At 65.3% G+C, this 110758-nt stretch carries 118 protein-coding genes and 1 riboswitch (2 of these 119 cut by a window edge); of the genes, 61 read left to right on the top strand and 57 right to left on the bottom strand.

Translation table 11 applies throughout. From position 1 onward, the window contains the following. A protein-coding gene (locus XH87_RS24515; RefSeq protein ID WP_271589242.1) for a PAS domain-containing sensor histidine kinase crosses the window boundary here: on the top strand, positions 1-2692 show its 3' portion. It extends 680 nt beyond the left edge of the window; 2692 of the gene's 3372 nt are visible here — the last part of the coding sequence; the start codon falls outside the window, past its left edge; its stop codon occupies positions 2690-2692. A 94-nt stretch (positions 2693-2786) separates the two neighbouring features. Here XH87_RS24515 and XH87_RS36850 read toward each other — a convergent pair whose 3' ends face one another. From XH87_RS36850 to XH87_RS24575, 12 genes are all read right to left on the bottom strand, one after another. Next, positions 2787-3014, bottom strand: coding sequence for a hypothetical protein (locus tag XH87_RS36850; RefSeq protein ID WP_442868312.1), 228 nt, complete (start codon positions 3012-3014; stop codon positions 2787-2789). Between the two features lie 438 nt (positions 3015-3452). Beyond that, entirely contained in the window at positions 3453-4625 is a 1173-nt protein-coding gene (locus XH87_RS24525; RefSeq protein WP_158671443.1) for a thiolase family protein, read from the bottom strand. 245 nt (positions 4626-4870) lie between these two features. Next, on the bottom strand, positions 4871-6460 hold the full coding sequence (serA, locus tag XH87_RS24530; RefSeq protein ID WP_271589243.1) for a phosphoglycerate dehydrogenase: 1590 nt from the start codon (positions 6458-6460) through the stop codon (positions 4871-4873). Positions 6461-6630: 170 nt separating this feature from the next. Further along, complete coding sequence (locus XH87_RS24535) at positions 6631-7803, bottom strand: phosphoserine transaminase (RefSeq protein ID WP_035710367.1); 1173 nt, start codon at positions 7801-7803, stop codon at positions 6631-6633. Between the two features lie 79 nt (positions 7804-7882). Further along, positions 7883-8089 carry a hypothetical protein gene (locus XH87_RS24540; protein ID WP_271589244.1) on the bottom strand — a complete coding sequence of 69 codons (207 nt, stop codon included), beginning with the start codon at positions 8087-8089 and terminating at the stop codon, positions 7883-7885. A 256-nt stretch (positions 8090-8345) separates the two neighbouring features. Then, a complete protein-coding gene (locus tag XH87_RS24545) occupies positions 8346-8810 on the bottom strand; it encodes a GNAT family N-acetyltransferase (RefSeq protein WP_271589245.1) in 465 nt (154 codons plus the stop codon). A 17-nt stretch (positions 8811-8827) separates the two neighbouring features. Beyond that, positions 8828-9418 (bottom strand): glutathione S-transferase family protein, encoded by a 591-nt coding sequence (locus XH87_RS24550; RefSeq protein WP_271589246.1) that lies wholly within the window; start codon positions 9416-9418, stop codon positions 8828-8830. A gap of 69 nt (positions 9419-9487) precedes the next feature. Continuing rightward, on the bottom strand, positions 9488-10399 hold the full coding sequence (locus tag XH87_RS24555; RefSeq protein WP_271589247.1) for an outer membrane protein: 912 nt from the start codon (positions 10397-10399) through the stop codon (positions 9488-9490). A 130-nt stretch (positions 10400-10529) separates the two neighbouring features. Beyond that, positions 10530-11360 carry an outer membrane protein gene (locus XH87_RS24560; RefSeq protein ID WP_035710379.1) on the bottom strand — a complete coding sequence of 277 codons (831 nt, stop codon included), beginning with the start codon at positions 11358-11360 and terminating at the stop codon, positions 10530-10532. Positions 11361-11596: 236 nt separating this feature from the next. Further along, positions 11597-12847 (bottom strand): MFS transporter, encoded by a 1251-nt coding sequence (locus tag XH87_RS24565; protein ID WP_271589248.1) that lies wholly within the window; start codon positions 12845-12847, stop codon positions 11597-11599. 279 nt (positions 12848-13126) lie between these two features. Beyond that, a complete protein-coding gene (glmM, locus tag XH87_RS24570) occupies positions 13127-14470 on the bottom strand; it encodes a phosphoglucosamine mutase (RefSeq protein ID WP_035710383.1) in 1344 nt (447 codons plus the stop codon). 221 nt (positions 14471-14691) lie between these two features. Further along, complete coding sequence (locus tag XH87_RS24575) at positions 14692-14859, bottom strand: hypothetical protein (protein ID WP_193374146.1); 168 nt, start codon at positions 14857-14859, stop codon at positions 14692-14694. 117 nt (positions 14860-14976) lie between these two features. On the opposite strand from XH87_RS24575, the gene XH87_RS24580 reads away from it, so the two are divergent. Beyond that, positions 14977-16113 carry an alpha-hydroxy acid oxidase gene (locus XH87_RS24580; RefSeq protein WP_271589249.1) on the top strand — a complete coding sequence of 379 codons (1137 nt, stop codon included), beginning with the start codon at positions 14977-14979 and terminating at the stop codon, positions 16111-16113. A gap of 91 nt (positions 16114-16204) precedes the next feature. On the opposite strand, the gene XH87_RS24585 is transcribed toward XH87_RS24580, so the two are convergent. The 7 genes from XH87_RS24585 to XH87_RS24615 form a co-directional block, all read right to left on the bottom strand. Beyond that, a complete protein-coding gene (locus tag XH87_RS24585; protein ID WP_271589250.1) occupies positions 16205-16831 on the bottom strand; it encodes a hypothetical protein in 627 nt (208 codons plus the stop codon). A 58-nt stretch (positions 16832-16889) separates the two neighbouring features. Further along, the gene (locus XH87_RS24590; RefSeq protein ID WP_271589251.1) at positions 16890-17729 is read right to left on the bottom strand and encodes a shikimate dehydrogenase; all 840 of its coding nucleotides are present in this window, start codon (positions 17727-17729) and stop codon (positions 16890-16892) included. A gap of 86 nt (positions 17730-17815) precedes the next feature. Further along, entirely contained in the window at positions 17816-19558 is a 1743-nt protein-coding gene (locus tag XH87_RS24595; RefSeq protein WP_271589252.1) for a SulP family inorganic anion transporter, read from the bottom strand. A 90-nt stretch (positions 19559-19648) separates the two neighbouring features. After that, a complete protein-coding gene (locus tag XH87_RS24600; RefSeq protein WP_035710392.1) occupies positions 19649-19921 on the bottom strand; it encodes a helix-turn-helix domain-containing protein in 273 nt (90 codons plus the stop codon). A 371-nt stretch (positions 19922-20292) separates the two neighbouring features. Beyond that, on the bottom strand, positions 20293-22341 hold the full coding sequence (locus XH87_RS24605; RefSeq protein ID WP_271589253.1) for an elongation factor G: 2049 nt from the start codon (positions 22339-22341) through the stop codon (positions 20293-20295). Between the two features lie 154 nt (positions 22342-22495). Continuing rightward, complete coding sequence (locus tag XH87_RS24610) at positions 22496-22975, bottom strand: DUF992 domain-containing protein (RefSeq protein ID WP_271589254.1); 480 nt, start codon at positions 22973-22975, stop codon at positions 22496-22498. 175 nt (positions 22976-23150) lie between these two features. Beyond that, the gene (locus XH87_RS24615) at positions 23151-24353 is read right to left on the bottom strand and encodes a pyridoxal phosphate-dependent aminotransferase (protein WP_158668640.1); all 1203 of its coding nucleotides are present in this window, start codon (positions 24351-24353) and stop codon (positions 23151-23153) included. A 653-nt stretch (positions 24354-25006) separates the two neighbouring features. Here XH87_RS24615 and XH87_RS24620 point away from each other — a divergent pair. From XH87_RS24620 to XH87_RS24645, 6 genes are all read left to right on the top strand, one after another. Then, on the top strand, positions 25007-25657 hold the full coding sequence (locus XH87_RS24620) for a glutathione S-transferase family protein (RefSeq protein ID WP_271589255.1): 651 nt from the start codon (positions 25007-25009) through the stop codon (positions 25655-25657). Between the two features lie 157 nt (positions 25658-25814). After that, positions 25815-25991 carry a hypothetical protein gene (locus tag XH87_RS24625; protein WP_271589256.1) on the top strand — a complete coding sequence of 59 codons (177 nt, stop codon included), beginning with the start codon at positions 25815-25817 and terminating at the stop codon, positions 25989-25991. Positions 25992-26061: 70 nt separating this feature from the next. Beyond that, positions 26062-26220: a hypothetical protein gene (locus XH87_RS24630; protein WP_035710399.1), complete on the top strand. Its 159-nt coding sequence runs from the start codon at positions 26062-26064 to the stop codon at positions 26218-26220. 128 nt (positions 26221-26348) lie between these two features. Continuing rightward, positions 26349-27161 carry a PAS-domain containing protein gene (locus tag XH87_RS24635; protein WP_271589257.1) on the top strand — a complete coding sequence of 271 codons (813 nt, stop codon included), beginning with the start codon at positions 26349-26351 and terminating at the stop codon, positions 27159-27161. Between the two features lie 215 nt (positions 27162-27376). Further along, positions 27377-27832, top strand: coding sequence for a GNAT family N-acetyltransferase (locus XH87_RS24640; RefSeq protein ID WP_158668637.1), 456 nt, complete (start codon positions 27377-27379; stop codon positions 27830-27832). Positions 27833-28087: 255 nt separating this feature from the next. Beyond that, entirely contained in the window at positions 28088-29029 is a 942-nt protein-coding gene (locus tag XH87_RS24645) for an aldo/keto reductase (RefSeq protein WP_158668636.1), read from the top strand. A gap of 18 nt (positions 29030-29047) precedes the next feature. Here the strand turns inward: XH87_RS24645 and XH87_RS24650 are convergent, their stop codons facing one another. The 3 genes from XH87_RS24650 to XH87_RS24660 all read right to left on the bottom strand — a co-directional run bounded on the left by XH87_RS24650 (position 29048) and on the right by XH87_RS24660 (position 32170). Further along, positions 29048-29371: an antibiotic biosynthesis monooxygenase family protein gene (locus XH87_RS24650; RefSeq protein ID WP_035710403.1), complete on the bottom strand. Its 324-nt coding sequence runs from the start codon at positions 29369-29371 to the stop codon at positions 29048-29050. 112 nt (positions 29372-29483) lie between these two features. After that, positions 29484-30704: a DUF1501 domain-containing protein gene (locus XH87_RS24655; RefSeq protein ID WP_442868313.1), complete on the bottom strand. Its 1221-nt coding sequence runs from the start codon at positions 30702-30704 to the stop codon at positions 29484-29486. Further along, a complete protein-coding gene (locus tag XH87_RS24660) occupies positions 30704-32170 on the bottom strand; it encodes a DUF1800 domain-containing protein (RefSeq protein WP_271589259.1) in 1467 nt (488 codons plus the stop codon). Before XH87_RS24660 ends, XH87_RS24655 begins: the two co-directional genes overlap by 1 nt. 113 nt (positions 32171-32283) lie before the next feature. On the opposite strand from XH87_RS24660, the gene XH87_RS24665 reads away from it, so the two are divergent. Further along, on the top strand, positions 32284-32490 hold the full coding sequence (locus tag XH87_RS24665) for a cysteine-rich CWC family protein (protein WP_271589260.1): 207 nt from the start codon (positions 32284-32286) through the stop codon (positions 32488-32490). Positions 32491-32793: 303 nt separating this feature from the next. Here the strand turns inward: XH87_RS24665 and XH87_RS24670 are convergent, their stop codons facing one another. From XH87_RS24670 to XH87_RS24680, 3 genes are all read right to left on the bottom strand, one after another. Then, positions 32794-33492: a glutathione S-transferase family protein gene (locus XH87_RS24670; RefSeq protein ID WP_271589261.1), complete on the bottom strand. Its 699-nt coding sequence runs from the start codon at positions 33490-33492 to the stop codon at positions 32794-32796. Between the two features lie 123 nt (positions 33493-33615). Then, positions 33616-33846: a hypothetical protein gene (locus XH87_RS24675; RefSeq protein ID WP_158668631.1), complete on the bottom strand. Its 231-nt coding sequence runs from the start codon at positions 33844-33846 to the stop codon at positions 33616-33618. Next, a complete protein-coding gene (locus tag XH87_RS24680; protein ID WP_035710409.1) occupies positions 33843-34622 on the bottom strand; it encodes a sulfite exporter TauE/SafE family protein in 780 nt (259 codons plus the stop codon). Before XH87_RS24680 ends, XH87_RS24675 begins: the two co-directional genes overlap by 4 nt. A gap of 187 nt (positions 34623-34809) precedes the next feature. On the opposite strand from XH87_RS24680, the gene XH87_RS24685 reads away from it, so the two are divergent. From XH87_RS24685 to uvrB, 4 genes are all read left to right on the top strand, one after another. After that, the gene (locus tag XH87_RS24685; RefSeq protein WP_271589262.1) at positions 34810-35724 is read left to right on the top strand and encodes a LysR substrate-binding domain-containing protein; all 915 of its coding nucleotides are present in this window, start codon (positions 34810-34812) and stop codon (positions 35722-35724) included. Positions 35725-35828: 104 nt separating this feature from the next. Then, complete coding sequence (locus XH87_RS24690; protein WP_035710417.1) at positions 35829-36053, top strand: hypothetical protein; 225 nt, start codon at positions 35829-35831, stop codon at positions 36051-36053. A gap of 55 nt (positions 36054-36108) precedes the next feature. Then, positions 36109-36336, top strand: coding sequence for a hypothetical protein (locus XH87_RS24695; protein ID WP_271589263.1), 228 nt, complete (start codon positions 36109-36111; stop codon positions 36334-36336). Between the two features lie 93 nt (positions 36337-36429). Then, positions 36430-39417, top strand: coding sequence for an excinuclease ABC subunit UvrB (uvrB, locus tag XH87_RS24700; protein ID WP_271589264.1), 2988 nt, complete (start codon positions 36430-36432; stop codon positions 39415-39417). Positions 39418-39504: 87 nt separating this feature from the next. Here uvrB and XH87_RS24705 read toward each other — a convergent pair whose 3' ends face one another. Both XH87_RS24705 and XH87_RS24710 read right to left on the bottom strand, forming a co-directional pair. Continuing rightward, a complete protein-coding gene (locus XH87_RS24705) occupies positions 39505-39690 on the bottom strand; it encodes a hypothetical protein (RefSeq protein ID WP_271589265.1) in 186 nt (61 codons plus the stop codon). Further along, entirely contained in the window at positions 39687-39890 is a 204-nt protein-coding gene (locus XH87_RS24710; protein ID WP_271589266.1) for a hypothetical protein, read from the bottom strand. Before XH87_RS24710 ends, XH87_RS24705 begins: the two co-directional genes overlap by 4 nt. Positions 39891-40280: 390 nt before the next feature. Here XH87_RS24710 and XH87_RS24715 point away from each other — a divergent pair, with 390 nt between their 5' ends. The 5 genes from XH87_RS24715 (at position 40281) to XH87_RS24735 (ending at position 43676) form a co-directional block, all read left to right on the top strand. Then, positions 40281-40727, top strand: coding sequence for a nuclear transport factor 2 family protein (locus XH87_RS24715; protein ID WP_271589267.1), 447 nt, complete (start codon positions 40281-40283; stop codon positions 40725-40727). A gap of 222 nt (positions 40728-40949) precedes the next feature. Continuing rightward, on the top strand, positions 40950-41390 hold the full coding sequence (locus XH87_RS24720) for a nuclear transport factor 2 family protein (RefSeq protein ID WP_271589268.1): 441 nt from the start codon (positions 40950-40952) through the stop codon (positions 41388-41390). Between the two features lie 376 nt (positions 41391-41766). Continuing rightward, positions 41767-42678: a hypothetical protein gene (locus tag XH87_RS24725; protein ID WP_271589269.1), complete on the top strand. Its 912-nt coding sequence runs from the start codon at positions 41767-41769 to the stop codon at positions 42676-42678. A 247-nt stretch (positions 42679-42925) separates the two neighbouring features. Next, positions 42926-43348, top strand: coding sequence for a hypothetical protein (locus XH87_RS24730; RefSeq protein ID WP_028176660.1), 423 nt, complete (start codon positions 42926-42928; stop codon positions 43346-43348). 190 nt (positions 43349-43538) lie between these two features. Further along, positions 43539-43676: a hypothetical protein gene (locus tag XH87_RS24735; protein WP_193374148.1), complete on the top strand. Its 138-nt coding sequence runs from the start codon at positions 43539-43541 to the stop codon at positions 43674-43676. Positions 43677-43715: 39 nt separating this feature from the next. Here the strand turns inward: XH87_RS24735 and XH87_RS24740 are convergent, their stop codons facing one another. From XH87_RS24740 to XH87_RS24750, 3 genes are all read right to left on the bottom strand, one after another. Further along, on the bottom strand, positions 43716-43862 hold the full coding sequence (locus tag XH87_RS24740) for a hypothetical protein (protein WP_035710437.1): 147 nt from the start codon (positions 43860-43862) through the stop codon (positions 43716-43718). A gap of 318 nt (positions 43863-44180) precedes the next feature. Further along, a complete protein-coding gene (locus XH87_RS24745; RefSeq protein WP_271589270.1) occupies positions 44181-44666 on the bottom strand; it encodes a MaoC family dehydratase in 486 nt (161 codons plus the stop codon). Then, entirely contained in the window at positions 44666-45118 is a 453-nt protein-coding gene (locus XH87_RS24750) for a MaoC family dehydratase (RefSeq protein WP_271589271.1), read from the bottom strand. Before XH87_RS24750 ends, XH87_RS24745 begins: the two co-directional genes overlap by 1 nt. Positions 45119-45285: 167 nt before the next feature. On the opposite strand from XH87_RS24750, the gene XH87_RS24755 reads away from it, so the two are divergent. After that, a complete protein-coding gene (locus XH87_RS24755; protein ID WP_035710442.1) occupies positions 45286-45582 on the top strand; it encodes a DUF4282 domain-containing protein in 297 nt (98 codons plus the stop codon). 86 nt (positions 45583-45668) lie between these two features. Here the strand turns inward: XH87_RS24755 and ychF are convergent, their stop codons facing one another. The 4 genes from ychF to XH87_RS24775 form a co-directional block, all read right to left on the bottom strand. Then, entirely contained in the window at positions 45669-46766 is a 1098-nt protein-coding gene (gene ychF, locus XH87_RS24760; RefSeq protein ID WP_035710444.1) for a redox-regulated ATPase YchF, read from the bottom strand. A 5-nt stretch (positions 46767-46771) separates the two neighbouring features. After that, positions 46772-47377: an aminoacyl-tRNA hydrolase gene (pth, locus tag XH87_RS24765; RefSeq protein WP_271589272.1), complete on the bottom strand. Its 606-nt coding sequence runs from the start codon at positions 47375-47377 to the stop codon at positions 46772-46774. Positions 47378-47435: 58 nt separating this feature from the next. After that, positions 47436-48143, bottom strand: coding sequence for a 50S ribosomal protein L25/general stress protein Ctc (locus tag XH87_RS24770; protein ID WP_271589273.1), 708 nt, complete (start codon positions 48141-48143; stop codon positions 47436-47438). Between the two features lie 332 nt (positions 48144-48475). After that, on the bottom strand, positions 48476-48727 hold the full coding sequence (locus tag XH87_RS24775; RefSeq protein WP_018648337.1) for an accessory factor UbiK family protein: 252 nt from the start codon (positions 48725-48727) through the stop codon (positions 48476-48478). Between the two features lie 198 nt (positions 48728-48925). Between XH87_RS24775 and lgt the strand changes: the two genes are divergently transcribed. The 5 genes from lgt (at position 48926) to XH87_RS24800 (ending at position 53655) form a co-directional block, all read left to right on the top strand. Beyond that, complete coding sequence (gene lgt, locus XH87_RS24780; protein WP_035710452.1) at positions 48926-49771, top strand: prolipoprotein diacylglyceryl transferase; 846 nt, start codon at positions 48926-48928, stop codon at positions 49769-49771. A gap of 20 nt (positions 49772-49791) precedes the next feature. Next, entirely contained in the window at positions 49792-50910 is a 1119-nt protein-coding gene (locus XH87_RS24785; RefSeq protein WP_271589274.1) for a class I SAM-dependent methyltransferase, read from the top strand. Further along, a complete protein-coding gene (gene pgeF, locus XH87_RS24790; RefSeq protein WP_035710458.1) occupies positions 50907-51674 on the top strand; it encodes a peptidoglycan editing factor PgeF in 768 nt (255 codons plus the stop codon). Before XH87_RS24785 ends, pgeF begins: the two co-directional genes overlap by 4 nt. A 206-nt stretch (positions 51675-51880) precedes the next feature. Further along, positions 51881-52507 (top strand): hypothetical protein, encoded by a 627-nt coding sequence (locus XH87_RS24795; RefSeq protein WP_158671424.1) that lies wholly within the window; start codon positions 51881-51883, stop codon positions 52505-52507. Between the two features lie 194 nt (positions 52508-52701). Continuing rightward, complete coding sequence (locus XH87_RS24800; protein ID WP_035710467.1) at positions 52702-53655, top strand: ribose-phosphate pyrophosphokinase; 954 nt, start codon at positions 52702-52704, stop codon at positions 53653-53655. A gap of 99 nt (positions 53656-53754) precedes the next feature. Here XH87_RS24800 and XH87_RS24805 read toward each other — a convergent pair whose 3' ends face one another. Next, the gene (locus XH87_RS24805; protein WP_158671426.1) at positions 53755-54330 is read right to left on the bottom strand and encodes a 6,7-dimethyl-8-ribityllumazine synthase; all 576 of its coding nucleotides are present in this window, start codon (positions 54328-54330) and stop codon (positions 53755-53757) included. 78 nt (positions 54331-54408) lie between these two features. Then, a riboswitch (FMN riboswitch) is annotated at positions 54409-54567 on the bottom strand. Positions 54568-55005: 438 nt separating this feature from the next. On the opposite strand from XH87_RS24805, the gene XH87_RS24810 reads away from it, so the two are divergent. Beyond that, positions 55006-55506, top strand: coding sequence for a YbjN domain-containing protein (locus XH87_RS24810; protein ID WP_271523143.1), 501 nt, complete (start codon positions 55006-55008; stop codon positions 55504-55506). A gap of 148 nt (positions 55507-55654) precedes the next feature. Further along, a complete protein-coding gene (gene proC / locus XH87_RS24815) occupies positions 55655-56530 on the top strand; it encodes a pyrroline-5-carboxylate reductase (RefSeq protein WP_271589742.1) in 876 nt (291 codons plus the stop codon). 14 nt (positions 56531-56544) lie between these two features. Here the strand turns inward: proC and XH87_RS24820 are convergent, their stop codons facing one another. From XH87_RS24820 to XH87_RS24835, 4 genes are all read right to left on the bottom strand, one after another. Next, positions 56545-56937 carry a thioesterase family protein gene (locus tag XH87_RS24820; RefSeq protein WP_035710474.1) on the bottom strand — a complete coding sequence of 131 codons (393 nt, stop codon included), beginning with the start codon at positions 56935-56937 and terminating at the stop codon, positions 56545-56547. Between the two features lie 112 nt (positions 56938-57049). Then, a complete protein-coding gene (locus tag XH87_RS24825) occupies positions 57050-57304 on the bottom strand; it encodes a tautomerase family protein (RefSeq protein ID WP_081492500.1) in 255 nt (84 codons plus the stop codon). Between the two features lie 55 nt (positions 57305-57359). After that, complete coding sequence (hisS, locus tag XH87_RS24830) at positions 57360-58880, bottom strand: histidine--tRNA ligase (protein WP_271589275.1); 1521 nt, start codon at positions 58878-58880, stop codon at positions 57360-57362. Positions 58881-59070: 190 nt separating this feature from the next. Next, positions 59071-60153 carry a branched-chain amino acid aminotransferase gene (locus tag XH87_RS24835; protein WP_271589276.1) on the bottom strand — a complete coding sequence of 361 codons (1083 nt, stop codon included), beginning with the start codon at positions 60151-60153 and terminating at the stop codon, positions 59071-59073. A gap of 316 nt (positions 60154-60469) precedes the next feature. Here XH87_RS24835 and XH87_RS24840 point away from each other — a divergent pair, with 316 nt between their 5' ends. The 3 genes from XH87_RS24840 to XH87_RS24850 are packed head-to-tail and all read left to right on the top strand — an operon-like array spanning position 60470 to position 63147. Beyond that, the gene (locus XH87_RS24840) at positions 60470-61012 is read left to right on the top strand and encodes a MarR family winged helix-turn-helix transcriptional regulator (RefSeq protein WP_442868301.1); all 543 of its coding nucleotides are present in this window, start codon (positions 60470-60472) and stop codon (positions 61010-61012) included. Further along, on the top strand, positions 61009-61740 hold the full coding sequence (locus tag XH87_RS24845; RefSeq protein ID WP_035710486.1) for a response regulator: 732 nt from the start codon (positions 61009-61011) through the stop codon (positions 61738-61740). Before XH87_RS24840 ends, XH87_RS24845 begins: the two co-directional genes overlap by 4 nt. A gap of 18 nt (positions 61741-61758) precedes the next feature. After that, positions 61759-63147 (top strand): ATP-binding protein, encoded by a 1389-nt coding sequence (locus XH87_RS24850; RefSeq protein ID WP_035710488.1) that lies wholly within the window; start codon positions 61759-61761, stop codon positions 63145-63147. A 28-nt stretch (positions 63148-63175) separates the two neighbouring features. On the opposite strand, the gene XH87_RS24855 is transcribed toward XH87_RS24850, so the two are convergent. Continuing rightward, entirely contained in the window at positions 63176-63706 is a 531-nt protein-coding gene (locus XH87_RS24855) for a DUF3617 domain-containing protein (RefSeq protein ID WP_035710489.1), read from the bottom strand. 44 nt (positions 63707-63750) lie between these two features. Continuing rightward, positions 63751-64044 (bottom strand): hypothetical protein, encoded by a 294-nt coding sequence (locus tag XH87_RS24860; protein WP_271589278.1) that lies wholly within the window; start codon positions 64042-64044, stop codon positions 63751-63753. 183 nt (positions 64045-64227) lie between these two features. Between XH87_RS24860 and XH87_RS24865 the strand changes: the two genes are divergently transcribed. The 4 genes from XH87_RS24865 (at position 64228) to XH87_RS24880 (ending at position 67014) form a co-directional block, all read left to right on the top strand. Next, entirely contained in the window at positions 64228-64689 is a 462-nt protein-coding gene (locus XH87_RS24865; protein ID WP_442868302.1) for a hypothetical protein, read from the top strand. Between the two features lie 133 nt (positions 64690-64822). Next, positions 64823-65515, top strand: coding sequence for a ribonuclease T2 family protein (locus XH87_RS24870; protein WP_035710494.1), 693 nt, complete (start codon positions 64823-64825; stop codon positions 65513-65515). A 157-nt stretch (positions 65516-65672) separates the two neighbouring features. Beyond that, positions 65673-66533 carry a 23S rRNA (adenine(2030)-N(6))-methyltransferase RlmJ gene (locus XH87_RS24875; protein WP_271589279.1) on the top strand — a complete coding sequence of 287 codons (861 nt, stop codon included), beginning with the start codon at positions 65673-65675 and terminating at the stop codon, positions 66531-66533. 265 nt (positions 66534-66798) lie between these two features. Continuing rightward, positions 66799-67014, top strand: a complete 216-nt coding sequence (locus XH87_RS24880) for a cold-shock protein (RefSeq protein WP_008544396.1) — start codon at positions 66799-66801, stop codon at positions 67012-67014. A gap of 98 nt (positions 67015-67112) precedes the next feature. Here XH87_RS24880 and XH87_RS24885 read toward each other — a convergent pair whose 3' ends face one another. Then, positions 67113-67736, bottom strand: coding sequence for an outer membrane protein (locus tag XH87_RS24885; protein ID WP_271589280.1), 624 nt, complete (start codon positions 67734-67736; stop codon positions 67113-67115). A 251-nt stretch (positions 67737-67987) separates the two neighbouring features. Here XH87_RS24885 and uvrC point away from each other — a divergent pair, with 251 nt between their 5' ends. The 7 genes from uvrC (at position 67988) to XH87_RS24920 (ending at position 74313) form a co-directional block, all read left to right on the top strand. Then, on the top strand, positions 67988-70057 hold the full coding sequence (uvrC, locus tag XH87_RS24890; RefSeq protein WP_271589281.1) for an excinuclease ABC subunit UvrC: 2070 nt from the start codon (positions 67988-67990) through the stop codon (positions 70055-70057). 142 nt (positions 70058-70199) lie between these two features. Next, positions 70200-70817 (top strand): CDP-diacylglycerol--glycerol-3-phosphate 3-phosphatidyltransferase, encoded by a 618-nt coding sequence (gene pgsA, locus XH87_RS24895; protein WP_271589282.1) that lies wholly within the window; start codon positions 70200-70202, stop codon positions 70815-70817. Next, positions 70814-71065 (top strand): molybdopterin converting factor subunit 1, encoded by a 252-nt coding sequence (moaD, locus tag XH87_RS24900; protein ID WP_271589283.1) that lies wholly within the window; start codon positions 70814-70816, stop codon positions 71063-71065. The genes pgsA and moaD overlap by 4 nt, the downstream gene beginning before the upstream one ends. 3 nt (positions 71066-71068) lie before the next feature. Then, on the top strand, positions 71069-71551 hold the full coding sequence (locus XH87_RS24905) for a molybdenum cofactor biosynthesis protein MoaE (protein WP_035710509.1): 483 nt from the start codon (positions 71069-71071) through the stop codon (positions 71549-71551). Beyond that, complete coding sequence (gene prmB, locus XH87_RS24910) at positions 71551-72510, top strand: 50S ribosomal protein L3 N(5)-glutamine methyltransferase (RefSeq protein WP_271589284.1); 960 nt, start codon at positions 71551-71553, stop codon at positions 72508-72510. Before XH87_RS24905 ends, prmB begins: the two co-directional genes overlap by 1 nt. Before the next feature lie 90 nt (positions 72511-72600). Next, positions 72601-73182 (top strand): phage holin family protein, encoded by a 582-nt coding sequence (locus XH87_RS24915; RefSeq protein WP_035710513.1) that lies wholly within the window; start codon positions 72601-72603, stop codon positions 73180-73182. Further along, positions 73183-74313, top strand: coding sequence for a YihY/virulence factor BrkB family protein (locus XH87_RS24920; protein WP_271589285.1), 1131 nt, complete (start codon positions 73183-73185; stop codon positions 74311-74313). A 48-nt stretch (positions 74314-74361) separates the two neighbouring features. Here the strand turns inward: XH87_RS24920 and XH87_RS24925 are convergent, their stop codons facing one another. Beyond that, the gene (locus tag XH87_RS24925; protein ID WP_271589286.1) at positions 74362-75201 is read right to left on the bottom strand and encodes a class I SAM-dependent methyltransferase; all 840 of its coding nucleotides are present in this window, start codon (positions 75199-75201) and stop codon (positions 74362-74364) included. A 269-nt stretch (positions 75202-75470) separates the two neighbouring features. On the opposite strand from XH87_RS24925, the gene XH87_RS24930 reads away from it, so the two are divergent. Both XH87_RS24930 and XH87_RS24935 read left to right on the top strand, forming a co-directional pair. Continuing rightward, on the top strand, positions 75471-76958 hold the full coding sequence (locus tag XH87_RS24930; RefSeq protein ID WP_271589287.1) for an EAL domain-containing protein: 1488 nt from the start codon (positions 75471-75473) through the stop codon (positions 76956-76958). 15 nt (positions 76959-76973) lie between these two features. Next, the gene (locus tag XH87_RS24935; RefSeq protein ID WP_271589288.1) at positions 76974-77828 is read left to right on the top strand and encodes a TIGR01459 family HAD-type hydrolase; all 855 of its coding nucleotides are present in this window, start codon (positions 76974-76976) and stop codon (positions 77826-77828) included. Between the two features lie 139 nt (positions 77829-77967). On the opposite strand, the gene XH87_RS24940 is transcribed toward XH87_RS24935, so the two are convergent. Continuing rightward, on the bottom strand, positions 77968-78363 hold the full coding sequence (locus XH87_RS24940) for a response regulator (RefSeq protein ID WP_008567674.1): 396 nt from the start codon (positions 78361-78363) through the stop codon (positions 77968-77970). 230 nt (positions 78364-78593) lie between these two features. Between XH87_RS24940 and XH87_RS24945 the strand changes: the two genes are divergently transcribed. From XH87_RS24945 to arfB, 7 genes are all read left to right on the top strand, one after another. Beyond that, positions 78594-79571, top strand: coding sequence for a bifunctional riboflavin kinase/FAD synthetase (locus XH87_RS24945; protein WP_271589289.1), 978 nt, complete (start codon positions 78594-78596; stop codon positions 79569-79571). Positions 79572-79766: 195 nt separating this feature from the next. After that, entirely contained in the window at positions 79767-82775 is a 3009-nt protein-coding gene (ileS, locus tag XH87_RS24950) for an isoleucine--tRNA ligase (RefSeq protein ID WP_271589290.1), read from the top strand. A gap of 10 nt (positions 82776-82785) precedes the next feature. Continuing rightward, complete coding sequence (lspA, locus tag XH87_RS24955; protein WP_271589291.1) at positions 82786-83280, top strand: signal peptidase II; 495 nt, start codon at positions 82786-82788, stop codon at positions 83278-83280. 97 nt (positions 83281-83377) lie between these two features. Next, complete coding sequence (locus XH87_RS24960) at positions 83378-84100, top strand: hypothetical protein (RefSeq protein WP_271589744.1); 723 nt, start codon at positions 83378-83380, stop codon at positions 84098-84100. Positions 84101-84317: 217 nt separating this feature from the next. Further along, positions 84318-85709 (top strand): M16 family metallopeptidase, encoded by a 1392-nt coding sequence (locus XH87_RS24965; RefSeq protein ID WP_271589292.1) that lies wholly within the window; start codon positions 84318-84320, stop codon positions 85707-85709. Then, entirely contained in the window at positions 85628-87115 is a 1488-nt protein-coding gene (locus XH87_RS24970; RefSeq protein ID WP_271589293.1) for a M16 family metallopeptidase, read from the top strand. Before XH87_RS24965 ends, XH87_RS24970 begins: the two co-directional genes overlap by 82 nt. A 118-nt stretch (positions 87116-87233) precedes the next feature. Continuing rightward, a complete protein-coding gene (gene arfB, locus XH87_RS24975) occupies positions 87234-87650 on the top strand; it encodes an alternative ribosome rescue aminoacyl-tRNA hydrolase ArfB (protein ID WP_035710529.1) in 417 nt (138 codons plus the stop codon). Positions 87651-87712: 62 nt separating this feature from the next. Here arfB and XH87_RS24980 read toward each other — a convergent pair whose 3' ends face one another. Next, a complete protein-coding gene (locus tag XH87_RS24980; protein ID WP_158671410.1) occupies positions 87713-88018 on the bottom strand; it encodes a hypothetical protein in 306 nt (101 codons plus the stop codon). A gap of 307 nt (positions 88019-88325) precedes the next feature. Here XH87_RS24980 and XH87_RS24985 point away from each other — a divergent pair, with 307 nt between their 5' ends. From XH87_RS24985 to XH87_RS25000, 4 genes are read left to right on the top strand one after another with little or no spacing between them, the layout of a single operon-like run. Next, positions 88326-88712 carry a c-type cytochrome gene (locus tag XH87_RS24985; RefSeq protein ID WP_271589745.1) on the top strand — a complete coding sequence of 129 codons (387 nt, stop codon included), beginning with the start codon at positions 88326-88328 and terminating at the stop codon, positions 88710-88712. Continuing rightward, positions 88713-89108, top strand: coding sequence for a VOC family protein (locus XH87_RS24990; RefSeq protein ID WP_035710535.1), 396 nt, complete (start codon positions 88713-88715; stop codon positions 89106-89108). Positions 89109-89152: 44 nt separating this feature from the next. Continuing rightward, positions 89153-89701: a gluconate 2-dehydrogenase subunit 3 family protein gene (locus XH87_RS24995; RefSeq protein ID WP_158671412.1), complete on the top strand. Its 549-nt coding sequence runs from the start codon at positions 89153-89155 to the stop codon at positions 89699-89701. Between the two features lie 31 nt (positions 89702-89732). Beyond that, the gene (locus XH87_RS25000; RefSeq protein WP_271589294.1) at positions 89733-91301 is read left to right on the top strand and encodes a GMC family oxidoreductase; all 1569 of its coding nucleotides are present in this window, start codon (positions 89733-89735) and stop codon (positions 91299-91301) included. A 190-nt stretch (positions 91302-91491) separates the two neighbouring features. Here the strand turns inward: XH87_RS25000 and XH87_RS25005 are convergent, their stop codons facing one another. Further along, a complete protein-coding gene (locus tag XH87_RS25005) occupies positions 91492-91809 on the bottom strand; it encodes a ribbon-helix-helix domain-containing protein (protein ID WP_035710545.1) in 318 nt (105 codons plus the stop codon). A 237-nt stretch (positions 91810-92046) separates the two neighbouring features. On the opposite strand from XH87_RS25005, the gene mutL reads away from it, so the two are divergent. Then, complete coding sequence (gene mutL / locus XH87_RS25010) at positions 92047-93861, top strand: DNA mismatch repair endonuclease MutL (RefSeq protein WP_271589295.1); 1815 nt, start codon at positions 92047-92049, stop codon at positions 93859-93861. A 1-nt stretch (position 93862) separates the two neighbouring features. Here the strand turns inward: mutL and rsmD are convergent, their stop codons facing one another. Next, entirely contained in the window at positions 93863-94420 is a 558-nt protein-coding gene (rsmD, locus tag XH87_RS25015; protein ID WP_271589296.1) for a 16S rRNA (guanine(966)-N(2))-methyltransferase RsmD, read from the bottom strand. 174 nt (positions 94421-94594) lie between these two features. Beyond that, positions 94595-96532 (bottom strand): pseudouridine synthase, encoded by a 1938-nt coding sequence (locus XH87_RS25020; protein WP_271589297.1) that lies wholly within the window; start codon positions 96530-96532, stop codon positions 94595-94597. A 120-nt stretch (positions 96533-96652) separates the two neighbouring features. On the opposite strand from XH87_RS25020, the gene XH87_RS25025 reads away from it, so the two are divergent. Next, positions 96653-97111, top strand: coding sequence for a nucleoside deaminase (locus XH87_RS25025; RefSeq protein ID WP_271589298.1), 459 nt, complete (start codon positions 96653-96655; stop codon positions 97109-97111). Here XH87_RS25025 and XH87_RS25030 read toward each other — a convergent pair. Next, positions 97108-98013, bottom strand: a complete 906-nt coding sequence (locus tag XH87_RS25030; protein ID WP_271589299.1) for an alpha/beta fold hydrolase — start codon at positions 98011-98013, stop codon at positions 97108-97110. The genes XH87_RS25025 and XH87_RS25030 overlap by 4 nt on opposite strands. 229 nt (positions 98014-98242) lie before the next feature. Then, on the bottom strand, positions 98243-99526 hold the full coding sequence (purD, locus tag XH87_RS25035) for a phosphoribosylamine--glycine ligase (RefSeq protein ID WP_271589300.1): 1284 nt from the start codon (positions 99524-99526) through the stop codon (positions 98243-98245). A gap of 568 nt (positions 99527-100094) precedes the next feature. On the opposite strand from purD, the gene XH87_RS25040 reads away from it, so the two are divergent. The 4 genes from XH87_RS25040 (at position 100095) to xseA (ending at position 104273) form a co-directional block, all read left to right on the top strand. Next, a complete protein-coding gene (locus tag XH87_RS25040) occupies positions 100095-100733 on the top strand; it encodes a hypothetical protein (RefSeq protein WP_271589301.1) in 639 nt (212 codons plus the stop codon). Between the two features lie 161 nt (positions 100734-100894). Further along, positions 100895-101602 (top strand): HNH endonuclease, encoded by a 708-nt coding sequence (locus XH87_RS25045; RefSeq protein ID WP_271589302.1) that lies wholly within the window; start codon positions 100895-100897, stop codon positions 101600-101602. Positions 101603-101987: 385 nt separating this feature from the next. Beyond that, the gene (locus tag XH87_RS25050) at positions 101988-102524 is read left to right on the top strand and encodes an REP-associated tyrosine transposase (protein ID WP_271589303.1); all 537 of its coding nucleotides are present in this window, start codon (positions 101988-101990) and stop codon (positions 102522-102524) included. A 126-nt stretch (positions 102525-102650) separates the two neighbouring features. Beyond that, positions 102651-104273 (top strand): exodeoxyribonuclease VII large subunit, encoded by a 1623-nt coding sequence (gene xseA / locus XH87_RS25055; RefSeq protein WP_271589746.1) that lies wholly within the window; start codon positions 102651-102653, stop codon positions 104271-104273. A 106-nt stretch (positions 104274-104379) separates the two neighbouring features. Here xseA and XH87_RS25060 read toward each other — a convergent pair whose 3' ends face one another. Together XH87_RS25060 and XH87_RS25065 are read right to left on the bottom strand one after the other, a co-directional pair. Continuing rightward, positions 104380-104529: a hypothetical protein gene (locus XH87_RS25060; protein WP_158667832.1), complete on the bottom strand. Its 150-nt coding sequence runs from the start codon at positions 104527-104529 to the stop codon at positions 104380-104382. Positions 104530-104741: 212 nt separating this feature from the next. Beyond that, positions 104742-105566: a dienelactone hydrolase family protein gene (locus XH87_RS25065; RefSeq protein WP_271589304.1), complete on the bottom strand. Its 825-nt coding sequence runs from the start codon at positions 105564-105566 to the stop codon at positions 104742-104744. 194 nt (positions 105567-105760) lie between these two features. Here XH87_RS25065 and XH87_RS25070 point away from each other — a divergent pair, with 194 nt between their 5' ends. Next, entirely contained in the window at positions 105761-105988 is a 228-nt protein-coding gene (locus tag XH87_RS25070) for a DUF2093 domain-containing protein (RefSeq protein WP_014491939.1), read from the top strand. A gap of 16 nt (positions 105989-106004) precedes the next feature. On the opposite strand, the gene XH87_RS25075 is transcribed toward XH87_RS25070, so the two are convergent. Then, positions 106005-106316, bottom strand: a complete 312-nt coding sequence (locus XH87_RS25075) for a hypothetical protein (RefSeq protein WP_271589305.1) — start codon at positions 106314-106316, stop codon at positions 106005-106007. A gap of 569 nt (positions 106317-106885) precedes the next feature. Between XH87_RS25075 and XH87_RS25080 the strand changes: the two genes are divergently transcribed. Beyond that, on the top strand, positions 106886-107071 hold the full coding sequence (locus tag XH87_RS25080; protein WP_271589306.1) for a hypothetical protein: 186 nt from the start codon (positions 106886-106888) through the stop codon (positions 107069-107071). A gap of 258 nt (positions 107072-107329) precedes the next feature. Here the strand turns inward: XH87_RS25080 and XH87_RS25085 are convergent, their stop codons facing one another. The 4 genes from XH87_RS25085 to XH87_RS25100 all read right to left on the bottom strand — a co-directional run. Then, positions 107330-107665, bottom strand: a complete 336-nt coding sequence (locus XH87_RS25085) for a GYD domain-containing protein (protein WP_158667834.1) — start codon at positions 107663-107665, stop codon at positions 107330-107332. Between the two features lie 259 nt (positions 107666-107924). Beyond that, a complete protein-coding gene (gene lpxK, locus XH87_RS25090; protein ID WP_271589307.1) occupies positions 107925-108941 on the bottom strand; it encodes a tetraacyldisaccharide 4'-kinase in 1017 nt (338 codons plus the stop codon). Then, on the bottom strand, positions 108934-110268 hold the full coding sequence (locus XH87_RS25095; RefSeq protein WP_271589747.1) for a 3-deoxy-D-manno-octulosonic acid transferase: 1335 nt from the start codon (positions 110266-110268) through the stop codon (positions 108934-108936). Before XH87_RS25095 ends, lpxK begins: the two co-directional genes overlap by 8 nt. Next, a protein-coding gene (locus XH87_RS25100) for a lysophospholipid acyltransferase family protein (protein ID WP_158667828.1) crosses the window boundary here: on the bottom strand, positions 110231-110758 show its 3' portion. The gene runs 186 nt beyond the window's last position; only the last 528 of its 714 coding nucleotides appear in the window; its start codon lies off the right edge, out of view — the gene reads right to left on this strand; its stop codon occupies positions 110231-110233. Before XH87_RS25100 ends, XH87_RS25095 begins: the two co-directional genes overlap by 38 nt.

Below are 110758 nucleotides of genomic sequence, written 5' to 3' on the forward strand. Positions count from 1 at the left end.
CGAGGTCGCTGCCGCCGAGCCTCCGGCCGCAGTGCCGGAGGACGCACGGCCTGCGCTGCCGAACGCGGCTCCGCCCGCGATTACGCTGTTCGACGCCTTCACCGACCCGGCCGAAACGGCTGGACCAGCCGGGCCCAAGACTCCGGTTGAAAAGACTCCGGTTGAAAACATCCCGGTTGAAAACACGCCGGTTGAAAACACTCCGGTTGAAAACCCCTCCCAAGCCATTGTGTCGCCGCAGGCCGAAGCGATCAAACTAGGCATGGTCGAGCCGCCGTCGGACCAGGAGTCCTCGGGCCAGCAAGAGCCGCCCGCACCGCGTCAGCATCCGCTGCGCTTTCTCTGGCAGATGGATGCAGAGGGCCGCTTTGTGCTTCTCTCCGACGAGTTCATCCGCCTGATCGGCGCGCACACGGCCGGCGGCTTCGGCCGCCCCTGGCGCGAGATCGCCGAAAAATTCCCGCTCGATCCGGAGGGGCGCGTCGCGCAGGCGCTGGCCAGCCACGACACCTGGGCCGGCATCACCGTGGACTGGCCGGCCGACGGCGGCACGCATCTTGCGGTCGAGCTTGCGGGCGTGCCGGTCTACGACCGGATGCGCAACTTTGCCGGCTTCAAGGGTTTCGGCGTCTGCCGCGATCTCGACGGCCTCAACCGGCTCGAGGCGCTGCGCCGCTTCGAGCTGCTCGTCGCGCCGCCGGCGCAGCAGGGCCTGTCCGCCGACGCCGTCGAGCCCGATCCGGAGGAGGCCAAAGCCGAGACCGAGCCCGAAGAGAAGCCCGAAGCAGCGGCAGCGCCTCCGCCGATCGAGCCGCCGCCCGAGCCCGAGCCAACATCCGAGCCTGAACTGCCAGAGCCCACAAGCGACGCGAATTCACACCCAACCGATCTGGAAACGCCCGTGGAAACGCCTCCCAATGTCGTGCCGTTCCGCCCGCCCGGCGATACGCGCTCCCCGACGCTGACGCCTGTCGAGAACAGCGCGTTCAACGAGCTCGCGCGGCAATTGTCCGAACGGCTCGAACGCGAGCGCGAGACGATCGCGGCCGATGCGGTCGAGCCGCCCGCCACGGAGGTCGCGCCCGAGCCACCATTGCCGGAACCGGAGGCGCCGCAAGCCGCAGTCGAATGGCTGACCGAGCCCACCCCGCCGCCGCGCGCCGAACCCAGGCGCGACCGCGCGCTGCTCGATCTCTTGCCGACCGGCATCCTGATCTATCGGCTCGACCGCCTGCTCTACGCCAATCCCGCCTTCCTCGCGCGCATGGGCCATGCCAACCTCAGTGCGCTGGAGGATGCCGGAGGGCTGGACGCGCTCTATGTCGAGCCGGGCGTGTCGTCGGCCAGCAGCACATCGCAAGGCGGCACGCCCGTCACGATCAGCGCGACGGTCGCGAACGGCGAAGAGCCGCTTGCGACGACGGACGCGCATCTGCACACGATCGACTGGGACGGCGAGAGCGCGCATGCGCTGATCTGCGCGCCGCCGCAGGCTGTGCCTGTCATCGCAGAGACCGTTGTCGCCGAGACCATCGTCGCCGAGTCCTTCTCCTACGCGCCCGAGCCCGAGCCCTCCGCCGGCGAAGCCGAGGCGGAGGATCTCGCGGCCATCCTCGACACCACGGCCGAGGGCATCGTCATGTTCGATGCCGAAGGCAACATCCACGCCTGCAACCGCAGCGCGGAAGCGCTGTTCGGCTATGACGGGCAAGCGCTGCTCGCGCAGAACCTGATGACGCTGTTCGCGCCCGAGAGCCAACAGATCGTCGCCGATTATCTCGAAAGCCTGAAGAGCCAGGACATTGCGAGCCTGCTCGACCACGGCCGCGAGGTGCTGGGACGCGAGAAGAAGGGCGGCGTCATTCCGCTCGCGATGATCATGGGCCGCACGCGGCCGGACGGCCCGAACTTCTTCGCCGTGTTCCGCGACCTCTCGCAGAGCAAGAAGGGCGAGAGCGAGCTGACGCAGGCGCGCCGCCTCGTCGAAGGCGCGGCCAACGCCAAGGCCGACATGCTGGCGCGGATCAGCCACGAGATCCGCACGCCGCTCAACGCCATCATCGGCTTCGCCGAGGTGATGATCTCCGAACGCTTCGGCGCGCTCGGCAACGAGCGCTATGGCGAATACATGAAGGACATCCGCGCCTCCGGCGAGCGGGTCATCGCCATCATCGACGACCTCCTCGAACTGTCGCGGATCGAGACCGGCAAGCTCGACCTCACCTTCGCCAACCTCAATCTCAACGACCTGGTCGAGGCCTGCGTCGCGGTGATGCAGCCGCAGGCCAATCGCGAGCGCATCATCATCCGCACCTCGCTCGCGCATGCGCTGCCGCAGGTGAGCGTGGATGCGCGCGCGATGCGGCAGATCACCATGAATTTGATCTCGAACTCGATCCGGCTCGCCAGCGCCGGCGGCCAGGTCATCGTCTCGACCGCGCTGACCGACCGCGGCGAGATTGCCTTGCGCATCCGCGACACCGGCCACGGCCTCACCGAGCGGGAAGTCGCCGCCGCAATGGAGCCGTTCCGCACCCCGCCGCCCGGCGATGCCGCGGACAGCTCGGCGCTGAGCCTGTCGCTGACCAAGGCGTTGGTCGAAGCCAACCGCGCCCAGTTCAACATCAGGAGCGCTGCCAATTCCGGCACGCTGATCGAAGTCGTGTTCGCGCCGGCGCTGGCGAAGGCGTAGAGCGCGTCCTCCGGTCCGACCTCTGCCTTCGCGAGAGGTGAAGCAAAGCTGCTGCGCAGGAGCTAGTTCCAGAGCCGGCCTCTGCTGCGATCACCTATTGCTTCGCCGGCGGACCGCTCTTGTTGCCCGGCAGACCCTTGATGTGCGCGGGGTCCTGCTCCTGGACCGAAAGATTATGGGAAGCTGAGCCGACTGTTCCCTTCTTGGCGGGCGGACCGCTCTTGCTGCCGGGTTCTCCCGGGATGCCTGCGCCTGAATTCTGCGCGCTGGGGGAGCTGGCAACACTACCGGTGGCATCGGCACCGGTTCGATCGCCCGGCATGGTTGCCGCCGCGCCCGGCTTATCCTGCTCTCTGACATACCCCGAGGCGCCGGAGTTCTCCGTTTTGATGCCCTTGTCCGCCTCACTCTGCAGGTTCTGGTTCGGTGTTGTCTGCTGTGCGATCGCCGGCACCGCCAGGAGCGGGATCGTCGTAAGGATTGCTGCCATTGTTGAGCGCATGAGCTTTCTCCTCCATTACTCCGTCGCGCTTTAACGCCCGGCGAGGCAAAGATTTCCGGCGCATCGCGAATAAGCTTCGGCGAGGTTGTCGTGGGCCGGCGCGGGGCCGCGATTGGCCCGTCCATGCGTAGCCGTCACGCCGCACGAACAGTTTCCAAGAACTACCCTATGCACGGTGAGATACACGCGTACGGTCAAAAAAACACGGCGCCGGTGGCGCCGTGCTTGCCTGGATTGAAGTGACGGCGGCAGTCCGGATCAGCTGTAGATCTCGAACAGGCCCGCGCCGCCCTGGCCGCCGCCGATGCACATGGTCACGACGCCCCACTTGGCCTTGCGACGCGCGCCTTCCTGCAGCAGATGGCCGGTGAGACGGGCGCCGGTCATGCCGAAGGGATGGCCGATCGCGATCGAGCCGCCGTTGACGTTGTACTTGGCGGGATCGATGCCGAGTTGGTCGCGGCAATACAGGCACTGGCTGGCGAAGGCCTCGTTGAGCTCCCACAGATCGATGTCGTCGATCTTGAGCCCGGTGCGCTTCAGGAGCTTCGGGATCGCGAACACCGGGCCGATGCCCATCTCGTCGGGCTCGCAGCCCGCGGTCGCCCAGGCGACGAAGCGGCCGAGCGGCTTCAGGCCGCGCTTCTCGGCGTCCTTGGCTTCCATCAGCACCACGGCGGCGGCGCCGTCCGAGAGCTGGCTGGCATTGCCGGCGGTGACGAACTTGCCGGGGCCCTTCACCGGCTCGAGCTTGGCGAGACCTTCCAGCGTGGTCTCCGGCCGGTTGCACTCGTCGCGATCGACGACGTAGTCGACGATGCTCTCGGCCTTGGTCTGCTTGTCGACGACCTTCATCCTCGTCTTCATCGGGACGATCTCGTCCTTGAACTTGCCGGCCTGCTGCGCCGAGGCCATGCGGCGCTGCGATTCCAGCGAGAACTCGTCCTGATATTCGCGGCTGAGCTTGTAGCGCTCGGCGACGATGTCGGCGGTGTCGATCATCGCCATGAAGATGTCGGGGGCGACCTTGAGCAGTTCCGGATCGATCGATTCCTTCGGCGTGCCGCCGCCCGGAATCGAAATGCTCTCGACGCCGCCGGCAACGATGCAGTCGGCACCGTCGGAGCGGATCGAGTTGGCGGCCATCGCGATGGTCTGCAGCCCCGAGGAGCAGAAGCGGTTCACCGACACGCCGGCGGTGGTCTTCGGCAGGCCGGCGAGCAGCGCGGCCTGGCGGCCGATGTTCGGCGCGCCGTGGGCGCAATTGCCGAGATAGCAGTCCTCGACATAATCCTTCTCGACGCCGGCGCGGCTCACAGCGTGCTGGATGGCGTGGGCCGCGAGCGACATCGGCGGCGTGATGTTGAACCCGCCGCGGCCGGACTTGGCGAGGCCCGTGCGCGCATAGGAAACGATGACGGCTTCACGCATGTGTTTCTCCCTTTCGAACGATTGGTACGGAGCATAGTTACGAGGCGTTCTGGGCGCCATTGGTACACAAAGTTCGACGGCCGCGGGAAAATAAAAACGCCGCCTCCGTTGATGGAGGCGGCGTTGTTCCGCGCGTCGGAATATATGGTATGATGACCGTCATTCCGGGGCGGCTCGAAAGAGCCGAACCCGGAATCTCGAACTTCCGGGTTCGATGCTTCGCATCGCCCCGGAATGACGGCCTCTCAGAACGTCAGCGCCTTGGCCTGCTTGACCTGCGGCAGGCCCTGCACCTTGGCGAGCAGGTCCGCCGGCACCGCGCCGTCGACCTCGACCAGCGCGATGGCATCGCTGCCGGGCGCGGCGCGGCCGAGATGGAAGGTGGCGATGTTGATCTTGGCGTCACCCAAAAGGCTGGCGAACTTGCCGATGAAGCCCGGCTTGTCCTCGTTGGTGACGTAGATCATCGACTTGCCGAACTCGGCATCGACGCGGATGCCCTTGATGTCGACGAGGCGCGGCTTGCCGTCGGCATAGACGGTGCCCGAGACCGACCGCTCCTGCCGCTCGGTGGTGACGGCGACGGTGATCAGGCTCTCATAGTCGCTCTGGGCCGCGCGCACGATCTCGTCGACCACCATGCCGCGCTCCTTGGCGATGACGGGCGCGGACACCACGTTGATCTCGCCCAGCATCGGCCGCAGCAGGCCGGACAGCACGGCGGAGGTGATCGCCTTGATCTTCATCTCGGCGACGTGGCCCTCATAGGTGATCTCGACCTTGAGGATGCCGGTCTCGGTGAGCTGGCCGGCGAAGGAGCCGAGCTTCTCGGCCAGCGCGATGAACGGCTTCAGCTTCGGCGCCTCTTCGGCCGTGATCGAGGGGAAGTTCACGGCGTTCGAGATCGCGCCGGTCAGGAGGTAATCCGACATCTGCTCGGCGACCTGGAGCGCGACGTTCTCCTGGGCTTCGGTGGTGGAAGCGCCGAGATGCGGCGTGCAGATCACGTTGGGATGGCCGAACAGCACGTTCCTGGTCGCGGGCTCCTCGACGAACACGTCGAAGGCGGCGCCCGCGATGTGCCTGGAATTGAGCGCATCGACCACCGCCTGCTCGTCGACGAGGCCGCCGCGGGCGCAGTTGATCAGGCGCACGCCCTTCTTCATCTTGGCGATCGCGGCCGCGTCGATGATGTTCCTGGTCCTGTCGGTGAGCGGGGTGTGCAGCGTGATGAAATCGGAGCGCTTCAGGAGATCCTCGAGCTCGACCTTCTCGACGCCGATGTCCTTGGCACGCTCCGGCGACAGGAACGGATCGAACGCGATCACCTTCATGCGCAGGCCGAGCGCGCGATCGGCGACGATCGAGCCGATGTTGCCGCAGCCGACGACACCGAGCACCTTGCCGGTGATCTCGACGCCCATGAAGCGGTTCTTCTCCCACTTGCCGGCCTGGGTCGAGGCGTCGGCCTGCGGGATCTCGCGGGCCAGCGCCAGCATCAGGGTGATGGCGTGCTCGGCGGTCGTGATCGAATTGCCGAACGGCGTGTTCATCACGATGATGCCCTTGGCCGTGGCGGCGGGAATCTCGACATTGTCGACGCCGATGCCGGCGCGGCCGATCACCTTCAGCTTCGCCGCCTTCTCGAGGATCTTGGCGGTGGCCTTGGTCGCGGAGCGGATCGCAAGGCCGTCGTAATTGCCGATGATCTCGGCGAGCTTGTCCTTGTCCTTGCCGAGGTTGGGCTGGAAGTCGACCTCGACACCGCGATCCCTGAAGATCTGAACGGCGGCGGGCGAGAGTGCGTCGGAAATGAGAACTTTGGGTTTGGTCATGGGGATGTGTCCTTCACACCCTCCCCTGGAGGGGGAGGGTCGGCGCGAAGCGCCGGGGTGGGGTGAAGCTGCAACAAAGAAGATTGCCGGTGCGCCGTGTGGAGAGATCACCCCACCCCGCCGCACCTGGCGGTGCATCGACCCTCCCCCTCCAGGGGAGGGTAAGAAACTTACGCCGCCTTGGCGAGCGTGGCCTTGGTCTCGGCGAACGCCCAGTCGATCCACTGCGTCAAGAGCTCGACGTCCTTCGCCTCGACGGTGGCGCCGCACCAGATGCGCAGGCCGGCCGGCGCATCGCGGTAGTACGCGAAGTCGTAGCCGGCGCCTTCCTTCTCGACGAGGGCAACCAGCTTCTTGGAGAAGTCGGCCTGCGCGTCGTCCGAGAGCGAGGTGATCGCGGGATCGGTGAACTTCAGGCACACCGAGGTGTTGGAGCGGATCGAGGCGTCCTTGGCGAGGAAGTCGATCCACGGCGTCTTCGCCTTCCAGTCGGCGAGCACCTTGGTGTTGGCATCGGCGCGCGCGATCAGCGCCTTGAGGCCGCCGATCGACTTGGCCCAGTTCAGCGCGTCGAGATAATCCTCGACGCAGAGCATCGACGGCGTGTTGATGGTCTCGCCGACGAAGATGCCTTCGTTGAGCTTGCCGCCCTTGGTCATGCGGAAGATCTTCGGCAGCGGCCAGGCCGGCTTGTAGGTCTCGAGCCGCTCCACCGCGCGGGGCGACAGGATCAGCATGCCGTGCGCGGCCTCGCCGCCGAGCGCCTTCTGCCAGGAGAAGGTGACGACATCGAGCTTGGCCCAGTCGAGCGGCTGCGCGAACGCTGCGGAGGTCGCGTCGCAGATGGTCAGGCCTTCGCGGGTCGCGCTGATCCAGTCGGCGTTCGGCACGCGCACGCCCGAGGTGGTGCCGTTCCAGGTGAAGACGACGTCGCTCTTGGGATCGACCTTGGAGAGGTCGGGAATCTCACCATAGGCTGCATTGAGCTTGGTGACGTCCTTGAGCTTCAATTCCTTGACGATGTCGCTGACCCAGCCCTCGCCGAAGGATTCCCAGGCGAGCGTGGTGACGGGGCGCGCACCGAGCAGCGACCACAGCGCCATCTCGACCGCTCCGGTATCGGAGGCCGGCACGATGCCGATGCGGTAATCGGCGGGCACCTCGAGCACTTCGCGCGTCAGGTCGATCGCGAGCTTGAGCTTGGTCTTGCCGACCTTCGCGCGATGCGAGCGGCCGAGCGCTGCGTCCTTGAGATTTTGGGCATTCCAGCCGGGGCGCTTGGCGCAGGGGCCGGAGGAGAAATGCGGCACGGTCGGCCGCGAAGCGGGCTTCGCTACAGTCATGATCTACCCTTCCAGATAGTAAGCCTCCCGTTGGGGGGAGGTGTCCCGCCGCGGCTGATACGGGAAACGGGTAGGCCAGTCAAGGAAGTTCCGGGGCCTCACGGGCGAGTGATGGCTCCTCGGGTGCGATCTTCGGAGATTGGACGACGGCGAGCGCATTGAGCAAGTCCGTGGCATCGCTGATCAATTGCGCGGCCCTGCGGCGGCTGCCGACCTTCAAAATGCATTTGTCATTGGCCTGCACGACGTAGTCGTTGCCGACCTTGATCATTGAATAGCTTGTCATCGAAATCCCCGAACCGACCGAGCTCGGTGCCAGAAGCTGCCGTAGCACCGTTCGCTCCCGATTCAACGTGAACGACGGCTGAGTAGTTTACCGCCCATTAAGATGAACGAATGCGCAATCCGAATTTGCTGATCGCGCAAGGCTCGCGGCCAGCGCCCCATTTCGATACAATCGGAACGGGACTCCGGATTCGCGTATTGACGGGTTTTCTTTGCGCGAACCGGTATCCACTTCGCTCGAAAACGCTTCCGCTGCCTCAAAAGCGGACAGTCATGCCCACATGGCTCGCGGCGAACCCGAGCCGCTTGTAGAAGCGCTGCGCATCGACGCGCGTCTGATGCGTCAACAGTTCGACGAGATTGCAGCCGCGCGCCTTCGCTTCCACGACCGCCCATTGCACCAATTGCTCGCCGATGCCGCGGCTGCGACAATCGGAAGCAACGCGAACGTCCTCGAGCAGGCCGCGCACGCCGCCTTGCGAACTCAACCCCGGCAGGATCGCGAGCTGCAGGCAGCCGACCACCCTGCCCGCGCTCTCGGCAACCACGAGCGTGAGATTCGGATCGCGCTCGACCCGTGCGAATGCGTCGTAATAGGAGGCGGGCAACGGATCTTCCACGCGTTCGCGCGCGCGGCCGAGATGATCGTCGGCGAGCATCGCAACGATCGCGGCGACGTCCTCGCGGCGCGCGGGACGGATGGAGACGGTTTCGGCATTCATGTCATACAACTCCGGACTCAGCGCGCCGGCGAAAGGCCGAGAAACGCTTCGACTTCGCCGATCCAGCGGCGGACGGACGCATGGCGGCCGAGATCGAAGCCACCTTCATGCGCGAGGCGCGTATAGGCGAGCAGCGACACGTCCGCGAGCGAAACCTCATCGCCGGCGAAGAAGCGGCTGCCGGAGAGATGCTGCTCCATGCGGTCGAGCGCCGCATGTCCGCGCTTGACCTTCTCGGGATCGAGCTCGGATACCCTCTTGCCCAGGTAGACGAGGAGGAAGCGGCACACCGCGATATAAGGCTCGTGGCTGTACTGTTCCCAGAACAGCCATTCGTCCATCTTGGCCGCAGCAAAGGCGTCGCGCGGAATGAGCGCACTGTCACGGGCTAGATAGCGGATGATGGCGTTGGACTGTGCCAGCGTGCGGCCGTCGTCAAACTCGACGGTCGGCACCTGGCCGGCACCGTTCATCCTGAGGAATTGCGGTGTGCGCGTCTCGCCCCTGCTTGTGTCGATCTCGATCCACCGGTAGGGCACTGCGAGCCTGTCGCAGACCCATTTCACCTTCAGACAGTTTCCGGAATTGCTGTCGCCGTAGATCTTCATCGCCGCCGCCCCGTCTTCGGGCGACAGAGCATCAGGAGGCGAGGAGGCTGTCAACAGGAAGCGGACGGCTCAGAACTTGTAGCCGAGCCCGACGCGCGCGTTGTTCAGCGTGACCTGCGTGTTCATGACGGGCGAGAATCTCACATATTCGTATTCAACGCGCGCGAACAACCCGTCCCAAATGCAATATTCGATCCCGAGGCCCGCGGTCCAACCCACAGCGAAGGCGTTGGTCCTGTGCTGGCTCTGAGTCTGCGACTGCGCCGGAACAGCGTACGTAGTGGCCGTAGTCGTACCGCCTGCGTCCGTCACGATCTGCGTGAGCGTCACATCGCTCGTCACCGTGCGGGAGACGTCCATCCGCCCAACCGCGGCGCCGAAGAAGGCGTACGGCATAAAATCGCCACCATCCCAACCCACGCGGCCACGGAGCGAAATCATGTCCTTGACCTGCGCCGCGGCGGTCCCGGTCAAAGTCACGTTATAGTTGTCGGTCGTGCCGGCGGGCGGATTATCGCCGGGCGGGTTGGTGATGACGAGCGCGTTGTGACCACTCGTCTGCGTGTGGAGATTGTTGAAGTAGCTGTAGGTGCCCTCGAGACTGAGAATGGCATCGTACCATTGCCAGTTGCGGCCGACGAAGCCGCCGAAATTGACGCCTTGCGTGTTGGTCTTGCTCATGAGCGACCAGTTCGCGGTCGGTTGCTGCAGAACGCTGTCGCGGAAGATGTAGTTTGTGAGGCCGACCACGCTTTGGCTGAAATCGGTCGCGTCGGTCGTGTAGCCGGCGCTGCCGCCGACATAAGCGCCATCCCAGTTGCGGGTCGTCTTCGACAGGCCGTCGGTAAAGCCGCCGCGCAGCACGGGCAGGTCCGGCATGTCGGCCGCGTGCGCGGCAGACACCGTCCCCAACATCGCCGCCGCAACCATCAGCCTACGCATCGCAACGCTCCATCGGACTCGAACTGTTGCGATGATCATGGCCTGTTAACCTTAACCAATGGTTGCGTCAGGGCGTTTTCGTCCCTGTCGGGCCATGAAAAATCCGCAAAGCAAAACGGCGCGGGATGATCCCGCGCCGTTAGGAGACGTTAAGCGATGAGGCTGCCGATCAGCCCTTGGTGACGAGCGGCGGCGGCATGTAGGCCGGCGGGCTGTTGAGATCCCAGCGCACGCCGAGCTTGACGTCGTGCGAGGTGAGTTCCTTGATCTTGATCGAGGTCGGGCCGGAGGCGCTGTTGTCGAACAAACGGTAGTTGCCGGGCGCCGCATCGCCGAGATTCATGTAGCTGTAGGCCAGTTCGACGGTGAACCCGGGATTGACCTTGTAGGCGAGACCGGCGTGGGCCGCCCAGGCGAAGTTCCACTTCCCGTTGTCGGCGAAGTAGGCGACGCTGTTGTTGAGGCCCGGGCTGTATGACACCCCGTCGTCGCGGAAGCCGCTGATCTTGTTGTAGGAGCCGCCAACACCGGCACCGATGAACGGGGTGATGCACCACCAGGTACCGAGGTCGACATAGGCGTTGGCCATCACGACCCACTCGGACTTGCTGCCGGTGTAGTTGTTGACGCCGACGAAGCCGGGTCCAACCACGTTGTCGCTGCCGTGCAGGTTCGCCTTGCCGCGATACTGGCCGATCACGTCGGCACGGAACCAGTTGTTGAAGCGATAGCCGACGCCGAGGTCGAACAGCGGCGAGGAGTCGAAGCCGAGGCCCTCCGTCGTCTTCGAATACCCGGCCGGCAGGGCGCTTTCGATGCTCTTGGCACTCTGGTTGGTCATGCCGATGTCGCCGCGCAGATACCAGCCGCCGAAGTCGGCGGGCGGAGCGGGCGGCGCGTACATGGGAGGGGGCGCGGCGATCGGCATGTCGGCGGCGAACGCCATCGACGAGATCAGGGTTGCCGCACCCGCGGCAAGGAGAGACTTAACGCTACGCATTGCTTCGTCCTTTTGGCCGGTGAGGCAAAGACGGGCGCCCCACGTTCTGGAAACTCACGACCCGGACGATGGCAGCAAATGTTTAAGCGCCACTTAACCCTAATTTTTAAGGTTGATTTTTTCTCACCGCACACGCGGATGCGGCGCCGGCGTTGCAGAAATGCAGCGCCAAATGCGGCGCCTTCGCCGCATTTCCTAACGATGTGTGAAGCCGCAACGCAGCGAGTGAGAATGTGTTAACGCGCGTGCCGCGGCAGCCTGGGGAGGAACACCGCGAGCAGCCCGATCGCCGGGAGATACGCGCAGACCTGGTAGACGAACTCGATCGAGGTGTGGTCGGCGAGCTTGCCGAGCACGGCGGCCCCGAGGCCGCCGATGCCGAAGGCGACGCCGAAGAACACGCCGGAGATCATGCCGAAGCGGTGCGGCACCAGCTCCTGCGCGAAGACGATGATCGACGACGTCGTCGAGGAGATGATCAGACCGATGGCAACGCTGAGCACGGCGCTGGTGTAGAGGCCGGCATAGGGCAGCGCCAGCGTGAACGGCAGCGCGCCCAGGATCGATATCCAGATCACGATCTTGCGGCCGAAGCGATCCCCCAACGGACCACCGAGAAACGCACCCACGGCGTTCGCGGCGAGGAAGATGAAGAGATAGATCTGGGCTGCCTGTGTCGACACGCCGAAACGATCGATCAGGTAGAAGATGTAGTAGCTCGACAGGCTCGATACGTAGAGCTGTTTTGAGAACAACAGTGCGACCAGCACGAGCAGCGCCACCGCGACCCGGCGCGAGCTCGGCGCGTCAGGATGGGCCTGAGCCGCGGCCGCCTTCTTCGCCTTGATCTGCGGCGCATACCAGCGGCCGATGCGCCAGAGGATGAGGATCGCGAGGAACGCGATCGAGGAAAACCAGGCGATGCTGCCCTGACCGAACGGCACCACGATCAACGCCGCCAGCACCGGTCCCATCGAGGTGCCGAAACTGCCGCCGAGCTGGAACACCGATTGCGCAAAACCGTAGCGACCGCCGGAAGCGAGCCGCGCGATGCGCGCCGATTCCGGATGAAACACCGCCGAGCCGAGGCCGACCAGTGCGGCGGCGACGAGGATGACGAGATATTGCTGCGCGGCGCTGAGCAGCAGCAGGCCGAAGAAGGTCGAGGCCATGCCGATCGCCAGCGAATAGGGCTGTGCCTTCCTGTCGGTGTAGTGCCCGACCACAGGCTGGAGCAGCGAGGCCGTGAACTGGAAGGCCAGGGTGATCATGCCGATCTGCGCGAAGTCGAGCGCGTAGGTGTCCTTCAGGATCGGATAGACCGAAGCGATCAGCGACTGCATGGTGTCGTTGAGAAAGTGCGAGAAGCTGATGCCGGCGAGCACGATGTAAGCCGGCCCTGCCGCTTTGGCGACGGCGGGGGTCACGTCGCTGACGACGACGGGCTCGGTCAGCGTTTCCTCAGGGACGACGACAGGCTTGTTCAAGGGGCGGCCCCGGCTGGCGCGGCGAACCGCCGCATCGGCTCATTACGATGCAAGCGGCGGTGGAACCACCGTCAATCGCTTATGGCTGGGATGCGTGGGTGTTCTCGTCGCTTACCTCCCTGGAGGGGAGGGTCGGCCCATGTTGAGCGAAGCGAGACATGTGACGGGGTGGGGTGACGGTCTCTCCGCATCCAACAGTGCACGAGCGGAGCGATCACCCCACCCCGCTCGCGCTTCGCGCGATCGACCCTCCCCCTCCAGGGGAGGGTAAGAAAAACATCAAGCCGCGGCCTGGCCGAGCGCCAGGACGATGGTGTCGACGACGTCCTCGACCAGGATGCGGTCCTCGCCTTCGCCCATGACGCGGATCACGGGCTCGGTGCCGGAGGAACGGATCAGCAGTCGGCCGTGGCCGTTGAGGCGCCTCTCGCCGTCGGAGATCGCCGACTTGACGTCGGAATCGTCGAGCGGCTTGCCGCCCTTGTGACGGACGTTCTTGAGGATCTGCGGCAGCGGATCGAAGCGGTGGCAGACTTCCGAGACCGGCCGGCGCAGCTTCTGCACCACGGCCAGCACCTGCAAGGCAGCCACGAAACCGTCGCCGGTGGTGGCGTAGTCGGACAGGATGATGTGACCGGACTGCTCGCCGCCGAGATTGTAGCCGCCGTTCAGCATCTGCTCGAGCACGTAGCGGTCGCCGACCGGCGTGCGCACGAGATCGAGCCCCTGCCCTTTCAGGAAGCGCTCGAGCCCGAGATTGGACATCACGGTGGCGACGATGCCCGGGCGCGACAGGCGTCCGTCTTCCTTCCAGCTCTGCGCGATCACCGCGAGCAGCTGATCGCCGTCGACGAGGTGGCCGCGCTCGTCGACCAGGATGACGCGATCAGCGTCGCCGTCCAGGGCGATGCCGATATCGGCGCGCATCTCGCGCACCTTCTTCGACAGCGCTTCCGGCGAGGTCGAGCCGCATTCCTTGTTGATGTTGAAACCGTCGGGTTCGACGCCGATCGGCACCACGTCGGCGCCCAGCTCCCACAGGGCTTCGGGCACCACCTTGTAGGCGGCACCGTTGGCGCAATCGATCACGACGCGCAGGCCGTCGAGCGACAGATCTCGCGGCAGCGTGCGCTTGGCGAATTCGATGTAGCGGTCGTGCACACCGTCGATACGGCGGGCGCGGCCCAGGCTCGCACTTTGCGCCAGCCTCTTGTCGAGAGATTCGTCGAGGAGCTGCTCGATCTGCCTCTCGACGTCGTCTGAAAGCTTGAAGCCCTGCGGGCCGAAAAGCTTGATGCCGTTGTCCTCGAACAGATTGTGCGAGGCCGAGATCATCACGCCGAGATCGGCGCGCATCGACTTGGTCAGCATCGCGACCGCCGGCGTCGGCATCGGGCCGACCAGCAGCACGTCCATGCCGACCGAGGTGAAGCCTGCGACCATCGCGTATTCGATCATGTAGCCGGACAGACGGGTGTCCTTGCCGATCACGACCCGGTGGCGGTGCTCACCGCGCTGAAACGCAAGGCCTGCGGCCTGGCCGACCTTGAGCGCGAGCTCCGGCGTGATCAGTCCGTTGGCGCGGCCCCGAATCCCGTCCGTCCCGAAATATTTGCGGCTCATATCGTCCCCCAGGCAACAACCAGGGAATCCCCTCTAGAATCACGGGCTGCCCGAGCGGGGCCCCGCATCCCTGATTTGCTGGGTTGTTATAATGCCATCATGGCCAACTTGGCTTCAAAAAATATGATCAATCGTTACTGAATCGGCGACGCCACCGGCTCGATAAGGTCTTGTTAACCCTATGTTTCCCACCCGAGCGCCGGTTCGGAGCGGAACCGCCCCTAGCCGGAGCGCTTCACATGGCCGTCCTCGCGGCTCGGCGCCGGCTGGGTGACATTGACCGGGTCGGAGCCCGGAAAGGTCTCTTCCAGTCCCTCCTCCAGCGCCTTCTCGAGATCATGCTTTTCCTTGACCTCTTCCGGTGACGGTCCAGCGTGTGGCCTCGTCATGGCACCCTCCTGCAAAACGTTCTGTAAACGATTTGGCTGTGCATCCAACCATGGTAGATGACCCCGAAATCTTCCGATGCAAGACTTCCGAGTAAGACGGGCCGGGGAAACGACATCATGAAGCATATCACCTGTATCGACGATCTTCGCGCGCTGCATAAGCGCCGCGTGCCGAAGGCTTTCTTCGACTATTGCGACCGCGGCTCCTATGCCGAGGAAACGCTGCGCGCCAACCGCGAGGACATGCAGGCGATCAAGTTCCGCCAGCGCATCCTGGTCGACGTCTCCAAGCGCGATACCTCGATCACGATCCTCGGCGAGCCCTCGACCATGCCGCTGATCCTCGCGCCGGTCGGCCTGCTCGGCATGCAGCACGGCGACGGCGAGATCCACGCCTGCCGCGCAGCGCAGGCCGCCGGTATCCCGTTCACGCAGTCGACGATGTCGATCTGCTCGATCGAGGACATCGCCGCCAATGTCGAGAAGCCGTTCTGGTTCCAGCTCTACGTCATGAAGGACCGCGGCTTCATCAAGGCGCTGATCGAGCGCGCGATCGCGGCGAAATGCTCGGCGCTGGTGCTGACCGTCGATCTCCAGGTGATCGGACAGCGCCACCAGGACATCAAGAACGGCATGACGGTGCCGCCGGAATGGTCGCTGTCGAAGCTGATCGATTTCGCCACCAAGCCGGCCTGGGTGTCGGGCGTGCTGCAAGGCAAGCGCCGCACGTTCGGCAATCTCGCCGGTCATCTGAAGGTCAGCGACGACATCACCTCGCTCTCGACCTGGATCAGCTCGCAGTTCGACACCTCGCTGAACTGGAGCGACATCGAGTGGATCCGTTCGATCTGGCCGGGCAAGCTGGTCCTGAAGGGCATCCTCGACGTCGAGGACGCCGAGCTCGCCGCCAGGACCGGAGCGCAGGCGATCGTGGTCTCCAACCATGGCGGCCGCCAGCTCGACGGCGCGCCGTCCTCGATCGAGGTGCTGCCCGAGATCGTCGACGCGATTGGTGACAAGATGGAGATCATGTTCGACGGTGGCATCCGCTCCGGCCAGGACGTGATGCGCGCCCTCGCCCTCGGCGCGAAATCCTGCATGATCGGCCGGGCCTATGCATACGGGCTGGGCGCCGGCGGCCAGGCCGGCGTCGCCAAGGCGATCGACATCATCCAGAAGGAGCTGCTCACGACCATGGGCCTTTGCGGCGTCAACCGGATCGACGAGATCGACGATCATGTGATTGCGGTGTAACCCTCGTCGTTCCGGGATGGTCCGAAGGACCAGACCCGGAACCTCGAGATTCCGGGTTCGCGCTGTGCGCGCCCCGGAATGACACGTCGTCTCACATCGGCGGCGCAATTCCGTCGCGGCCGACGCTGACGCGGTTGGTCTCGAAGGAGCCGTCGGGCAATTGCTTCATGAAGGCGATGACCTTGGCACCCGGCTTCAACTCGGATTTGTCACTCGGCACGAAGGTCACCACCGGCGTGCTGTCGGCGACGAACACCTTCTTCTCGCCGTCCCTGTACTTGACGAGCAGCGTATGGCCGTCATTGCCGACGACGCTTTCGGCCACGGTCGCATTGGTCATGCTGGAGTTCGGCTTGAGGTCCCAGGGCCGGGAGCCCTCGCCGGTGCCGCGCATGCTCTCCGGAAACACGTGGACCTCGACCGCGTTCTGGCTGCCGTCCGGTCCCGGCACGGTGGTCGCACCGATGAACGAACCCGGCTTGACGTCGGCGAGTGAAATCCTGGTAATGCCCGACACGTTCACGTCGGAGGCGATGTGAAGCCTGACGTCTTCACCGCTGCGCGACTTGACCTGCATGGTGTCGCCGTTGACGCTCTCGATCGTGCCGCGCACGCGCGTCGGCACCGGCGCCCTCTGGGCAAAGGCGCAGTAAGTTGAGACGGCCACCATCGCGACGGCGATCAGTGGACGTGTGAAGGTTGCACGTTGAACAGGCATGACGGTCTCCGATTGCCCCCATGGGATGGAGAACTCCGGAAGGCCGCGCGCTATTCTCTCAAGACTTTGTGAGATCGACCTCGACCAGTGCGCGCAGCTCGGCCGTGACCTCGGGCCGCCGGCCGAACCACAGCTCGAAGCCGCGCACCGCCTGATGCAGCAGCATGCCGAGCCCGTCGGCGGTCTTCAGGCCGCGCGCTGTCGCCGCGGCGAGCAGCGGCGTCACCAGTGGAACATAGACGAGGTCGGCGACGACCGCCGCTTGCGGCAGGCGTGCGACATCGACATCGAGCGACGGCTGCCCGTGCATGCCGAGCGAGGTCGTGTTGACGAGAAGCCTTGCGCGCGGCAGCACGTCGTTGATCGCGTCCCACGGCAGCGGATGCACGTTCGGCCCGAACTGCCTCGCCAGCGCCTCGGCCCGCGCAACGGTGCGATTGGCGACATGCACGCACTTGATGCCGCGTTCGAGCAGGCCGAACACGACCGCGCGCGCGGAGCCGCCGGCGCCCAGCACCAGCGCTTCCTCGGCCGCATCCCAGCCCGGCGCGCTGGCATCGAGATTGCCAATGAAACCTTCGACATCGGTGTTGGTCGAACGCAGCTCACCGTCGGCAAACCAGAGCGTGTTCGCAGCGCCGACCGCCTTCGCGCGGGCGTCGGGCGTCGACAGCGCCAGCACGGCTTCCTTGTGCGGGATGGTGACGTTGGCGCCGACGAAGCCGCGCAGCGACAGCCGCAGCACGAAATCGCGCAGGTTCTCGGGCGGCACCGCCTCGATGACGTAGCCTCCTTCGATGCCGAGCGTGCGCAGCCAGTAATGATGGATCAGCGGCGAGCGCGAATGCGCGGCCGGCCATCCGATCAGACAGGCTGCAGGAGCCTTGGTCAGGGTCATCCGTCCCTCTGGAAGCGTGGAAGGCGATCCATTTCGCGTCCAGCAGGCGCTGTCAAGGTGCGGACGCCGGCTCGAGAGCAGCGCCGTCAGCTCGCAGCAGCCTCGTCGGCAGCTCGGCCCTTGATGTCGGCGATGGCGCGCTCGAGGCTCGTGCGATAGCGCGCGCGCGGCGGCGTCACGCCATGGGTGAGCAGCGCGCGGCGGACCGTGGGCGAGGCCCCCGTGATGAACAGCCGGATGCCCTGGCGGTGCGCCTTGGCGGCGACGCGGCCGAGCACGTTGGCCGCGGTCGAATCCAGGAACGGCACCGCGGCGAAATCGACGACGAAAGCCTTGCGCCGGTCGGCGATGCCGTCGAGCACGCCGCCGATCGCCGAGGCCGCGCCGAAGAAGAACGCGCCGGTGATGCGATAGACCAGCACGTCGCGGTCGACCGCAAGCGCGGAATCGTAGGGAACGCGATCGCCATTGCCGTCGTCGGCGCGATCGTCGACCACCAGCGGCGCGCGTTCCTCGATGCCCGTCATCTCCGCCATGCGGTGGATGAACAGCACCGCGCCGAGCGCGAAGCCGACCAGGATGCCTTCGGTGAGATCGCGGAAGATCGTGAGCAGGAAGGTCGCGAGCAGCACGACGGCATCGCCCCACGACGAGCGCACGAGCGTGGCGAATTCGTGCTTCTCCGCCATGGTCCAGGCCACCACGACCAGCACCGAGGCGAGCGCGGCCAGCGGAATATAGCTCGCCAGCGGCGCCGCGATCAGCATGAACAGCAGCAGGAACACCGAATGCAGCATGCCCGCGAGCGGCCCGCGCGCGCCGGCGCGGATGTTGGTGGCGGTGCGTGCGATCAGGCCGGTGACGCAGATGCCGCCGAACAGCGCCGAGCCGACATTGGCCGCTCCTTGCGCCACCAGCTCGCAATTGGAGCGGTGACGGCGGCCGGTCATGCCGTCGGCGACCACCGCCGACAGCAACGATTCGATGGCGGCCAGCAGCGCGAAGGCGATCGCATCCGGCAGCACAGCCCTTGCCTTCTCCAGCGAGAACGCGGGCAGCACGGGCGAGGGCAGTTCGCGCGGAATACCGCCGAAGCGCGAGCCGACGGTCTCGACCGGGAGCGACAGCACCGCGCTCGCGACCGCCGCAAACACGACTGCAATCAGGATGCCGGGCCAGGACGGCCGCCAGCGGCGCAAGCCGGCGATGATGGCGATGCTGACGATGGCGACCGCGACGGCGGACGGATTCACGGTGTCGAGCCCGCCGGCGAGCGCGACGAGTTTCGGCACGAACTCGCTGGGCTCCTTCCCTGCGAGCGTGATGCCCGAGAGATCACGGAGCTGGCTGGCGAAGATGATCACGGCGATGCCGGCGGTGAAGCCGACCGTCACCGGATAGGGAATGAACTTGATGTAGGTACCGACCCGCAGCAGCCCCGCGGCGATCAGGAACAGGCCCGCCATCATGGTGGCGAGGATGACACCATCGACGCCGTGCCGCTCCGCGGTCGCTGCGACCAGGGCGATGAACGCGCCGGCAGGTCCGCCGATCTGGAACCGGCTGCCGCCGAGCAGGGAGGCGATGAAGCCACCGACGACGGCAGTATAGAGACCGCGGTCCGGCGTCACGCCCGAGGCGATCGCGATCGCCATCGACAGCGGCAACGCGACGATCGCAACCGTCAGGCCGGCGAAGACGTCGGCACGGAAATCCGCGCCGTCGTAGCCTTCACGCCAGACGGTGACGAGTTTCGGCAAATACAGTTCGGCAAAAGTCGGACGACGAAGCTGATGCAGCCTGGCCGCCTGATCCGTCGTGATGCTCATCCACAATGCTCCGAAGCATCGTGCGTCCCGTGTTGCCGAGGTGCGACGATGCGCTTACCCATCCTGATCCCGAGCCCGATCAACGCCCGATCATGCTCCGACGCGGCGCGGCGGCCCCGGCTCCTTCAAGCGAACGCCACGCCCGCCGCTGTCGCTGCGGGCCTGTTCGCCGATCAGCTCGATGCCGGCCCGGTCGAACGCCTCGACCACCTTGATCAGGGTCTCGACCACGCCGCGAACATTGCCGGTGCTGGCCTCCATCCGCTGGATGGTCGGCAGCGACACGCCGGCGAGCTCGGCCAGAGTTTTCTGGTCAATGCCGAGCAGCGCCCGGGCTGCGCGCATCTGGAACGACGTGATCACCTCAGTCTCACTTATCAGACTTTATAAATGATATTTATAGCATATACAATGACGTAAAATACATCAAAAATGAACCGAACACAAGAGCCAACTTCTCCCCGTTCCGCGAGGAGAGGTTCTGCGAACCTCACGTCTGCCTGAGGCAAATCCGCATCCACATCGTCATTGCAAGCGGAGCGAAGCCATCCAGAGTCCTTCCCCGGAGGGATTCCAGTTGCTCCGCTGCGCTCGCGATGACGGTGGTAGGAGAATAAGAGTCCAGCTTTTGCCGCGCCCGCGGAAGCGGCCCCTCATCCCCCCCTCTCCCGGTCTGAACAGCAGAGCGGAGCGAGGGTGGGAGAGAGTGCGCATCCTTTAACGCGCGAGACCAATCACGCCGCGTGTTGATGCGCGGCGATGATCTGGTCGGCGGCGCGGCCCGTGACCTCGGCCATGTGGTCGAACTGGCGTGTGAAGCTGCCGGCGCCGGCGGTGGCGGAGCGCAGCTCCACGATCAGCTCTCCGATCTCGGCTTCGGGCATCATGGCGCGGACGCAGTCCCAGCCGCTCCAGCCCTCGCGGGTGTCGAAGCCGAGAATCTGGCCGCGCCGTGCCGACAGGATCGCATTGATCTTGGCGGTGGCGTCGGTCGGGCAGACGATCTCGACCACGTGGATCGGCTCCAGCAAGACCGGCTGGCATTGCGGCAGGCCTTCGTTCAGCCCGACCCGCGCCGCGGTGCGGAAGGCGAGGTCGGAGGAGTCGACGCTGTGATAGGAGCCGTCGGTCAGCGTCACCTCGACGTCGGTGACGGGAAAGCCGAGCGGACCGCGCGCCAATCCGTCGACGACGCCTTCTTCCACCGCGGGGATGTAGTTGCGCGGCACCGCGCCGCCGACGACCTTCTCGGCGAACTTGAAGCCGTCGCCGCGCGGCAGCGGCCTGATGTCGAGCACGACGTCGCCGAACTGGCCGTGGCCGCCGGACTGCTTCTTGTGCCGCCCGCGCTGGATGATCGGCTTGCGGATGGTTTCCTGGTAGCCGATCCCGGGCGGATGCGAGGTGACCTTGACGCCGAAGCGATCGCGCAGCCGCTCACCCGCGACGCGCAGGTGCATCTCGCCCTGCCCCCACAGCACGGTGTCGTGGGTCTTGGCGTTCTGCACGACGACGAGTGACGGATCCTCCTCGTGCAGCCGCGCCATCGCCTGGCCGAGCTTGACGTCATCCTTGCGATCGATGGCAGCGATCGAGATCGCGAGCACCGGCGGTGTCGGCTCGATGGCGATCAATGCAGCGGGCGGCGTCTTGCCGTTCGACACAGTGTCCCCGGTCTTGATCGGATCGAGCTTGGCGAGCGCCACCGTGTCGCCGGCCTCGGCCGAGGCACGCTTGGTGTCGTAGGCGCCGTTGACGGCGAGGATGCCGGAGATGCGCCCCAGGCCTCCGGAGGCGGATTGCAGCGTCGCTCCGTCGTCGAGCTTGCCGGCAAGCAGCCGCGTCAGCGACAGTTTTCCGCCATGCTGCGAATGCAGTGTCTTGAAGACGTAGCCGAGCGCGTCCTTGGCCTCGGAAACGCCGAGACGTTTTACCGTCTCCGCGATGCCGGGCGCCTCGTGACGCAATGCCTTCATCAGGCGCAGCACGCCGTTCTCGCGCGCGGCCGAACCCAGCAGCACCGGGCAAATCAATCCCTCGCGCAATTCGCGGGCGAGATCGTCGAACACGGCATCGCGCGGCGGCTGGATGTCCTCGAGCAGCTGCTCCATCAGCGCATCGTCGTGATCGGCAAGCTTCTCCAGCATCGAGAAGCGGGCTTCCTTCTCACGATCGAGATCGCCGCCTTCGAGCGCGACCACCTCGGAAGCCTTGTGCTCGCGATAGACGAAGGCGCGCTCCAGCGCGAGATCGACGAAGCCCTCGATCAGCTCGTCCTTCCAGATCGGGATCTGGCGCAGCACCAGCGGCACGCGCGAGGCGGGCTGCAGCATTGCGAGCGTCTCGCGGATACGCTGGCTGGCCCGATCGATCTTGTTCAGGAACAGGAAACGCGGGATCTTCAGCTCCTCCAGCTCGCGCAGGATGATCTGAAGCTGCGGCAGCTTCTTCTCGTCGGCCTCACAGACAACGATTGCGGCGTCGACCGCGGGCAGCGCGGTGCGCATGTCGTGGGCAAACTCGACGGAACCGGGACAATCGAGGAAGGTGTAGCTGTCACCCATGAAACTCGTGGTCGCGGCAGTCAGCCCGACGGTCATCTTGTGATGACGGGCCTCTGCTGTGGCGTCGCCGACGGAGGTTCCGGCATCGACGCTGCCGGCACGCGGGATTGCGCCCGTTCGCGCCAGGATTGCTTCCAAAAGTGTGGTTTTACCGCTTTGGAAAGGGCCCACCAGCGCGATGCACCGTGGACCTCGGGGACTTCTGACGTCTTGTCCCATTCGCCGCCTCCTTGGTGTGGAGCTCGGCCCATGATTGGGTCGGCAAACGTCGATGCTGTGCCCGTCCCCGAGATTTGGCAAGCAGCAAATATCGCTGCGGTGCGTCGTCAGCAAAATCGCACCATTTCGCGCGGCGCGATCACACGCGAAAGTGTTATCGCCCCGGACGAAGTTCCAGGCTCTCGAGGCCGGCGGCGACGTTGAGGCCGACCTGGCCCTGCACGCTGAGCGGCTGGAGCGCGATCGAATTGTGGGAGCCTCCGACCAGCACGTTGCCGCCGAGACCGACGCCGACCGAGGCGCTGCCCTGCGCGCCCGCGTAATTGCCGGAGAGGTCGCCGGGGCCGAGCCGATCGACTGGCGCGAACACGCCCCAGGCGAGCGCGGTTTCCTGGGTGATGCCGATGTCGAGGCCGACCTTGCGGATAGTCGCGACGTAGCGGTCATCGGGCAAGCCGTCAGCGCGCAGCACGCAGCCGAGATGGGTCACCGATCCCACGATGAAGCCGACACTGGCGCCGCCGCGGCATTCGAGCACGCCGATCCGAGTCATCCGCTGCTGCGCGTCGGCAGCAACGACCGAGGCAATAAGGCTGACGCCGGTGAGCCCGGCGAAGAAGAACGAACGGCGCATGAAATATCTCCGGCGATGATGTGATGCGAGCAGAGGGAGCGCCCCACCCGTGTTGCGTGACGGTCTATGCCACAACAGCCGTGGTGGTGCCAGATCGCGCGCGAGGATAAGCGTGCAAACAATGAAAAAGGCCCGCCAGAGACGGGCCTTTTCGATGTCTTGTCGCGACAGAGCCTCAGCGCAGATTGCCGCAGAAGCGCTGGATGCGCTTGCAGGCGTCTTCGAGGTCCGAGGTCTTGGTCGCATAGGAGATGCGGAAAGCAGGTCCCAGGCCGAAGGCCGATCCCTGCACCACGGCGACACCTTCGGTCTCCAGCAGCTCGGTGACGAACTGCTCGTCGTTCGAGATCACGTTGCCGGACGGCGCTTTCTTGCCGATGGTGCCGGCGCAGGACGGATAGACGTAGAACGCGCCCTCGGGGCGGGGGCACTCGATGCCACTCGCCTGGTTGAGCATGGAGACGACGAGGTCGCGGCGCTCCTTGAAGACCTTGTTGTTGGCGGGAATGAACTCCTGCGGACCGTTCAGCGCCTCGACCGAGGCCCACTGCGCGATCGAGCACGGGTTCGAGGTCGATTGCGACTGGATCGTCGCCATCGCCTTGATGAGATGCGCCGGACCGCCGGCATAGCCGATACGCCAGCCGGTCATGCAATAGGCCTTGGAGACGCCGTTCACGGTGAGTGTGCGGTCGTAGAGACCAGGCTCGACCTGCGCGACGGTGGTGAACTGGAAGTCGTCATAGACGAGATGCTCGTACATGTCGTCGGTCATCACCCAGACATGTGGATGCTTCACCAGCACCTCGGTGAGCGCCTTCAGTTCCGAACGCGTGTAGGCGGCCCCCGTCGGGTTCGACGGCGAGCACAGGATGACCCATTTGGTCTTCGGCGTGATCGCGCGCTCGAGCGCTTCTGCCTGGAGCTTGAAGCCGGTCGCCGCGGTGCAGACCACCGGCACCGGCTCGCCGCCGGCGAGCGCCACCATTTCAGGGTAGCTGACCCAATAGGGCGCGGGAATGATCACCTCGTCGCCCGGATTGATGGTCGCCATCAGCGCATTGTACAGCACCTGCTTGCCGCCGGTGCCGACGATGATCTGGTTCGGCTTGTAGGCGACGCCGTTCTCGCGCTGAAACTTGGCGATGATGGCTTCCTTCAGCTCGGGGATGCCGTCCACCGCGGTGTACTTGGTCTTGCCGGCCTCGATGGCGCGGATCGCCGCCAGCTTGATGTTGGCGGGCGTGTCGAAGTCGGGCTCGCCGGCACCGAGGCCAATGACGTTGCGCCCCGCCGCTTTCAGCGCGCGTGCTTTATCCGTGACCGCGATGGTCGCGGACGGCTTCACACGGTCGAGCGCAGCGGCAAGGAAGGACATCATCATCTCCTGGCGAGCGTCGTGAAGCCTTTCGCCTCACGACTCCATTTGTGGGAATGAGCCACCCTAAAACGTGTGCCGCTGCGCCGCAAGAAACTTCGGCCCGATCTCGGAAAAGTTTACGGTTTCGCGCTGTTCGAGGGCATGATTCACCGCAATATTCCGCAACTTTGCCGCTCAAAACCCCTCATATCCGGCAAGGCTTGTCCTCGGAGCAATTCGGGTTGCCCGACGGGCGGTCCGTCATGCCCGGGCTTGCCGTCTCCGCCGACGCTCCGCCGGCTCGACACTGGGCAGCCCCGGCAAAGCTCGGCGCAGCCAGGTCCCGGCATCCACCTCCGTCGCTCCGCGTGGCAAGACGTGGATGGCCGGGACGAAGCCCGGCCACGACGATGCGGAAGCTTCGCGGCCCAACCGAAATCGCCGAACCGCCTCACATGGATGCGCAGCGCAATGCGTCCGCGCGTTGACGCAAGTGTGAACTGAATTGCATCGTCGCGCGGAAATGATCTTCCGCAGCATTGCAGTGCGGTAGGGTTTTCGAGTTTTTCTATTGGCCGGCTCTTGCGGCGGATTCGCATCGGCATCATTGTTTAGCTGCCTCGCGGGGCAACGAACGCCGCGTCTTCCCCTCCTCGGATTCGAACTGCAGAATGTACAAGCTCTATTCGATGCAACGCTCGGGCAACAGCTACAAGGTCCGCCTTGCGCTGGCGCTGCTCAACCTGCCTTACGAAGCGGTGGAGGTGGACATTCTGCGTGGCGAGAGCCGCACGCCGGACTTTCTGAGCAAGAACCCGTCGGGGCAGGTGCCGCTGCTCGAGGTCGGCGCGGACCGCTATCTCGCCGAATCCAATGCCATCCTTTGGTACGTCGCCGTCGGCACGCCGCTCGCGCCGGAGAACCGCATCGATCGCGCCGAGGCGCTGCAATGGATGTTCTTCGAGCAGCACGCGCTCGAGCCGAACATCGGCGCCGCCTATTTCTGGCTGTCGCTGGTCAAGGGCGGCCGCGATCTCCAGACCCATTCGCTGGAGGACTGGATGGAGCGCGGCTATGGCGCGCTCCAGGTGATGGAGAACCATCTCAAGACCAACGCCTATTTCGCCGCGCGCCAGCTCACGGTCGCCGACATCGCGCTATACGGCTACACCCACGTCGCCGAACGCTGCGATTTCGACCTTTCGACCTTCCCGGCGATCCGGGACTGGCTCAAGCGCGTCGAAGCTGCGCCCGGCTTCGTGACGATGGACTGGCGCCCGGCCGACATCGACGACCCCGCCAGCATCGCGGCGGGCGCCTGACTGGACGGTCCCGCTCCAGCAAATAGCGGGCATAAGGGTCCCCCTTGCCGCAATCTTGCCGCTTTGGGCGCGACGGCCGCCGCAATATTGCCCGTTGAAACGGGGAAATTGTCCCGCGTCGCGGGTGATTCGCCCGCGTGTTGAGGGATTTAGACCCATGATTCGGGCGTCCGGCACGGCAGGCTTTCAGGGCCAACCCGCCACCGTCGCGTCTTCCCGGCTGACCAACGCGGTCGCGGCCTCGCTCGCTGTCGCCGCGCTCTCGCTGTGCCTGATCGTCACCCTGACGGTACTGTCGACCAGGGCGACCATGGCGACGGGCCTGCCGATCTGATTCCCGCTTCATCCTCGACTAGCCTTCAAGGCGCGCGGCCCGCGCCAACCGGCATTGCGACAGGACGTCGATGAAGTCACCTGTGGTCGTCGTTGCAATCACCCTGGCTGCGGCCATCCTGGTCGCGGCGTCGCTGCTGATCATCGTCGGCACGCGCAAGGGCGCGGGAACGTCGACGATGAATGCGCCCACTTCGGAACAGCGCGTCGAGCACGCGCACATGGTCTAAAATCATCCGAAAGGTTTGCGCTTCGCCGCAACCGCCCATTAAGCGCTCCGCGCGAAATCGCATTGTATTGGCGCAACGATCAGTCAGTGTTGCGGCGTTGCCACGTTCGGGAGGAGCGAGACTGGCTCATGCGGCTCGGATGGCGTGCGATCTCCGGACCGGTGCTGACGGCGGCGACCTTGCTGCTGGCGATGCTGTTCGATCGCTTCATCCCTACTCCCTCCCCCGCGCCGCTGCTGGTCTGCATCGTGGCGCTGGCCGGTGCGCTGTCGGGTCTCGCCTCCGCCATGACCAGCGCCGCCGTCGCGGTCACCGGCGCGGCGCTGCTGTTCCTCGATCGCCATGGCGTCTCAGGCTATGGCGCTGCGGACCTCGTCCGGCTCGGCCTGCTCGCGATGACCGCCGCGGGCACCGCGGGCATCACCGGCCTGATGCGCGAGCGGCTGCTCGACACATTCGCGGCCGAGCGCCGGAGCCACGCCACGGCCGCGCGGCTGTCGGCCGCCCTCGACCAGGTCGATATCGGCATCGTGCTGCTGGATGCCGAGACCCGGGCCGAGTTCATCAACCGCGCGTTCCGCGATTATTTCGCTGTGCCGGACGAGATTGCCGAAAGCAAGCCGCCCTTCATCGCGCTGATGTATCACGGCCGCGACACCGGCGCGTTCGAACTGCCGGAGGACGAGCTCGGCACCTTCATCGCGCAACGCATGGAGATGGTGCGGGTCGGCGATGCGACGCCGATCAATATCAAATTGCGCAACGGCGAGGTGCTGCGCTTCGTCTGCACCGCGCTGCCCGACGGTGGGCGCATGCTGAGCTACACCCCGGTGACCGACCTCGTGCGCCACACCGACGCGCCGTCACGCGCCGATTACTACCGCTCGCTGCGCGACCCGACCAACCGCAAGCTGACCCGGTATCTGCGCGTCGCGGAGTGACCGGTCCGGCCCTGTGGTTCGAGACGCGCCGCGAGCGGCGCTCCTCGCCACGAGGGTCCAGGATTTCGCGCAGCGAGACCTTCCTGAGGAGTTCGCCAAAGGCGGGCGTCTCGAAGGGGCCGCACGAAGACATTCTCCAGACATGCTGGCATCGCAATTGATCGGTGCGCCCTTCATCACGTATGAAGGGCGCTTCACCGACTCCGGAAGCTCACATGTCGCTCACCATTCGCGCCGTCACCAGGCAGGACTACGATCAATGGCTGCCGCTTTGGGACGGCTATAACGCCTTCTACGGCCGCTCCGGTCCGACCGCGCTCGCGGGCGAGATCACGCGCATGACGTGGCAGCGCTTCTTCGATGCCTATGAACCGATGCATGCGCTGGTGGCCGAGGACGACGGCCGCCTGCTCGGGCTGACGCACTATCTGTTTCATCGCAGCACCACCGCGATCGAGCCGTCCTGCTATCTGCAGGACCTGTTCACGCTCGAGGCGGCGCGCGGCAAGGGCGTCGCCTCGGCGTTGATCCATGGCGTCTATGAGCGGGCAAGGCTCGCGGGATCGCCGCGGGTGTACTGGCAGACGCATGAGACCAATCTCACGGCGCAGCGCCTGTACGACAAGGTCGCAGAACGGTCCGGCTTCATCGTCTATCGCAAGATCTTCTGAGTCTGCGCCCCGGAGTCCTGTGGATAACTCCGCCTGTCACCCGCACGTAACATGGCAAGGCTACGCTGCACCTGCGTCTGGTCAGGCCCCCGTCACCGATCAAGCGCCCCAAAGCGGTCCCCGTCAGTCGCCGCGTCTGACAGGGGCCGCATTTTTTTGTCCGCGATTGTCTGCATGGCAGCAGCGCATGCATCAGCTTGCTGATGCGGCGCACGTTGGTCACAATATGCCCCTGCTCATGTGACGGGATCTCCCATGGAAATTCGCAATCTCGGCGCCTCCGGCCTTCGCGTGTCTGCGGTCGGGCTCGGCTGCAACAATTTCGGCCAGCGCACGGATCTGGAGACCTCGCGCAAGGTGATCCATCGCGCGCTCGATCTCGGCATCACGCTGTTCGACACCGCGGACATCTATGCCGGCATGGGCGGCTCGGAGACGGTGCTCGGCACCGTGCTCGGCGAGCGCCGCAAGGACATCGTGCTCGCCACCAAATATGCCAAGCCGATGGCGACCGACGGCACCAGGCAGGGCGCCTCGCGCCGCTACATCATGGACGCCGTCGAGGCCAGCTTGAAGCGGCTCAAGACCGACTACATCGACCTCTACCAGCAGCACGATTACGACCCGCTGACTCCGATGGAGGAGACGCTGCGCGCACTCGACGATCTGATCCGGCAGGGCAAGGTGCGTTACGTCGGCAATTCCAACTTCCCGGCCTGGCGCATCGCGGAAGCCGAGTTCACCGCACGCGCGATGAACGTCAGCCGCTTCGTCTCCTGCCAGGACGAATACTCATTGCTGGTTCGCGACATCGAGAAGGACCTGCTGCCGGCGGCGCAGGAGTACAAGCTCGGCCTGTTACCATTCTTCCCGCTCGCGAGCGGCCTGCTGACAGGCAAGTACCAGCGCGGCGCGGCGGCCCCCGCCGACACCCGTTTCGCCAAGGCGCCGGCGCTGCGCGACCGCTACGTCACGCCGCGCAACGAGGACATGGTCGAGCAGCTCCAGGCCTTCGCCAAGGCGCACGGCCGTTCGATGCTGGAACTCGCCTTCTCCTGGCTCGCCGCGCGCCCGCAAGTATCGAGCGTGATCGCCGGCGCCACGCGCGTCGAGCAGGTCGAGGAGAACGTCAAGGCGATCGCCTGGAAGCTCAGCGCCGACGATCTCGCCGAGATCGACAAGATCACTCTGGGCTGACCTCTGCGGCGCGGCGTGTTACTTCGCGCCGCGACCGACCGTTTGCACCACCTCGAAGCCCTCGAACTGGGGATGGCCGAGATAAAGCGGCTTGTTGTCCCCGGCCCGGTGATGCGCCGCGCGAAACGCCTCCGATTTGGTCCAGGCCTCGAACGCGGCATGGTTCGCCCACACGGTGTGCGAAGCGTACAGCGTGTGGTCCTCGAGCTCGGGTCCCCGCAGCAGATGGAATTCGACGAAGCCCGGCACCTTGTCGAGATGGGTATCGCGCGAAAGCCAGACCTGCTCGAAAGCGGCCTCGGAGCCCTTGGCGACGCGGAAGCGGTTCATGGCGATGTACATGGGGGATGGTTCTCCTGATGCTGCACCATTATCTCGTCATTGCGGGATGCGCCGCAAGGCCAGGCGCAATTTGCGCATAAGAGTTCGCTTCGCGCGCCCCAATGATTGCTAACTAAGCCACCAGTCCATTCAACGGCCTGGCGCCTGCACTATCCGGAAACACCGTCTCCGCCAGCACGCGATCGGACAGGCCGAACTGGTCCTGCAGCACGCCCTTGATGACCGAGCGCAGGTCGGTCGTCGGCTTGAGATCGCGGGCATCGTGGAGGTTGGCGAGCTTGAGGCCAGGCCAGTCGGCGATGACGCGGCCGCCTTTCACCGCGCCGCCGGCGAGCAGCGCGATCGTTCCCGTGCCGTGATCGGTGCCGTCGGTGCCGTTGATCCGCACGGTGCGGCCGAATTCGGTGGCGATGACGACGACGGTGTCGCGCCAGCGGTCGCCGAGGCTGGTTTCGAACTCGGCGAGCGCGCCGTCGAGGCCGCCGAGCAGGAAGGCGAGACGCCCCACAGGGCCGCCTTCGTTGGCATGCGTGTCCCAGCCGTCGAAGGCGAGCGCGGCGATGCGCGGGCCGTCATCGGCCGCCATCAGTTTTGCGGCGCCGCGCCCCGCTTGGCGCATCTGTGCGACGGCGTTGCCGCGCTTCGCTTTCATGTCGTCGCCGGCTGCGGCCTTGTCGAGCTGGAGGCCTTGCGACAACGCCGTCGCCAGCGCGGGATCGCGGTGGCGGTAGAGCTCGGCGAGGCGCATCGCGGTGTCGTCATCGGCCTGCGGCAGCGCCACCGGCGCCCAGCCGACGGTGGGCGCGCTGCCGCGCAGCACCAGCGGCGTGGTGGGGCCGACTGCAAGGCCGCTCGACACGCGCTCGCCGCGCGGCAGCGCCTCCAGCGCGCGGTTGAGCCAGCCGGACTGCACGCGGCCCGGGCCGGCATAACCGCTTTCAAGCACGTCCTGCCCATCGAAATGCGAGCGATCGCGATAGGGTGTCGCCACCGCATGGATCACCGCGGCATGCCTGTCCCTGTACATGCGCGCAAATTCCGGCATCGCCGGATGCAGCGCGAAGAAGGAATCGAGCATGATCGCGGGATGCGCGCCATCCGCGGCGAGCGCGATAGATCCGTGCAGGCCGGCATAGTCGGGGTCGCCGATCGGCGCGACGGTCGAGAGCCCGTCCAGCGCGCCGCGCAGGATCACCACGATCAGTCGCGGATCGCGTCCATCGGCGGCGCGGGCGAATTTCGGCAGGTAGGCCCAGGCTGCAAAGGAGGCGCCACCGAGCAGCAGGCCGCGGCGCGAGGTGAGGAGCCGGTTCTCGACGCAGTCGACCATCATCATCTCCTCTGCATTTCCGGCGACATCAACAGCAGTGCCAGCGCCTGCTGTCGCGACTCCGCGCGCTCGATGGTTTTGCGCGTCTCGATCGAGGCCGCGTCGGCAGCGGCAAATTCCAGCAAGTCGAGCGGATCGATGTTGTTGCCGAGCCGCGCGCCGATCTGCGCCGCGATGTCGAGCCTGAGCTTGATGCCTTCAGGCGCGGCCCAGGCCGCATTGGTGTCGGCAAAGCCGTTGGGGCCCGGCGGCGACCATAGCGGCTGGCCAAGCAGGTTGAGGCCGTTGAGATAGCGGCTCGGGTCTTCCGGCACGCGCGCGAGCAGCCGGCCGCTCGCAACCAGGAAATCGTAGGGCGAGCGCATCTTGGTCATCGGCGCGCGCCAGGCCTCGTCGGAATCGACCAACGTGGTCGCCATCACCTTGAGATCGCCGTCGGTCTTGACGAAGGCGTCGCGCAGGCGCGCAACGAGCGCGGGCGGCGGATCATCTGCGACGAAGTGACGGACGAATTTGGCGGCGATGAAATTCGCGGTCGACGGATGCCGCGCGAGGTCCGCGAGCGCGGCTTCGCCCTGCGCGAGCCCGGCGGCCTCGTAGGTCTTGCCGAGCAGGGCTTGCGGCCCGGGCTGATGCGCATTGACGTTGAAGACGAAGGAGCCGGGGGGCCCTAGCCGCCCCTGCCGGCCGGCAAAGGTCCAGCCGGTGATGATGCGCGCGAGCGAGGTGACGTCGCCTTGGGTGTAGCCGCCGCCGACGCCGAGCGTATGCAGCTCCATGATCTCGCGTGCGAGGTTTTCGTTCAGCCCGCGCTTGCGGTTTTGCCCCGCGCGCGAATTCGGACCGAGCGATTGCTGGTTGTCGAGAAAGAACAGCATCGCGGGATGCTGCTCCACCCCCTTCAGCATGTCGGCGAAGCGCCCGAGCACATGCGGCCTGATCGCCTCGCGCTCGAACGCGCCGGCCCAGATCCGCGCCAGCTCGCCCTTGCTGGCGGAGATGCAGAAATGGTTGGACCAGAACGCGACGAGCCGCTCGGTGAAGCCGCACTCGGCCAGGGTGGCGCGCTGCAGGCGCGCCAGTGCCTCGGCGCGAAACGTCTTTTGAATCACGTTGAGCGGCTGCGGTGACGGCTTTGCGGCCGGCGGTGTTGCCGCGTTGGGCTCCATGGCGTCCGGCCTTGCCGTCTTGTCCGCGGGCTTCGCCTCCGCCATCTCGCTCGCGATCTCCTTCGCAGCCTCGCGGGCCTGTTTGACCTGGTCCTGATAGGCAAAGACGGCCTGGCCGAGTTGCGGCGTCGATTGCAGTCCGGGCGCTTCCAGCAGCACGCCGTTGGGACGCGCAAGCTCCGCCTTCACGAAGCCGCGCGGGTCGGAGCTTGCGTTGATGAGATCGCCCGAAACGCCGCCGCGGGCGCCGAAGCCAAAGCGGTTGAGCGCGACGAGAGCGGCTTGCGTATCGCGGGCCATCGGTCTGTCCTTCGCGCGTTGGAGCCGCTTTGCTGATACGTGCGCGGCGCGTAATATACCGCAGCGACAGATGAACCCGACATGAAAATGACGGCGAAGCTTCGGCGGAGATCATGACAAATCCGAAACAATCCGCATTGCAGGAACCACGCCGCCTCGCCTGCTCCCGCTGCGGCACCGAGTTCGCTTGCGACCTCTCGGGCAGCTGCTGGTGTGCGGAAGAAGCCGCACGCCTGCCGATGCCGGTCGAGGGCGAGGATTGCCTATGCCGGGAGTGCTTGCGGAAGGCGGCAGCGGAGGCAGCAAGCGCAGCGGACTAAAGCGCGATGCGATTAGGATGAATCGTCATCGCGCTGTAGGTTATTGTTTAAGCATGATCTTTTCGGAAAACCGCTGCGCACTTTTCCGGATCATGCTTTAGGGTGCAACACCGTGGGTGATGCCGGAACCCTCGCCACACTCTCGGTGTCGTCCCTGCGAAAGCATGCGAAAGCAGGGCCCCATAATCACAGGAAGAAATTTGGCGAAGGCTCGTCGCTTCGGTACTGCGACCGCCCGCAATCGATAGATCACGCGGTATGGGTCCCCGCGTTCGCCGGGACGACACGAGGAGATATCGCGCCCTACACTGGATGTCCCGGCGACTTCCGCGCCATGCCGTCGAACGCATCAAGCAGCTTCTCGCGCCAGCCATGGACCGGATCGTCCGCCTCCAGCAGCTTGAACGGGCTGACCACGCGCGCCCACTGAAAACCGCCGAACACGATGTAGTCGGCATAGTTCGGCGCGCTGCCGCCGATATAGGGCTGCTTCTTCAAGGTCTGCCGCATCACCTCCAGCGACTTGCGGAACGCGACGACGCCGGTGTCGCGGCTCGCCATGACATCTTCCAGGCTCTTGCCGCCGAAGCGTGCCTCGCGCGACTTGCGGAAATAGGCGGCGTCGACCTCGGCAAGACTCTTCGGGATGTCGGCGACGATCAGCGGAAAGATGCCGCCGACGATGGCGATGTCGCCGAAGGCATTGATCATGCGCGCCATGGCGCGGCCGCCCTCGCCGCCGAACAGCGACGGACGATCCGGAAAATTGTCTTCCAGATAGTTCGCGATCGTCCAGGAATCGACCACGGGCCTGTCATCGTGCAACAGCACCGGAACCTTCTCCGAGCCGTGCGGCTGAAGCGTGCTCTTCTCGGTGAAGCGCCAAGGCAGCGACTCCGCCGACAGTCCCTTGTGCGCCAGCGCCATCCGCGTGCGCCAGCAATACGGACTGAAAGGACGCGAAGCGTCGGTGCCGACGAGTTCGTAAAGTCTGAGTGACATGCAAGGGGCCTCCGAGTATTCCGTCATTGCGAGCGACGCGAAGCAATCCGGACTGCCGCCGCAGAGACATTCTGGATTGCTTCGCTGACGCTCGCAATGACGATGTGGAGACGGAAGTGCGTATCAGCGGCCGTTCGTGCGCAGCAGCCTCTCGCCGTCCTCAGTCACCGCGATGACCAACCCGAGGCCGGCAAGCGTCTCGCGGGCGACGTAGCCGCGATCCGCGGCGTCTTCCCAGATGGTGAGGCGCGGGCACGAGGTCTTCCAGGTCGCGATCACCTCGGCATAGGCGCGCGGCTCGCGCGCGACCCATTCGACGAAGTCCAGCACCAGCGGATCGGCCGTCTCGCTCATTGCAGACCTCCCTTGTCGAAGGCGGCCAGCACGGGTGTGCGAACCATGAGCCAGCCGCCATAGGCGATGTAGTAGCAGGCGATGGTGGTGATCAGCTTGTTGGACCAGGCGATGAATTGCTGGTCGGTCATGGCTTCGAGGATGCGCCGCGCCAGCGTGGTGCCGAGCATGGAGGCTGCAATCGCGACGCCGGCGAGCACGGGATCGAGGCTCGCGGCCTGGTCGATGATGCCGCCGAAATAGACCAGCTTGGTGAAATGGCTGACGACCTGGCACATCGCCTTGGTCGCGACCTTCTCGCGCCGGCCGAAATCGCCGCCGAGGAAGAAGGTGTCGAGCAGCGGGCCGGAGACGCCGGTCATCAGCATCAGGCCCATGCAGATCGTGCCATAGACCGTGCCCTGCCAGAGACGGTCGGGATCCGGCTTGATGTTCGCAGGCAGCAGCCGCGCCATGAACGGCGTGGCGCCCAGCATCAGCAGCGCGACCGGCTTGTCCGGCACGTAGCGGGTGAGCGACCAGGCCGCGAGCGCGACGGCAGCGCCGACCATATAGTTCGCGACCGGCCGCCAGCGGATATGCGCCCGCCACAGGAACGCGCGCCAGCCGTTCGAGGCCATCTGCGTGATCGCATGCAGCACCATCGCGGTGGGAAGCGGCATCAAGGCCAGGAGCACGCCGATCAGGATCAGCCCGCCCGCCATGCCGAACAGCCCCGACAGGAATGCGGTGGCCACCATCAGCAATCCAAGGGCCGCGATCATGATGGGCGTCACGGAAGATTCTCCTGTGGGGCGTGGGGGATGCGGGCTGTTTCACTTCCTCTCCCCGCAAGCGGAGAGAGGCGAAGAGCCGAGTGCTCGAAAATCAGCACGAATTGCGTTGACATCTCTGCCTCGCTTGCCCCCTCTCCGCAAACTGAGTTATCTTGGCCTGGCATCAGCTTTCCTGAGGGTCGGACATTTGCGGCGGCTGCTGTTTCTCAACGGCATCAAGGCGTTCGAGGCGGCAGCGCGGACCGGCAGCTTTGCTGCGGCCGGGCTGGAGCTGAGCGTGTCGGCGGCCGCCGTCAGCCGCATGGTGCATTTGCTCGAAGAGCGGCTCGGCGTCGCGCTGTTCGAGCGCAAGGCCAACCGCCTGGTGCTGACGCAGGCCGGCCGCGCCTACCAGGGCGGGCTGACCCCGATCTTCGATGCGCTGGCGAGCCTCACTGCGCAGGTCACGGCGCCTGCAAGCGTGCGCGTGCTCACCATCGGCGTCGGCCACACCTTTGCGATGCGCTGGCTGATCCCGCGCCTGTCGGAGTTTCGCAGCGAGGAGCCCGACATCGAGGTGCGCTTCACCACCGGCGGCGCGGCGGTGCCGTTCGGCGAGGACTGGAACTGCGGCATCAAGCTCGGCACCGGCGACTGGCCCGGCCTCGTCGCCGAGCCGCTGTTCGCCGGCGACCTCACCCCCGTCTGCGTGCCTCGCCTGGCGGGCGGCCTGAAGCGCCCGGCCGACCTCAAGGGACCGAGCCTGATCCGCGTCGCACACTCACCCGAGGACTGGCCGATCTGGCTGAAGGCCGCGGGCGCTGCCCGGATCAACGCGCGTGGGCCCGAGTTCCAGTTCTACGGCCAGGCGCTGCAGGCCGCGGCCGACGGACTCGGCATCGCCATGGGCATCCGCCCCTATATCGATGACGATCTCGCCGCCGGCCGGCTGGTGGCGCCGTTCGACCTCTCGGTGCCCAAGGGCATGCGCTGGTACCTGCTCTATCGCAGCTTCCAGACCGAGCAGCGCGACTTTGCCGCGTTCCGCCGCTGGATCATGCGGGCCGCGTCGGAACCCGCCGCCCGCCCGCGGCGGATCGGCCGCGCCGCCGCGCGGAACTGAAACCGCGGGCAAAAAAGCCGGATCGCTTGTGAACGGCTTCACATTCTGAAATCCGCAAACGTGGTCCCCTGACCCTCCGAACAAGAAACGTGGGACCTGCACTCATGACGACCCTTTACGACGGTTTTGACATCGAATCCTTCGAAGCTGGCAAGGGGCTGTGGCACGCGCGGATCCGGCGTGCCGATTTCAGCCCGGTGGCCATCGACGGCGTGCTGTTTCCTGCCATGGAAGTCGGCTTCGCCTGGCCCGATCGCGATGCTGCGATTGCGGATGCCAAGCACCACATCGATCGCTTCCGCCGGCGGGCCGATGGCGACGACGAATAGGCGAACGGGTCCGCCGCTGGACCTGCGGCGGGGCGGCGCGAGGGGGAAACCGGTCATGTCCATCATCGAAACTGACGCAGCGCGGCCGCGGATTGACGCCCGCGCGGTGCTGTCGAACTGCCCGGAATGCGACGGCGACCTCGCGGTGCTCCGCGTGATCGGCGGCCGCGCCGGATGCGAGTACTGGACCATGCGCTGCACCGATTGCGGCGGCATCCATCTCGACATCCTCCAGCCGTATGTCACTGCCGCGAACGATGGCGGACCGTTGCCGGTGGCCTGAGGTTCCGACCTGCTGCCAACCTGCTGTCAGCAGCCTGCATGGCAGCGGGCATTCGCCCTTTATCGCGGGGCGGACTCGTCCCATATTCGGCAGATGGCGAAGAAACCTGCATCCTCCGAAAAATCCGGCAAATCCCTCAAGTCCAAGGTCCCGAACGCGAAGGCGCCAAGTTCTAAAGCTCATCGGCCTGACGTGCAGCCGATCGGGCCGGCGCTGGCCGAGCTGCTCAATCCCGCGATCAATCGCGGCGATGCCGGGCTGGGATCGGGCACCGGCCTGCAGCCGCCGCCGGACAATTCGCGCGACCGCCGCGCCGGGGGCGAGGCCGCCGCGCATCGCGCGCGGGCTTCGACGCCGAAGGAATTTCCGCAGGATGCGGCGCGCCAGATGCCGCTGCGACCCGATCCGCAGCCGCCGGGGGCGCGTCAATCCTCCGCGGCGACAGGATTGGAAGAGGCGCCGCAGGCCAACTACGGCACCGCGGCCACGATCCCGACGCTCGATCCGGAGCTGGCCCGGCAGCTCGGGCTTCCCACCGAGGAGGACGACGCAGAGGCGCTTGCCCGCCCGCCGCGCAGCAAGATGGAGGCGCTCGGCGTCAAGGCGACCGCGGATGCGCTGGAATCGCTGATCCGCGAGGGCCGGCCGGAGTTCCGCAAGAACGACGGCTCCATGAAGGTGTGGACGCCGCACCGCCCGCCGCGCCCGGAAAAGTCCGAAGGCGGCGTGCGCTTCGAGATCAAGTCATCCTACGAGCCCAAGGGTGACCAGCCGACCGCGATCGCGGAGCTGGTCGAGGGCATCAACCGCAACGACCGTTCGCAGGTGCTGTTAGGGGTCACCGGCTCGGGCAAGACCTACACCATGGCCAAGGTGATCGAGGCGACGCAGCGCCCGGCCCTGATCCTGGCGCCGAACAAGACGCTGGCCGCCCAGCTCTACGGCGAGTTCAAGAACTTTTTCCCTGACAACGCGGTCGAGTATTTCGTCAGCTACTACGACTACTACCAGCCGGAAGCCTACGTCCCGCGCACCGACACCTATATCGAGAAGGATTCCTCGATCAACGAGCAGATCGACCGCATGCGCCACTCGGCGACGCGCGCGCTGCTCGAGCGCGATGACGTCATCATCGTCGCCTCGGTGTCCTGCATCTACGGTATCGGCTCGGTCGAGACCTACACCGCGATGACCTTCGCGCTGAAGAAGGGCGAGCGCATCGACCAGCGGCAGCTCATCGCCGACCTCGTCGCGCTGCAATACAAGCGCACCCAGGCCGATTTCACCCGCGGCACGTTTCGCGTCCGCGGCGACGTCATCGACATCTTCCCGGCGCACTATGAGGACCGCGCCTGGCGCGTGAACCTGTTCGGCGACACTATCGAGACCATCGAGGAGTTCGACCCGCTCACCGGTCACAAGCAGGACGAGCTCGAATTCATCAAGATGTACGCCAACTCGCACTATGTGACGCCGCGCCCGACGCTGGTGCAGGCGATCAAATCGATCAAGTTCGAACTGAAGCAGCGGCTCGACCAGCTTAACAACCAGGGCCGGCTGCTGGAGGCGCAGCGGCTGGAGCAGCGCACCACCTTCGACCTCGAGATGATGGAGGCGACGGGAAGCTGCGCCGGCATCGAGAACTATTCGCGCTACCTCACCGGCCGCCGCCCCGGCGAGCCGCCGCCGACGCTGTTCGAATACGTGCCCGACAACGCGCTGATCTTCGCCGACGAGAGTCACGTCACCATCCCGCAGATCGGCGCCATGTTCCGCGGCGACTTCCGCCGCAAGGCGACGCTGGCCGAATACGGCTTCCGCCTGCCGTCCTGCATGGACAACCGGCCGCTCCGCTTCGAGGAATGGGACATGATGCGGCCGCAGACAGTCGCGGTGTCGGCGACGCCGGGCGGCTGGGAGCTGAACGAGAGCGGCGGCGTGTTCGTCGAGCAGGTCATTCGCCCCACGGGACTGATCGATCCGCCCGTCGACATCCGCCCGGCCCGCACGCAGGTCGACGATCTCGTCGGCGAGGTCCGCGCCACCGCGCAGGCCGGCTATCGCTCGCTGATCACGGTGCTGACCAAGCGGATGGCCGAGGACCTCACCGAATATCTGCACGAGCAGGGCATTCGCGTCCGCTACATGCATAGCGACATCGACACCATCGAGCGCATCGAGATCATCCGCGACCTGCGGCTCGGCGCGTTCGACGCGCTGGTCGGCATCAACCTGCTGCGCGAAGGCCTCGACATTCCCGAATGCGCGCTGGTCGCGATCCTCGACGCCGACAAGGAAGGATTTCTGCGCAGTGAAACGTCCTTGATTCAGACCATCGGCCGCGCCGCGCGCAACGTCGACGGCAAGGTGATCCTCTATGCCGACCAGATGACCGGCTCGATGGAGCGCGCCATCGCCGAGACCAACCGCCGCCGCGAGAAGCAGGTCGAGTACAACACCGCCAACGGCATCACGCCGGAGAGCGTGAAGAAGCAGATCGGCGACATCCTCAACTCCGTCTACGAGCGCGACCACGTGCTGGTCGAGGTCGGCGGCCACGACATGACCGACGACGTCATCTCGATCGGCCACAATTTCGAAGCCGTGCTCGCCGATCTCGAAACCCGCATGCGCGAGGCCGCCGCCGATTTGAACTTCGAGGAAGCCGCCCGCCTGCGCGACGAGGTCAAGCGCCTGCGCGCCACCGAGCTCGCCGTGGTCGACGACCCCACCGCCAAGCAGCGTACTGTGCAGGGCAAGGCCGGCGCCTATGCGGGGACGAAGAAATACGGCGACGCTGCGAATTTGCCGGTCAGCGCGATGAAGAACAAGAGCGCCGCAACGGCGTTGAAGGCCGGCGGCGGCAAAGGGTCCCGCGTGCACAAGCCGCATCTCGACGAAATGCACGGCCCGGAGTCCCTGCCCTACCGCGAGAGCCGCGCGCTGCCGTCAAAGCCGTTCGGCAGCACCAGCCGGATCATCCAGCCGACGGACTCACGGCAGTCGGGCCCGGAGTTCGGGCCGGCGCCGAAGTCGACGGGCGGGATGCCGGGGCGACGCGGTGGGTGGAAGAAGAGGTAGGCGGTGCATCCGCGCAAGTGGTGGCTATGGATTCCAGGCTCGCCGCTTTGCGGCGCCCCGGGATGACGCGGAGAGATTTTGCTCCCCTCACCCCACGCTCGCCGTCACCACCGCCATCACCGAGAGCAGCAGCACGATGGTCACGAGCTGGAGCGAGGCAATCGGCTGGGTGCGCCAAGCCGCGATCTTGTCTGACGGCGACAGATGGGCCTCGAAGAATTTCGGCTCGTAGACGGTCTTGAACAGGTGCGGGAAGCTCGGGCCGAGGGTCACGGCCAGCATCGCGTGGGCGAGCGAGGCAACGCGACGAAGATGGCGACGCCGGGGTCGCCGACGAGGTCGTGGTTGCCGCAGAGCTTGAGCAGGAAGGCGGCGGCGGCAAAGGTCGGGAAGCTCTGCAGGGTCGTGGTCAGCGCGAGGCCTTCGATCGCGTTGTGCAGGCGGGACTTTCTGGCGGTGGCGATGGCGGCCATGGCACGTCTCCCTGATGACATGGGGATGACGGTAGCTGCGATGCCCGTGGGGTGATGTGAGATGGGTCACGCGCCTCTTTGGGCCCGGAACGAGAGGCGAGATGGACTGCCGGGTTCGCGCCAGGTGGCGCGCCCCGGAATGACAGAGAGTTACAGCTTCCCCTGCCCGTTCATCTGTCCCCGCTGTTGCTGCTGCCACCCAAGCCGCATAGGGCGGGAATTCGTGCAGCCACACCACAACTCAACCCGCAATTGCACACCATGAACCTGGCATTGCGCTGGGGCGTCATACTGTCTGGAACATCATCCCTGTGATTTTGCGGATGGCCGGTGCGCGAGACCGCGCGCTGGCGTTGCGGAACGCCAGGGGGCCAAACGAGGACGGGCGGGATGACGGTCGAGAAGCTGAATCGCCAACGCGTCGTGCATCTGCTCGACTCCTTCGCGCGCGGTGATATCGAGACGGCGCTGTCCTGCTGCACCGACGACGTCGACTTCCTCACCCACGCGCCGATCGACGTGCTGCCGCACATGGTGCCGCGCCACGGCAAGGCCGAACTGCGCGAGCTCTGGCAGACGATCTGGTCGCGCTATTCGGAGGTCCGCTACAAGGCGCCGCACATCCTCGCCGAGGGCGAGGCGGTCGCGACCTACATGCACACCTATTTCAGAAAGCGCAGCAACGACCGCATCGTGCAGTTCGACATGGCGGTGTTCTACACCTTCCGCGGCGGGCTGGTGGCCGAGATCCGCGAGATCATCGATTCCTACGATCTGGTGCAGCAGGTGCTGGAACGGGAGATCGGGCCCCTGATCACGGGAACGCGGGCGGATTGATCCCCTCTCGCTCGGAACCATCGGAGAGCGGGAAATTACGGGGTTTTATTGTAAATCTCACAATAGCCGTTCAATGGTGCATTGCAAAAACGTGAATTGCGTTTTGGCCGAAATCGCTTAAATTATTCGTATACAAATGAGTTGAGCGCCGCCCCGGCACCGTCACTGTGCATGGGGTCGTTTTCCGTTTTCTTTCGCAAGCCAGCTTCAGGACTGCCCAAAATGACAGAGCACAGCCTCTGGCGTTTCTCGCGCGCGTTGCACCGCGCGATCAACGACCGGCATTTCGAGGACATCGAGGCCCTGATCGACGAGGACGTCGAGTGGGCGCTCTACGGCCCGATCGACATGTTTCCGTTTCTCGGCGCGCGCCAGGGCAGGAACGCCGTGCTCGACGTCATCCGCCAGCTCGCCGACAATTTCCAGGTTCGCCGCTTCGACCGCGAGAGCATCATGCTCGGCGTCGATACCGCCGCCTCGATGCTGCGCTATTCGCTGACGGCTCTGGATTCCAACAAGCCGATCAGCCTGCGCGTGGCGCAGTTCGCCCAGTTCAGGGCGGGCAGGCTTACCAGCATGCGCGTGCTGATCGACACCTTCGACCTGGTCGAGCAGGCACTCGGCCGCGCCATTCATCTGCCGAAGATGACCAGCGTCGGCTAACGCATGATCCGGACCCGAAGGGCCGCGTTAGCGCAAAGTGCGAAGCGGTTTTCCGAAAAGATCATGCGCAAACAACAACCTGAAGCGCGATGATGATCATCGCGCTTCAGGGGGGACGCCAACGGGCCCCGCTCGTCGGGACCGATGACAAGGCTACCGCGACGTCCTGGCCTCCAGCCCCGCCGGATGCCGTCGCATCACAAGCTCGTCATCGGGCGCGCGCCTTTTCGCGCGGCCCGTTGGTTCGCGTCCCGCGGCGAGCGGCCACAATTCCGCGACGATGGATCAGCATCCTGTGAGCGGAATGGCGCATGGTCTTTGCGGACGGCCGATATATATTGTCGGAAAGCATGCGCCGGGGCTCGCGGGCAGGACGATGGAATTCTCGACAGGGTTTGGCTGGACCAGGCTGCCGGTGCTGGCGGCCGCATTCATTTTGGGCTCGGTGCTGACGGTGTCGGCGCAGATCATTCCGCCCAGTGCGGCCACGCCTGCGGAGGAGGCCGACACCGAGGCCGCAGAGACCCCCGACGTCAACGACCCCGACGTGCTCAAAGGCATCGACGTCGACAAGCTCGACTGGAGCCAGCTCGCGGTCGATGCCGGGACCGGCATTGATCCCATGGCCGCCAAGAAGCGCGCCCAGGCCGCCGCCAAGGACGGCCTGGACTGGTCGTCGAACCCCAATGCAAACGGCTCCTCGGCGGTGACCGTGAAGCATTCCGTGTTCTCGTTCTGGGATACGCGGATCGGCGCCGACATGACGGTGACGAGCGAGCCGCGGACGATGTCCGAGCTGCTGGCGCAGAAGGCCGCCAATGGCGGCAGCCTGCCGCAATCCTCCGGCAGCGCCTGGGCGGCGGCGACCGCGCCGGGCGCGGGTTCGATCTGGGACGAGACCGCGGTGGAAGCCCGGATCGATCCCGGCGCCGAGCAGAGCCGGATCGGGGCGTCGCTGACCAAATCGGTGCCGCTGTCGGATGACACCTCGCTGACGCTTCAGAACGGCTACAGCGTCAACCAGCAGGGCACCACTGCGGTGCCCGGCATCGGCGGGCACATCACACGCAACTACGAGACCGACCAGACCGCCAAGGTCACCCTGACTGACACCGGCACCAGCATCTCCGCCGGCCAGACGCTGTCGACCACCGACGACAAATGGCTGCGCAAGGTCGGGGCCGAGCAGAAGCTGTTCGACAACGTCACCGTCTCCGGCTCGGTCGGCGAGACCTCGCAAGGCGCGATCAACAAGAGCCTGACGGCGGGCTTCAAGAAGAGCTGGTAGTGTCTTCGCCTCTCCCCGCCTGCGGGGCGAGGGAGTGAGGCACCGGCCGAGCCGCGCATTCACTCCGCTGCTGGAACCAGCCTTTACACTCTCCTAACCATGCGCCACGGCAATACCCCCGAATGGTCCGGCCTTGCCGCATCTCGGCCCATTTGCGGCCAAATTCGGACGCACAGATGGGGAGCCTCACAGACGTCGTCGTGCGGGGGACACTCGCGCTGCGCTCAACGCGAACAGGGGAACAACGATGAACGCCACCCGTCCCGAAAAGATCGAAGCCACCGAGACCGAGACGGTCGACACCAACCTCGCCGCCGTGACCGAGGTCGAAGCCGGCATCCGCGATTTCGTCCGCAACGACATCGCCTATCTGCGCCGCCCGGCCGCGACCACGACCGACGCGCCGCCGCTCGACCCGAGCGCGGAAGCCACCGTCAACAACGTCAACTCGCTGATCCAGCGCGTCGCCGGCACCTCGCTGGCCGAGATCGAGAACCTCATCTCCGAGCTCGAGAGCCTGCGCGACCTGCTGCATGCTGAAGGCCAGCGCGTCCAGCGCGAGATCTCCGGCTACGCCCAGCTCAGCCAGGCTGCGATGAAGTCGACCCGCATGATCGCCGACAACGTCGCGCAGTGGAAGCGCGCCGCCGACGGCCTGCGCAACAGCTGATCGCGCGTCTCACGCATCACGGCCGCCGCGTTCCGGAAGGGGCGCGGCGGTTTGATTTGTGGAGGTGTTTCTCTTCCTCTCCCCGCTTGCCGGGAAAGGCGAAGAGCACCCACTTTTGAACCCACCGCCCCTCCCCGGCGACCAATGCCAAGCGCCCGTGGCCGTTGCCGGCCGGGTCTGGGGACATCTCATGGAAAGCATTCGGCCCGACAACACGGACCCAATCTCGCTGCGGCCCGCGCCGAATCAGCTCGGCACGATCATGCTGCGCTTTGTCGGATTGCTGGCGGGTGCGATCGCGGTGCTGGCGTTCGTCTACAGCCGCTGACACAGGGCCGAACGCCGGCCCCGGAAAGTTAACGAGCTCTTACCAGGCGGCTTCCACGGTCGAGGCTTCCAGGGTGTAGGCGCCATCGGCGTAGCCCTTCACCACCATGCCGGCGATCAGCATCACGGCCAGCGTCGCGGTCGCGAAGATGAATCCTACGAATTTGAGTGCGCCGCGGTCTGCCATGGTCCTCGTCCCCTGCCGTCTGCCAATTCGTTTCAAATAGACGGCGACAGGTTCATAATTGGTTAGCAACTTACTGGCTCCGCCAAAACGGCTCGCGGTAACCATGTTGCGCAGGCTTATGGCAGCCGGCCGGAATCGCGTCCATAGCGTCAGGGCAACACTCGCGCACTGATTTGCCCCGTTCATCTTGGAACAGATCTAAAGCCGATGCGATCAGGATGAATCGTCATCGCGCTTCAGGTTGTCGTTCAAGCATGATCCCCGCGCAAACGCGTTCCGCGTCTGCCGCGAGGGAAAACCGCTGCGCATTTTTCCGGATCATGCTCCGCCCTTCGCACGCAGCGGCACGAAGGCGCTGGCGGTGATGGAATAGACCTCCTCACCGCGCTGGTTGGTGCCGGTGGTGCGGGACGTCAGAATGCCCCAGCCGGGACGCGAGGCGGAGGTGCGCTTGTCGACGACGACATTGACGTAAGCGACGGTGTCACCGGCGAGCACGGGTCTGATCCAGCGCAGGTCGCGAAAGCCCGGCGACGGGCCCCACACCGCGACCTCCTCGCCGCGGGCTGCGGCTTCCCGTGCCAGACGTTGGCCGTCGGCGACGAGCAGGCTCATGCAGGCGGAGCCGACATGCCAGCCAGAGGCGGCGAGCCCGCCGAATAGCGAGTTCTTGCCCTCCTCCTCGTCGAGGTGAAAACGCTGCGGATCGAACTTTGCGGCGAATGTCTTGATGGCTTCGGCCGTGAACATATAGGCACCGATCTCGCGGCGCTGGCCGATTTCGATGTCCTCGAAGAACCGCATCAGACCGCTCCCTCGCGCCGCTTGATCAGGATCGGCGAGGTCATCTCCGCGAGGGCCTGCCCCTTGGCGTTGCGCACGGTGCACTTGAACTTGACGATGCCGAGCTCCGGTCGACTCTTGGAGGCGCGCGCCTCCACGACGTCGACGTCGAGCATGAGATCGTCGCCGGGCCTGAGCGGCGAGAGCCAGCGCACCTCGTCCACGCCGGGCGAGCCGAGCGAGGCGGCGCGGGTGATGAAGCCGTCGGCCATCATCCGCATCATCAGCGAGCAGAGGTGCCAGCCCGAGCCGGACAGGCCGCGCAGCATGCTTTTCGCCGCCGCCTCCTCGTCCAGGTGCATCGGCTGCGGATCGAACTCGGCGGCAAAGGCCAAAATCTCGTCGCGGGTGACATGACGCGGGCCGAACGTTCCGAAGCGGCCGGGCGGGAAATCTTCGAAGGTCAGGGTCATCTTGGGGATTGATTGGCGGAAATGACAGATTGTGGCCGCACTTTACCGCAATCTCAACCCGCCGGCCCGCATGGCTCGTGCTACATTCGACGCGGCGATCCGGTCTTGAGTCGGATGAACCGAGAGCCGAGACCCGATTCGAAGTCCCGACTTGCCTGGGGAGAGCAATGTTTTCATTCAGCGACCTGTTTCAGTGGGACCGCTTCATCACGCCGACGATCATCAAGACCTTCTACTGGCTGGTGATCGCGCTGATATGCCTGTTTGGCCTCTCCGGCATCTTCTCCGGCTTAGCTGCGATGGCGATCAGCCCGTTCGGCGGCTTCCTGGTGCTGCTGTCGTCGATCGCGAGCGTCGTGGTCGGCATCGTGTTCTCGCGCATCGCCGCGGAGCTGATCCTGATCGTCTTCCGCATCAACGAGCATCTTGGCGCGATCCGCGACCAGGGCGGCGGGATGCGGTAGCGCCGTCATTCCGGGGCGCGCGAAGCGCGAACCCGGAATCTCGAGATTCCGGGTCTGGTCCTTCGGACCATCCCGGAATGACAATTCTACGTATTGAACCTGAAATGCATCACGTCGCCGTCGGCGACGACGTATTCCTTGCCTTCGAGGCGGAGCTTGCCGGCGTCGCGCGCACCGGCTTCGCCGCCGAACGCGACGTAGTCCTCATACGCAATGGTCTCGGCGCGGATGAAGCCTTTCTCGAAGTCGGTGTGGATCACGCCCGCCGCGGCCGGCGCCTTGGTGCCGCGATGGATGGTCCAGGCGCGCGCTTCCTTCGGGCCGATGGTGAAGTAGGTGATGAGGTCGAGCAGCGTGTAGCCTGCGCGGATCAGGCGGTCGAGACCGGCCTCCTCCAAGCCCAGCGTCTCCAGGAAGTCGGCACGCTCCTCGCGTGAAATGGTGGCGATCTCGGATTCGATCTTTGCCGAGATGACGACGGCGACGGCACCTTCCTTGGCGGCCTGCTCCTGCACGGCCTTCGAGAACGAATTGCCCGTCGCGGCCGAGCCTTCCTCGACGTTGCAGACGTAGAGTACGGGCTTGGACGACAGCAAGCCGAGCATGCCGAAGGCGCGCTCCTCCTCCGGCTTGCGCTCGACGAGGCGCGCGGGCTTGCCCTCTCGCAGCAGCACCAGGGTGCGGCCCACGAGGTCGAGCTGCTCCTTGGCGTCCTTGTCGTTGCCCTTGGCCTTCTTGGTGAGATTGTCGACGCGCTTCTCGAGGCTGTCGAGGTCGGCGAGCATCAGCTCGGTCTCGATGGTCTCGATGTCGGCGAGCGGGGCGATCTTGCCCTCGACATGGGTGATGTCGGAATCCTCGAAGCAGCGCACCACATGGGCGATGGCGTCAACCTCGCGGATATTGGCGAGGAACTGGTTGCCGAGGCCTTCGCCCTTGGAGGCGCCGCGCACGAGGCCCGCGATGTCGACGAAGGTCAGTCGCGTCGGAATGATCTGACCGGACTTGGCGATGGCGGCGAGCTTCTCCAGCCGCGGATCGGGCACGGCGACCTCGCCGACATTCGGCTCGATGGTGCAGAACGGATAGTTCGCAGCCTGCGCCGCGGCCGTCTCGGTCAGCGCATTGAACAAGGTCGACTTGCCGACATTGGGCAACCCGACGATCCCGCATTTGAATCCCACCAGCGTTATTCCTTGCCGTTGTCGTCCTTGGTCAAAAATCCCTTCGCCTGCATGGCGAGATGCACCCTGTTGGCGAAGGTCGCGTCCGTGCCCTTGGCAAGCAGCGCGGCGTGCTCGGCGACAGCGTCGCAGAGAGTCGCCACCCATTCATTGTCGGCCTTGGCGAAGTCCGACAGCACGTGGCCGTGCACCAGTTCCTTGACGCCGGGATGACCGATGCCGAGCCGGACCCGGCGGTAATCGTTGCCGATATGCGCCGAGATCGAGCGCAGGCCGTTGTGACCGGCGATGCCGCCGCCGATCTTCACCCGCACCTTGCCCGGCGGCAGCTCGAGCTCGTCATGGAACACGGTGACGTCGCCCTCGGCGATCTTGAAGAAGCTCGCGGCTTCCTGAACGCTGCGGCCGGACTCGTTCATGTAGGTCGTGGGCTTGAGCAGGATCACGCGCTCAGATCCGAGCGTGCCCTCCGAGGTCTCGCCCTGAAAGCGGCGGCGCCATGGTGCGAAACCATGACGCCGCGCAATCTCTTCGACGGCCATGAAGCCGATATTGTGCCGGTTACGTGCGTATTTCGCGCCGGGATTGCCGAGCCCAACAAAGAGTCGCATGACGCGGCGCGCCCCTCGCTCGGCGCGCGATCAGGGACCGCGCGCCAGCCTTGAGAGATTACTTCTTCTTGTCGCCGGCGGGAGCCTTGGCAGCAGCCGCCGGAGCGGCCGCGGCCGGAGCCGCAGCGCCAGCCGCCGGAGCTGCCGCAGCAGAGCCAGGAGCCGCAGCCGCAGCGGCGGCCTTCTGCTCTTCGGCGTAGCCGGAAGGCGGCACGATGGTGACGAGGGTCGCGTCCTCGCGGGTCAGCGCCTTCACGCCGGCCGGCAGCTTGACGTCCGACAGATGCAGCGAGTGACCGATTTCGAGCGAGCCGACATCGGCCTCGATGTACTGCGGAATGCTCTCGACACCGCATTCGAGCTCGATCGCATGGGCGACGATGTTGACGGTGCCGCCACGCTTCACGCCGGGCGAGCCTTCGGCCTTCACCACGTGCAAGGGCACGCTGATGCGGATGGTGGCGCCTTCGCCGAGCCGCATGAAGTCGACGTGAATCGGGAAATCCTTGACCGGATCGAGGTGGTAGTCCCGCGGAATCACGCGGTGCTTCTTGCCCTCGAGGTCGATGTCGACCAGCGTGGTCAGGAACCGGCCGGCCAGGATGCGCTGGCGCAGTTCACGATCTTCAATCGAGATCGTCACCGGGGGCTGGTTGTTGCCGTAGATCACTCCGGGCACTCTGCCGGCGCGACGCTCAGCCCGGGCGGCCCCCTTGCCGCTCTTCGGACGTGCGGTCGCCTTCAATTCCTTGACGGTCGTCGCCATGTCGTTAAGTCCTTGTTTTTGCAAAAGTTAATGGGCCGCAAGGCGGCCCATGGCATCATCCGCAGCAGGCCTCCAGGGGTGCGGGGGCCGCGAACGTGGCGGGCTTTTACCCGGAAGATGCGGAAATGACAAGGAGAATGGGCTGACGGCCCCGGGGTCCTGCCCTACCCTCCCCTGGAGGGGGAGGGTCGGCTCACATTGAGCGTAGCGAAATGTAAGACGGGGTGGGGTGATCTCTCCCCACGGGCACTATTCGACGCGGAGAGACTGTCACCCCACCCCGCTCGCGCTACGCGCGATCGACCCTCCCCCTCCAGGGGAGGGTAAGAGCCCTACCCGCCCAGCTTCGCCTCCAGCGCTGCAATCCGCGCCTTCAGGGCCTCGTTCTCCTCGCGCGCGAGGCGCGCCATGTCCTTGACCGCCTCGAACTCCTCGCGCTTGACGAGGTCCATGTCGCGCAGGAATTTTTCCGCCTGAGTGCGCATCACCGTATCGAACTCGCGCTTGACACCCTGGGCAGCACCGGCGGCGTCATTCATCAGCCGGCCGATCTCGTCGAAAAACCGGTTGCTGGTCTGGGTCATTTCGGCCTCCGATAAACTTTGCGCGAACTCTCGAAAAGACAATGGCAATCCGGATCGAACGGTTCAAGGGCCGATCGCCGGTATCCTTGTCATGAACCGGTTTCCTTGCAATCGTATTCAACGTGCCTGCATAAGAAGAATCACACGGCGTCTGCCGGTGCTCCTTCGCCGCAATCTCGTCCAGACATAGAAGGCGCGATGCCCTTTCTGCTGATCGACTTTCCCGCCTTCAAGCCGATCGCGATCGAGATCGGTCCGTTCGCGATCCGCTGGTATGCGCTGGCCTATATCTGCGGCATCGTGTTCGGCTGGCTCTATGCGCGCTCGCTCCTGAAGAACGAGCGCCTGTGGGGCGGACCGGCGCCAATCTCGCTGGTGCAGGTCGACGACTTCATCCTGTGGGTCACGCTCGGCATCATCCTCGGCGGCCGCACCGGCTACGTGCTGTTCTACAATCTGCCCTTCTTCATCGATCATCCCGCCGCGATCTTCAAATTGTGGGAGGGCGGCATGTCGTTCCATGGCGGCTTCCTCGGCTGCGTCGTCGCGGTGATGTGGTTCGCCTATCGGGGCGGCATCTCGATCCTGTCGCTCGGCGACATCACCACCGCCGTCGCCCCGGTCGGGCTGCTGCTCGGACGGATCGCCAACTTCATCAACGGCGAATTGTGGGGCCGCGCCACGGACGCGAGTCTGCCCTGGGCGATGATCTTCCCCAACGATCCGACGCAGCTGCCCCGCCATCCGAGCCAACTTTACGAAGCGGGCATGGAGGGCATCCTGCTGTTCACGGTGCTCGCCATCATGATCCGCTTCGGCGCGCTGAAGCGCCCCGGAATGATCCTCGGCGCCTTCATCCTGATCTACGGCCTGACCCGCATCGCCGGCGAGCATTTCCGCGAGCCGGACGTCCAGCTCGGTTTCCTCTGGGGCGGATTAACCATGGGCATGCTGTTGTCGATCCCGATGCTTATCGTTGGCACCCTACTTATCGTATGGGCTGTCAGGCGGGGGGCGCCGAAGCGCCTCCAGACCATTCGTTAGTTCATTTCGAGAAGGCAGCCGTGACCGACACGCCGCTCCTCAACGAGATCAAGGCGCTGATCAAATCCTCAGGCCCGATGCCGGTCTGGCGATACATGGAACTGTGCCTGATGCATCCGCGCTACGGCTATTACGTCTCGCGCGATCCGCTCGGGCGCGAGGGCGACTTCACCACCGCCCCCGAAGTCAGCCAGATGTTCGGCGAACTCCTGGGACTGTGGACCGCCTCGGTCTGGAAGCAGATGGGCTCGCCGCAATTGCTGCGGCTGATCGAACTCGGCCCCGGCCGCGGCACCATGATGGCAGATGCGCTGCGTGCATTGCGCGTGCTGCCGCCACTCTACCAGGCGCTCCAGATCCACCTGGTCGAGGTCAATCCGGTCCTGCGGGAACGGCAGAGTGCGACGCTGTCGGCCATCCGCAACATCGTCTGGCACGACCGCATCGACGAGGTGCCGGAAGGCCCCAGCATCATCCTCGCCAACGAATATTTCGACGTGCTGCCGGTCCACCAGATGGTCCGCTACGAGAACGGCTGGCACGAGCGCGTGATCGAGATCGATACCGACGGCAGGCTTCAGTTCGGCGCAGCACCCGAGCCGACGCCACGCTTCGAGGTTCTGCTGCCACCGTTGGTGCGCGCCGCACCGGTCGGCGCCGTGTTCGAGTGGCGGCCGGACGGCGAGATCATGAAGCTCGCCACGCGCGTGCGCGACCAGGACGGCGCGGCCCTGATCATCGACTACGGCCATCTGCGCAGCGATGCCGGCGACACATTTCAGGCGATCGCGCGCCACACCTTCGCCGATCCCTTGAAGGCGCCGGGTCAGGCCGATGTCACCGCCCACGTCGACTTCCAGGCGCTGGCGCGCGCGGCCGAGGATGTCGGCGCCCGCGTGCACGGCCCGGTGACGCAAGGCGACTTCCTCAAGCGTATCGGCATCGACACCCGCGCCGCCGCCTTGATGCAGAAGGCGACGCCCGAAGTCGCCACCGATATTTCGGTCGCGCTCAACCGCCTGACCGATACCGGACGCGGCGGCATGGGTTCGATGTTCAAGGTGCTCGGCATCTCCGAGCCGCGGCTGACGGGCCTTGCCGGCCTCAGCGACCTCGAACAGGCTGGAGAGACCTCATGACGCTTGCTTCGTCGCTGCTGTCGGCCGTGCCCGGCCTGCGCCACGCCTTCTTCACCCGCGAGGGCGGCGTCTCCAGCGGCATCTATTCCGCGCTGAACGGCGGGCTCGGCTCCAACGACGATCAGACCCTCGTTGCGGAGAACCGCCGCCGCATGGCCGAGCATGTCGGCGTCGCGCCCGGGCGCTTCCTCAGCCTGCACCAGGTTCATTCGCCCGACGTGCGCGTGGCTGATGCGCCCTGGCCGAACGGGCCGCGGCCGAAGGGCGATGCGCTGGTGACGAAGACGCCCGGCATCGCGCTCGGCGTCTCCACCGCCGATTGCGGGCCGGTGCTGTTCGTCGATCCCAATGCGCGCGTGATCGGCGGCGCGCATGCCGGCTGGAAGGGCGCGCTGACCGGCGTGCTGGAAGCGACGATCTCGGCGATGGAGGAGCTCGGCGCAACGCGCGGCGGCATCATCGCCGCGATCGGCCCCCTGATCCGGCAGGAGAGCTACGAGGTCGGCAACGAATTCGTGACGCGTTTCATCGAGGCGGACGCCGACAACGCCATGTTCTTCATCCCATCCGTGCGCGAGGGCCATGCGATGTTCGATCTCGCCGGCTTCATCCGCAAGCGGCTGGAAGCCGCCGGCATCCTGATGATCGAAGATCTCGGGCTCGACACCTACGCCGATGAGCGTTTCTTCAGCTATCGCCGCTCGGTGCATCGCAAGGAGCCGGATTACGGCCGGCACGTTCACGCCATCGCGCTGGAAGGGTGAACACAACAGCAACCTTTTCGATCGTCATTCCGGGACTCGCGTAGCGAAAGCCCCGGTGCGCACTTGCGCACCTGAGAATCTCGAGATTCCGGGTTCGATGCTTGCGCATCGCCCCGGAATGACGGGCGGGTAGACGCGATGACGACGGTATGTGTCGCCGCTGCCCTAGACCTTAATCGATTTTAACGATATCGCTGCCCTCCATAATGAGGGATGCGTCATTCATCTTTGGCCGCGCGGGTTCGCGCGTGCTGGCGGTCATGCTGCTCGCGGCGGCGACCGTGCTGGCCGGCTGCGCCGGCGGCAACGCACCGGGCAATTCCTATGCGATGGCGCCGAGCGGTGGCAGCGGTGCGACGGTGGCGTTCGAATCCATCGACGGCCCGCCGCCGCAGGTGTTCGACCGCATGGTCGGGGTGCTCGACAGCGAATCCAAGCTGCGCAGCCTGTCCGTGGTCTCCCGCGAGGGGACGGCTGCCTATCGCGTGCGCAGCTATCTCTCCGCCCAAGTGGTGCGCGGCAAGACCGTGATCGCCTGGGTCTGGGACGTCTACGACGCCAACCAGCAGCGGGCGCTGCGCCTCTCGGGCGAGGAACCGACTTCGGCCAAGGGCGGCCGCGACGCGACACGTGATGCTTGGGCGGCTGCTGACGACCTCGTGCTGCGGAGGATCGCCCAGGCCGGATTCAGCGGACTTTCCAACATGATCAACGGAACGCCGGATGCGCCCGGCGCAGCTCCCACCTTGCGGGGACCGGCCGTGGCGAGCGCGTTTCCGGCCGCGCCGAGACCCGACATGACGACCTCGGCCCTCGGCTATGCCGAGCGATAACCCCCGCTCAACCACGGCCTCAAGTTGCGGCCAAGCCGTTGGCCCGACTCAGGATTTTCAAAGGGAAAACGTAGCATCCCGGGTTGCCATTGCAGCCTCCGGCCTGATATTTCCTCGCCCGTCGTAACCGTGCTTCCAGTGGGTATTTTCTGATGTTGAACGTCGTATCCAGCAAAGCGCGGGAGGAAGCGTCCATGTCGGCCAAGAACGGCTCCATCAAGCTCGTCGCCGGCAACTCCAATCCGGCTCTCGCACAGGCCATCGCGCAGGGCCTCGACCTGCCGTTGACCAAGGCGGTGGTGCGGCGCTTCGCCGACATGGAAATCTTCGTCGAGATCCAGGAGAACGTCCGCGGCTCGGATGCCTTCATCATCCAGTCGACCTCGTTCCCGGCGAACGACCATCTGATGGAGCTGTTGATCATCACCGACGCGCTGCGCCGCTCCTCGGCGCGCCGCATCACTGCGGTGCTGCCCTATTTCGGCTATGCAAGACAGGACCGCAAATCGGGCTCGCGCACGCCGATCTCGGCCAAGCTCGTCGCCAATCTGATCACGCAGGCCGGCGTCGACCGCGTGATGACGCTCGACCTGCATGCCGGACAGATCCAGGGCTTCTTCGACATCCCCACCGACAATCTCTACGCGGCGCCGCTGATGGTGCGCGACATCAAGGAGAGGTTCGATCTCTCCAAGGTGATGGTGATCTCGCCCGACGTCGGCGGCGTGGCCCGCGCGCGCGGCCTTGCCAAGCGCATCAACACCCCGCTCGCGATCGTCGACAAGCGGCGCGAGCGTCCGGGCGAGTCCGAGGTCATGAACGTGATCGGTGACGTCGCCGGATACACCTGTATCCTCGTCGACGACATCGTGGACTCCGGCGGCACGCTGGTGAACGCGGCCGACGCGCTGATCGCCAAGGGCGCCAAGGACGTCTACGCCTACATCACCCACGGCGTGCTCTCCGGCGGCGCGGCCGCCCGCATTGCGGGCTCGCGGCTGAAGGAGCTCGTGATCACCGACTCGATCCTGCCGACGGATGCCGTGACCAAGGCGCCGAACATCCGCACGCTGCCGATCGCCAGCCTGATCTCGGACGCAATCGCGCGCACCGCCGCGGAAGAGTCGGTGTCGAGCCTGTTCGACTAGCCATTGACGTCATTCCGGGGCTCGCGAAGCGAGAACTCCGGTGCGCAAGTGCGCACCATCGTTCGGCGCTCATGCGCCGCCCCGGAATGACTTTGCGGGCTACCCCACGATCCCCGCCGCGACCTGGCCGCGCAGTCGCTCCAGGCCGTGCAGCGTTTTGGCGCAGGCCTCGGCCACCTCGACGCCCTTGATCGCAAAGTGCTTGCGGAAGAAGTCGTAGTGCACCTCGGTCTCGTGGAATTGCTGCGGCGTGAGCACGGCCGAGAACACCGGCACCTCGGTGCGGAGCTGCACGTCCATCAGTGCCTTGATGACGGTGTCCGCGACGAACTCGTGGCGGTAGATGCCGCCGTCGACGACGAGACCGGCGGCAACGATCGCGGTGTAGCGCCGCGTCTTGGCAAGGACCTGCGCATGCAGCGGGATCTCGAACGATCCCGGCACCTCGAACACGTCAACATGGGTCAGGTGCCGCGCTTCCGCCTCCTTCATGAAGGCGATGCGCGCCTCTTCGACCACGTCGTGGTGCCAGCAGGCCTGCACGAAGGCCACCCGCTGCGGCTTGGCGAAGCGCGGATGCTCCGGCACCGGGTCTTGTGGAACCGGCGGCTGGGTGGGGTGAGACGTTTCGGCTTTGGAAGTTTCGGTTTGGGGATCTTGCAACATCTGATTCATGGCTTTCCTCGGTTTAAGGACCAGAATCAGGGCACACGGCACGACAAACAGCCGCATCCTCTCGATGCGCCTGCCACCGACCGTTCTCTTTCATCCGGACTTTGACCGTCGGCTTCGGAGTTGCACCGAATCTGCTGACCCTTCCGCTCGGGATAACCCTCTCGGAAGGCGCTCGCGGGCTTAGGCCTTTCGGCCCTTACCGCCGGTGGGGACTTTCACCCCGCCCTGAGAACATCGACCGTCCGGGATGAACGGCCTGCCGGGAAATATGCCGCCGGCGAGCAGTCGCGGCAAGCGCGTTCCGCATGGGCAAAGCGCATGGTCCCATGCCAGGTTTGAGGTCCTCCTGGCGGTCCGGCCCTCGCCGGGCGGATCTGACGGAGCCCCTCGTGAATCTGATTCCGGTTTGTTCTCCTCGATCTGGGATTGTGACCTCCAACGTTAAGAATTGTGGCGGAGATCAGCTGTGGACGAACGAGTCCTGGCTTGTGGACGGACTCGGGACCCCGTTGCGCAGATTCCGCAAATCACATCACTTGATCCGCGATGAGCCCCGCGCCGATCCGAGGGATCGCAAGGGCAAGTCCGAGGGACGCCGTAGCGACGTTTAGGGAGCGCGCCGGGCCCAACCGCGTGCGTATCAAGGACAACAAAAAGGCAAGAGGTCGAGACGGCATGTCCCTGCTCGAAAGCGCTATCGATTCCAGAAGCCATCCGCTCGCGGTGGTCGAGGACATCGCCGCCAGCAACAACTGGCCGTTCGAACGCTCCGGCGAAGACGAACTCACGATTGTCTCCAAGGGACAATGGACCGACTACCAGCTCTCCTTCACCTGGATGGGCGAGATCGAGGCGCTGCATCTGGCCTGCGCATTCGACATGAAGATTCCGCTGTCGCGGCGAAGCGAGGTGCAGCGGCTCGTCGCCGCCGTCAACGAGCAGCTGTGGGTCGGCCATTTCGATCTGTGGACCAACACCGGCATGATCATGCACCGCCAGGCCCTGGTGCTTCCGGGCGGCCTCACCGCCTCGACCGCGCAATGCGAAGTCATGCTCGCCGGCGCCATTCACGCCTGCGAACGTTACTTCCCGGCGTTCCAATTCGTGGTGTGGGCCGGCAAGACCACCGCGCAGGCCATGGACGCTGCGATGTTCGACACTGTCGGAGAGGCCTAAGGCCTCTCATGACATGGGGGAGCCGTAGCTCTCTCCACGATGTCGTCCCGGACGAGCGCAGCGACGATCCGGGACCCAGACCGCGTGATGCCTCTTGTGGCACACGGCTTGTTGCCAACACCGTCATCCGTTAAGACCGCTGGTGATTATGGGTCCCTGCGTTCGCAGGGACGACAGCGAGTTTGTGGTGACGACCGTGGCAAACAACAGCACGCTTCAAAACATCACGGGCACCATCCTGCTCGCCGGCGCCGGCAAGATGGGCGGTGCGATGCTGACCGGATGGCTGGCGGGCGGGCTCGATCCGCGCTGTGTCGCGGTGGTCGATCCGTTCATCTCGCCCGAGATCTCCGCGCTTGCCGCCAAGGGCGTCGCGCTCAATCCCGACGTGACGACCGCCGGCCCCGTCGAGACCCTGGTCGTCGCGGTGAAGCCGCAGATGTTCCGCGAGGCCGGCGCCAGGCTGAAGCCGTTCGTGTCGGACAAGACCTCGGTGGTCTCGATCATGGCGGGCACCACGATCGCCTCGCTCGAGGAGGTCTGCGGCGGTGCCGTGGTGCGCGCGATGCCGAACACGCCGGCCGCGATTGGCCGTGGCATCACCGTGGCTGTCGCGGCGAAGAACGTCAGCGCGGATCAGCGCGCGGTGGCCGATGCATTGCTGCGCGCCACCGGCGCGGTGGAATGGGTCGAGGACGAAGGCCTGATGGACGCAGTGACGGCCGTCTCCGGCTCCGGCCCGGCCTACGTATTCCTGCTCGCCGAGGAACTCGCCCGCGCCGGCGTGGAAGCCGGATTGCCCGAGTCGCTCGCGACGAAGCTCGCCCGCGAGACCGTCGCCGGCTCGGGCGAGCTGCTACATCAGTCGGATCTTCCGTCGAGCACGCTGCGCCAGAACGTCACCTCGCCCGGCGGCACCACGGCTGCGGCGCTCGGCGTGCTGATGGGCGAGCCGGGCCTGCGCGATCTGATGATCCGCGCCATCGCCGCGGCGACGCAGCGGTCGAGGGAATTGGCGAAGTAAACAGGTGGCGCGCGCTACGCACCCAGCCGCTTGTTGAACATCTCGACATTGACGAGCCCGCGCGCGTGGCGGCCCTCGCCGAGCTTGCGCGTGCCCTCGAAGGCCTCGACCTCGAAGCGGATGACGCGGCGCTCGACCGCAACCACTTTGGCCGTCGTCCGCACCGTCGCGCCGACCAGCGCCGCTGCGAGATGGCGAATGTCGACCTCGGTGCCGACCGTGACCCAGCCCGGCTGAAGCACAGCGCGGATTGCATCGCCCGCCGTCATCTCCATCTCGAGGATCATCATCGGCGTCGCATAAACAAAAGGCATGCCGGGCACGAAATGCCCGACCGTGCGCTCCACTGGGACCACCAGCGTGCGCTCGGCGCTCATGCCGATTGTGATGAAGTCGCGTGCGTCCATGGTGCCTGCTCGTCATTCCGGGGCGCACGAAGCGCGAACCCGGAATCCAGAAGTTTCTGGCTCGAGATTCCGGGTTCAGCCCTGCGGGCTGCCCCGGAATGACGCTAACGCGTCACTTCTTCGCGGCCGCCGCGCGTTCCACAAACGTCTTGCCGCCCTTCATCTTGTGGCGGAGCGGAGCTTCGTTGATCTGGATGACGACGGCATCGGCATCGACGCCGAGATTCTTCACCAGCGCCTGGGTGATGTCGCGCATCATGCCGGCCTTCTGCTCGTCGGTGCGGCCTTCGGCCATGCTGATGGTGATCTCAGGCATCGTTGTCTCCCTGCTGCTGCCGTCACGGCCGGGCTTTTCCCGGCCATTCATCATTTGAAAGATGGATGCGCGGGTCAAGGCCACGCATGACGAATGGAGCGAATGGCTAGCCCCAGCTCACGTCATGGCGCGCCAGCACCTCGCGCACCTTGGCGACGAGATCGGCTTCGCTGCACGAGAACTGCGCCGGACGGGTCTCGCGCCATTCCTGGTTGGAGGCGATCGCGGCGGCCGCCTTCGCGCCCTCGATCAAATCCTTGACCTGCACCTCACCGCGCGCCTTTTCATCCGAGCCCTGGATGATGACGCAAGGCGAGTTGCGGCGGTCGGCATATTTGAGCTGGTTGCCCATGTTCCTGGGATTGCCGAGATAGAGCTCGGCGCGGATGCCGGCGGTGCGCAAGCTTGCCACCATCTTCTGGTAGTCGGCGACGCGGTCGCGGTCGAACACGGTGACGACGACGGGGCCGAACTCCGGCCGCGTATCCAGCTTGCCGAGCAGCGTCAGCGCAGCCTGCAAGCGCGACACGCCGATCGAGAAACCGGTCGCCGGCACCGGCTCGCCGCGGAAGCGCGAGACGAGGCCGTCGTAGCGCCCGCCGCCACCGACCGAGCCGAACCGCACCGGGCGGCCCTTCTCGTCCTTGGCGTCGAGCAGGAGTTCGACCTCGTAGACGGGGCCGGTGTAGTATTCGAGACCGCGGACGACGGAGGGATCGATCTTGATACGATCCGCACCGTAACCCGAGGCAGCAACCAGCTTGGCGATCTCATCCAATTCGCTCACGCCGGCCTGACCAATCTCGCTCTTGGCGAGGTAAGTTTCTGCCGCAGCAACGGCCTCTTTCCAATCGTCGCGCGGCTTGGTGATGGCGAGAACAACGTCAGCTTCCGCCGCGCTCAGGTTGGCGCCCTTCGTGAAGTCGCCCTTGCCTTCTTCACCGCCGTCCCATCGTCCGGGACCGAGCAGCTTGCGCACTTCGTCGGTGGAGAACTTGTCGAGCTTGTCGATCGCGCGCAGCACGGTCAGCCTGCGGCCTGCGTTCTCGTCACCGGCGAGCCCAATGGCTTCCAGAACTCCGTCGAGCACCTTGCGGTTGTTCACCTTCACGACGTACTGGCCGCGCGCGATGCCGAGCGCTTCCATCGTGTCCGCCGCCATCATGCAGATCTCGGCGTCGGCCGCGGGCGTTGCCGAGCCGACCGTGTCGGCGTCGAACTGCATGAACTGGCGGAAGCGGCCGGGGCCTGGCTTCTCGTTGCGGAAGACATAGCCGACGCGGTAGCTGCGGTAGGGCAGGACCAGACCGTCGGTGCCGTAGCGCTCGCCGACATAGCGCGCCAGCGGCGCGGTCAGGTCGTAGCGCAGGCTGATCCACTGCTCGTCGTCGTCCTGGAACGAGAATACGCCCTCGTTCGGACGATCCTGGTCGGGCAGGAATTTTCCGAGCGCGTCGGTGTATTCCATCGCCGGCGTCTCCACCGGCTCGAAGCCGTAGAGCTCGTAGACGGCGCGGATCTTCTCGACCATCTCGCGCGTCGCCCGGATCGCCGCGGGATCGCGATCCTCGAGCCCGCGCGGCAGGCGCGCCTTCAGTTTCTGGGGTTTCTTGGGTTTCTCGGCCATGCGCGGCGTTTACCAGCCGGGGCGCGGGGCGGCAACCGGGGTGTTCTCATCGTGTCAGATACCAGCCGGCGTTCCCCGGATGCAGCGCAGCGCGCCGCCTCTTGGCGGCGTGCTGCGCTGCTGATCCGGGGTCCAGCCACTAGCACTCTGGGTCCCGGCTCGCGCTTTGCGCGTCCGGGACACGAGAGCCTCAAAGCACCTTGCGGATCCAGTTGTGCGGATCGTTGGTGCGGCCGTACTGGATGTCGACGAGCTGCTTGCGCAGGCCCATGGCGACGGGACCGGCGGCGCCGCCCGAGATCTCGAAATCGCCGCTCACCGAGCGCACCTTGCCGATCGGCGAGATCACGGCCGCGGTGCCGCAAGCGAAGGCTTCCTTGAGCCGGCCGCTCGCCGCATCCTTGCGCCACTGGTCGAGCGAGTACGGCTCCTCACGCACGGTCTTGCCGGCATCGCGGGCGAGCGTGATGATGGAATCGCGGGTGATGCCCGGCAGGATGGTGCCCAGCGGCGGCGTCGAAAGCGAGCCGTCGTCGAACACGAAGAACACGTTCATGCCGCCGAGCTCCTCGATGTAGCGGCGCTCGACCGCATCGAGGAAGACGACCTGATCGCAGCCGTGCTGGATCGCCTCGGCCTGGGCGCGCAGGCTCGCGGCGTAGTTGCCGCCGCACTTGACTGCGCCGGTGCCGCCGATCGCGGCGCGCGTGTAGTTCTCGGACACCCAGATCGACACCGGCGCTGGCCCGCCCTTGAAGTAGGAGCCGACCGGCGAGGCGATGACGGAAAAGATGTATTCCGATGACGGCTTGACTCCGAGGAAGGTCTCGCTCGCGATCATGAAGGGGCGCAGGTAAAGGCTGCCCTCGCCGCCCGGAATCCAGGCGCGGTCGATGCGCACGACCTGCTCCACCGCCTCGATGAAGACGTCTTCCGGAAGCTGGGCCATTGCCATGCGGTCGGCCGAGTCCCTGAAGCGCCGCGCGTTGGCATCGGGACGGAACAGGTTCACCCCGCCGTCGTCGCGCTTGTAGGCCTTCAGGCCCTCGAAGATTTCCTGGGCGTAGTGCAGGACGGCGCCGGCCGGATCCAGCGGGAAGTTGGCGCGTGCCTCGATCCGCGCCTCATACCAGCCGCCCCTGGCCTGGTTGTAGCGAACGATCGCCATGTGATCGGTGAAGACCCGTCCGAAGCCGGGGTCCACCAGCTTGGCGACGCGGTCCTTCTCGGGGGTCGGATTGGATGCGGGCTGGATGTCGAATGTCATGCTCATGTTCCTTGCCTCCCGCTGCCGGTGGCGGCGCTGTTCTGGCGCCCGCCTTGCCCGCTTCGGGGCCCGGCTGGCTTGATTGGTTTCCGCCGGACCACCGCCAGCCTTGTTACGGCCGGTTTCCGTGGCCAGCATGTCATCGAGGACATGCTTTTGCGGAAGGCGGAAGTCCAGTATGTTTTGTCGAAATGCCGCTCGACAATCGTCGTCGCCTGCCCGGCTCTCTCCGGCCACCTTGCTCCGATCCACCCGACGCGAAGCGATCTAAAATTTCGTGTAGGGCGATCGTTTTGTAACATTGAACCCAATATACGTCAATATGCCTGACATAAATTTCGCAACTTCCTCTCACGACGCTGCCGAGCCCAAGCCCGCCGCAGACGGCGGAGGCAATTTGCGCTGGGATATCATCGAGCTGCTGTTCTTCGCCTATCGCGACTTCGTCGGCGATCCCGATCAGGAGCTGGAGGCGTTCGGCTTCGGCCGCGCCCACCACCGGGTCATGCATTTCGTCTACCGCTATCCCGGCCTCAAGGTCGCCGACCTGCTCGACGTCCTGCGCATCACCAAACAGTCGCTCGGCCGGGTGCTCAAGCAGCTCCTGGACGAGGGCTATATCGTGCAGAAGACCGGCGACAATGACCGCCGCCAGCGCCTGCTCTACGCCACAGCGAAGGGCGAGGCGCTGGTGCAGAAGCTCGCCGGGCTCCAGACCACGCGGATCACCAAGGCGCTCGCGGAGATGGCTCCGCAGGACGCCGAGACCGTGAAGCGCTTCCTGCGCGCGATGATCGACCGCGACGATCCGGACAAGGTGCTCGAGACGATCTTCGCTTCCGTCAACCACGACGCCAAGGAGTGACCGTGCCGCTCGCTGCCACGCTCGCCCGCCCGCCGGTGCAACCCGCCGACGATGCCCCGCATCTGCTGCTGGTCGACGACGACCGCCGCATCCGCGATCTGCTCTCGCGCTTTCTCGCCAGTGAAGGCTACCGCGTCACCACCGCGGCGAGCGCCGGCGATGCACGCTCGAAACTGCTGGGCCTGCATTTCGATCTCCTGATCCTCGACGTCATGATGCCCGGCGAGACCGGCTTCGATCTTGCCCGCTTCATCCGGACCTCTTCCTCGGTGCCGATCGTGATGCTGACGGCGCGTCATGAAGCGGAGGCGCGCATCGAGGGCTTGCAGATCGGCGCCGACGATTACGTGGCAAAGCCGTTCGAGCCGCGCGAGCTTGCGCTACGCATCAACAACATCCTCAAGCGCGCCGCGCCGCCGCAGCAGGCCGCGACCGTGGAGAAAATTGCCTTCGGCCCCTACGTCTACCATCTCGAGCGCGGCGAATTGCGCCAGGGCGAGGAGGTCATCCACCTCACCGACCGCGAGCGCGAGATGCTGCGGATTCTCTCGGAAACACCGGGCGAGACCGTGCCGCGCAGCGCACTCACCGGCAACGGCAGCGTCAACGAGCGCGCCGTCGACGTGCAGATCAACCGCCTCAGGCGCAAGATTGAGACCGACCCCGCCAATCCGCTGTTCCTCCAGGCGGTGCGCGGCATCGGCTACCGGCTGGTGGCCTCGCCATAGATCAGTGAAGCGCGACCGATGAGCACGATCGATACCGGCCTGACGCTTCTGAAGAGCGCCGCCGGGCGCGTCTCCGCCGCCAATGGCTGGATGGGCAACGCGTTCAAGGGCTGGATGCCGACCGGCCTCTACGCCCGCGCGCTCCTCATCATGATCGTGCCGATGGTGGTGCTGCAATCGGTCGTCGCTTTCGTGTTCATGGAGCGGCACTGGAACACGGTGACGCGCCGGTTGTCGGCTGCGGTGGTGCAGGACATCGCCGCGCTGATCGACGTCTACAAGGGCTATCCGCAGGACAAGGATCGCGACCAGATCCGCCGCATCGCCCAGCAGCGCCTCGGCCTCGTCGTCGACTTCCTGCCCGCCGGCGATATGCCGCCGCCGGGACCGAAGCCGTTCTTCTCGCTGCTCGACCAGACGCTGTCGGTACAGCTCGGCCGCCAGATCGGGCGCTCGTTCTGGATCGATACCGTCGGCCGTTCCAATCTCGTCGAGATTCGCATCCAGCTCGACGATGCCGTGATGCGCGTGTTCGCGCAGCGCAGCGCCGCCTATGCCTCCAATTCGGAGATCTTCCTGTTCTGGATGGTCGGCACGTCCTCCATCCTCTTGATCGTCGCGGTGCTGTTCCTGCGCAACCAGATCAAGCCGATCCTGCGCCTTGCTGACGCCGCCGAGAGTTTCGGCAAGGGCCGCGAGGCGCCGAACTTCAGGCCGCGCGGCGCGCGCGAGGTGCGGCGCGCGGCGGTCGCCTTCCTCGAGATGAAATCGCGGATCGAGCGCACAATGGAGCAGCGCACCGCGATGCTCGCCGGCGTCAGCCACGATCTGCGCACCATCCTGACCCGCTTCAAGCTCGAGCTCGCGCTGATCGGCGACAGCCCCGAGCTCGAGGGCATGCGCAAGGATGTCGACGAGATGTCGATGATGCTGGAGGATTACCTCGCCTTCGCCCGCGGCGATTCCGGCGAGCAGTCGCAGCCGACCGACATGGCCCAGGCCCTCGAAGAGTTGCGCAGCGATGCCGAACGCCACGGCCACAACGCGACCGTCGCATTCCACGGCCTGCCCGTGGTGACGGTGAAGCCGGCCTCGTTCAAGCGCTGCCTCGCCAACCTCATCACCAACGCGGCGCGCTACGGCAGGAACATCGCCATCACCGGCCAGCGCGATCACCGTTATTTGACCGTCACCATCGACGACGACGGCCCGGGCATTCCCGCTCACTTGCGCGAAGAAGTGTTCAAGCCGTTCCTGCGGCTGGACAACGCGCGCAACCAGGACGAAGGCGGCACCGGCCTTGGCCTTGCCATCGCCCGCGACATCGCCCGCTCCCACGGCGGCGACATCACGCTGGGCGACAGCCCGATGGGTGGATTGAGGGCGAGCGTGAGGATTCCAGTGTAGCGGAATCTACCGCAACAAACTCTCGCGCCTACTTCGGCAGGAGCGCCTTCAGCTTGTCCATGTCGCGCATGTTCATCTTGAAGCCGCCGGGCATCACGATGTCGCCGGGCTTCTGGTCCGGCTTGCAGGCTCCTAACCACCTGGCTTGCAGCGTCATGGTGGTATCGCGGCCGGCCGCGCCGGCGACGCCGCCTTGCGCATGCGAGGTGGTCTTCACCGTATAGGCCGAGTTGAAATCGCCTGATATCTCGGCATGCGACGTCGTGTTTACGCCGGCGACGTTGCACTCGGAGTCGCTGACATAGCCCGTCGCGGTCTTCTTGATATCCTGCTTGGCGCAGATCTGCTTGGCCATCGGGGAGACGTTGTTGCTCATCTCCCTGTCGACGGTCTCGTCGGTGCAGTGCTGCATGGTCATCTCAGGCATGGGCGAGCCTGATGTGACCAGCTTCATTTCCCAAAGACCAGCCTTGCGCACCGGCAGGTCGTCGGCGCCGGCGCTGCCTGCCGACAACGAAAGGCAAAGCGTCGAGCCGAGCAAAGCGAGCTTGCGCGTCATGTGGGAGGCTCCCGGGCCGAGAGTCGCGGCGTGACGACAGCGTCTCAGTAGAGCGTGCGGAGCGGCCGCCCGGCGGCGCCATAGGGCACCCAGCGGCAGGAGAACGAGATGTAACCGCCCTCATAGGCCTGCACTCCAAGAAACTTCACGACCTTGCCATAGCGTGCGCAGTGATCGACCGCGACCTGACGCGCGTCGACCTGGGACGCCATCGAATAGGCGATGATGCCGCCGGTGTCGTTGCCCTTGAACGGCGGTACCGGAAGGATATCGGCGCGCGCCGACTGGCTCGCCATCATACCCAGGGCCAGAAGGCCCGCGGCCGCAATGATTCGCATTCCCGTCACTCCAATTGGTTGGCTCCAGTCTACGGTGCCGAGATGGATGTGAAAAGAACGGAAGCCCCGCCGGCCGCGACCTCGTGCTCAACTCCCGGCGAAGTGTTGCCGCGTTGCACTTGACCTCTTCCGGCCTTCGCGGCACGGTCCGACCTTCGCAAGACCTAGCTGTCTGGATTGACCATGTGCGCCCCCTCCCCGAAATCGCTTCGCTTTGCCGCCGTGCTCGGCCTCATGTTCGGGGCGCTGTCGCTTGGAGAGGCCAGGGCCGCCAATCCGCTTGAGATGAATTTCTGGCTGAGCGGGCCGCGCTATGACGGCAATGTTGTCGATTGCGACAAGGCACTGCCGACGATCGCCACCCAGTTCTGGGAGAAAGAAAGCTCGTTCTGGAATTCCTCGTTGAAGATCACCGGCTTCTCCGCCGTTCGCGAGGTCGCGTTCCGGCCCTGGCAGTCCGACAACATTCCGCGCCGCTATTGCACCGGCGACGCCATGCTCAATGACGGCAAGGTGCGCAAAGTCCACTTCTCGATCGCCGAGGATGCTGGCTTCGCCGGCTATGGCGATGGCGTCGAATGGTGCGTGGTCGGGCTCGATCGCAACTGGGCCTACAACCCGGCCTGCCGCGCCGCCAAGCCCTGATTGGAGAGCCCTGATTGGAAAGCCCTGGTTCGGCCCGATCAAGCGGCCGAACGACCGGCGCCCGAAATTTGTTCTTGAAATGTTCACGTTGCCTGCTAGGCTCGCTTGCACAGTCTAGTTGAGGGGCGTCGCCATGTTTCATTCCAGATTGCGTTCGTTCTCCCGTCTTGTGATCTCACTCACCCTTGCCGCCGGGGTGGCGTCGCTCGCCGGCGGCGCCAAGGCCCAGGACAAGCGGCAGAACGCGCCGGGCGAGTTCGACTTCTATGTGCTGTCGCTGTCGTGGTCGCCCTCGTTCTGCGAGGAGACAGCCGAGCGCGGCGGCCGCTCCCAGATCCAGTGCGGTGGACGCCCCTACGCCTTTGTGGTGCATGGGCTCTGGCCGCAATATGAGAACGGTTTTCCGGAATACTGCCAGCGGCCGGCACCGCGGCTGAATCGCGGCATCGTCTCCTCGATGCTCGACCTGATGCCGGCGCCGGGCCTGATCTTCAACGAGTGGGACAAGCATGGCACCTGCTCGGGGCTCGAGGGCCGCAGCTATTTCGAGACGATCCGCAAGGCGCGCGCCGCGATCAAGATCCCGCCCGAATATCTCGATCTGTCGCAGGCCAAGACCGTGGCGCCGGCAGAGGTCGAGGAGGCCTTCATCAAGGCCAATCCGGGTCTCAGCAGTGCCGCCGTGTCGGTCACCTGCAACCGGACACGGCTCTCCGAGGTCCGCATCTGCCTCAGCAAGGATCTGCAATTCCGCGCCTGCGACGAGATCGAGCGCCGCGCCTGCCGCCGCGAGCAAGTGACGATGCCGCCGATCAGGGGAGGTTGAAGGCACAACACTCTGGTCGTCATTCCAGGGCGGTGCGCGAGCGCCGAACTATGGTGCGCAATTGCGCACCTGAAAATCTCGAGATTCCGGGCTCGCGCTTCGCGCGCCCGGGAACGACGGCAGTTACTTTCGTCTCGCGATGTCGTAACTCTCCGCCATGAACTACCGCCACGCCTTCCACGCCGGCAACTTCGCCGATGTCATCAAGCACATCGTGCTGGCTCGCATCCTCACATATTTGCAGGACAAGCCGGCGGCGTTCCGCGTCATCGACACCCATGCCGGCGCCGGCCTCTACAATCTCGACAGCGACGAGGCGCGCCGGGGCGGCGAATGGCTGACCGGCATTGCGCGGCTGCTGCAGGCGCGCCTGTCGAACGAGACCGCGGCGCTGACCAAGCCCTATCTCGACATCGTCCGCGCCTTCAATCCGAGGGGCGAACTCAAGGCCTATCCGGGTTCGCCGCTGATCGCGCGCGGCCTGCTCAGGCCGCAGGACCGGCTCGTCGCCTGCGAGCTCGAACCGAAGGCGTGGAAAGCGCTGATCGACGTGCTGCGCCGTGACGAACAGGCCCGCGTGGTCGATCTCGACGGCTGGGTGGCGCTGCCGGCCTTCGTGCCGCCGAAGGAGCGGCGCGGCCTCGTGCTGATCGACCCGCCCTTCGAGGCAAAGGACGAGTTCGAGCGGCTCGGCGAAGCCTTCTCGGCGGCCTTCGCGAAATGGCCGACCGGTATCTATGTAATTTGGTATCCGGCCAAGAACCGGCGCGCCACCGACGCGCTTGCCCAAGCGGTCGCCCGGCTCGCAGCTGCAGCAAAACCGCCGGGCAAATGCCTGCGCCTCGAATTCAGCGTCGCGCCGCAAGCCGATGGCGGGGCCCTCACCTCTGCCGGGCTCCTGATCGTCAATCCGCCCTACACGCTGCACGGCGAGCTCAAGACCATCCTGCCCGAGCTGGAAATGCCGCTCGGCCAGGGCGGGGCTGCCAGATTCCGATTGGAGGTGCCCAAGCCTTAAAGCCAAGCCGTAACACTCCGGCATTCTTGGGAAAAATATGCAGGAGCGGTAGTCAATCTGGAGAGAACCGTATTATGCTGTTTGTGTGACTGGCTTTGCGTTCCGCTTCCGCGAATGGTTGCGGCGGAGTGAAGGCCCCAAGAAAGATCCCGCCGGACCGATGAGGTCCGTCCAAGGATGGCCAGCTCCCGGGCTTCGTAAGGCCCGGTCATGTCGTGACGTGAGTCTGCGTCGCGACGGAGGAGCAATGAGGGGGAGTTTCCCGATGGCCATGACGGGAACGGTCAAGTTCTTCAACGGCGAGCGCGGCTACGGCTTCATCAAGCCCGACGACGGCGGCCGCGACGTCTTCGTGCACATTACTGCTGTGGAGCGGGCCGGACTAAAGGACCTTGCGGAAGGACAGCGCATAACTTTTGAAGTCGAACCGGACAAGAAGGGGAAGGGACCGAAGGCGGTCAATCTGGTCATCCTCTCCTAGCGGGCCCGACGCACAACGCTTGGCGCAATATTCGGCGCAAAAAAATCCCGGCCGCGGGCGGCCGGGAGGTTGTTGTCCGGTATTTTCTTCTTCAGCTATCAGAAGCGATAGTTCACGCCTGCGCGCACCACGCTGGCGCTATAGCCGTTTGACACGCCCGTAATTGCGAACTGGCTGGTCGACAGATCGATGTAGAGATATTCGAGCTTGGCGCTCCAGTTCGGCGCGAGTCCCACCTCCGCGCCGGCACCAATGGTCCAGCCTGCGGTGGTGTGCGACTCCGTCCAGCCGAAGGTCTGCCCCCGCAGCTCGCCGAAGGCGAGGCCGGCGGTGCCGTAGAACAGCACGTTGCTGAAGGCATAGCCGGCGCGGCCGCGCAGGGTGCCGAACCACGGATTGGAGAACTTCCACGGCGCGAAGGTGTCGTCGGCGCCGGCGGCCTGGATGTCGCCCTCGACACCGAACACCCACGGGCCGTTCTGGAAATTGTAGCCGGCTTGCACACCGCCAACGAAGCCCGACGGCTTCGAAGGGTTGTTGTCGACCGAGCCCCATTCATAGCCGATGTTGCCGCCGAGATAGGGACCTGCCCAGCTATACGCATTGAGCGGCTGATTGACGGTATAGGGCGCCCGCTGCCCGTAATTGAGATCGGCGGCCTCCGCCGAAACTGTCCAGCCGGCTGCAACCAACGCGGCCGCGCCCACAACGAGCCTCTTCATCACTCACTCCAACGCAACTGCCGCAACCCGTGCGATGCCTGCGCCGCCACGCGAGGCCAGACCGCATGGCTACGGAACCACCACTTTTTCGCGTAAGATTTATCGAGAGTTTTAAGTTAAAGGGCTGTTAAGCCGGGTTACCGTGCTGTTAACAGGCTTAAGCAAGCGTTACCGGGAACTGCGCCGGCCTCCCTGTGCGTGCGCCACGGCCGGAACTTCAAATCGGCACCCCCAGCGCCTAAATTCGCACCATGGTTCACGATTCCCCCGACAATCCGGACAACGCAGGTGCGCGCAAACCGGTGCACGTCACCGCGCCGGACGCCCCGCCCCAGGGGACGGAAATGGCGCCGCCGGACCTCGATCCCGCCAGCTCAGGCGGCGACGACGAGGACGATGCGCGGCTGCCGGATATCCTGGAAGAGAACGGCGCCGTCGGCGAGGGCCTGCTGGCAACCGGCCATGAGGCGATCGAGCGCGCGGTCCGGCTCGCCCCCACCTCGCCCGGCGTCTATCGCATGCTCAATGCGAATGCCGACGTGCTCTATGTCGGCAAGGCCAAGAACGTCAAAAAGCGCCTCTCCAGTTATGCACGCCAGAGTGCGCCGCTTCCGGCCCGCATCCTGCGCATGATCGCCGCCACGGTTACCGTGGAGATCGTCTCGACCAACACCGAGACCGAGGCGCTGCTGCTGGAAGCCAACCTGATCAAGCAGCTGCGGCCACGTTTCAACGTGCAGCTGCGCGACGACAAGTCGTTCCCCTACATCCTGATCACCGGCGACCATTGGGCGCCGCAGATCCTGAAACATCGCGGCGCGCAGACCCGGCCCGGGCGCTATTTCGGCCCGTTCGCCTCGGCGGGTGCCGTGAACCGCACCATCACCGCGCTGCAGCGCGCGTTCCTGATCCGCTCCTGCACCGATTCCTTCTTCGAAAGCCGCACCCGGCCCTGCCTGCTCTACCAGATCCGCCGCTGCGCAGGTCCCTGCACCCGCGAGATCGACTTCCCCGGCTACACAACGCTGGTGCGCGAGGCGACCGACTTCCTGTCGGGCAAGAGCCATGCGGTGAAGCAGGAGCTTGCCGGCGAGATGGAGAAGGCGGCCAGTGAGCTCGAATTCGAGCGCGCCGCGCTCTACCGCGACCGCCTCGCCGCACTGTCGGCGATCCAGTCGCAGCAGGGCATCAATCCGCGCACGGTGGAAGAAGCCGACGTGTTCGCCATCCACCAGGAGGGCGGTTTCTCCTGCGTCGAGGTGTTCTTCTTCCGCACCGGCCAGAACTGGGGCAACCGCGCCTATTTCCCGCGCGCGGAAAAGACCTTTACGCCGGAAGAAGTGCTCGGCTCGTTCCTCGCCCAGTTCTACGACGACAAGCCGCCGCCGAGGAACATCCTGCTCTCGCATGAGATCGAGGAGAGCGAGTTGCTCGCCAACGCGCTGTCGATCAAGGCCGGCCACAAGGTCGAGGTCGCAGCGCCCAAGCGCGGCGAGAAGAAGGAGCTGGTCACCCACGCGCTGACCAATGCGCGCGAGGCGCTCGGCCGCAAGCTCGCGGATACCGCGACGCAGAGCCGCCTGCTGGATGCCATGGCCGCGACGCTGGACCTGCCGCACCCGCCCAAGCGCATCGAGGTCTACGACAACAGCCACATCCAGGGCACCAATGCGGTCGGCGCCATGATCGTCGCCGGTCCCGACGGCTTCGTGAAGAACCAGTACCGCAAGTTCAACATCAAGTCGGAAGGGATCACGCCCGGCGACGACTTCGCCATGATGCGCGAGGTGCTGGAGCGCCGCTTCAAGCGCCTGATCAACCCGCCCGAGGACGCCGGCACCAAGGCCAAGGACGACGACTTCCCGCAATGGCCCGACCTCGTGATCATCGACGGCGGCCGCGGGCAGCTCAATGCCGTCCGCGAGATCTTTGCCAATCTCGGCCTGAACCAGGTGTCGCTGATGTCGGTCGCCAAGGGGCCGGACCGGGATGCCGGCCGCGAGACCCTGTTCATGCCGGAACGCGAGGCCATCAAGCTCGAGCCGCGCGATCCCGTGCTCTATTTCATCCAGCGCCTGCGCGACGAGGCCCACCGCTTTGTCATCGGCTCGCACCGCAAGCTGCGCAAGAAGGACATCCGCGAGGCCGGTTTGCAGGAGATTCCGGGTATCGGCCCGTCACGCAAACGTGCCCTGCTGCATCATTTCGGCACCCTGAAGGAGATTGAACGAGCCTCGATCGCCGATCTCGGCAAGGTTCCAGGGGTGAGCGCCGAGAGCGCGCGCAGGATTTTCGAGTATTTCCATCCCCAGACGGGGTGAACTAAAGGGGACCCAAGGGTAGCCTTGGTCAAGGGTAGCCTTGGTTATCAAGGGTAGCCTTGGTCATATGGTCGTCGCATCCCGCGTCGCATCTGGGAGCAGGACGGTTGACCTTCAGGCTTGAGCGGTATTGGTAGGACGGATGAACATCGCCACGACACGAGGGACCACCAGCCGCGCGATGTCCCTCCCCAACATCCTGACCTATGGCCGGATCGCCGCGATTCCGGTCGTGGTCGGATGCATCTATGCGCAGTCGATTCTGGATCAGCCGCTCTGGCTGCGCTGGCTCGCGGTCGCCATCTTCATCGCGGCCGGGGTGACCGATTACCTCGACGGCTACTACGCGCGGATCTGGAATCAGCAATCGGCATTCGGCCGCATGCTCGATCCGATCGCCGACAAGCTGCTGGTCGCCTCCTGCCTGCTGATGCTTGCCGCTGACGGCATCATCCACGGCTGGTCGCTGTGGGCCGCCATCGTGATCCTGTGCCGCGAGATCCTGGTCTCGGGCCTGCGCGAATATCTCGCCGCGCTGCGCGTCAGCGTGCCGGTAACGAAGCTTGCCAAGTGGAAGACCACGGTCCAGCTGATTGCGATCGGCTTCCTGCTCGCCGGCCCGGCTGGCGACGAGGTGGTGCCCTTCGTCTCGATGATCGGACTGGCGCTGCTGTGGGCCTCGGCGATCCTCACCATCTATACCGGCTACGACTATTTCCGCGCGGGCATCCATCACCTCATCAAGGAGGACGAGGGATGAAGGTGAAGTATTTCGCCTGGGTGCGCGAGCGCGTCGGCAAGGCCGAGGAGACGATCGAGCCGCCCGCCACCGTGCGCACCGTGGAGGAGCTGATCGCCTGGCTGTCCGGCCGGGGCGATGCCTACGCCCATGCGTTCGAGAAGCCGAAGGTGATCCGCGCCGCGATCGACCACGCCCACGTCAGATCAGACGCCGCGATCGCGGGTGCCCGCGAGATCGCGTTCTTCCCGCCGATGACCGGCGGTTAGGCCATGACCTCCGCCGTCACCGCCTGTCCCGTCACCATCCGCATCCAGGAAGATGATTTCGACATCGCGCGCGAGATCGCGGTCCTGACCAGGAGCCGCACCGACATCGGCGCGGTCGTGAGCTTCTCCGGCATCTGCCGCGCCGACGAGGACGGCGCCAAGGTCGCCGCGCTGACGCTGGAGCATTATCCCGGCATGGCCGAGGAAGAGATCAAACGCCATGCCGACGAGGCCACAACGCGCTGGCCACTGAACGGCGTCACCGTCATCCACCGCGTCGGCCGCTTCATGCCGGGCCAGAACATCGTGCTGGTGCTGACCGCCTCGCAGCACCGGCAGGCCGCATTCCAGGCAGCCGAGTTCCTGATGGACTATCTCAAGACCAGTGCGCCGTTCTGGAAGAAGGAAGAGAGCGCCACCGGCACCGGCTGGGTCGAGGCCCACGCCCGAGACGACGAAGCCGCCGCGCGCTGGACGAAATCCTGATGGCAAAAGTCTCGAAAAAACCCGCGCGCGGCCGCGCGGCGCCGAAGCTTGCGAAAGTCGGACGCGGCGAGCTCCTCACGCTGCTCGACTTCGTCCGCTATGCGGTGAGCCGCTTCGTCGAAGCCAAGCTCGCCTTTGCCCACGGCACCACCGATCCGGTCGCGGAAGCCGCCTTCCTGGTCTGCGAGGCGCTGCATCTCAATCCCGAACAGTTCGAGATCTTTGCCAACGCTCGCGTCACTGCCGCGGAAGGCAAGACCATCCTCGATCTGATTCATCGGCGCGTCACCACGCGCAAACCGGCTGCCTATCTCGTCAACAAGATCTACATGCGCGGCCTGCCCTTCTATGTCGACGAGCGCGTCATCGTTCCGCGCTCCTTCATCGGCGAGCTCCTGGATTCGCATTTCGGCGCCGGCGGCGAGGCGGGCTCGCTGATCGACGACCCCACGGCGGTCGAGCGCGTGCTCGATCTCTGCACGGGCTCGGGATGCCTCGCGATCCTCGCGGCGCATCATTTCCCGAACGCCACCGTCGACGCCGTCGATATCTCCAAGGGCGCGCTCGAAGTAGCTGCGCGCAATGTCGGCGAATACGGGCTCGAGGACCGGATCAGTCTCTATCGCGGCGACCTGTTCGCCCCGCTCGGCGACAACAGATACGACCTGATCATCACCAACCCGCCTTACGTCGATGCCGAAGGCATGGCGGCGCTGCCGCCGGAGTGCCGGGCCGAGCCGAAGCTCGCGTTCGACGGCGGCGCCGACGGTCTCGACGTGGTGCGCCGCATTCTGCGCGATGCGTCCGATCACCTGACGCCGGAAGGCGGGCTGATCTGCGAGATCGGCCGCGGCCGCGAGTTGGTCGACGACGCCTTTCCGGAACTGCCGCTGCTCTGGCTGGACACCGAGGATTCCGAGGGCGAGGTGTTCTGGATCGCAGCCGCCGATCTCGGCTGATCCATCAGGGCCGCCTCACTTCGACGGAACAAGTCAAATTCCGCCACGTTCATCCCCAGACGCATTTTCTTGCTCTCGGAGGATGTCCTTATGCTCGCGCCATCGGGCGAACTGCTGCGCGCCGGCTTGGCGCTCAAGCTCAACCATCTCAAGCGCGCCACGCAATCATACTTGCGCGACCGTACCAGCCAGGCCACGGGACGGGCGACGTCCTACGCCGTCGCGGGCGGCCTGTTCGCAGTGGCCGGGCTGTTTGTGGTCGCAGCCTTCTTTGTCGGCCTGATCGCCCTCTACCGCTGGATCGCAATCACCTACGGACAATTCTGGGGCTTTGGCGCCGTCGGTGCGGTGCTGCTGGTGCTGGCCGCGATCTGCGTCGGCGTCGCCATGGCGATGATGAAGCGACCGACCAAGCCGATCGTGCCGCTTGCCAGCCGGATGCGCGTTGCGATCGCCACCCCGCGGATCCCGCGCGGAACGGTCAAGCAGGCCGTCAAAGAAGTCGCGACGACGATTCCCCTGGTGCCGCTCGCGCCCGGTGAGCGCGGCCATGGCAGAACCGCCTGGCCCACCAACCGCCCCGTGCAGCTTGGCCTGATGCTCGCGGCGATCGGGCTTGCGGGGTTTACGGCGGCGCGACGAAGGCGTCACCGTCAAAGACTGGACGCTTAAATGCCGGCGCGGCGCTCCGAGCAGATCGACTCATGCCTGCTGATGGCGGCGACGGCCGTCTTCGTGCTGACGGCGGAGCGCTACTTTCAGGACTCTGGCCTGATCGGGTCGGGACCTCCGCAAGACCACCGCAAAAACGAAGCGAATTCACCGGAAACGCACCCGGCCGGTGCGGCAATGCAGCCCGGCCGCGGCCGCCGGGCGAGAAGTCCCATCGAGATCCCCTGGGCGGGCTGGAAGGATATTGTCTGGCGGACCTATCAGCGCATCGACGAGGATCGCCTGCTCGCGACGGCGGGCGGCGTCGTCTTCTTCGGACTGCTCGCGATCTTCCCCGCAGTCACGGCGCTAGTCTCTTCCTATGGCCTGTTCGCCGATCCCGCGACAATCAGCGCCAACCTCCAGACGCTTGCGACGATGGTGCCCGAGAGCTCGTTCCGGATCATCGAGGACCAGGTCGCGCGCGTGGTATCCAACGGCAACACCACGCTGGGTGTCACGTTCTTGTTCGGCCTGCTGCTTGCGATCTGGAGCGCCAATGCCGGTGTCAAGGCGATCTTCGACGCGCTCAACGTCGCCTATGAGGAACGCGAGAAGCGCAGCTTCATCCGGCTCAATATGGTCTCGCTCGCCTTCACCGTCGGCGGCATCGTGGCGCTGCTGTTGATGGTGGGGGCCGTCGTCGCCTTTCCGCTTGCGCTCGATCATCTCGGCATGGCGCCTGAAAGCAAGCTGATCGTGGCGCTGGCACGATGGCCGCTCCTATTCCTGATCCTGCTCGTCGCACTCGCCATCCTCTATCGCTTCGCTCCCAGCCGTGACGCGCCGCGCTGGCAATGGCTGAGCCTCGGCGCCGTGACGGCCGCGATCCTCTGGATCACCGGTTCGGCCCTGCTCTCCTGGTACCTCTCGGAATTCGCCAATTACAATGCGACCTACGGCTCTCTGGGCGCTGCGATCGGCCTGATGATGTGGATGTGGATGTCGGCGATCGTCATCATGTTCGGCGCCGAGCTGAATTCGGAGATCGAGCGGCAGACGCTGCGCGACACGACCACCGGGCGGCCGAAGCCGCTCGGCAGCCGCGAGGCCGTCTCGGCCGACACGGTCGGCGCCGCCGCGCCATATTGATCGGTGGCGGTCAGGCCGGAGGCCGGCCTGACCGCATCTCAGGCGCTATCAGCGCTTGGTGATCACGGCTTCCAGATATTCGCCGTGCACCACGATCGTGCCGTCGTCGGCGCGGTTGAACTCCTCGAGCAACGCCCGGAGGTCGCGCTTCAGCGCGGCCTGGCCGCCCTCGTCAAGCGCGGCAAACGCCTTCAGCGTAGGTCCGTAGAAGGTCTTGAAGATTTCGAGCCAGTGGTCCGGCGAACGATAGCGGAACACGAACATGCGCGGCTCGGCGGCGATCTCGGAAGCCTGGCTTCCGAACATCTCTTCCAGCCGCGCCGCCGTGCCCCACAGCGCCGGCGACTTCACCCCCGCCGGCGGCGGCAAATGCCTGCCGATGGTCTTGAACAGCTGGCCGATGAAACCTTGCGGGGTCCAGTTGGCGAGGCCGATCTTGCCGCCGGATTTGCAGACCCGCGCGAGCTCGGAGGCCGCCTTGTCCTGATCCGGCGTGAACATCACGCCGAAGGTCGAGAGCACGACGTCGTAGCTGGCGTCGGCGAACGGCAGCGCTTCGGCATCCGCCTCGCGGAACTCGACCATGAGATGTTCGGCCGCCGCGCGCTCGCGCCCGCGCTTGAGCAGCGCCGGTACGTAATCGGTGGACGTGACGTCACACCAGCGCCGCGCCGCGGCCAGCGTCGCATTGCCGTTGCCGGCGGCGACGTCCAGCACTTTGCTGCCGGCGCGTAGGTCGATTGCCTCACAGAGCTGTTCCCCGACGATCTGCAGGGTGGTGCCGACCACGGCATAGTCGCCCGACGACCAGGCGCCGTGCTGGCGCTGCTTGACGGCGGCGAGATCAGGTTGGGTTGGGGCTGGCTTGAGTGCGGCGGATGTCGACATGGCAATCTCCTGCGGTTGAAGATGCCGGGACGATAGGGCGCATACGGCTCGCTGGCCTTGAGAGCGGCGTTATTTTACGCTGAGAGCGCCTTGATTTCCGGACGGGAGCCGCCGGCGAGCCTGACATGGGCTGCGAGACAGTCGCTATCCCCTCGAATCAACATTGATGTTAGGGTCGTGCGTGTTTGGGGAGCATGTGGCGTGACGGGTTCGGACGCGACCCGTGTTTTCCCGGATGAGGCACTCAGCTCTTGAGGCGAACGCGCGGCATGATTCGCATTTCGACGATCTTCATCGCCATCTGCATGGTTCTGGTCGCGGCCTCGCTCGGGCTCGTGCTCTATTCGGTCGCTGGCATCAGCGGGACGGAATCGGCGATCGTGACGCTGACCGCGCTGACCTTCCTGATCCTCTACAACGCGGTGTCGATGCGGTTGCGCGACCGCAGCGACGTCGGCGGCCAGATCGCCGACCTCTCGCGCGGCACCGCCGACCTCGCCCGCCAGGTGGCCGAGTTCGGGCGCCGCCTGGCCGCCATCGAGGGCCGCATCGCCTCGTCCAATTCGACCAATTCCGACCGTATCCAGTCGGTCGTCGGAGAGATCAACGAGCTCGGCGGTCTCGTCAGGCAGCTCGCTGCGACCGTGTCGGCCCATGAGGACCTGCTGGCCGACGCCGCGCCGGCTCCCGGCCAGGTCGCCAAGCTCGAGCCGGAGACGCAGGTCGATCTGGTTGCACCGTTCGACGATCGGCCGGCCGCCCCTCCCCCGCTTCCCGCAGCACCGCCGCCTCCAGCCGCGCAGCCGCGCCCGGCACCGGCGGTTCAGACCCAGACCGCCAACCCGGCTCAAGCCGCCGCCGGGCGCAACCAGACCCAATTGCTGGCGACGCTGCGCAATGCCATCGACGAGAACCGCATCGACATCTTCCTGCAGCCGATGGTGACGCTGCCGCAACGCAAGGTGCGGTTCTACGAGGCGGTGACGCGCTTGCGCGACGAACGCGACCAGCTGATCGCAGCCGAGGAGTTCATCAGCATCGCGGAAGCGTCCGGCCTGATCGGGCGCATCGACAACACGGTGATGCTGCGCTGCGTGCAGGTGCTGCGGCGCCTGATGGTGCGCAACAAGGACGTCGGCGTGTTCTGCAACGTCGCGGCCTCCACGCTGGGCAATTCCACCACCTTCGCGCAATGTCTCGACTTCCTCGAAGCCAACCGGGCGCTGGCGCCCTCGCTGGTGCTGGAGTTCAAGCAGTCGACGTTCCGCAATCTCGGCCCGGCGGAGACCGAGAATCTCGCGGCGCTCGCCCAGCGCGGCTTCCGCTTCTCGATCGACCATGTCACGGATCTGCGCATCGAGCCGCGCGAGCTCGCCGACCGCGGCGTGCGCTTCATCAAGGTGCCGGCCGCGCTGCTGCTCGATCCCCGGCAGGCCTCGACCACGGACATCCATCCCTCCGATCTCTCCGATCTGCTCGGCCGTTTCGGCATCGACCTGATCGCTGAACGGATCGAAGGCGAGCGCGCGGTCGTAGACCTGCTCGACTATGACGTGCGGTTCGGCCAGGGGTTCCTGTTCGCGCCGCCACGGCCATTGCGGCCGGAAGGGCCATCTGCTACCGCCGGGGCCCCGCCGAACCAGGCGAAAGACATTCAGGGACCTCATGGCTCCGGCACACAAAGCTCAGGCGCGACGTCTTCTGCGCCTCCGCCACAACGCATCACCGGCAACGCGGCGCTCGCGCGCCGCATCTGATCGGCCACGCAGATCATGACCACGCTGCATTTTGCCGAAGGCCTGCGCCAGCTCGTGGGCGGCGTGGACGTCGTGCTCAGCGACATCTGGGGCGTGGTCCATAACGGCCTGGAATCCTTCCCCGAAGCCTGCGAGGCGCTGCACACCTATCGCAGCCGCGGCGGTACGGTCATCCTGATCACCAACGCGCCGCGCCCAGCCGACTCCGTACAGCGGCAATTGCGCAAGCTCGGTGTCCCCGATGAGACCTATGACGCGATCGTATCTTCAGGCGACCTGACCAGGCTCTATGTCGCCGAGCATCCCGGCCGCAAGATGTTCTGGCTCGGGCCCGAGCGCGACAGCTCGATCTACCGCGGCCTCGATGCAGTGACCGCGCCGCTGGAGGAAGCCGACTACATCGTCTGCACGGGCCTCTATGACGACGAGACCGAGACGGCTGAAGACTATCGCGGCATGATGCTGAAGGCGCGCGAGCGCAAGCTGACGCTGGTCTGCGCCAACCCCGACATCGTGGTCGAACGCGGCGACCGGCTGATCTATTGTGCCGGCGCGATCGCGGAGCTCTATCGCGAGCTCGGCGGCGAGGTGATCTTCTACGGCAAGCCGCACCGGCCGATCTACGAGCGCGCCATGGCGCTCGCCGGGGAACGCCAAGGGGACCAGATCGACCGGAAAAAGGTGCTGGCAATCGGGGATTCGGTCCGCACCGACTTAACCGGCGCGCGCGAATTCGGCATCGACTGCCTGTTCGTGACCCGTGGCATCCATGCCGAGGAGTTCGAGGGTCTTGACCAGCTCGACCCGACATCGGTGATGGAATTGTTCGGCCACCCGCCGAAGGCGCTGATGCGCGAATTGAAGTGGTAGAAAATGTCGTGCCCCGGACGCAGCTCGAAGAGCTGCAGAGCCGGGGCCCATAAGCCGCAAGCGATATCGTGGATAGACTGGGTCCCGGCTCGGCGTCGCGTCACTGACGTGCCGCGCCTTGTCCGGGACACGATCGCGCTTACGCGCTCGCCATGTCCGGGAAGACCGCCTCGATCTTGGTCTTCAGCGTCGCCGCGTTGAACGGCTTGACGATGTAGTTGTTCACGCCGGCCTTCTTGGCCGCGATCACGTTCTCGGTCTTGGATTCCGCCGTGATCATGATGAAGGGCGTGGTGGCGAGGTTCGGATCCGCGCGGACTTCGCGCAGGAGGTCGTAGCCCGTCATCGGCTCCATGTTCCAATCGGAGATCACGAGCCCGTACTTCTTGCCGCGCATCTTGTTCAGCGCTGCCGAACCGTCGCTGGCATCATCGATGTTCTCGAAGCCAAGCTGCTTGAGCAGATTCCGGATGATACGGATCATGGTGCTGTAGTCATCCACCACAAGAACCGGCATCGACAAATCAACCGCCATCTCGACTCCCCCAACGCAAACCCAGGAATATTAGGATCGGACCTGTCAGGCCGGAGCCCGGCAGTTCCACGCCTCAAGGACTAGCATCAAGGCGTTAAACAGCGCGTTAACTGCGGACATCGCCAAAAGACTGAAATCGTGTTCAATGTCCGCGCTCCCCCCGCTTGACTTCGTCAGGCCGGTCGAGCCACGGTCCGGGCCGGTCCTGCCTGGTTCGAGAATTTCCCCTGATGGCCCCGCCTTTTACCGTTATCCGCGACACGACGCCGGATTCCGCGATTCCAAGGGGCGCCGTGGTCGCCATGGGCAATTTCGATGGCGTTCATCTCGGCCATCGCGCCGTGATCGCGGCTGCCCTGGAGATGGGCAGGGCGCATGGCCGCCCTGCACTGGCATTGACCTTCGAGCCGCACCCACGGCGGTTTTTCAGCCCCAACACCCCGCAATTCCGCCTGACGGACGAACGGGCCAAGCTGCGGCTCTTGGCCGGCACCGGGCTCGCCGGCGCCGTGGTCATGACCTTCGACAAGGCACGTGCCGGAACCAGCGCGCAGGACTTCATTCACCATGAGCTGATCGGGCGCCTCGGCGTCAGCGGCATCGCGGTCGGCTACGACTTCCATTTCGGCAAGGGACGGGTCGGCTCGCCGAGCCTTCTCGTCAACGAGGCGCCACGGCTCGGCATCGAGGTCGACGTTCAACCGCATGTCGATATCGACGAGCGGCCGGTTTCCTCCAGCGCGATCCGGATCGCCCTCGCCGAGGGCCAGCTCGACCACGCGACAACCATGCTGGGCGCGCCCTGGTTCGTCACCGGCGAGGTCATCCACGGCGAAAAGCGAGGCCGCGACCTCGGCTATCCCACCGCCAACATCCGCCTGGACGCCAATTGCGGCCTGAAGCACGGCATCTATGCGGTGCGGGTCGGCCGCGGCGCCGAGCGGCTGGACGGGGTGGCCAGCTTCGGCCGCCGCCCGACCTTTGATAATGGCGCCCCGCTGCTCGAGATCTTCCTGTTCGACTTCAAGGACGACCTCTACGGGCAGGTGCTGGACTGCGCCTTCATCGGCTTCATCCGCGAGGAGCTGAAATTCGACAACCTGGAGGCCCTGATCCGCCAGATGGACGACGATTCCGCCCGCGCCCGCGCCATCCTGGCCGCCGCCCCGGATGCGTTTCCGCGGCTCGGCGTCATCGATCGAGCCTGAACCCGGCCTCCCCGGACCTTTGCGCTTCCCCTGGCCCCCTGCTATGGAGAGCCCATGTTTGCGCGGCGCATCATAGGGATTAGCGGCCCGGCTTCCGCCTGAGCCTTGGCTCGGCGCAAGACCGGGATTTTGTCGTTTCACCCCGCGATTCCGCATCGCCATCCGTTCCCGCGCCCTTCCGAGCCAGTCAGCCTCATGTCCGAAAAGCCGCAAAAGTCCCAAAAGCCTGAAGTCAAAGACTATTCGAAAACCCTGTTCCTGCCGCAGACCGAATTCCCGATGCGCGCCGGCCTGCCGCAGCGCGAGCCGGAGATCCTCAAGCGCTGGTACGAGATCGGCCTCTACGAGAAGCTGCGCGAGGCTGCCCGCGGCCGCGCCAAGTTCGTGCTGCATGACGGCCCGCCCTACGCCAATGGCAACATCCATATCGGCACGGCGCTGAACAAGATCCTGAAGGATCTCGTCACCAAGAGCCAGCAGATGCTCGGCTTCGATTCCAACTACGTGCCGGGCTGGGACTGCCACGGCCTGCCGATCGAGTGGAAGGTCGAGGAAGAGCACTATCGCAAGAAGGGCAAGCAGAAGCCCGACTTCCGCGACAGTGCCGCAATGATCGATTTCCGCAAGGAGTGCCGCGCCTATGCCACGCACTGGCTGGGCGTGCAGCGCGAGGAGTTCAAGCGCCTCGGCGTGATCGGCGATTGGGACCATCCCTACGCCACCATGAGCTTCCCGGCCGAAGCCCAGATCGCGCGCGAGCTGATGAAGTTCGCCGCCAACGGCACGCTCTATCGCGGCTCCAAGCCGGTGATGTGGAGCGTGGTCGAGAAGACGGCGCTCGCTGAAGCCGAGGTGGAGTACGAGGACCACACTTCCGATACCGTGTGGGTGAAATTCCCGGTCACCTCGCCCGCGCACGGTGCGCTCGCCTCCGCAAGCGTCGTGATCTGGACCACCACGCCCTGGACGCTGCCTGGCAACCGCGCCATCTCTTTCTCGCCGAAGATCGCCTATGGCCTCTACAAGGTGACGGATGCCCCCGCCGACAATTGGGCCAGGACCGGCGACCTCCTGATCCTCGCCGACGCCCTCGCCGGAGAGGTGTTCAAGCAGGCGCGCGTGACGGCTTATGAGAAGGTCCGCGAGGTCCCCGGCGACACCATGGACGCGATCGAATGCGCCCATCCGCTCAAGGGCCTTGCCGGCGGCTACGACTTCATCGTGCCGCTGCTGCCCGGCGACCACGTTACCGACGACACCGGCACCGGCTTCGTGCACACGGCGCCCGGCCATGGCCGCGAGGACTTCGATGTCTGGACGGCGCAGGCGCGCGATCTCGACGCGCGCGGCATCAACACCGCGATCCCCTACACCGTCGACGAGAACGGCGCCTATACCGATCACGCGCCGGGTTTTGCCGGCAAGCGCGTCATCACCGACAAGGGCGAGAAGGGCGATGCCAACGAGGCCGTGATCAAGGCGCTCATCGAGAAAGGCATGCTGCTCGCGCGCGGCCGGCTCAAGCACCAATATCCGCACTCCTGGCGCTCCAAGAAGCCGGTGATCTTCCGCAATACGCCGCAATGGTTCATCGCGATGGACAAGGACATCGCGATGGACGGCAAGACGAAGAGCGGCGACACGCTTCGCGCCCGCGCGCTGCACGCGATCTCGGTGACGCAATGGGTGCCGCCATCGGGCGAAAACCGCATCAACGGCATGATCGAGGCGCGCCCGGACTGGGTGATCTCGCGTCAGCGCGCCTGGGGCGTGCCGATCGCCGTGTTCGTGCGCGAGAAGGGTGACGGCTCCGCCGAGATCCTCCAGGACGAGGCCGTCAATGCGCGCATTGGTGAGGCCTTCGAGAAGGAAGGCGCCGATGCCTGGTACGCCAAGGGCGCGCGCGAGCGCTTCCTCGGGTCGCGCGCGAACGAAGACTGGCAGAAGGTCGACGACATTCTCGACGTCTGGTTCGATTCCGGCTCGACCCACGCCTTCGTGCTCGAAGACCCCGTGCATTTCCCGGGGCTGTCAGGCATCAGGCGCAAGGTCGACGGCGGCACCGACACGGTGATGTATCTGGAAGGCTCGGACCAGCATCGCGGCTGGTTCCACTCCTCGCTGCTGGAAAGCTGCGGCACGCGCGGTCGCGCTCCTTACGACGTCGTGCTGACCCACGGCTTCACCCAGGCCGAGGACGGCCGCAAGATGTCGAAGTCGCTCGGCAACACCATCGAGCCGCAGGCCGTCATCAAGGAGTCCGGCGCCGACATCCTGAGACTCTGGGTCGCGTCCTCCGACTACACCGACGACCAGCGTATCGGGCCCGAGATCCTGAAGAACACCGTCGAGACCTATCGCAAGCTGCGCAACACCGTGCGCTGGATGCTGGGCACGCTGCATCACTACAAGCGGGCCGACGCAGTCGCGCCCTCCGAGATGCCCGAGCTCGAGCGATTGATGCTGCACGAGCTCTCAGCTCGCGCCGCCGCGATCGGCAAGGCCTATCGGGAGTTCGACTACAAGACCGTGGTCGCGATCCTGTCCGCCTTCCTGAACAGCGAGCTCTCGGCGTTCTACTTCGACATCCGCAAGGATACGCTCTATTGCGATCCGCCCTCTTCGCTGACCCGCAAGGCAGCGCTGACGACCATCGACCTGTTGTGCGCCTCGATCCTGAAATGGCTGGCGCCGATCCTCAGCTTCACCGCGGAGGAAGGCTGGCGCATGTACCGGCCCGACGCCGAACCGTCCGTGCATTTGACGCTGTTCCCGACCGACCTGGAAGACCTGCGCGACGACAGGCTCGCCGCAAAATGGGAGACGATCCGCAACGTCCGCCGCGTCGTCACCGGGGCGCTCGAGCTGGAACGCGCCGCCAAGAACATCGGCTCCTCGCTCGAGGCCTCGCCGGTGATCTATGTCGCCGACCGCGACATGCTGATGGCGCTGTTCGACACCGATCTCGCCGAGATCTGCATCACCTCGAACTACGAGGTGCGTGAGGGCGAGGCGCCGGCTTCGGCGTTCCGTCTCGATGCCGTGCCCGGCGTTGCGGTCGTGGTGGAGAAGGCGGCCGGCACCAAATGCGCCCGCTCCTGGAAGATTTCGCCGACGGTCGGCGAAGACCCCGAATACCCCGACGTCACCCCGCGCGACGCGAAGGCGCTGCGCGAATGGAAGGCGCTGGGGGTCAGCGTCTGATCGGTCGCCCATGACCCCGCTCCGCGCCGGCATCCTCGCGGCAATGGTCACGCTGGTGGCCGACCAGGCCTCGAAGCTCTGGCTGCTGAACGTGTTCGACCTCGCCCGTCGCGGCGCGGTGAGGGTGACGCCGTTCTTCGACCTGGTGCTGGCCTTGAACCCCGGCATCAGCTTCGGCTGGCTGCAGAACGACAGCCAGGCGGCGCAGCTCGCGCTGATGGCGGTCAAGGCCGTCGCCGTGGTTGCGCTGGCGATCTGGATGGCCCGCTCGCACACCCGGCTTGGCACGATCGCGCTGGGCCTGATCATCGGCGGCGCCATCGGCAACGGCATCGACCGTCTGGCCTATGGCGCGGTGGTGGATTTCGCCCTGTTCCACATCGAGGTCGCCGGAAAAGCCTATAATTGGTATGTATTTAACCTCGCGGACGTGGCCATCGTTGCTGGGGTGGCAGTGCTATTGTATGATTCCTTCCTGGGGGTACCCGCCGCAAAAGCGCCCTGATCCCGGCCGATACGGACCGGAAGGTGGAACCCGGCTTTTGCGAGGGTTGGCGCCGCGTGCGAGCGGCAATCTGCCACAATATGGAACAGGTAAAGTGATGCGCAGCTCGAAGACCAGCGGTTCGATGGCTCGAGACCCCCGCTGGGGGTTCAGGTGGGCATTGAAATTGTCTGCCGTCGCGCTCGGTATCGGCCTCGTCATGGCAACTGGCGCGGCCCGCGCCGGTGACGACGACGAGGAGGACGACATGACCTTCGAAGAGAGGCTCATCGACAATCTGATGTCCGGCATCGGTGCCAAGAGCATGGAGAAAAAGGGCATCGAGTACCGCGAGCGTTCGCCGCTGGTCGTGCCGCCCAAGCTCGATCTGCCGCCGCCTGCGACCGAGGCCAAGGCTGCGCCGAACTGGCCCAAGGACCCCGACGAGAAGCGCCGCAAGGAAGCTATCGCCGCGCGCAAGAAAGCCACCAAGGCAACGGAGAACTGGCAGGCCGCCCAGCCGCTGACGCCCGCCGAGATGAGGGCCGGCCAGGTCGCCGCAGCGCCCCGCACCAGCAATGATCCGATTCAGCCGGGCACCAACGGCAACCCCTCGCTGAGCCCCGCCGAGCTCGGTTTCACCGGTGGCCTGTGGAATATGATGAAGGGCGGCAACAGCTCCGAGTCCAAGCCGTTCACGTCGGAGCCGCCGCGCCAGTCGCTGGTCGAGCCGCCGCCGGGCTACCAGACGCCGTCGCCGAACTATGCCTATGGCGCCGGGCCGGACAAGTCGCGGCGGATGTATTACGACATCATGTCGGGCAAGGAGAAGGAACAATAGCGTTCCTGTCCTGTCGCGACATTCTGACAGACTCGAATCGAGGGTCGGCGGCTCACGTCCGCCCGACGCCCTTCGAAATTGCCTACAAAATTGCCTATCAGTAACTTGCCTACGCGTTGAGTTCTCTGCTTCGTGACGCGAAGCCTCAGCCGCACGGTGTAGCATGCCGTGCCTTCCGAGCCGGAGATCCGGGCTCGACCTTTCACCAGGGATCATTATGTCCTCTTACCGATCGGCTGCCTGCCTCCTTGCCGCGTTGCTTTCGACGAGTGTCCTCTCGGACGGCGCCGCCCTCGCCCAGACCACGGTGACATCGGCCCCACCCGCAAGCTTCACGCTCCACAACGGCATGCAGGTCGTGGTGATCCCCGATCACCGCACCCCCGTGGTCACCGAGATGATCTGGTACAAGGTCGGCTCGGCCGACGAGACGCCGGGCAAGTCCGGCCTCGCCCATTTCCTCGAGCACCTGATGTTCAAGGGCACCTCAAAGCATCCGGCCGGAGAGTTCTCCCAGACCGTGCTTCGCGTCGGCGGCAACGAGAACGCCTCTACCTCGGTCGACTACACCAACTATTACCAGCGCGTGCCGAAAGAGAAGCTGCCGACCATGATGGAGTTCGAGGCCGACCGCATGACGGGCCTCGTCCTCAAGGACGAGAACGTGCTGCCCGAGCGGGATGTCGTGCTCGAAGAGTACAACATGCGCGTCGCCAACAATCCGGACGCGCGGCTGAATGAGCAGATCATGGCCGCGCTCTATCTCAACCATCCCTATGGGCGTCCGGTGATCGGCTGGCACCAGGAGATCGAAAAGCTCGATCGCGAGGATGCGCTCGCCTTCTATCGCCGCTTTTATGCGCCGAACAATGCGATCCTGGTGATCGCCGGCGACGTCGACGCCGCCGAAATCCGCCCGCTGGTCGAGCGCAATTTCGGCTCCATCCCTGCGCAGCCCGCGATCCCGGCGCGGCGCGTCCGTCCGCAGGAGCCGGAGCCGGCCGCACCGCGCACCGTCACGCTGGCCGACCCGCGCGTCGAGCAGCCGAGCATGCGGCGCTATTATCTGGTGCCCTCCGCAACCACGGCCGCTGCCGGCGAGAGCGCGGCCCTCGACGTGCTGGCGCAACTGATGGGCAGCGGCAGCAACTCCTATCTCTACCGCGCGCTGGTCGTCGACAAGCCGCTGGCGGTCTCCGCGAGCGCCAGCTATTCGAGCATCTCGCTCGACCCGACCCAGTTCGCGATCTCGGCCGCGCCGAAGCCCGGCGTCAGCTTCGCGGAAGTGGAGCAGGCGGTCGACGGTGTCATTGCCGGCGTTGCGCAGAACCCGATCCGGGCCGAGGATCTGGAGCGCGTGAAGACCCAGCTCATTGCGGAAGCCATCTACGCCCAGGACAACCAGGCGGTGCTGGCGCGCTGGTATGGCGGCGCACTGACCACGGGCCTGTCGATCGAGGACATCAGGAGCTGGCCCGACCGCATCCGCGCCGTCACCGCCGAGCAGGTCCGCGCCGCTGCGCAGAAATGGCTCGAGAAGAAGCGCTCGGTGACGGGCTATCTGATCAAGGACACCGCCACCGCCAAGCGCGAGGAGAAGCGTTCGTGACCCATCCCCTTCTTCGCGCAAGACACTTCCCCCGCAAAAGACACTTCCCACGCACAAGACACTTCGCGCTGTCCTTCGTCACCGGCGCAGCGCTCGCGCTGGCGGCAGTCTCGCCGTCGCAGGCCGCCGCAAAAATCCAGCACCTGATCTCGCCGGGAGGCATCGAGGCCTGGTTCGTGCAGGACGCAACCGTGCCGCTGATCGCGATGGAATATTCCTTCGCCGGCGGCTCGGCGCAGGATCCCAAGGACAAGCCGGGCGTCGCCAATCTGGTCGGCGACCTCCTCGACGAAGGCTCCGGCGATCTCGATTCCAAGACGTTTCATGAACGGCTCGACCGCCGCGCCATCGAGCTCTCCTTCAATGCCACGCGCGACACGTTTCGCGGCAGCCTGCGCATGCTGCGCGACAACAAGGACGAAGCCTTCGATCTGCTCAGGAGTGCGCTGACCTCGCCGCATTTCGATCCCGTCGACGTCGAGCGCATCCGCTCGCAAGTCATCTCGGGCCTGCGCCGCGAGACCACCAATCCGACCTCGCTGGCGAGCCGCAAGTTCCTGGAAGTCGCCTTCGGCGGGCATCCTTACGGCCGGCAGACCAACGGCAACCTCGACAGCGTGCCGACCATCACAGTCGCCGATATGAGGGATTATGTCGGCCGCGTCCTCGCCAAGGATGGGCTGAAGATCGCGGTCGTCGGCGATGTCGATCCGGCAACCCTGGGCAAGCTGCTCGACCACACGTTCGGTAGCCTGCCCGCCAAGGCCAATCTGACGCCAGTGCCCGACATCGAGGCGACAAAGCCGCCGCAACGCACCTTCGTGACGCTCGACGTGCCGCAGACCGTGATCACCTTCGGCGGCCCGGGCGTGAAACGCAGCGATCCGAGTTTCATGGCGGCCTATGTCGTCAACCACATCCTCGGCGGCGGCGGCTTGTCCTCCCGGCTCTATCGCGAGGTGCGCGAGAAGCGCGGGCTGGCCTATTCGGTGTTCGAATCGCTGCTCTGGATGGAGCATTCGGCGGTCTTCGTCGGCAATACCGGCACCCGCGCCGACCGCGCCGGCGACACCATCGATGCGATCGAGAAGGAGGTGCGCCGCATCGCCGAGGAAGGCCCGACGCAGAAGGAGCTCGACGAGGCCAAGTCCTACCTCAAGGGCTCGCAGATGCTGGCGCTCGACACCTCCTCCAAGCTGGCGCAGGCGCTGCTGCAGTATCAGCAGGACAAGCTGCCGATCGACTACATCGAGAAACGCAACGCCATCGTCGACGCGGTGACGCTGGACGACGCCAAGGCGGCCGCCAGGCGCCTCTGGGGCCAGGGGCTGTTGACCGTCGTCGTGGGCCGCGCTCCGCAGGCCGCCGCGCAACCGGCGGCTGCGACGCCAACAAAGTCGAACTGATCTCTTCTCCATACGCTTCCCGAATGGCCGGGCTCTCCCCGGCCATTTGCGTTTGCATGAGCACCATTGCCGAACCTGGACGTCCGCGATATGTCCGGACACCACGGATGGTGCCCACATGCTGCGGATATCCCGCGATCTCGTCATCGACGAGGACGACATCGAGATCGGTTTTGTCCGCGCCTCCGGCCCGGGCGGGCAGAACGTCAACAAGGTCGCGACCTCGGCACAGCTGCGCTTCGACACCCGCAAGCTGACCTTGCCGGAGGACGCGGCCCTGCGCCTTGCGCGCCTCGCCGGCCAGCGCATGACCAAGGACGGCGTCATCGTGATCCAGGCGCAGCGCTTCCGCACCCAGGAGCGCAACCGCCAGGACGCCATCGACCGTCTCACGGAGATGCTGCGCGAGGCGATGATCAGGCCGACGCCTCGCCGAGCGACGCGGCCGACCTACGCCTCCAAACAGCGCCGGCTCGAGGGCAAGAAGCGCCGCAGTGACGTCAAGGCCGGACGCGGCCGCAGCTTCGACGACTAACTGGCGCAGCAAGAAACTCCGGCCGCGACGCGACCGGAGTTTTGCCGTTGCACCCGGCGAGACTAGTAACGCTTGGACGGGGCTGCGCCGCCCGTCGTGGAATCGTTGGCCGTTCCCTTGTGCCCAGCGCTACCCGTGGTGCCGACCGTGCCCCTGGTGCCCTTTGTCGACTTCATGCCGGTCTTTTCGCCCGCGGCGCCCGGCTGGGCATTCATCTCGTCATCGCCGCTACCCATCGTGCTGCCTTGCATGGGTTTGCTTTGCACCGTGCCGCCTGTCTTGGCGGGTGGCGCGCCTTGGGCGAGAACGGGCGTCGCAACGAGAGCCGACAGGGCGCATGCGATCATCGAGGTCTTCACCAACTTCATCCATTTCTCCTGGATTTTTCGCAATGAACGGCTCGGCAGCTCCCGCGCCACCCGTCTGCACCGGACCATTGCATCGCGTAGAGAGTCCAAGTGGCGCGACCATCATGCAATGCGCATGGTGTGGTTATCGTTTAGGGATTTGACGGCGGTTTCGCGGAATTGTGCTCCGCATATAAGGCGGTGCAGAACATCACACGGCCGCAGACATCTCCGCACGCCGCGAAACAGCCCGCTACTACCACCGCATCTGCGACGCCGACTAGAGTTTGCACACGCTGGATTGACGTGGATGGGCGAGCTCTTGGTGATGCGCACGATCGTGCTGGGATTGTGCACCGCGATGGTGCTGATGGTGCGAGGCGCCGACGCGCAGATGCTATTGCCAGCGGCAAGGCCCCTGGATGGCGCGACGCTGTTCAAGCAGCAATGCGCGGTGTGCCACACGTTAGGTCCGTCGGAACCGATGCGGCAAGGCCCGCCACTGGTGAAGATCGTCGGCCGCCCCGCCGGCAAGGTCGACGACTTCAAATATTCAGAGGCGCTGTCGAAGGCGGACTTCGCCTGGGACGAGACCAGGTTAGATGCCTGGCTGGCCAATCCGCAAACCGTCATTCCCGGCGTGACCATGGTTTACCGGCAGGCCAAACCGGAGACCCGCGCCGCCATCATCACTTATCTGAAGGAGCAGAACTGAATGGCAAAGCCCGTCCATTCCATGATCCGCGTGCTCGACGAGGCGCGCGCGCTCGACTTCTACAGGCGCGCCTTCGGCCTGGAGGTCACCGACCATCTGAAGTTCGCGGACTTTGCCCTGATCTATCTGCGTCACCCCTCCTCACCCTTCGAAGTCGAGCTGACGGTGAATTTCGATCGCAAGGAGCCGTACACGCTCGGCGACGGCTACGGCCATCTCGCCGTGGTGGTCGAGGATCTCGACGCCGAACACGCCCGCTTCGAGCGCGAGAAGCTCGCACCGGGGCCCTTACGCGACTTCAAGCACGACGGCAAAACGCTGGCGCGCTTCTTCTTCGTCAGCGACCCCGACGGCTACAAGATCGAGGTGATCCAGCGAGGCGGACGTTTCGGCTGATCAATCGCCAAAATCCAAACCATAAAAATCCACGGAGGAATGCCATGAGAGAAATCGATCGTCGAAGCAAGCACAGCCGCCGCGTCTTTCTCAAGGGCGCGGCGACCGCCGTTCCCGTCGTCGCTGTCGCGACCAGCGTCTCCGTCAGCCTCGATGACGCCTGGGCCGAGGATGCCAGCGCGCTCTCGCCGGCGACGATGAAGACGCTGCTGAAGATCGCGCGCGACATCTATCCGCACGACGTGCTCGGCGACAGCTACTACGTCACTGCGATCAAGCCGTGGGACGGCAAGGCGGCGAAGGATCCCGCAGTCAAATCACTGATCAGCGATGGCGTCACGCGCCTCGATCAGAACGCGCGCGACCGCCACAAGGTTGGTTACGCCGAAGTGCCATGGGAAGCCGACCGCGTCGTGCTCCTGAAGGAGATCGAGGGAAGCGACTTCTTCCAGAAGGTGCGCGGCGATCTCGTCGTCTCGCTCTACAACCAGAAAGAGATCTGGCCGCGGTTCGGCTACGAGGGCTCCTCGGCCGAGCACGGCGGCTACATCAACCGTGGCTTCGCCGACATCGACTGGCTGCCGAAGGCCTAGATCGCCACCGTAACGGTTCAGGAGAACGCATATGGCCAAATTCGATCTGAACGACTCCAGCGTTGTGGTGATCGTCGGCTCCGGTGCCGGTGGCGGCACGCTGGGCAACGAGCTCGCGCAGAAGGGCGTCAAGGTGGTCATTCTCGAAGCGGGTCCGCGCATCGAGAACCACGACTTCATCAACGACGAATGGGAGAGCTTCTCCCAGCTCGCCTGGACCGATGCGCGCACCACGTCGGGCACATGGCGCGTCGCCAAGGATTTTTCCGGTCTTCCCGCCTGGATCGTCAAGGCGGTCGGCGGCTCGACCGTGCATTGGGCCGGCGCCTCGCTGCGGTTCGACGAGCACGAGTTCAGGGTGAAGAGCACCTACGGCAACATTCCCGGCGCGAACCTGCTGGACTGGGCGGTCACGCTCGCCGAGATGGAGCCGTGGTACGCCAAAGCCGAGAACAAGATGGGCGTGACCCGCACCAACGGCATTCCCGGACTTCCCGGTAACAATAACTTCAAGGTGCTGGAGGCCGGCGCGAAGAAGCTCGGCTACAAGACCGTGCACACCGGCAACATGGCGATCAACAGCCAGCCCCGCGACGGGCGCGGTTCCTGCCAGCAGATCGGGTTCTGCTTCCAGGGCTGCAAATCCGGCGCGAAATGGTCGACGCTCTACACCGAGATCCCCAAGGGCGAGGCGACCGGCAATCTCGAGGTGCGGCCGAGCAGCATGGCGATCAAGATCGAGCACGACGCCAGCGGCAAGGTCACCGGTGTCGTCTACGCCGACGCGACCGGCGCGATGCAGCGCCAGAAGGCGCGCATCGTGGCCGTGGCCGGCAATTCGATCGAAAGCCCGCGGCTGCTGCTCAACAGCGCCTCGACCATGTTCCCCGACGGCCTGGCCAATTCATCGGGACAGGTCGGCCGCAACTACATGCGGCACATGACGGGCAGCGTCTACGCGGTGTTCGAGAAATCGGTGCACATGTATCGCGGCACCACCATGGCCGGAATCATCCGCGACGAGGCGGCCAACAATCCGAAACGCGGCTTCGTCGGCGGCTATGAGATGGAGACGCTGTCGATCGGACTGCCGTTCATGGCGGCGTTCCTCAACCCCGGCGCCTGGGGACGCTCGTTCACGTCAGCACTCGACGGCTATCCGCGGATGGCCGGCATGTGGCTGGTCGGCGAGGACATGCCGCAGGAAACCAACCGCATCACGCTTGATCCGGTCGTGAAGGACAAGTTCGGCCAGCCGGTCGCGAGCGTGCATTTCGACGATCATCCCAATGACATCGCGATGCGCGCCCATGCCTACAAGCAGGGCGCGGCCGTCTACGACGCCGTCGGCGCCACCGTGACCTATCCGACGCCGCCCTATCCGAGCACGCACAATCTCGGAACCAACAGGATGAGCGAGAAGCCGCGCGACGGCGTGGTCAACAAGTTCGGGCAGAGCCACGACGTCAAGAACCTGTTCGTCTCCGACGGGAGCCAGTTCACCAGCGGCGCGGCCTGCAATCCAACGCTGACCATCGTCGCGCTCGCAATCCGGCAGGCGGACTACATTGCAGGTGCGATGCAGAAGAAGGAGATTTGAGGCCGGGCGGCCCTCCCCGTCATTGGAATCTCTCCGCAGCGGCAGCCTGGATTGCTTCGTCGCAAGGGCTCCTCGCAATGACGGCGGAGGCGGCGTCCTAGCCCGGATGGAGCGGGAGCATAATCCGGGGCCGTCGGCGCGCGCGGCGCGATCCCGGATTGCGCTGCGCTCCATCCGGGCTACGAACTCATCATTCCGCCGCGTCGAGGATCGGCGCCACCGCGCCCTCGAACTCGGGCACCGGCATCATGCTCCTGGACCGGTAGATCAGGCAGGAGCAACGCAGCAGCGAGGCGAAATTGTTGACCTCGCCATGATGGTCGAGCACTTCGTTGTAGAGCGTGGTCAGGAACTTGCCGAGGCTCATGCTCTCCTTGGCCGCGATCTCCTCCAGCGTGTCCCAGAACGCCATTTCCAGCCGGATCGAGGTGCAGTGCCCACCGATCCGCAAAGACCGGGTCTGGGATTCGTAGTCGCGTTGGGGCTGATGCGCGAAGAGATGGCACATGGCGTCCTCCCGTCCTGTTGCCGCTTTTTCACGATGCTACACCGCAGCCCGGCCCCCCACAATCAGAACGGTCACCGGAAGCCGCGTCATCCGGGTTGTGCGGTTTTCTCGAACGCCCAATGTCTTCAATGTGATAGACACCGCTCTTCCCCAGCCCGCGACGTCCCTGTTGCCCAACGCATGCTTTTGACGCAACACGGCCTAGAATAGCGCCGTCAGCGAATCCAGATCGAGCCCATGCCCGTCCGTCAATTGCCAGAACAGGTCGTCAACCGCATCGCCGCCGGCGAGATGGTCGAACGTCCGGCGAGCGTGGTCAAGGAGCTGGTCGAGAACGCCATCGATGCCGGCGCAAGCCGGATCGACGTCTTCACCGACGGCGGCGGGCGGCGCCGGATCGGCATCACCGACGACGGCAGCGGCATGACCGCAAAAGACCTCGCGCTCGCCGTGGAGCGCCACGCTACCTCCAAGCTCGACGACGAGGACCTGCTCCAGATTCGCACTCTCGGGTTCCGCGGCGAGGCACTGCCCTCGATCGGCTCGGTGGCGCGTCTGTCGATCACGACACGGCACGCCAGCGAGCCGCATGCCTGGGCGCTTAACGTCGAGGGCGGCGAGAAGTCCGAGATCATGCCCGCGGCGCTGGCGCATGGCACGCGCGTCGAGGTTGGCGACCTCTTCTATGCGACGCCGGCGCGGCTGAAATTTTTGAAGACCGACCGCACCGAGGCGGAAGCGATCCGCGAGGTGGTGCGGCGCCTCGCCATGGCGCGGCCTGATATCGCCTTCACGCTTGCGGGCGAGGAGCGCGCGCCGGTGACCTGGGCCGCCGCCCTGCCGGGCTCCGCCGGGCGCCTGACCCGGCTCGGCGATATTCTTGGCGCCGAATTCCGCAGCCACGCCATCGAGGTCCATGCCGAGCGCGACGGCGTTGTCGTCGCGGGCTACGCCGCGGCCCCTGCGCTGACCAAGGCCAATGCGCTCGGACAATATCTCTTCGTCAACGGCCGCCCGGTGCGCGACAAGCTGATCCTCGGGGCCGTGCGCGCGGCCTATGCCGACCATCTGCCGCGCGACCGCCATCCGGTGCTGGCGCTGTTCGTCACGCTCGACCCGCGCGAGGTCGATGCCAACGTGCACCCAGCCAAGACCGAGGTGCGCTTCCGCAATGCCGGCCTGGTGCGCGCGCTGATCGTGCACGGACTGAAGGAAGCCCTCGCGCGCGAGGGCCGCCGCACGGCCGCCAACAGCGGCGAGAGCGCGCTGTCCTCGTTCCGCCCCGCGTTCACGCCGCCGCGTCCGGCAGGCTGGGACTGGCGCGCTTCGCCATCTGCTCCCGCGGCGCCGATGCCATCATTCGAAGGCGCCGCCGCGCCGGCTTTCGCGGAGCGCGCGCAGGCCGCGTTCGATGTCGGTGCGCCCAGCGCGGACATACGGATCGAGACCCAGCCCGTCGGCGACCTGGTCGACCGCCCGCTCGGCGCGGCGCGCACGCAGATCCACGAGACCTACATCGTCTCGCAGACCCGCGACGGATTGATCATCGTCGACCAGCACGCCGCGCATGAGCGCATCGTCTACGAGCGGCTCAAGGCTTCGCTCGCGGCGAACGGCGTGCAGCGGCAGATCCTGTTGATCCCCGAGATCATCGAGATGGATGAGGCCACGGTCGAGCGCCTGCTGGAGCGCAGCGAGGAGCTCGCTTCATTCGGCCTTGCCATCGAATCCTTCGGCCCCGGCGCGGTCGCGGTGCGCGAGACGCCGTCGCTGCTCGGCAAGACCAATGCCGGCGGCCTCGTGCGCGATCTTTCCGAGCACATGGCCGAATGGGACGAGGCGCTGCCGCTGGAGCGCCGCCTGATGCACGTCGCCGCCACCATGGCCTGCCACGGCTCGGTGCGCGCCGGCCGCAGGCTGCGGCCGGAGGAGATGAACGCCCTGCTCCGCGAGATGGAGGAGACGCCGAACTCCGGCCAGTGCAATCACGGCCGGCCGACCTATGTCGAGCTGAAGCTGTCGGATGTGGAGAAGCTGTTCGGGCGGAGGTGAGTTAGACGTTTCGCTTCATGAACACGAACTCCGTGTCGTCATAGGCGCGCCGCTCCAGCTCCTCGAAACCCTCCGGCGTCACGAACTGCGCGGCCTTGGCCTCCTCCACCACAAGCAGCGCACCCGGCGTCAGCCAGCCGCCGTCGCGCAAGCTCGCGAGCGCCTTCTCCGCAAATCCCTTGCCATAGGGCGGGTCGAGGAACACCAGCGAAAACGGCTCGACGGGATGCGCAGGACCGAGATCGGTGGCATCGCGGCGATAGACCTTGGTGACGCCGCCGAGGCCGAGCGACTCGACATTGTTACGGAGCAGCGCGCGCGCCTCCGCGCCATTGTCCACGAACAGCGTGAACTTGGCGCCGCGCGAAGCCGCCTCGATGCCGAGCGCCCCGGTGCCGGCGAAGAGATCGAGCACGCGCGCGTCCTCGATCGGATCGCGATAGGCGTGCACGAGGATGTTGAACACGGACTCACGCAGGCGATCCGCCGTGGGGCGGATGTCGCGCGAGGATGGTGAGGCCAGATTGCGCCCCTTCAATCGACCACCGACGACGCGCATTACGTTGCCCGTCCCGTGGCCACACGAATGGTGAGCTCCCCTCCCCCTTGCGGGGAGGGGTTGGGGAAGGGGGTGCCGCAAACGCAGACCTCTCGTGGGGTACCCCCCTCCCTAACCCTCCCCCGCAAGGGGGGAGGGAACGCGAGAGAGCCGAGTGACGCGACGCACTCCACCTCAATCATCCCGCGGCGTCAGGTCGCGCTTGCCGTGATAGCCGCGCTTGGGACGGCGCGGCGGGCCGTATCCGTTCGCTTCCATCTCGTTGCGCTCGCGCGCCTCCTCGCTGCCGGTGCGCTGCACCAGCACGCGGCGGCCCTTGCGGTCGTTGATCACGGCGCGCTTGTTGGCGGGCTTGTTCTCGCTCGGTGCGTCGTCGACGCGCGAAGAGGATTTCGAGGGCACGTCGAACTGCGCACCCGACTTCTCGATGACCTTGTCGCCGAGCTGCTCGCGCAGCACGCGCGAGCGGATCTCCTCGACCTGGCCCTCGGGAATCTCGCCGAGCTGGAACGGGCCGTAGGAGACCCTGATCAGCCGGTTCACCTCGAGCCCGAGATGGGCGCAGACATTGCGCACCTCGCGGTTCTTGCCCTCACGGATTGCGAACACCAGCCAGACATTGGCCCCCTGGTCGCGCTCGAGCGTCGCCTCGATCGGACCGTATTTGACCCCCTCGACCTCGATGCCGTTCTTGAGCTCGTCGAGCTGCGCCTGGGTGACGTCGCCATGGGCGCGGACGCGATAGCGGCGCAGCCAGCCGGTGTCGGGCAGCTCGAGCGTGCGCGCGAGCCCGCCGTCATTGGTGAGCAAGAGCAGGCCCTCGGTGTTGAAGTCGAGCCGGCCGACGCTGATCAGGCGCGGCAGGCCTTCGGGTAGATTGTCGAACACGGTCGGACGCCCCTCGGGGTCGTCATGCGTCGTCATCAGCCCGCGCGGCTTGTGATAAAGGAACAGCCTCGTGCGCTCGCGCTCGGGCAACGGCTTGCCGTCGACCATGACGACGTCGTTCTTCGTGATGTCGAGCGCCGGCGAATTGATGACACGGCCATTGACGGTGACGCGCCCCTGCGTGACCATCTCCTCGGCATCGCGGCGCGAGGCAAGGCCCGCACGGGCCAGCGCTTTGGCGATGCGCTCGCCGGCCTTCTTCGGCTTCGGCGGCTCTTCGCGCCGCGGACGGCGGTCGAAATCACGATCGCGCTCGCGATAGGCGCCGCGGCCGCCGAAGGCGGGGCGTTTCTCGAAAATCCTGCTGTCGTCCTCGTTGTCGCGGCGCGGACGATCGCGGCGGCCTTCGTTGCGCGGATGCTCCTGCCAGTCCATCCGGCCTTCCGGACGCTTCTCGCGCGAACGATTGAAGCGCGGACGATCGTCGCCGGAACGCTCCTCGCGCGGGCGCGAGAAACGCGGACGGTCATCGCCGCCTTCGTCACGACGCCGCGAGAAGCGGGGACGATCTTCGCCGCGGCCACCGTCGCGGCGGTCGTCGCGCTGACGCCAGGGCTTCTCGTCGCTGCGGTCGCGACCGCCGAAATCCTTGTCGAAGGACTTGCGCGGGCGGTCGCCGCGATCCCCACGGTCGCGATCCGGTCCGCCCCGCGAAAACTTGCGCTCGCCGTCGAACTTGCGCTCGGGGCGATCGCCACGCGATGCGTAAGGGCGCCTGTCGCCGAACTTCTTGTCGCCGAACCGGCCGGCGGGGCGGGATTCGTCGCGGTCCCGGCTGCGCGGCGGACGATCGTCGCGGCCATAGGACGGGCGATCACCGCGCGGCTTGAAGGAGCGCTTCTCGCCATCGCGCGATCCACGATCGGAAGGCGGCCGGTCGCCCCGCGGCCTAAAGCTGCGCTCGCCGCGGCCTTCACCGCTGCGGTCGTCGCGCTTGAAGCGCGGACGGTCAGAAAAATCCCGGCGCGGGGCATCACCCTCCTCGCGGCGGCGGAACGGACGGCTGTCGCGATCGCCACGGGACGGGCGGCTGTCGCGGTCGCCCTTGCCCTCGAAGCCGCGCTTGGCGAATTTCTTCTCCGGGCCACGCGGCTTGCCGCTACGGCCTTTGGCCGGGCCTCGCCGGCCGCGGGAATCGTTGTCTTTGTCGCTGTCGCGAGGCATGAATGATCTCACTTAAGGGGTGGCGCGATGAGCATTGCGCGCGCTCGCTTCGAGCCGCATGCTCAGGCAAAATCGGTATCCACTCTTGCTGAAGGCGGAGCTAGTAGCAGGTTTCTGGCGATGATACGAGGCATGAAAGCCCCTTCTTTCATGGATTTGGCGCTTCTGACGGCCGAAAATGCCGGAAAATCGGGCGAAGTTCCGATTGGATGCGTGGTGATCCGCAACGACGAGGTCATCGCCGCCGCCGCCAACCGGACGCTGACCGACCATGATCCGACCGCCCATGCCGAGATCATCGCGCTGCGCGAGGCCGCCGCGAAGATCGGCAGCGAGCGCCTCGTGGACTGCGACCTCTACGTGACGCTGGAGCCCTGCACCATGTGTGCGGGCGCGATCTCGTTTGCAAGGGTCAGGCGGCTCTATTACGGCGCCGCCGACCCCAAGGGCGGCGCGGTGGAATCAGGCGTGCGCTTCTTTGCCTCGCCGACCTGCCATCACGCGCCGGACGTCTACTCCGGCGTCGGCGAGAGCGAGGCGGCGCGGCTGCTCAGGGAGTTCTTTCGCGCGCGGCGTTAACCCGCGGAGAAGAACTCCCGCAGCGCCCTGGCGGTGACGTCCGGATTCTCCTCGGTGAGGAAGTGCCCCGAATCCACCGGCATGCCATCCACATTGGTCGCCCATTGCTTCCACGTGTCCAGCGGCGTCGCCGCGGCCTGCGCAATGCCGGCATTGCCCCACAGCGCCAGCATCGGCACGGTGATCTTCTTGCCGGCCTCGAAATCGGCCTTGTCGAGGTCGTAGTCGAAATAGGCGCCTGCGCGGTAGTCCTCGCACATCGCATGCACCCGGGCGGGATCGCGGAACGGGGCGATGTAATGGTCGAGCGCGCGCTTGTCGATCGCGTCGAGCGTCTTCGACTTGGTCTGGCTCGCCATCTTGAAGCGCAGGAAGAACTCGCCATTACTCGAAATCAGCGTCTCCGGCAGCGGATAAGGCTGCGCCAGGAACGTCCAGTGATAGATCTTCAGGGCATAGGCGCGGTTGATCCGCTCCCAGTAATTATAGGTCGGCAGGATATCGAGAACGGCGAGCTTCGACAGCCGGCCGGGATGGTCGAGCGCGAGGCGGTAGGAGACGCGGCCGCCACGGTCGTGGCCGGCGAGCGCGAAGTGCACATGGCCGAGCTGCTCCATCGCCTCGACCATGGCCTTGGCCATCGCGCGTTTGCTGTAGGGCATGTGCAGCGCATCGCTGGCGGGCATGTCGGACCAGCCGTAGCCCGGCAGATCGGCGATGATCAGCGTGAAATGGTCGGCAAGCTCGGGTGCCACCTGGTGCCACATCACATGCGTCTCGGAGAAGCCGTGCAGGAGCAGGAGCGGCGGGCCCTTGCCGCCGACGCGGGCGAAGATGCGGCCGAACGAGGTGTTGATCCACTCGGAGGCGAAGCCGGGATAGAGGTCGGCGAGATCGGACATCTTTCTGCATCCTTATCTGGTCAAGCCCGGAGCCGGCCCGACACACAACCCGACACACAAAATGTCGAAAACAACCCCATGCACAGTAGCGGTATTATCTGCGGGGCTACTAACCCCAACAGCTGATTGCATATTCTGGAACGTCGATGTGGCCGGGTGGTGACACAAAATCTCGAGATTCCGCATCGGCGCGTTTGCGCGCCGTCCGGAATGACGAGCTCAAGTCTTGTCAGCTCTTGGCCTTCTCCGCCTCCACCGCCTGCCAGCCGATGTCGCGGCGGCAGAAGCCTTCCGGCCAGTCGAGGCGGTCGACGGCCTGATAGGCGCGCTTCTGCGCCTCCGTCACGGTCTTGCCGAGCGCGCAGACATTGAGCACGCGGCCGCCATTGGCGAGGATCGCGCCGTCCTTTGCCACCGTGCCGGCGTGGAAGATCTCGACGGCCTCCACCTTGGCGGCTTCATCGAGTCCCTCGATGCGCGTGCCCTTCTGGTAGTCGCCGGGATAGCCCTTCGCCGCCATCACCACGGTGAGCGCGGAATCCGGATGCCAGCGCAGGTCGAAATGCTTCAGCTGCCCGTCGCAGGCGGCAAGGAAAGCCGGCACGATGTCCGACATCATGCGCAGCATCAGGACCTGGCACTCGGGATCGCCAAAGCGGACGTTGAACTCGAACAGTTTTGGCCCCTGCGTCGTCAGCATGATTCCGGCATAGAGCACGCCGCGGAACGGCGTGCCGCGCTGCTTCATGCCTGATACCGTCGGCAAAATGATCTTCGCCATGATCGCGTCGTGGATCGCGGGCGTCACCAGCGGCGTCGGCGAATAGGCGCCCATGCCGCCGGTGTTCGGGCCGACATCATGGTCGAACACGCGCTTGTGGTCCTGGGCCGAGGCGAGCGGGATGGCGGTCTCGCCGTCGCAGAGCGCGAAAAAGCTGATCTCGCGGCCGGGCAAAAATTCCTCGATCACGACTTCAGCACCGGCCTCGCCGAAGGCGCCCTCGAACATCATGGCGATGGCATCCTCGGCCTCGCGCACGGACTTGGCGACGACGACGCCCTTGCCGGCGGCAAGGCCGTCAGCCTTGACGACGATCGGCGCGCCCTGGCTCTGCACATAGGCGCGCGCGTCATTGGCATTGGTGAATCGCTCATAGGCGCCGGTCGGAATGCCGAATTCGGTGCACAGCGCCTTGGTGAACCCCTTGGAGCTTTCGAGCTGGGCCGCCACCCTGCTCGGCCCGAACGCCTTGATGCCGGCCGCGGTGAGATCATCGACGATGCCGGCCGCCAGCGGCGTCTCCGGCCCGACCACCACGAGCTCCACCGCGTTCTTTTTGCAGAAGTCGATCACCGCGGCATGGTCGGCGACATCGAGCGCCACGCATTCCGCCTCCTTCGCGATGCCGGCATTGCCGGGCGCGCACCAGAATTTGGTCACCAGGGGAGACGCTGCGATCTTCCACGCCAGGGCATGTTCGCGGCCGCCGGAACCGAGCAGGAGAATGTGCATCGAGGGCTCAGGATGAGGGGTTTGCTGGGGGCGGAGGTCGCATGAATCGGGGTGGGGCTCAAGGGGGGGTAGCGGCGAGCTTCCCGAAGGAATGGTGGACTTCACACACCACGAGTTGCGCAAAGTCCGCAAATCAGTCTGACTAAGCGAGCCGTCGTCGGCACCTTTTCTGTGATTCGGCCAGAGCAGCCGAAGGTCCAAATGCGCGCGCCCCGCTGGTAGGGGGCGGACCTGCGGGCAGATTGCCCGCGCAATAGAAAGGAGATCGCCATGCGAAGAAATGGCACTAGTCGGAAGCTAGTTTTTGTAAACGCGTATGACCGATTTCGTTTCGGTCGGTGGGAAAGTGTCTGTTCCCACTACCGATCGCATCCGGGTCAACTGTCTTTCGACTTTTGATGAGGGGGAACAACGGTTTCCTTAGCATCCGCCGATGACGGCAACTTGTTCTGGCCTGCGTCACATAGCCAGGTTCTTTAGTGTCGCGTTGAATGCGCCCTCAGAATCGCCGGCTCCGGCTTCCCGAGCCGCCTCTCGGAACTTCTCAACCTGGGACATTTGTTTAGCCATGTCATTAAAACCTTGGGCCGCACCGCCCCGTCCTACCACCTATGACCGCGATCCAGAAGTCATCTACGCCGCGATCGGCCGCTCCTTGAGTATGTGGCAATACGTCGAAGATGCGCTTTCCCTTATCTTTGAATGGCTTGTGGTCGAAGGCCAAGTGCCGGGCACATACGTCAACTCAATGAGCCCTGCTAAAGCAGCTTACGGCACGGTCGTTAGTTTTGACGCGCGCGCCGGGATGATAGAAGCGGCCGCAAGCGCTTTCTTTCATCACCACGCACACCCCAGCTTTCACGCTCGCTTACAAAAGCTATTGGCCACCTGTCGCGGATGGGCAGGGCGACGAAACGAGATTGCGCATGGCCAGATCGGCGGATCGCCAGTCGATCTCAACTTGTGCGCACTCTGGCCAACTGAATCCAGTTCTAGAAAACGCGAAATCAACTATCGCGCCCGCTTCGTCTATAACTCCACGCAAATCATCGAGTTTGATCGCCAGTTTGCCGAGCTTCATATGGCCGTTCTCGATTTTTACTCTGAGTTTCGATCATGGCGCGAGCGCCAGCTTGGAATACCTCAAGGGCAAGACTTCTGGCCCGATGATGTTGATCACTCGGAAGATCAAACTCCTCTTCAATGATCGCCAATTGCGGTGACAGTCCAGCACTGTCACCGTAATCGCCAAATCGCGACAGCAAGCCTCGGAGCTGGTGATTTGACCATACGCCGTTCAGCAGCCTAGCTAAGGCGAAACCGCTCTGCTTTTCTAAATTGCTATTCGATTCGCAGCAGGACGCTCCGATGAAACACTACAATCGGCCTGAATGGCGCGCCTTCCGGTCTGAAGTCATTCGTCTCCATGATGGCGTTTGCAATCGGTGCCAACGTGGGCCTGACGATGGAGTGACGCTTCAGGTCCACCACAAAATCTATCTACCGAAACGCTTGCCTTGGCAGTATCCGTACGAAGCATGTGAGGCATTGTGCAAGGGGTGCCACGCTGAAGAGCATGGAAAGATCATGCCGCAAACCGGGTGGGAGCACTTCGACGATTTTGTTGACCTTGGCGGACTTGATGGCGAGTGCGAGCTTTGTGGCACCGCTATTCGCTACGTCTTTCCTGTTCATCACTCGAATTGGGGGACGATGGAGGTTGGGGAGCACTGTTGCGACCACCTGACCTCAAGTAACTATGCCGTCACCCAAATCAGACATGTCAAACGCCGGACTCGTTTTGTGTTCTCTTGTCGCTGGGTTGAGGGCAAATCCGGGACGGCTTCAATCCTACAGAATGGCGTTGCGCTCTCGATTGTTCCGGACGGATCGAACTATAAGCTCTGCATGAACGGCAAGACTGGAAAGAAGCAGTTTGGGTCCGTTCTCGAAGCAAAGATGACGGCGTTCGATCTGATTGATTCCGGTGTCGCGCAGGCATACCTCCTGAGAGCCAAGGCGCGCTCAATGAAGGTCGCGCGGACGGAAATTAGATCGTCTGTGTTTGGGCACTAACGCGGACCTTTGGGCTTTCCAGCCAGACAGATGGGGCGACCCCCTTTAGCGTTCGACCAACTTCCAAAACGCACAGCTTGCCGCCCTTGACCCTCTTGTAAACTCCAGCAGGCAGCCACGGCTTCGACTTCTTCTTTACTGAGAGAAGGTTGACGAGGCCCCGTTCCTTTTCCCAATCGTCAAAATCGACGCGGCTAGGCAACTCTGGGACACGATCCAGAATCTCCTTTCTGATCCAAGACATGGCCTTCTCTCCCGCTCCGACGAATCTCATCGTCACACCGGAAAAGAATGAGGCCGCTGTGTTTCAGTTTCAAGCCAGAGCCCGTAGGATGGGTTGAGCCTTTGCGAAACCCATCACACTGTTTGGTGATAAGATCGCGTCATGACCGCGTACCGGCGCAACTTCGCTGAGGGTGGGTGTTTCTTCTTCACCGTCAATCTGGCGGAGCGGAGGCTGGCCTTGCTGACGGATCATGTCGAATTGTTGCGCGCGGCGTTTCGCGAAACGCATCGGCGCCATCCCTTCACGATCGATGCCATCGTGGTTCTGCCTGACCACCTTCACACCGTGTGGACGTTACCGGAAGGTGATGCCGATTTTGCAATGCGCTGGCAGCTGATCAAATCCACCTTTTCCCGCGGCCTGGCGCGCAATGAAAGGATATCCCAAAGCCGCTTGGCCAAAGGTGAACGGGGCATTTGGCAGCGCAGATATTGGGAGCATACCATTCGTGACGACGTCGATTTCGCGCGGCATGTCGACTATGTTCACATCAATCCGGTCAAGCACGGGCTCGTCAACCGGGTGCGTGACTGGGCGCCCTCCTCGTTTCATCGCCACGTCAAGCTTGGCAATTACCCGGTCGATTGGGCCGGCGATCAGTCGGATGACGGCCGCGACTACGGTGAGCGGGGATAGAGCAGCGATGGGTTTCGCAAGGGCTCAACCCATCCTACGAGTTCTTGAGCGCCAGTTTGGGATGGCGCCGCGCCGCGAAAATCCTTAACGTCGCCCCTCGACCCCAACATGCCGAATCGTTTGCCGATGCCGCCTGCGGAACAACTTCACAACGCGCCCGAATTCACCGTCTCCGAGCTGTCCCAGTCCCTGAAGCGGACCGTCGAGGACACCTACGGCCATGTCCGGGTCCGCGGCGAGATCTCCGGCTTTCGCGGGCCGCACTCCTCCGGTCATTGCTATTTCGCGCTCAAGGACGAGAGCGCCAAGATCGAGGCGGTGATCTGGAAGGGCGTCCACGGCCGCATGCGCTTCAAGCCCCAGGAGGGGCTCGAGGTCATCGCCACCGGCAAGCTCACGACCTATCCGGGCTCGTCGAAATACCAGATCGTGATCGAGGCGCTGGAGCCGGCCGGCATCGGCGCGCTGATGGCGCTGATGGAGGAGCGCAAGAAGAAGCTCGCCGCCGAGGGCCTGTTCGACGAGGCGCGCAAGCAGCTGCTGCCCTGGCTGCCGGAGGTGATCGGCGTCGTGACCTCGCCGACCGGCGCGGTCATCCGCGACATCCTGCACCGGCTGGAGGACCGCTTTCCCCGCCGCGTGCTGGTGTGGCCGGTGAAAGTTCAGGGCGACGGCTCGGCCGAGCAGGTCGCGGCCGCGATCCGCGGCTTCAACGCGCTGCCCGAAGGCGGCAAAATCCCGCGGCCCGACGTGCTGATCGTCGCGCGCGGCGGCGGCTCGCTGGAGGATCTCTGGTCGTTCAACGAGGAGATCGTGGTGCGGGCAGCGGCCGAGAGCATGATCCCGCTGATCTCGGCGGTGGGGCACGAGACCGACATCACGCTGATCGACTTCGTCGCCGACAAGCGCGCGCCGACCCCGACGGCGGCGGCCGAGATGGCGGTGCCGGTGCGCAGCGACTTGTTCGTCGAGGTCGCCGATCTCGGGCGCCGCACCCGCGCCTATTGGCAGCGCGCGCAGGAGAGCCGCCGCAGCGAGCTTCGTGCCGCCGCGCGCGCATTGCCGGCGGCCGGCGATCTGCTCGCGATTCCCCGGCAGCGGCTGGATTCGGCAGGCAGCGCCCTGCCCCGTTGCCTCAAGGCCAACACGCATGCGCATTTCCGCAGGTTCACCGCTGCCAGCTCAAAGCTGACGCTGCGGGTGCTGCACGGCCAGATCGCGCAGGCCGACCACCGGCTCACCGTGTGTGGCGAGCGGCTTGGCCTCTCGGCGCGCTCGCTGCTGCGGCAGCGGCGCGACCGCTTTGCCGGGCTCGAGGTTCGCCTGCGCGCCTCAAGGCTTTCGAATGCGCAGGCGCAGCGCAACGCGATCGCCCGCCAGCGCGAGCGGACCCATCGTCTGGCCGAACGCGCGGGGCGCGCGCTTGCGACGCTGCTGCACCGGCTCGACACAAGGGTCGACAACAGCGGCAAGCTGCTCTCGGCGCTGTCTTATCGCAGCGTGCTCGCGCGCGGCTTCGCGCTGGTGCGCGACGAGGCCGGCCATCCCCTGCATGCGGCTGATACGATCGGTCCCGGCGCACGCGTCGAGATCGAATTCGCGGATGGTCGCGTCGGCGCGACGGCGGATGCGGATCGCGCCGCCCCCGCTGCCAAGCGCGCCCCGTCGCAGCCGAAGCCGGCCGCGCAGGAAGCAAAGCCCGCGCCGAAGCGCGTGGCCAAGAAGGTGGATCAGGGCAGCCTGTTCTGAGGCGCGAGGACGGCACGGAAGCATCGTAGCCCGCATGAGCGCAGCGACATGCGGGAACAGTCATCCCCGGATATCGCTGCGCTCATCCGGGCTACAACCGTTGTACCTACCGGCAGGACAATCCCGCGTCGATCGTGGTCCAGAAGCCGCAATGTTCCGGCGCCAGCATTGGCGCGCCGGCGCGGGCTTCGAACAGGAAGATCGCGACGGTGAAAACCATCAGTGCGGAGGCGAAGAGAGCGATGCGGTTGCGCATATCAAACGCGTTTAATCGACATCATGGTCGAATGATGGCGCCGTCGCAGGCTGAAACCGCGTCAAGGTGCGATCCGTAGATTCACGGTCGGCCATACTCCGTGCAGGGCGGTGGTCGATGCGGGGCTGTCCGCCTCACCTTGTTCCTCGGGCGGCCCCGCTTCCGCCTTCGCTTCTACCGAGCTTCGGCGGGACACGTCCGTAGCACCGCGCTCACCGTGCCAGCCATTCCGCGACGTCCTTCTGCGATTCCGCACGCGCCTCGGCGTCCATGCCGAAATGGCCGCGCTCCAGCGCGGCGGCGTCGCTGCTGCCGGCAGCTGCATGGAGCGGCATGTTGGCGCGGTCGAAATCGTGATCGGCGCCGGGATAGACCACGACGCGCGCGAGCGCGCTGCGGCCGCGCGCGCCGTCCACCATCTGACGGCAGGCCGGGGGCGAGGACACGTCGTCATCGGCGCCGATCAGCACCAGCGTCGGTACCCGTGTGCTCCACCCCAAACCCGCCGAGATCCGGCAGTCCGGATAGAACGCGATCGCGGCGCGGAAATCATGGCCCTGATCGCGGGCCACGCTTTGGGGGCGCACGGCCCAGAGCAGCGCGCTCGCGCCGTTGGCCCAGCCGATCAGGCTGACGCGGTCGCGCGCCACCCAGGGCTGCTTCATCAGCCAGGCGCGTGAGGCCGCGATGTCGGCGACGCGTTCGCGCCGAGCCTTGAGGTGCATCTCCCTGACGCGGCATTGCGGCTCGAGCGCGCGCGAGCCGTAGCTGTCGGGCAGCAGCACGGCATTGCCGGCCCTGAGCAGGCGCTCGGCCCAATCCCGATAGCGCGGCAGCACGGGATCGGAATGACCACCGAGGCCGCTGCAGCCATGCAGCGCAATCACGGTCGGAAACGGGCCTGCGCCCTCGGGCTTGTAGAGTTGCGCATGGAGGACCCCGGACGCGAGCGGAATGTCGACCGGCTGCGGCGCCGGCACGGCGTGCGCGGCCGACATCAGCAGCGTCAGGAGCAGGGCGGTCAGTCGAGGGCGCATCGGACTCTGCCGTCGGAGGTGCCGGAACCAGCGATCCTTCCCTCGAAGCACTATCACGCGGAAACGGCGCCAAAACATCACAAACCGGTGGGTTTAACGGGCGGACAAGCCACCCTATCTATGCTACATCCCGTCCAACACATCATGCCCTCCCGGGTTTTCCAGGGAGAGGCCTTCCGTGGAGACTTTCGACCGTGCTGAACAAGTTCGGCCCCTCGGGCCATGGCGAAGCGCAGGTGCAGTATCTCGACGGTGATTTCCGCGTGATCTCGCCGGGGACCTTCGTACGCTGCGCGATCACCGACACGCGAATCCCGCTCGACGAGCTGAAGTACTGGAGCGTGGATTTGCAGGAGGCCTACGCGACGCCCGCTGCGGTGCTGCAGCGGCACTTTCCCGGAGCACTGAAGCCGCAGCCGTGAAGCCGCGCCCGCGCGCCTATCGTTGTTCAGCGCCATCTGCGCCATCCGTGCCCACGCAGGTCTTGATGAAGGCCTTCCTGGGCTCGCCGACGACCTTCTGATCAATCGCCTGCTTCAGGCAATCCACCCGCGCCTGCGCCATGCAGAGCTGCATCTGGTCGCGCCTGTCCTGCCCGTTCAGGCTTTGGGTGGTGGCGAGACACGTCACGCGCTTGGTCGCGGGAACCGGCACCGTCGCGCTGGGAGCAGCAGAGGGCGTCATTTGTGCCAGCGCGGGCGCAATGATCAGACCCACAAGGCTGGCCGCGGCTGCGGTCGGCAGTTTCATCGAATTCTCCTGATCGTCTGAAGTCGATAGGAGTCTCGTGATGAATGTCGCCTGAATGACGAACTGCAGTAGGGTGGGTTAGCCCCGCGGATGCGCGAAGCGCAGTCCGCCGGCGTAACCCACCATGCATCAGCGAATGCGGGACGAAGTTGGTGGGTTACGCCTGGCAACCGCGCTTCGCGCGGTCACAAGGCTAACCCACCCTACGGGACCTGCACGCCTCGCCGAGGAAATGATCTGCGTCGTGCCGCTTCGCGTTGCATCGAACGGTGCGTGCACTCCGTGATGAGTCATTTCGCGCTGTGGTTGGATTCTTCGTCGCGGTTCGACGCCCTCAAGTTGTTTGACGAAGTCTTGGTGAAACAGAACGTTGCTATAGTGGATGTTAGGTCATTGGCTCTGTTCCTTTTATCGCACAGACGATCAAGTCAACCAAACAGCCATCGAGCATTGGAATTGGCGCGGTCTGTGAACGGGCTCATATCGAAGAGCCATCTGACGGGCTACCGTCACCTTGAAAATTCGCGATGGAATATCTGTAAATCGACAACCAAGCGATGGGGGTGATCATGCCCGCCATTTTCGACCTGCTCTATCGTGAATATTGCCGCGCCCGTCTCGCTGAAATGCGCAAGCAGCTTCTGATCTCAGCTGAGCACTTCGAAACTCTCGAAGCGGATCATCATCCTGCGAAGCTGGGTGACGATGAGACAACGGACGCACACCGCAAGACCGGTCTCGGCATGCCGAATTGAAGCGGCCCAGGGCCGAACGATTTCTCCCGCGTAGCAGTGACCAAGCAATTGGCAACAGTTTGGGAGGCAGCAATGAATACACCCGAATACTATACTGTCGTCGTGGCCTGCGTCTCGTGCCTGACCATTGTCGGATTGATGGCCGCCGGGGCGTGGTGAGCATGACCCCTCGCCTCGTTTCAGACGTGGCTCTGGTTTCGACGTGAGCGCAGCCGCCGCCTCGTCCGACTGCGGCGGCTGCGCTAGTGGATCAGGATGTCAGCTTCCAGGCGGGGTATACGAGGAACGCAGCTTCGCGGCGTTCTGGCGGACCTGCTTGATCTCGTCTTGCGTGAACAGCCGAACCAGTTTCACGTTCTGCAGGGTGCCCGCCGTGACGGTCAGGCCGGAAATGGCAGGCGCCGCACTGGGATCAGGCACATCGAAAATCACCAGCACGCCGGGGCCGTCGGCCGCAACGCTGTACATAGAGACCAGCTTTCCGCCGGCCGCCTCGATGAGTTTTCGAGCTGCCTCTTGGCGATTGGTCGTGGGATTCTCCAAAATGGCATTGAGAGAGCGTGGCGTATATTGTCCGGTGAGGCAAAAATGCATGGCATGTTCTCCTCTGAACTGTTGGCAATGGTTTCCGTGCCGTCCCGAACCGGTCGTGACGGCCGCTGCACCTGACATGATGAAGATACGTTGCCCGCCGTGGGCATTTAACGCCGTCGATGATTGCCGGGAGTTCGGCACGTCCCGGTGACGGCTCTCATGAAAGGTTACATCAACTCCCGAACGCGCGGAAGAGGATTCGCCAGCCGCGACGCTTCGCGTTTCGGGCTGCGGCAGAGACGTTGTCCAACGCACGCGATCAACGCACGCTGAACCGCCGCTCGCGCGCCTTGTACAGATGATAGCTGATCAGTTGCCGCAGCTTTGCCGGTTCATCGAACTCGAGCTCGACGGCGAACGGCACGATGCCATCAGGCACGCCCGCGCCGCCGCGCAGGCGTGCAAGGTCCTTCTCCGTCGTCACCAGCGTGAGCTGCTCGCGCTCGGATTCCGCTGCGAGAGCCGCGAGCTCGTCCTGCGAAAACATGTGGTGGTCGGCGAAGGCGCGCGTGCGCGCGACTTCGATGCCGCTGGCGCGCAAGCTGCGGAAGAAGCGCTCGGGATCGCCGATGCCGGCGAAGGCGAAGACCCGCTTGCCGAACAGCTGCGCGAGCGATGCAGCAACCGGTTTCAGGCGCGCGCGCAGCTCCGGCTTGTCGCGCTTGGCAAGCTCGGCTGCGACATCGTTGGCGGCCCGGCCATCGCCGATCAGCACCAGCGCGTCGGTGCGCGCGATCTGGGCCTGCAGCGGCGCGCGCAGGGGGCCCGCGGGAAACACCTGGCCATTGCCGAGGCCGCGCTCGCTGTCGATCACGATCAGGGACGCGTCTTTCAGAACGCGCGGGTTCTGGAAACCGTCATCCATCAGGATCACGGTGGCGCCCTGGGATTTTGCCAGCGCGACGCCGTCGAGGCGGTCGCGCGCGACTGCGACCGGGACGTCGCGCGCCATCATCAGGGGCTCGTCGCCGATGTCGGCCGCGGTGTGACGCGCGCGGTCGACCATCACGGGGCCCTTCAGGCGCCCGCCATAGCCGCGGCTGAGCACGACCGGCGTCTCGCCGAGCTCGCGAAGCAGCTTCGTCAGCGCCAGCACGGTCGGCGTCTTGCCGGCGCCGCCGACATGGTAGTTGCCGACGCAGATCACGGGAATGCCGGCGTCCACGCCGTTGCGCAGCATGCGCCACGCGGTGATGGCGCCGTAGAGCGCACCCAGGGGACGGAGGACATGCGATAGCGGGGAACGTGGCCGGTACCAGAAGGCCGGCTCACGCATTGGCGGCCCCCATCTCGATCCGCAACTGCAGCAGATACGGCTCGAGCGCGGTCATGGTGCGATCGAGCGCACCGCCGAGCTGCTCGACCACGCCGGCCCCGGCGCGTTGCATCCTGTCGCGCACCGTCGGCTCGGCCAGGAGCAGGCCGAGCTGCTTGACCAACGCCTCCTGCGTATCGGCCAGCCGCGCCCCGCCGCTCGCATCGAGCGCCTCATAGACGTCGACGAAGTTGAAGACGTGCGGACCATGGACGATCGCGGCGCCGAGCTTGATCGCCTCGATCGGGTTCTGGCCGCCATGGTGAATCAGCGATCCGCCCATGAACACGATTCCCGAGAGCCGATAGAACAGGCCGAGCTCGCCCATGGTGTCGGCAACATAGACATCGGTCGTGGCGGTCGGCAGTTCCTCGCGCGAGCGTAAGCCCGGCTTCAGGCCGGACGCCGTGATCAGGCCTGCGATCGCGGAGCCGCGATCCGGATGCCGCGGCACGATCACGGTGAGAAGCTGCGGGAAGAACCCGGAGAGGCTGCGATGCGCCGCGATCAGCATCTCGTCCTCGCCCGGATGGGTCGAGGCCGCGACGATGAGCGGACGCCCGCGCGTCATCGCCATCAGCCGTTCCAGCTTCACGGGATCGGCCGGCGGCGCCGGCACGTCCAGCTTCAGATTGCCCGTGGTGACGACGTCGCGGCCGCCGAGTGCGGAAAAGCGCTCGGCATCGGTCTTCGACTGCGCGAGACAAATGTCGAACCGCGACAGCAGCGCCGAGATGGTGCCGTGCATGCGCCGCCAGCGCGGGAAGGAACGCGGTGACATCCGCCCGTTGATCAGCACCATCGGTATCCGCCGCGACGCGCCGGCGAGGATCAGGTTCGGCCACAGGTCGGATTCGATGAACAGCGCCAGCGACGGCTTCCAGTGATCGAGGAAGCGCGCGACATAGCGCGGAGAGTCGTACGGCACGTACTGATGGATGACGTCGGGCGGAAAGCGCTTTGCCACCACCGCCGCCGAGGTGACGGTGCCCGAGGTGAGCAGGATGCGCAGGTTGAGATCGCGCAGGCGCCCGATCAGCGCCGCCGCGGCCAGTACCTCGCCGACGCTGGCGCCGTGGATCCAGACCAGCGGGCCATGGGGACGCACGTCCCGGGACAGCCCTCGCCGCTCGTCGACGCGCGCCGGATCCTCCTTGCCCTGCTTCAGCCGCCGCTTGATCAGCGCAGGCGCAAACGGCACCAGGCCGGAGGCCAGGCGCTGATACATCCGCAGCGTCATCGGCAGCGAACTAGGCATCCTCAGGTCCCGGGCGGCCGAGTTGCGCATAGGCACGGCGAGTCGCTTCGTTCAACGTGTCTTCCAACTCCTGCCGCAGCGCTTCCATCGCGGCGGCGTCGGCATCCGGAGGAACGTGAATTTCCTTGATCCCGACCAAGGCGCCCCGTCCGAATGGCAAATTGATCGTGGTGCGGTCCCAGTTCTTGAGCCGGACGAAGCGACTGGTCGCCATCGCGAAAGGCATGATCGGCCGCCCCGATTCCCGTGCCAGCATGATAATGCCGAGCCCTGCCACACGCGAGCGCTTGGGGACATCGGCGGTCAGCGCGACATTACAACCGGCCTCCAGCGTCCGCACCATTTCCTTGAAGGCGCCGACCCCGCCCTTGCGGTGGAAGGCGCCGCCATGGTCGCCGGAACCTCTGATAGTGCCGATGCCGAGCCGCTCGGCGGCGATCGCATTGAACTCGCCGTCGCGATGCCGCGAGATCAGGACCCTGGCCTTGTACCAGTCCTTGTTCTTGATGAAGGGCGTGAG

Origin of the sequence: Bradyrhizobium sp. CCBAU 53415, assembly GCF_028128735.1 — a bacterium.
Classification (GTDB): domain Bacteria; phylum Pseudomonadota; class Alphaproteobacteria; order Rhizobiales; family Xanthobacteraceae; genus Bradyrhizobium.

Bases quoted from the DNA above. Each gene is read 5' to 3' on its own strand.
- XH87_RS36850 (WP_442868312.1), bottom strand. From the start codon at position 3,014: ATGCCGGGCGATCGAACCGGTGCCGATGCCACCGGTAGTGTTGCCAGC.
- XH87_RS24525 (WP_158671443.1), bottom strand. From the start codon at position 4,625: ATGCGTGAAGCCGTCATCGTTTCCTATGCGCGCACGGGCCTCGCCAAG.
- serA (WP_271589243.1), bottom strand. From the start codon at position 6,460: ATGACCAAACCCAAAGTTCTCATTTCCGACGCACTCTCGCCCGCCGCC.
- XH87_RS24535 (WP_035710367.1), bottom strand. From the start codon at position 7,803: ATGACTGTAGCGAAGCCCGCTTCGCGGCCGACCGTGCCGCATTTCTCC.
- XH87_RS24540 (WP_271589244.1), bottom strand. From the start codon at position 8,089: ATGACAAGCTATTCAATGATCAAGGTCGGCAACGACTACGTCGTGCAG.
- XH87_RS24545 (WP_271589245.1), bottom strand. From the start codon at position 8,810: ATGAATGCCGAAACCGTCTCCATCCGTCCCGCGCGCCGCGAGGACGTC.
- XH87_RS24550 (WP_271589246.1), bottom strand. From the start codon at position 9,418: ATGAAGATCTACGGCGACAGCAATTCCGGAAACTGTCTGAAGGTGAAA.
- XH87_RS24555 (WP_271589247.1), bottom strand. From the start codon at position 10,399: ATGATCATCGCAACAGTTCGAGTCCGATGGAGCGTTGCGATGCGTAGG.
- XH87_RS24560 (WP_035710379.1), bottom strand. From the start codon at position 11,360: ATGCGTAGCGTTAAGTCTCTCCTTGCCGCGGGTGCGGCAACCCTGATC.
- glmM (WP_035710383.1), bottom strand. From the start codon at position 14,470: ATGAGCCGCAAATATTTCGGGACGGACGGGATTCGGGGCCGCGCCAAC.
- XH87_RS24575 (WP_193374146.1), bottom strand. From the start codon at position 14,859: ATGACGAGGCCACACGCTGGACCGTCACCGGAAGAGGTCAAGGAAAAG.
- XH87_RS24580 (WP_271589249.1), top strand. From the start codon at position 14,977: ATGAAGCATATCACCTGTATCGACGATCTTCGCGCGCTGCATAAGCGC.
- XH87_RS24585 (WP_271589250.1), bottom strand. From the start codon at position 16,831: ATGCCTGTTCAACGTGCAACCTTCACACGTCCACTGATCGCCGTCGCG.
- XH87_RS24590 (WP_271589251.1), bottom strand. From the start codon at position 17,729: ATGACCCTGACCAAGGCTCCTGCAGCCTGTCTGATCGGATGGCCGGCC.
- XH87_RS24595 (WP_271589252.1), bottom strand. From the start codon at position 19,558: ATGAGCATCACGACGGATCAGGCGGCCAGGCTGCATCAGCTTCGTCGT.
- XH87_RS24605 (WP_271589253.1), bottom strand. From the start codon at position 22,341: ATGGGACAAGACGTCAGAAGTCCCCGAGGTCCACGGTGCATCGCGCTG.
- XH87_RS24610 (WP_271589254.1), bottom strand. From the start codon at position 22,975: ATGCGCCGTTCGTTCTTCTTCGCCGGGCTCACCGGCGTCAGCCTTATT.
- XH87_RS24615 (WP_158668640.1), bottom strand. From the start codon at position 24,353: ATGTCCTTCCTTGCCGCTGCGCTCGACCGTGTGAAGCCGTCCGCGACC.
- XH87_RS24620 (WP_271589255.1), top strand. From the start codon at position 25,007: ATGTACAAGCTCTATTCGATGCAACGCTCGGGCAACAGCTACAAGGTC.
- XH87_RS24625 (WP_271589256.1), top strand. From the start codon at position 25,815: ATGATTCGGGCGTCCGGCACGGCAGGCTTTCAGGGCCAACCCGCCACC.
- XH87_RS24630 (WP_035710399.1), top strand. From the start codon at position 26,062: ATGAAGTCACCTGTGGTCGTCGTTGCAATCACCCTGGCTGCGGCCATC.
- XH87_RS24635 (WP_271589257.1), top strand. From the start codon at position 26,349: ATGCGGCTCGGATGGCGTGCGATCTCCGGACCGGTGCTGACGGCGGCG.
- XH87_RS24640 (WP_158668637.1), top strand. From the start codon at position 27,377: ATGTCGCTCACCATTCGCGCCGTCACCAGGCAGGACTACGATCAATGG.
- XH87_RS24645 (WP_158668636.1), top strand. From the start codon at position 28,088: ATGGAAATTCGCAATCTCGGCGCCTCCGGCCTTCGCGTGTCTGCGGTC.
- XH87_RS24650 (WP_035710403.1), bottom strand. From the start codon at position 29,371: ATGTACATCGCCATGAACCGCTTCCGCGTCGCCAAGGGCTCCGAGGCC.
- XH87_RS24655 (WP_442868313.1), bottom strand. From the start codon at position 30,704: ATGATGGTCGACTGCGTCGAGAACCGGCTCCTCACCTCGCGCCGCGGC.
- XH87_RS24660 (WP_271589259.1), bottom strand. From the start codon at position 32,170: ATGGCCCGCGATACGCAAGCCGCTCTCGTCGCGCTCAACCGCTTTGGC.
- XH87_RS24665 (WP_271589260.1), top strand. From the start codon at position 32,284: ATGACAAATCCGAAACAATCCGCATTGCAGGAACCACGCCGCCTCGCC.
- XH87_RS24670 (WP_271589261.1), bottom strand. From the start codon at position 33,492: ATGTCACTCAGACTTTACGAACTCGTCGGCACCGACGCTTCGCGTCCT.
- XH87_RS24675 (WP_158668631.1), bottom strand. From the start codon at position 33,846: ATGAGCGAGACGGCCGATCCGCTGGTGCTGGACTTCGTCGAATGGGTC.
- XH87_RS24690 (WP_035710417.1), top strand. From the start codon at position 35,829: ATGACGACCCTTTACGACGGTTTTGACATCGAATCCTTCGAAGCTGGC.
- XH87_RS24695 (WP_271589263.1), top strand. From the start codon at position 36,109: ATGTCCATCATCGAAACTGACGCAGCGCGGCCGCGGATTGACGCCCGC.
- uvrB (WP_271589264.1), top strand. From the start codon at position 36,430: ATGGCGAAGAAACCTGCATCCTCCGAAAAATCCGGCAAATCCCTCAAG.
- XH87_RS24710 (WP_271589266.1), bottom strand. From the start codon at position 39,890: ATGGCCGCCATCGCCACCGCCAGAAAGTCCCGCCTGCACAACGCGATC.
- XH87_RS24715 (WP_271589267.1), top strand. From the start codon at position 40,281: ATGACGGTCGAGAAGCTGAATCGCCAACGCGTCGTGCATCTGCTCGAC.
- XH87_RS24720 (WP_271589268.1), top strand. From the start codon at position 40,950: ATGACAGAGCACAGCCTCTGGCGTTTCTCGCGCGCGTTGCACCGCGCG.
- XH87_RS24725 (WP_271589269.1), top strand. From the start codon at position 41,767: ATGGAATTCTCGACAGGGTTTGGCTGGACCAGGCTGCCGGTGCTGGCG.
- XH87_RS24730 (WP_028176660.1), top strand. From the start codon at position 42,926: ATGAACGCCACCCGTCCCGAAAAGATCGAAGCCACCGAGACCGAGACG.
- XH87_RS24735 (WP_193374148.1), top strand. From the start codon at position 43,539: ATGGAAAGCATTCGGCCCGACAACACGGACCCAATCTCGCTGCGGCCC.
- XH87_RS24740 (WP_035710437.1), bottom strand. From the start codon at position 43,862: ATGGCAGACCGCGGCGCACTCAAATTCGTAGGATTCATCTTCGCGACC.
- XH87_RS24745 (WP_271589270.1), bottom strand. From the start codon at position 44,666: ATGCGGTTCTTCGAGGACATCGAAATCGGCCAGCGCCGCGAGATCGGT.
- XH87_RS24750 (WP_271589271.1), bottom strand. From the start codon at position 45,118: ATGACCCTGACCTTCGAAGATTTCCCGCCCGGCCGCTTCGGAACGTTC.
- XH87_RS24755 (WP_035710442.1), top strand. From the start codon at position 45,286: ATGTTTTCATTCAGCGACCTGTTTCAGTGGGACCGCTTCATCACGCCG.
- pth (WP_271589272.1), bottom strand. From the start codon at position 47,377: ATGCGACTCTTTGTTGGGCTCGGCAATCCCGGCGCGAAATACGCACGT.
- XH87_RS24770 (WP_271589273.1), bottom strand. From the start codon at position 48,143: ATGGCGACGACCGTCAAGGAATTGAAGGCGACCGCACGTCCGAAGAGC.
- XH87_RS24775 (WP_018648337.1), bottom strand. From the start codon at position 48,727: ATGACCCAGACCAGCAACCGGTTTTTCGACGAGATCGGCCGGCTGATG.
- lgt (WP_035710452.1), top strand. From the start codon at position 48,926: ATGCCCTTTCTGCTGATCGACTTTCCCGCCTTCAAGCCGATCGCGATC.
- pgeF (WP_035710458.1), top strand. From the start codon at position 50,907: ATGACGCTTGCTTCGTCGCTGCTGTCGGCCGTGCCCGGCCTGCGCCAC.
- XH87_RS24795 (WP_158671424.1), top strand. From the start codon at position 51,881: ATGAGGGATGCGTCATTCATCTTTGGCCGCGCGGGTTCGCGCGTGCTG.
- XH87_RS24800 (WP_035710467.1), top strand. From the start codon at position 52,702: ATGTCGGCCAAGAACGGCTCCATCAAGCTCGTCGCCGGCAACTCCAAT.
- XH87_RS24805 (WP_158671426.1), bottom strand. From the start codon at position 54,330: ATGAATCAGATGTTGCAAGATCCCCAAACCGAAACTTCCAAAGCCGAA.
- XH87_RS24810 (WP_271523143.1), top strand. From the start codon at position 55,006: ATGTCCCTGCTCGAAAGCGCTATCGATTCCAGAAGCCATCCGCTCGCG.
- proC (WP_271589742.1), top strand. From the start codon at position 55,655: ATGGGTCCCTGCGTTCGCAGGGACGACAGCGAGTTTGTGGTGACGACC.
- XH87_RS24820 (WP_035710474.1), bottom strand. From the start codon at position 56,937: ATGGACGCACGCGACTTCATCACAATCGGCATGAGCGCCGAGCGCACG.
- XH87_RS24825 (WP_081492500.1), bottom strand. From the start codon at position 57,304: ATGAATGGCCGGGAAAAGCCCGGCCGTGACGGCAGCAGCAGGGAGACA.
- hisS (WP_271589275.1), bottom strand. From the start codon at position 58,880: ATGGCCGAGAAACCCAAGAAACCCCAGAAACTGAAGGCGCGCCTGCCG.
- XH87_RS24835 (WP_271589276.1), bottom strand. From the start codon at position 60,153: ATGAGCATGACATTCGACATCCAGCCCGCATCCAATCCGACCCCCGAG.
- XH87_RS24840 (WP_442868301.1), top strand. From the start codon at position 60,470: ATGCCTGACATAAATTTCGCAACTTCCTCTCACGACGCTGCCGAGCCC.
- XH87_RS24850 (WP_035710488.1), top strand. From the start codon at position 61,759: ATGAGCACGATCGATACCGGCCTGACGCTTCTGAAGAGCGCCGCCGGG.
- XH87_RS24855 (WP_035710489.1), bottom strand. From the start codon at position 63,706: ATGACGCGCAAGCTCGCTTTGCTCGGCTCGACGCTTTGCCTTTCGTTG.
- XH87_RS24860 (WP_271589278.1), bottom strand. From the start codon at position 64,044: ATGCGAATCATTGCGGCCGCGGGCCTTCTGGCCCTGGGTATGATGGCG.
- XH87_RS24865 (WP_442868302.1), top strand. From the start codon at position 64,228: ATGTGCGCCCCCTCCCCGAAATCGCTTCGCTTTGCCGCCGTGCTCGGC.
- XH87_RS24870 (WP_035710494.1), top strand. From the start codon at position 64,823: ATGTTTCATTCCAGATTGCGTTCGTTCTCCCGTCTTGTGATCTCACTC.
- XH87_RS24875 (WP_271589279.1), top strand. From the start codon at position 65,673: ATGAACTACCGCCACGCCTTCCACGCCGGCAACTTCGCCGATGTCATC.
- XH87_RS24880 (WP_008544396.1), top strand. From the start codon at position 66,799: ATGGCCATGACGGGAACGGTCAAGTTCTTCAACGGCGAGCGCGGCTAC.
- XH87_RS24885 (WP_271589280.1), bottom strand. From the start codon at position 67,736: ATGAAGAGGCTCGTTGTGGGCGCGGCCGCGTTGGTTGCAGCCGGCTGG.
- uvrC (WP_271589281.1), top strand. From the start codon at position 67,988: ATGGTTCACGATTCCCCCGACAATCCGGACAACGCAGGTGCGCGCAAA.
- pgsA (WP_271589282.1), top strand. From the start codon at position 70,200: ATGAACATCGCCACGACACGAGGGACCACCAGCCGCGCGATGTCCCTC.
- moaD (WP_271589283.1), top strand. From the start codon at position 70,814: ATGAAGGTGAAGTATTTCGCCTGGGTGCGCGAGCGCGTCGGCAAGGCC.
- XH87_RS24905 (WP_035710509.1), top strand. From the start codon at position 71,069: ATGACCTCCGCCGTCACCGCCTGTCCCGTCACCATCCGCATCCAGGAA.
- prmB (WP_271589284.1), top strand. From the start codon at position 71,551: ATGGCAAAAGTCTCGAAAAAACCCGCGCGCGGCCGCGCGGCGCCGAAG.
- XH87_RS24915 (WP_035710513.1), top strand. From the start codon at position 72,601: ATGCTCGCGCCATCGGGCGAACTGCTGCGCGCCGGCTTGGCGCTCAAG.
- XH87_RS24920 (WP_271589285.1), top strand. From the start codon at position 73,183: ATGCCGGCGCGGCGCTCCGAGCAGATCGACTCATGCCTGCTGATGGCG.
- XH87_RS24925 (WP_271589286.1), bottom strand. From the start codon at position 75,201: ATGTCGACATCCGCCGCACTCAAGCCAGCCCCAACCCAACCTGATCTC.
- XH87_RS24930 (WP_271589287.1), top strand. From the start codon at position 75,471: ATGATTCGCATTTCGACGATCTTCATCGCCATCTGCATGGTTCTGGTC.
- XH87_RS24935 (WP_271589288.1), top strand. From the start codon at position 76,974: ATGACCACGCTGCATTTTGCCGAAGGCCTGCGCCAGCTCGTGGGCGGC.
- XH87_RS24940 (WP_008567674.1), bottom strand. From the start codon at position 78,363: ATGGCGGTTGATTTGTCGATGCCGGTTCTTGTGGTGGATGACTACAGC.
- XH87_RS24945 (WP_271589289.1), top strand. From the start codon at position 78,594: ATGGCCCCGCCTTTTACCGTTATCCGCGACACGACGCCGGATTCCGCG.
- ileS (WP_271589290.1), top strand. From the start codon at position 79,767: ATGTCCGAAAAGCCGCAAAAGTCCCAAAAGCCTGAAGTCAAAGACTAT.
- lspA (WP_271589291.1), top strand. From the start codon at position 82,786: ATGACCCCGCTCCGCGCCGGCATCCTCGCGGCAATGGTCACGCTGGTG.
- XH87_RS24960 (WP_271589744.1), top strand. From the start codon at position 83,378: ATGCGCAGCTCGAAGACCAGCGGTTCGATGGCTCGAGACCCCCGCTGG.
- XH87_RS24965 (WP_271589292.1), top strand. From the start codon at position 84,318: ATGTCCTCTTACCGATCGGCTGCCTGCCTCCTTGCCGCGTTGCTTTCG.
- XH87_RS24970 (WP_271589293.1), top strand. From the start codon at position 85,628: ATGGCTCGAGAAGAAGCGCTCGGTGACGGGCTATCTGATCAAGGACAC.
- arfB (WP_035710529.1), top strand. From the start codon at position 87,234: ATGCTGCGGATATCCCGCGATCTCGTCATCGACGAGGACGACATCGAG.
- XH87_RS24980 (WP_158671410.1), bottom strand. From the start codon at position 88,018: ATGAAGTTGGTGAAGACCTCGATGATCGCATGCGCCCTGTCGGCTCTC.
- XH87_RS24985 (WP_271589745.1), top strand. From the start codon at position 88,326: ATGCGCACGATCGTGCTGGGATTGTGCACCGCGATGGTGCTGATGGTG.
- XH87_RS24990 (WP_035710535.1), top strand. From the start codon at position 88,713: ATGGCAAAGCCCGTCCATTCCATGATCCGCGTGCTCGACGAGGCGCGC.
- XH87_RS24995 (WP_158671412.1), top strand. From the start codon at position 89,153: ATGAGAGAAATCGATCGTCGAAGCAAGCACAGCCGCCGCGTCTTTCTC.
- XH87_RS25000 (WP_271589294.1), top strand. From the start codon at position 89,733: ATGGCCAAATTCGATCTGAACGACTCCAGCGTTGTGGTGATCGTCGGC.
- XH87_RS25005 (WP_035710545.1), bottom strand. From the start codon at position 91,809: ATGTGCCATCTCTTCGCGCATCAGCCCCAACGCGACTACGAATCCCAG.
- mutL (WP_271589295.1), top strand. From the start codon at position 92,047: ATGCCCGTCCGTCAATTGCCAGAACAGGTCGTCAACCGCATCGCCGCC.
- rsmD (WP_271589296.1), bottom strand. From the start codon at position 94,420: ATGCGCGTCGTCGGTGGTCGATTGAAGGGGCGCAATCTGGCCTCACCA.
- XH87_RS25020 (WP_271589297.1), bottom strand. From the start codon at position 96,532: ATGCCTCGCGACAGCGACAAAGACAACGATTCCCGCGGCCGGCGAGGC.
- XH87_RS25025 (WP_271589298.1), top strand. From the start codon at position 96,653: ATGATACGAGGCATGAAAGCCCCTTCTTTCATGGATTTGGCGCTTCTG.
- XH87_RS25030 (WP_271589299.1), bottom strand. From the start codon at position 98,013: ATGTCCGATCTCGCCGACCTCTATCCCGGCTTCGCCTCCGAGTGGATC.
- purD (WP_271589300.1), bottom strand. From the start codon at position 99,526: ATGCACATTCTCCTGCTCGGTTCCGGCGGCCGCGAACATGCCCTGGCG.
- XH87_RS25040 (WP_271589301.1), top strand. From the start codon at position 100,095: ATGTCATTAAAACCTTGGGCCGCACCGCCCCGTCCTACCACCTATGAC.
- XH87_RS25045 (WP_271589302.1), top strand. From the start codon at position 100,895: ATGAAACACTACAATCGGCCTGAATGGCGCGCCTTCCGGTCTGAAGTC.
- XH87_RS25050 (WP_271589303.1), top strand. From the start codon at position 101,988: ATGACCGCGTACCGGCGCAACTTCGCTGAGGGTGGGTGTTTCTTCTTC.
- xseA (WP_271589746.1), top strand. From the start codon at position 102,651: ATGCCGCCTGCGGAACAACTTCACAACGCGCCCGAATTCACCGTCTCC.
- XH87_RS25060 (WP_158667832.1), bottom strand. From the start codon at position 104,529: ATGCGCAACCGCATCGCTCTCTTCGCCTCCGCACTGATGGTTTTCACC.
- XH87_RS25065 (WP_271589304.1), bottom strand. From the start codon at position 105,566: ATGCGCCCTCGACTGACCGCCCTGCTCCTGACGCTGCTGATGTCGGCC.
- XH87_RS25075 (WP_271589305.1), bottom strand. From the start codon at position 106,316: ATGAAACTGCCGACCGCAGCCGCGGCCAGCCTTGTGGGTCTGATCATT.
- XH87_RS25080 (WP_271589306.1), top strand. From the start codon at position 106,886: ATGCCCGCCATTTTCGACCTGCTCTATCGTGAATATTGCCGCGCCCGT.
- XH87_RS25085 (WP_158667834.1), bottom strand. From the start codon at position 107,665: ATGCATTTTTGCCTCACCGGACAATATACGCCACGCTCTCTCAATGCC.
- lpxK (WP_271589307.1), bottom strand. From the start codon at position 108,941: ATGCGTGAGCCGGCCTTCTGGTACCGGCCACGTTCCCCGCTATCGCAT.
- XH87_RS25095 (WP_271589747.1), bottom strand. From the start codon at position 110,268: ATGCGCAACTCGGCCGCCCGGGACCTGAGGATGCCTAGTTCGCTGCCG.